Below are 115,343 nucleotides of genomic sequence, written 5' to 3' on the forward strand. Positions count from 1 at the left end.
TTCCTTCTGCGCTGCGGCGTAGGCATCGAAGTCAGCGAGCACGAAATAGCGGTCGGAATTCATTAAGTCATTTACCAGCGGCGCAAACAAATGGCAATCGCCGTTTGAGAACCTCCCGTCCCGCAAGCCGTCCAACACCTCACGCAGCAGCGGACTCTTATCGTAGTAGCGGCGTGGGTTGTAGCCGGCCTGTTGTAGATCACTGATTTCCGGCGCTGTCAGGCCGAAAAGGAAGAAGTTCTGTTCACCCGCCTCTTTGCGGATTTCAATGTTCGCACCGTCCAGTGTGCCAATGGTGACGGCCCCATTCATCATGAACTTCATACATCCGGTGCCACTTGCTTCGAAGCCGGCAGTGGAGATTTGCTCGGAGAGATCGGCAGCAGGATAGATGCGCTGCCCGAGCGAAACCGAGTAGTTCGGAAGGAAGATGACCTTTAAAAGATCTTTTACCTGGGGATCATTGTTGACCAATTCACCCACCTGACATATTAGTTTGATGATGAGCTTCGCCATCGTATAACTGGGCGCAGCTTTTCCTCCGAAGAGAAACGTACGGGGCTCGAGGTCTTTCATCGTACCGCCCTTTATCTGGCAGTACAGCGAAAGAATATGCAGTGCATTCAAGTGTTGGCGCTTGTACTCATGTAGCCGCTTTACTTGCACATCAAACATCGACATCGGATCCACATCGATGGACATCGTCTCCTTAATGTGGACGGCAAGCCGGCTCTTCGAAGCTTCCTGCGTCTTCCGCCAGCGATCGAGGAAGCCCCTGTCCTTGGCAAACGGTTCAAGCAGCTTCAAGCCGTACAGGTCCTTGTGCCAGCCTGTTCCGATGGTCTCGTCAATCAATCCGGTAAGTTCTGGATTGGAGAGCATCAACCAGCGGCGCGGTGTAACACCATTGGTCTTGTTGCTGAACCGTTCTGGAAAAGCCTCGTAGTAGTCATGCAGAGTAGTTTTCTTCAGCAGCTCCGTATGCAATTCCGCAACGCCATTGATCGCCTTGCTGCCAACAACGGCAAGATGCGCCATCTGTACGCTGCGTTCACCGTCCTCTCCGATGATGCTCATACGCCGCATCCGCGCGTCGTCGTTGGGATAGTGGCAACGCATCTCATCCAGAAACCGACGATTGATCTCAAAGATGATCTCAAGATGTCGCGGCAGCAGATTCGCGAACAGGTCCAATGGCCAACGCTCCAGCGCCTCGGGCAAAAGCGTGTGGTTGGTGTAGCCAAAAGTGGATTGCGTCACGCGCCACGCATCCTCCCATCCCATCGCATGCTCGTCCATCAGCAGACGCATCAGCTCCGCAATGCCAATCGAAGGATGCGTATCGTTCAACTGCACAGTCCATTTTTTGTCGAATTCTATGAGCGGTTTTCCGAGCCCCAGGTGCAGCCGTACCATATCTTGCAAAGAGCACGACGTAAAGAAAAATTGTTGTGTCAACCTCAGACGCTTGCCTTCGACCTTCTCGTCCGGCGGATAGAGCACTTTGCTGATGGTCTCGGATTCCATCTTGGCGCGCACCGCGCCCGTATAGTCGCCGCTATTGAACACGCCTAAATCGAACGAATCGACTGCTTCAGACTTCCACAGTCTCAAGCGGTTGACCGTGCGTGTCTTGTAGCCCGGAATCGGCGTATCGAATGGAATGCCCTTGATCTTATAGCCAGGTACCCATCTATGGCGCATTGCAGCCTTGTCATCCCTGTACGTTTCGGTATGCCCAAAGAGCCCTACTTCCACCGAAGTGGAGGCGCAGATCTCCCATGGATTGCCGAACTGCAGCCATTTATCCGACTTCTCTACCTGCCAGCCATCCACGATGTCTTGGCGGAAGATACCAAACTCATAACGCAGGCCATAGCCGATCACCGGTATCTCCAGCGTGGAGAGCGAATCAAGAAAACACGCAGCCAATCGACCCAATCCACCGTTACCCAGACCAGGCTCAGGCTCCTCGGCGGCTATGGTCTTCAGGTCGAGACCCAGACTGTTGAGCGCCTGCTCGATTTGCGTCGTCAAATCCAGATTCAACAGATCGTTCTGTAGATGAGGCCCCAGCAGGTACTCGGCGCTCAGGTACGCAAGAACCCGAACATCTTCCTGTCTGTAGGTTTCAACCGTCTCCAACCATTGATCCATCAAACGATCGCGAACGGCAACCGAAAGCGCATGATATTTATCTATCAGGCTGGACGACTCCAACGGTCTGCCCACGCTATGCGTCATGTGATTGCGGAACGAAACGGCAATCTCTTCGGCCGTTGTACCGGCACGGTTTTCGCCGGCTAGTGTGTCTGTCTGTTGCTGCTTGAGGCCCTGGGTCAACGGAATCCCCTGCTCTTGTTCTCGCATGCGTTTCAATTTGTTCTCCACAGAGCGCTAACACTGTCTACATCTACATTATGGGATGCAACCAAACCGCTTCGGATGGCTCGTTCCGCAAAGCTTGCAAAAGAACACGTTGTCTACATCAATGCCCCCTACTGGACCCGAAATTTTCGTCTTTTTCATAAAAAACAAAGCCGTTGCACTTGCGAGCAACGACCAGCCCAGGATCAGGAAGCAATCGCTATAGGCGAGCAGAAATGCCTGGCGGCGGACCGCAGCGCCGATGGCGCCGATTGCGCGCAGATTGGCTGAATACGAATCCCCGCCCTGAGAGAGGAAGTAAGCTGCTGACTGTTGCATCCGCCCCTGCACGGCAGCTGAATAGACGGTCTCCGATTCTCCGATTCGCTCGGAATGGAACCGCTCTCTTACAGAAAGCAGTGTGGACAGTCCGGCGATCCCGATCGATCCGCCGATATTGCGCATCATGTTGAAGAGCACCGATGCCGAGCCGCTTTCACGTCCTTTGGCCATGCCGGCTGTGGTGACAGCGGAAAGAGGAACCATGATGAGAAGCTGGCCCAGCGCGCGGATGATAAGCGGAATGTAGAACTGCAGTCCTGCAAAATTGGAGTCGAGATGAGCAGTAAGGAATGAGCTACCGCCAAAGAAAAGAATCCCGATTCCGATAATGATTCGCGTATCGACAAGTTGCATCAACTTCGGTACCAGAGGGATGACAACGAGGTCCCAAGGCCGAATAAAACCCAGCATATCCACCGCCTACAATAACAATTCTCTTCATGTCAATCCTCACCCTGATGCGGGGCGACCTATGACCTGTGATCCGCATCAAGCCTGTTGTCCCTTCGTTCTCACTCAATTCATCAGCGTCTGGATGGCGTTTCAAGTGAGGTGCTTACGTCGCAACTGCCTGTCGTAGTCGTTAAGACCGAACATCCTATCGTCTTGTGACACCATGTCAAGGTTTTCTTTGGATGAAGGCGCTCGAGACGGATTCGGGCAACCATGATTCATGGCGCCATCTCTAGCCTCGTCTGAATGGATATCGACGTCGGACGCAAAAAAGACTTCCAGTCCAGCCAAATTTCCATTCTCGGCGGCATCAATAAGGGTAGCCAGAAGTCGCCGCTGATCTGTCGAGCTTGCGCGAGCTCGACGTTCCTCAGCAATATGTCTGCGAGCACGAGTGAGCAGCTGTCGAACATTTGTTTCATTCAGTTGGAGGATGTCGGCTATCTGACGCGATGAATAATCGAAGGCCTCTCGAAGAATATATGCTGCTCGTTCTGCCGGGCGGAGTTTCTCGAGAAGAATCACGACTGCGACCTTCAACGCCTCCTTACGCTCCACGCCCCGGCCTGGGGCAGCGTCGGTAGCAACCGGCTCTGAAAGCCACGATCCGACAGAGATTTCACGGCGTGATCGGGCTGACCGACATACGTTAATACACATTCGCGTTGTTATTGTCATTAGGAACGCAGGAGGATTGAGGACCAGGCTGCGATCTGTACTCTGCCACCGCAACCAGGCGTCCTGGACGATATCTTCCGCTTCAGCTGCGCTTTTGAGCATACGGTAGGCGATCCCGAATAGATTGCGTCGCACTTCGAGAAACGCCGAAACCCCATCATCAACTTCACTGGTCGTTGAATTAGGTCGAGTATGCAAATCGGCTGGAAATAGAAAATCGTCCGATGTTGCGTTCCGTATTCTCTCAAGCTGAGTCACCAGATACTCCTCTCCACGACTGGCATTGAGAGGAGTATCTGGTTTGTTCGAGCCAATCGTAATCCCCATTCGGCTTAGCGGATTAGCCTCTTTAGGATAGTGAAGGGATACCTCTACACTTGTTAAGGAATCTGACACATTCCTCGCGTAATGTGGTGGAATGCCACTGCATCCTCTGAACTACCTCTTTGGAGGCAACTCTAAAAGTCTTCTCCCGAAGATTCGGGAGTCAATGGAATATGCTCCAGGTCCTAGCACGGAGATTATTCCGCTACCGACTAAAGACGTGACCAGCTGAAAGCGATTGCCACCCGCGGACACAAGGACGCCTATGTGGAGAAGTGCCGAAAGAATCGAAAAGTACGGAGTCAATAGGCCAAGACACATGGACAACGCAGTCAAAACAGACCCGACTATCATCAAAGATGAAGTCCCTAACGCCCAGCGATCGGCCGCGTTGATGACTATCGTTATAGCTACGGAAACCCGCAACACTAGGAGCGCAACCCCCACCATCCCCGGAGGAAACATAGAGAATAGTCTCTGCACACGAGAAGGCTAACGATGTCAAGTCGGCTGAGCAATCTCGAAAGTAGGGTTCGCTAACTATCCATTAGGAGCCTGAATTAGCGACGCTCCCAGCATATTGTTGAATTTCCGGATTTCTTTTTAAGGCTGAGTCGATGAGTTCTGGAGGTCATGAAATAATTTCGCCATTGGTTTACCGTCTGCTTCTATGTGTCTTTCTGAGTTTGAGCTTTTGCCAACCGATCTTCGGACTCAATCCTGATTGGCGACTCTCTCAATATGCGCATTCCGTTTGGCGCACGCAGGATGGCTTGTTCGAGGGAACCCCCACTGCCATCACCCAGACTACGGACGGATATATCTGGCTTGGCACTCAATCAGGATTGTTTCGCTTCGATGGTGTCCGCTTTGTACGGTGGGTTCCGCCGAATGGAAAGGACTTGCCGTCTCCGGAAATCACCGCCCTTTTCGGCGCATCCAACGGAAGCTTATGGATCGGAACAAGCGAGGGCCTTGCGCATTGGCAGAACGGCAATCTGAGATACCCCAAAGTTAGGGGATTCATCGATGCCATTCTTGAAGATCACAAGGGTGTTATCTGGACGGTCCGCACTCGAATCCGCAATGTGGGTCCCCTCTGCCGAGTCACGGAGAATATCGTGCGATGTTATGGAACGGCAGATGGGATTCCGATGCCCCATGCCGGAGCGCTAATCCAAGATGATCAGGGTGGGTTCTGGCTGGGAAGCGATACGACACTTCTACACTGGCGAGCGGGACACTCCGAATCGTACATTCAGCCTGGACTCTCCGCGGCGAAGGGATTGGCCGGCGTGCAAGCGATCGCTAAGAATGCCAACGGAGATTTGTGGATGGGGATGGTTGTAAATGGTCCAGGCTTGGGTCTGCAACAACTATCCAACGGAGTAATAAAGCCATTTGTCACTCGAGAGCTTGACGGCAGCACACTGAATGTCAATGTTTTGACCCCAACTCGCGGCGACGGCTTGATAGTAGGAACCCAGGGGCAAGGTATTTATCGCATCCAAGGTGGCAAAGTTGACCATTTCAGCGTGGCGCAGGGGCTTTCCAGCGACACGATCAATAGTATTTTCGAAGATCGCGAGGGCGATCTTTGGGTAGCTACGGGCAAAGGACTTGATTGCTTCAGCAATCGAACGGTACTCAGCTTTTCTTCCCAGGAGGGTTTGAGTGCAGATCGAGTGAATTCGGTCTTCGCGTCATCCGACGGAACCATCTGGATTGGAAACCGGTACGGATTGGACTTTATTCGAGGTGGCAAAGTCAGCTCAATCCGGGCAAAGGACGGTCTGCCGGGAACACGGGTCACATCACTTTTAGAACAGCGTCCGGGCTTGCTGTGGGTTGGAGTAGATAACGGGCTGTGGATCTACGAGGGCGGTAAATTTCGCGCGGTGCGGCGGCCCGACGGAACGCCCACTGGCGTAATCGTTGCAATGGTTCAGGACGTGGATGGCAGCCTCTGGACGGAGGCACTTGGATCTCCTAAAAATATACTGCATATTCAAGGACGGGCGATCACGGAGGAGATCTCTGTTTCCACAGGGGGTTTCTCAATTGCGGCCGACCCTCACGGCGGAGTTTGGATCGGGCAAGGACGAGCTAAAGTAGCCCTGTATCAGAAGGAGCATCTAGATATCGTGCAGCTCAGCGCTACGGCTAAAGGTGCCACCACGGACCTTTCGATCGATTCTCGAGGTTGGTTGCTGGCGGCGGTGTATGACGTTGGCATCATTGGCCGACGAAATGGAGTGGTGCAGGCTCTGACCGAAAAGAATGGTCTTCCCTGCGAAGGTATGTATAACCTGAGCAGAGATCTCAATGGAGCGCTTTGGTTGAGCACAATGTGCGGCCTTATCCAAATTTCTAAAGAAGAAATAGAGAGATGGTGGGTTGATCCAGAAACAAAAATTAAGTTCCGAACTTTCGATGCACTAGACGGAGCTGAAACGGGTCAGGCGCTGTTTGGACCCGGTGTCACTCGGTCTCCAGACGGGCAGCTTTGGTTTGCGAACCAGACATCGCTACAGATGATCGACCCCGCTCATTTGAACGTGAATTCCATACCACCTCCCGTTCATATTGAAGAGATCATCGCTGACCGCAAGCGATATCTACCTGTGAAAGGCTTGCGTCTGCCGGCACTCACTCGTGACCTTGAGATCGACTACACAGGGCTCAGTTTTGTGACGCCCAAGAAAGTGGCCTTTCGTTACAAGCTCGAGGGCCATGATACCGATTGGCAGGAGATTGGAGCGAGACGCCAGGCGTTCTACACTGATCTACCTCCTGGCAACTACAGGTTCCATGTCGCTGCGAGCAACGGCGTCGGCCTATGGAACGAGGTAGGCGACACTATCGATTTTTCCATCGCGCCGACTCTCTACCAGACGATGTGGTTCAGGATACTCTGCATCCTGGCTGCGGTTGTGGCCTTATGGCTCTTCTATCTCATTCGATTGAAGCAGGCGACTGCACAGATTCAAGAACGACTCGATGCGCGACTGGAGGAAAGGGAGAGAATCGCACGCGACCTGCATGACACGCTCTTACAGGGATTCCAGGGTCTGATGTTGCGCTTTCAAGCTGTCATGAAAACTTTACCCGCGGATGGTACGAGCCGCAAAATGTTCGAGAACGTGATGGAGAGGGCTGATGAAGTGCTGCTTGAGGGGCGCGAAAGCGTGCGAAATCTTCGCGAAGACGGGATACCGGATGGCCAACTGTCTGAAGCTCTAGCGGGTTGCGGTGAAGAACTGGCCCAGGATCATCATGCCGCCTTCAACCTTTCAGTATCTGGAACACCCAAAGTACTCGATCCCGTCTTTTTCAATGAGCTGTATCTGATCGCACGCGAAGCTCTGTTCAATGCTTTCAAACATTCGCGAGCCACAAAGATTGAAGTTGAAGTGATCTACGACTCGGCCCGACTCTCCTTAAGGATTCGTGATGATGGAATAGGAATGAGTCAGCAGATTTTGACCGAAGGAAAGACGGGACACTGGGGACTTCTGGGAATGCGGGAGCGGACGCAAAAGATCGGCGGACAGATAAAGCTTTGGAGCAACGCGGATGTGGGCACTGAAATCGAAGTGACGATTCCAAGCCAGATTGCCTATCGGGACTACCGCAAAAAGACTTTTTGGATTCGTGTAAAAGAGATAAGCAGAAAATTACGAGGTATAAACCTATGACAAAAACAATCAAGATTCTCGCGGTGGACGATCATCCTCTGCTACGCGAAGGAATAGCCGCCGTGATCGAAGGCGAAGAAGACATGGAACTTGTCGCCGAAGCGACGAATGGGCACGAAGCTATCAAACTCTTTCGCGATCATCGTCCTGATGTGACGCTGATGGACTTACAAATGCCAGGTATGAGCGGTATCGATGCTATCGTCGCAATACGAGCCGAATTCCCAAACGCTCGCTTCGTCGTCCTTACAACCTATCAGGGAGATGTGCAGGCTCTTCGCGCCTTGAAGGCTGGGGCGTCAGGATACCTTCTCAAGAATATGCTACGAAAAGAACTGTTGGATACGATTCGCGCGGTGGATGCCGGGAGGCGCAGGATACCACCTGAGATAGCGGCGGAGCTCGCAGACCACGTAACGGAAGATGCTCTCAGTGATCGGGAGGTCGAAGTGTTGCGGCGAGTCGCAACCGGAAACTCCAACAAGATTATTGGCGCGCAGCTGTCTGTTTCCGAGGCCACCATCAAGGGACACATGAAAAGTATTCTCGCTAAACTTGGGGCAAATGACCGCACTCACGCGGTAACCATCGCCGTCAAGCGTGGCTTTATAGATGGCTAGCGGTGATTTCCGTGGCATCTCGATGGTGCAAGAGAGGTAGAAGAAGAAGGGCAGGTATTGGTCGGTCGTGAGAATCGGGGTCCTCAGGTATCCCTGGCCTGACAGATCCTGGCCTCAGCGGTCTTGTTCTCGATCTCCAGATAGGCTGAACCGTCGACAAGCAGCGGCCGTAGGCGCGCGGAGATCCTGAGGCTGCAACGAACGACTCACCCTGATTGCCACGTTGTGATTTACGACTCGTGTCAGATACAAGAACATTATGGCGTCACAAACTGCTGGCATGTTCTGTCATAGTCGTACGAAGGCGACATCATTTCTTCAGAGCAGTCGAGTGGAAGTTAAAGTCGGTTGCTGAATTGCTGCCCACTATTGGCAAATGGGATTGAAAGAAGCGAAGCGATCCGCCCGACACTTCAGGGCAAATGGTCGTAGTTGCGGCCGCTAGGCACGTTGACTTCATTGGGAGCATCATATGGATTCGCTAGAGTACAGGGAGCAGGGACCCGCCGCTGCCCCTGCAGAGTCAGCGGGCTCTGATGAACTGTTATCGTCGTGTTTGTCTGTGGAGTGGCCGAATGAAGTGCAGGCTCGATTTAGGTGCATGCAAGAGCTCATTTGTCATCTGCTGCTAACGAATCAACAGTTACGTATGCAGTTATCTGTAGCGAATGTATATGAGTGCGATGCTTCACAAGAGCTGCCAGCACAGTCAAACAATTTGCTCTCAACGTCATCGCCGCGGCGAGGTGAGCGCGCTCATGCTCAATCTTTTCTCAATTCTCCTCCAGGTGGGATAACCGGCTTATAACGACTGGCAAAGAATTCTCATGCAGCAGTGAATGCGAACAACAGAGGCGTCTTTGTAGGTACAGAGAAGGAGATTGGATACAAACAATGGTGAAAACAACATGAAAAACGAAGTGATTGACAGTGCCTTAGAGCCTCGACACCCGATCTGTTCTCAACGGATCGGTCACAAGAGATTTGACGTAGAGATTCAACGTTCTCCAACTACGCGGCATTGCATCCTGTGCGTCGACGACGAGGTTGCCGGAACGAGAATGCGTTGTGACCTTCTTGAACAGGAGGGCTACTCGGTTGTTCTATGCAATCATCCCCTTGAAGCCCTCCGCTGCGACTTGTCCGCATTTAGCCTTGCGATTGTTGATTTCGAGATGCCTGTGATTAATGGTCGCGATTTGTTGTTACGTCTAAGGGCCCTGGGCGCTCGATTCCCAGTCGTCCTGCTCAGCGGATCTGTAGATGATCTGTCCGATGACGACCGTATTCTTTTCTCTCGCTGTATCAGCAAGGGAAGTCCTGTACAACGATTGTTAGATACGCTCGTGGAGTTTCTGAACTCAAATGAGATTCCCGACTTTGGCGCCTGACTGCATTATCCGATATCTGCATTATGGCTTGCAGTCAGACGGCGGACCATACATTTGAGCAACTTCGACCCAGGCCGGCCGCCGCCGCCGTAGGCGAGATGGCACACTCGCCCTGCGGTTACGCTGTTAGCTAGGTTTCAGGGTCGGTCTCATCGGAGACCACATAGGCATTTGGAAACAAAATGTCCCATTCGAACCCTTCGAATGGGACATTTTTGATGGCATGCGAACCCCAGAACAGACTCATTTCACTCTGGGACATACTCAGTAAAAATCTGAGTATTAGTTATTTACACGGGGAAAGAGTCACTTTCATTTTATCGATCTCCACTTTCATCGAAAGTGGCTCCGTACACTGCCGTGACGCGACACCTCCCGGCTCACCGTCGACACAGGCCGCTGCAACCCTTTAGCGATCTCACGAATCGACGAACCGGAAGCAATTCCTCGTGAGATGTCTTCCCGCTCGGCCAGCGTCAGCGTTCGCGGCGAACGCCGACGAGCAGCAGGAACCATCCCGCCGCGCTGCGTCAACAAGAACCGGATGGAACCATGGCCCTTACCAAAGTCGCGGCCAATCTCATGCAACGACTCTCCCGCCTTCCAACGGCGCCGCATGTCGATCCGCTGCTCGGTGGAAAGCCTGTCCCGTTTTCCTGGTGCCATAAACACCACCTTTAGAAAATGAATTCATATCAGATGGTGTTGCATCGACCGGTTGAGCCCGCCGGGGATTTCGGCAACTTCAATCGTGGCGAGTCAATGCAAGACCACCCACAAGTCGCCAACGCACCTTAGTATGGAATGGATCGCTCTCGCGAGAGGCTCGATGCCCTCTGACGAACCTAACGGCTGTATCTACCTTTGGATTGAGGAAACTGCATGATCAACCGCCGACACGTATTGAAGGGGATGGGTACGCTTGCACTGGGTCCCACGCTCCTGCCTCTTGCAACTCTTGCGCAGGCTGCACCGCCCAAGCTGACGCTGCCTCCGCCAGGTGCCGACGGATGGATCTCGCTAATCAATGATCGCGACCTGACTGGCTGGTATTCCATGCTTCAGAAGAGCGGCAAGGGCGTGGCGGAGAAGAAGCGCATTGTCACTGTCGAGAACGAGATGCTCCACATCATGGGCGCTGACGTGGACGACACCCAGTACGAGGCGGGCTACCTGGCGACGCACCAGGAATTTGAAAACGTGCGCATCCGCCTGGAGTACAAGTGGGGCGTCAAACAGTTTGCGCCGCGCACGATCAGCAAGCGCGACAACGGGCTGCTGTACGGGTTGGTAGGTGAAGACAAGGTATGGCCGCGCTGCGTGGAGTGCCAGATTGAAGAAGGCGATGTGGGCGACTTCTTCCTGGTCGACGGTGTTCGTGGCGTGCAGTCTCCGCATGGCGCTGGGCTCTTCGGCCAGGGCTTAAGTCCGGCCCATGGCTGGCCTGCGCCCGATAGCGATGCCGCCAAGGCCGCCGGCAAATACAGCACGGAAGAGCCGAGCACGGGCCGCAAGATCAAGGACGGAAACTTCGAGAAGCTGGACGATTGGAATACGGTCGAGGTGCTCTGGCAGGGCGACCGCGCCGCGCATATCATCAACGGCCGCGCTGTCAACACCATTACACGGCTGCAGCAACCGGACCCAGCGAATCCCGGCAGCTTCATCCCGCTAACGCGTGGCAAGATCGCCCTCGAGATTGAATACGCCGAGATCTGGTTCCGCAGACTCGAGGTCAAGGCCATCGGCTGATCGCACCACCCCCACACAACGCAGATCCGTGATGAGGAAGGCTAAGTACGGTGAGGTCGGTTTCTCGGCAGTGACCCTTGCCGCTTGAATCAGTTGTTCCCGGAAAACGGGTTATCGGCAACTTCGCATTCTGGGGCCGCACCGCCCTTGAACTTGCCGGACCAGACTAGACTTTGCGAGAACCACCTCATCTTGTCGGTAGTCGGCCAGATGTCAATGAGTGGCGCGAACGCCGAACGTGTTGGGTACAATCTCGGTCGGGGATATGAAGTCATGAGCAGACTCTTTTGCAGCTTCGCGGCGTTCTGGTTAGGCACCACGGTCATGACGGCTCAGATCCCGAACGCGACCAAAGAAGTCGGTTCTGTAGAGGGACATCTGACTTGTAGTGATGGCAATGTTCCGGCTCGCAAAGCAACTGTGAGCCTCATTCCCCTGTCTGTGTTCGTCCCCAGATCCCAGAGCCCACAATACCGGGCGCTGAAGCCTCTCGAAGCCATTACAGACTTTGATGGTTACTACGCCTTCCCGGCAGTTCCTCCCGGAGACTACATAGTTGACGCGCGAAGTCCCGGGTATGCCAACGATCTCGACCTGATTCGAGTTGTGTTTGACCGGTTTACTGATGAGCAGAAGAGCAAACTGTTGTCTGGATTTCCGAAGATAACCGTCAAGAGCTTCGTGACCGCACGCAAAGATGTGACTATTCATCGTGCAGGAGCGATAACGGGCAAAGTGAGCGTGGATACAGGTGGCACAGTAGCTCAATTGAACGTGGAGGCTACATTAGTCTCGAGCCCAATACTTGGGGATGTAGACGCTCACGAGAAGCCGAATATTCCGCCCTTCTCTCGACGGAGCCCTATTGGCGACCGCGGTGAGTTCCGTATCGCAGGCCTGCCTGCTGGGAGCTATCGCCTGAGTGTCAGACTCGCAGAAGCATACTTTGATGCCCTTCCATCTGCTGGACCGAACGGAATTGAGGTAAAACTTCGACCGCAACGAGTCGGCACCGCAGAACTTACTGTGTATGCGCCCTCTGCTACCGAGATTTCAGACGCCAAACTCGTGGAGGTGAGAGATGGAGATGAGGTCTCCGATTCAAATATCAGCATTCCGATGGGCCGTCTGCATTCAATCACTGGGACTGTTGTAAGTAGCGGCAGAGCAGTTCCCGGAGCAGAAGTGAGTATCCAACGCGAGGGAAACGAGGTGCAGCCTTCAGGGGCTTTATCTGACGAAAACGGGAGCTTCCGCTTTGATCTGTTACCTGGAGGCTCCTATATTTTGGTGGCCACTCCTTCGCGCATTTCGGATAGCGGCGATTGGACCGGTGTGGGAAGGACTACCATACTCATCAACGACCGCGACGTGGCCGATGCAGTGATCCAGGTTACCGATAAAGATAAGTAAGACAAACTGAGGTCCGAATTTACTCTCCGCCGCCGTAGGTGTATTAGTGATGAGTGCCAATGACTGGTTCCCGAAAAAAGGGTTTCGGCATGTACGAGACAATCTCGTCAGTCTGCGGTCGGCGTTTTCTAAACTCCACGAGTGCGGTGGAATCGGTTCGTCATCTGGGGCGATTCACATGAGCGATAAGTCCGCATTTCGGACAAGTGCCTGCCGTTCGCAATTGGCTCCATCAGGAAGATAACCGGCAATTGTTTTGAGTCAGGCCATAAAAGCAGGCGGTGAGCAAAAACCGCCCGCCTTCGTCGCGGTCCGTGACCCAGGCCCTTACTCGTCGACTTCACCGCAAATTGGGCTGACAAACAAAAGACCCTCCGTGGTTGGGTTGATGTCGCGTTTCAATTACAGAGGCAATTCTGAGCTATGACAACACAAACAACATCAAAGACAACCGAGACGATTGAGCATCATATTCCCAGTTCGCTACTGACGCGAAAAGTTCGCGTCACCATTGTTGGGTGCGGCGGTACCGGCAGCGCCATCGCGTGCGGGTTGCCTTATCTCCATCAGTCCATGATGGCTCTGGGTCATCCCTATGGTCTCGATGTCACTCTCGTCGACGGCGACGTAGTTTCGCATACCAATTGCGTGCGCCAACCGTTCAGTGTAAGCGATATTGGTCTCCATAAAGTCATCGTCCTGACCAATCGCATCAATCTGTTTTGGGGGTTTAACTGGAAGGCGGTTCCCCATTTTCTGGACGAGACATGGCGGGAGGAGACCGACATCCTAATTGGTTGTGTGGATACTCGCGCAGCCCGCAATAAGATGACTCGGTCCCTGGCCTACGGGCACTGCTCCTATGCGCTTGACATCGGGAATAACTATGACAGCGGCCAGTTCATCTTGGGACAGCCGAAGAACTCACGAAATAACAAATGCCGCTTGCGTTTGCCAACCGTTGCAGAGCTATTTCCGGAAATCATCGATCCAACGCTGGACGAGAAAGATGATCTGCCGTCATGCAGCGACATTCAAGCATTGACGAAACAGGCAGCCTTCATCAACCAAACACTGGCATTTCAGGCTCTCGCTATGTTGGCGAAATTGTTTCGGGAGGGCCGCCTCTCGCATCATGGATGCTTCTTGAATCTCTCTCAGGGAAGGATGGTCCCTATACCTATCAAATATGCCGGGAAGAAAAGATCTTGATCAATCGCAAAGTAGTAGAGTCCGCGTTGTTCGGCTGATCCAATCTCATTACACCCTGCCGCCACCTCGAGCGGAACGTGCCTGTTGAATACGGTTGATCTCCTCGCGCAGCGAAATGTTTTGTCGCTCGTAATCCGCCATTCGATTCGCTCTGTTCCGCTCTTCTAAGACCTGCCGGCCTATACGGCTAACTTCGAGGGCAAGCTGCCGGTTTTCCTTCCTAAGCTTTTCCACCTCACGACGTAGCTCAATGATTCTCTGCTCTTTCGCGTCGGGCGCAATCATCACGCGACCACGTTTTTCCTTAAGCATTTCAAAACGATCGTTGACTTCGGGAAACGACCACTCACCGGTGCGCATTTTTCGGACAACTGTATTGATGTTGACGCCCGCTTCCCGAGCCAGCGTCATCTTGCTCCAGTCGAATCCGGAAGGTACTACGACCGTGTTGCTACTCTCCATCCGGTCAAGCGCCTCGAGCAGTTGGGATCTAGTCTTGATGATGCGGTTTGCATGATGCCGGCGTAGACCCGCAAGTTTCTTACCCGAAGTCTTCATCTCAAACTCCGCAGAATCGCGCCACTCACTGCATGGATATCCCGTATAGCCTTCTGATAAGGCATGCCCTGCGGCCTGTCTTCCATGAGAACCTCACAGTCATTTCTCACCTTTGTCCAGTAGGGCTTGTGCTCGAGCGTGATAATCGAGTTGGAACATGCTCCTGGATTGCAGTGCTTGAGCACCGGCCGGTCTCCATCGGTACAAAGCGCAGATTCAACGTGGAACCAACAGTAGTTGGACGAAGCGCAGGGATAGATACGTTGTCCTGCTTCTACCAGGTCTTTTATCATTTTCTTTCGAAGATGGCCGCCAGCTTCTCCACGAAAGTCCTTCTCTAAGCGGCCTTCAGCAATCGCCAGGTCCACTTTCTTTCTCAGGCGAACGCCGCCGGGACCCGCCAGTTGATCTGCCCGCAATGCTTTGTCAAAGCTCTCGATGGAGACCCTATCAGTTTCCTCCTCCATGAGCATCCACAGTTCCAGATCATTCCCAACGTAATAGTCGGTCATCGAGAGGGAGATGTGCTTAAAGTGTTCCTTTAGAGCGAGCAAATTCGTTGTATCGTATCTGACGACGTATCTTGCAAACGTGCGTCGAAACATGTGCGGATGGATGTGATAAGTCTGCCCGCGTGAGTTCTTCAGACCGAGCATCGTTACATAGAGTCTCAATCTCCGGAGGATCGTGGGCTGTAACAATGGAGCGGAGGTTCGATACCGCCCATAGGTCGATGGTATCGGCAGCCATAAATATGGGGTCCTCGCGTGCCGGCGCACGTTGCTTCCCAACCGCTCCAACACTTGGACCGCCTTGGCGCAAACGGGTCCTCCCAGCCACTTGGCCTCACGGCCGTCGGGGACGCCTTGCATTTTGAAAACGCGACTGTGCAGCCACACCAAGGACGGCTGCTCCGGGTGGGTTTCTGTTTGACAGCAGCCCTCTCGCATGGAGAGCAACTCACTGAGGCGCATGCCGGTGGCGAACGCGATCAACACAAAGCATGCAGTCTGGAGATAAGACAGCTCCGTACTCAACTGCCGTAGGGAACGCACACCCTTTTCGAGTCGGGTGCCAGCAAGTTGATATGTTTCCAGTGTCTGCTGACGTAAGCAGCGCGTACCAAGATGTTGAACCTGAGCGGAACCGCGGTGTATCCCGAAAGCTTCAACTCGTTCCGACATCTCCAGCAGGTAGGGGGCGTATTGCTCAACGTACTGAAGCGATGCACGCACCAATGGTCCGAGGATCTCCTCGGGAATGATCTCAGTCTTGCTTCCAAACGAACGGGGATCTTTTCCAGCGACCTTAGCGGCGGCCTCGCCCAGTAACGGGTCAATCGTCAACCCATCCGTCATTACGCCCCTGTATTGATGGAGTTTCTGCATCAGCTGAATACTTCTGTATCTTCCCGCTCTGCTGGTATCGGAAGACATAAGGTTTTGAATGTAGTCCTCACAATGGTGGGGCAATACGTCCTTGAACCGAAGGATCGGATTGGAATAACTCGTCAGATAAACGATGAACCGCTTCAAGGGCTTAAACAAGTTCCGTAGAGTTGCAGGTGCAAGAGCTGGCCCGTCGACCGGATGCCAGCGCACGGCGTAGATGAATTGCTTCGATGCCATCAGAAGAGATCGGAATTGCGCATCCGTGAATAGGCCTCCGCCCGGCATTTTGAAAGACCAAAATATCCGTTTATCGTGGCCACCAGCAGCAGGATTTCGGTTCTCATTCGAAAAATCCCATATGTGATCGGAGAACCGTGAGTTCAAGGACACTTGGCGGTTGTCAACCCGCAGGCCGCGTGGTCGCGCCATCCATGCCGCCGTGGCCGGCAGCCGGTTGGAGCTACGGCTCACCGCAGCACTCCCTTTGCTATGACAAGCGCGCCGTCTTCGAGTTCTTTCGCCTGTCGCATAGCCGCTTCTACCTGCTCCGGGCGAAACGCTGAGATGATGTTGTCGTTGAGGATTCGCACGCTATCTCCGTAAACTTCATCCCAGTCTTCCGGCTTCATTTCTGATCGCAAATGCAGGAATCGATTGCGAGTCGCAATGACCCAGGGTAGGTCCTCGAGAAACCATAGACCATTCGGGCAGCTGAAGCATGCATGAAACGATGTACATAATTGCCCTTTCCGCTCGCCGATCTGTGGCGAATCGTATGGGTTGCGGCACGTCCCGCAACCAGTGTCAAAGCGACCTTCGACAATTTGTGCAGCCTGTGGCTTAGGTAAATTCAACCGCTTGATGCCAACCTTTCGTGTCTCCGGGATAACGGTGACGCGTTCAACCATGCGCTCCTGCGCCTTCTGAATCACACGGGCATTGAATTGTTCGCTGATCTGATTGAGCACGTACCTTATGGTCGTGGAGAAGTGCGCGTGCTGAAGAAACTGGCGGACCTTTCCCAAATTGCCACCCGTTTGGAGATAGAGCAGCGTGGCTGCGGAGGGACGAATGTTGGACAAGTTGAAATGTGGCAACTGGTGTCGATCACGGAACTCCTTCACTCGCCGAGAAGACAGCCGTGGCGCTGTATAGGACGAAATGAGCCGGTGTTTGAGCAGCGTATTCTCACTGAAATAGAGAAAGAGCTTTTTGTTTGCAGGAGTATCTGTTTTCAGTGCAAGCGGCTCCGTATATTGGCGCACAAACTGGATCAGTTCCACAACCCCCATCTGTTTGCGTCGATCGACACGATGAAGCTGCTTCTGCTGTCTCCCAGCCCGTGGTTTGTCCCACACGCAATAGAAATATTCTTCATCAATCTCATGCGGCACAATGCAATCTCGCTCCAGCCTGTACAGTGCGTCGGAGTTAATGCCTGAACGGGCGGCAATGAGGATCATGAACGGTATGAGCTGCTGGGCACTCGTGGGCACGTCACCGGGCTCGTAGCCTTGTCGGATGGCAATAATCTGCTTTGTAGCCGCGGCCAGTATCTTCTTAAATGTGGCCGGTGACAGCGCCTTGGAAGTTGGCCGTTCGTTTCCTACGCCGGGAAATACATTGCTCGGGGTGGAAAAGCCCGGATCAAACTCCGTTGGGTAAAGCCGCTTAGCCTGACGCAGTAACCAACAGCACATCGAGAGAGATTGTGCGGCTGATTTCCTTTTAAGCCGGCGTTTGACCAGAAGCCAGATCGCCATCTCCTTTAGAACATCCTGATGTAACTGCCGAGCGGATCGCACGTCGGCTTGAGTCTTCTTGCGATAGTCCAGGAAGCGACTGAAGAGCCGGAGGTGGTGCGCGTGAGCGGTCAGCGTGGCTTTCGGTTGGCCCTCTTGATGCACAATCCAGAAGGCATTCGCCAGCACACGCGCTAGCCGAGGGCGTGACGACAAGAACGTGAGCCTTATGGTGAAAGGTTTTTCTCCCGACCTCTGGAAGGTCTGCTCAAGAGGTACGTTACCGGTTCGGATCTGGGCAAGGTCATGCTTCTGAATCTGCTCTTCATCGATGAGTTCCCAGCGTCGACCTGCCCCGCTCTTTCGCATAGATCAGTCTTCCAATAACCGCTCAACGAAGCTGTTGTGTTCAGTGACCAAATCGCTCCTCATACGCTCGGTCACGTGGAGGTACCGCTCAGTAGTTGCCATGCTTGCGTGCCCCAGTTCCATCTGAAGCGTCTTCAAAGGATTCGGCGCGCCGATGTCCTGAAGGTATGCGAGTCGCTCGACTGCGTAGGCATGGCGAAGTAGGTGTGGCCAGATATGCATACCGGTTCGTTTGCAGTTGGTCGAGAACACGCGATTGATTGCTGGCGTTTGAAGCGGTTTCCCTTTTCGTCCGAGAAAGACAGTGCCGGAATGCTTAACGCCGCGTGCGCACTGCCGACGTTCCATATGGATGTATCTGGCAATAGACCGCAGCAGACGCACGGGGAACAAGACCAGTCTCCACTTCTGTCCTTTGCCGAGGATCTTGACAGCGACAGTGCCTCTGTCTATCGAGGCAGGATCCTTAGGGAGTGCTTTTAAAGGCAGTGCGCACACTTCCGCGGAACGCATACCGGTAAGCCAAAGCACCTCTGCGATTAGTCGGTCTCGCCAGATACGAAAGCTCTTTATGAACTGCCGCACCTCTCGGCGCGGTGGGATCTGTGGCTCCGCCATCCGTTCTCTCAACCTCAAGTCACCTCCCGCAATCTGACCGGCATTCGGCTTGGCGCGTGGCTTAAACTCGCTGAAGTTCCGGTAAGGAATTCGACCGGTTCCCAATTCAAATGGAAGTGCGTTGATCCAACCTTGCTTCTGGGCGAACTGGTAGAACTGACAGATTACTGACAGTTTGTGATTGATTGTGCTGCGTTTGAGCGGACGACCTGTTTGAAAACTTGCCTCCGAGGCGAGAATATTTCGATAGGTTGCGATGTTCAGTTCAGTGACATTGCGCCATCCAAGACCGACGTTCTGACAGAAGCTCAACCAATCGGCCAACTGATATGCGTAGCTCCGCCATGTTTTCGGGGATCTGGTCGTGCCACTGACGATGCTCATCCTTGTCAGAAAGGCATTCGGCTCCAATTCCCATCGCATCTCTGAATCGAGCAGAAAAGGCCGCCCATCTTCATCAAAGAATAGATGCATATGAACCTCAGACGAAGTTGATCTGATTTTGCATGACACTCACTAGAGTGTGAGAAGATCCCGCCTTTGAATAAGAAATTGCAGAGAAAAAAGCAAAGTCTAATACATTGCTGGGCAGGGGAAGGGGGAAACAGCCCCCCTTCCCCTGCACCCCATCCCCCGAAACTACTAGGGCAGAATGGAGTCATGCATACGACGGGAATAGCTTAGATAACGTCAGGAGCCGTTCATCAATCAGACGCTGGCATTGAATGCGCTTGCGATGCTGGGACAGCTCTTTCGTTACGGCAAGCTCAGTTATCACGGAGCATTCTTCAATGCGAGGACCGGCCAGACGAGCGCGCTGCCGGTCGATCCTACATTGTGGTCGAGGACCAGAAGGCGCGCGCGGAAGATCGCTGCGTAGTTTCGAGACTATGTAAGACTTCACGGCGGCTGCGGCGGTATGGTGGAGACGTACCGGAGACTGCCCATGAAGATGAAGCTCGATCCCGACCTGGCGATGGAAGCCAAAGCCCTTGTTGCGCTGGCCTTTCGCAATGGCCCTATCGAAGACCTGCACGCCGGGAAACCCTGCGCGGTTTGCAGGGGCAAGCCGGAGGTCTCCCATCTCTCCGACGACGAGATGAAGGTTGTGATGAAGTCGGCGGTCGATGCACTGTACCGCCTCCTATGGCAGCGAGACTACGATCCTGTCGCCTACAACGAAGCGCTGGCGTTCGGACGCCGCAACACCATTCACTGGGATGATCCTGAACTCAAGAAGCCGAGGAGAGGGTCACGCCCGAAGTGACCTACTCACCCGGAGAGACTCATGTTCAAGGAGCTTGCCCCCTACCTGCGGCAGCGCGCAGTCCTGCTGACCGTAACCCGCCTCGAAGACGATCAGATCAGTGTCAACATCATCCCGAAGAAGCTGCAGGATAGTGAGAACACCGCGCTGACCACACCGTTCAAACTCACCGGCACCGCCGAAGAGCTTGACCGGGACCTGCCATCTTCCATCGTTGACTTCGTCGCCGCTCATCTTCAACTCAAGAGCACGCTTGAAAGAGCGAAGGCCGAGATGGATGCTGCCGGAAAAGCCGCCCAGGCCGAAGCGCGTGCGAAGAAGCTGCCGGCGAAAAAGGAGCAGCCGAATGCAGAGCCTTCGAAATCCGTTGCGGCCGTGAGGCCGGTCGAAGTTGCCAAGCCGGAACCGCCGAAGACCTTCAGCCTCTTCGATACTCCCGCCGCTGAAACCTCGGTTGCAGAAGAGGTGGATGAGGAAGAAGAGATTCTCGCCGAGGCCGCAGAAGATCAGCCGATCGAAGAGGACGATGAGGAATTGGACGAGGCCGCGTGAAGCGGCCTTGTTTCTCTTCGAATGAGCAAACGACATCAGCCTGGGGTAGAAAGAGGTAACAGAAAGGAGATCTTATGATCCTTGAGACCAAGAAGGCGATCCTCAATAGCGGAGATTTTCTCCCTGCGAACGAGGTCGCGAAGCTCCCAGGAGTCAGCGCCGTCAACCCTACCCTGCAGCCGAACAAGTGGAAGCGCGATCAGGATATCTTTGCGATCCGGCAGGGGAGAGAAGACTACTTCCCGCTGTATGCGCTGAATCCAGACGACCACCGGCCCCGTAAGCAGATGGCGGAGATCCTTCGCATCTTCGGCGACGCCAAGGACGGCTGGGGACTGGCCTTCTGGTTTGCGGCTCGAAACAGCTTCCTCGATGATGAGCGCCGCCCACAGGACGTGTTGGCGGTCGACCCGGATCGGGTGATCGTAGCGGCTAAGGACGAGATGGCCGGAGTGCAGCATGGCTAAAGGGTTGCCGGGTACGGCGCACCCGCTGAATCGCTCGACGCCAGATGGGTCTCGTGGGGTGCGGGCGATACGAGTTCAGAGATCACAGACGGAGTGACGAATGAATCGAAATTGGAAGAACGTCACCGACTCTTGGCCGCAGCAGAAGAGAATCCAGTTAAATCTTGTGGATCTTTAGCCGCCGAATCAAAGCGATTATCTCTGAGCGTCTGGGCTCCAGGGCCAACGGTTCGTCAGATACGACTATTAATGGAGGGTCAGGCATACGCTGGCCGAAGAGCATGAGGCAACGCCCTGCGTCATCTCTCCGGGATCCATAGGCAACGGCCTGCGCCCCGGGGCGCTGTAGATAGGCTGCTTGAGACCATGCTCTGGTCTCCGCATAACAGGCTGGAAGGCTGTCGATCAACTGAGCGCGAGTGAGATTCTGAAGTGCAGGCAGATAGGGCGTGTGGAAGCTCACACATTCGAGTGGTTCGGGGAGGATCACCTGCGCCAGATGGTAGTACCGAAGCTCGTCCTCATCGAAGGACCCAGGCGGATTGAGCGGAATCTCATGCAACACCGATTCGATATAAGCGCACTCCGGCGTACTGGCCACATAATACGTGTGTAACCACGATCCATCATCGGCGCGGATGGGAGCAAAACGAGTGTCGCCCCATCCCTTCGAAAACGAGTCCGCATGAGTGTGATGGTTCTTGGTGCTGTATACGTGGAACCAGACCGGCACGTCGGAGTGCTTCACCGAGACCGTAGTAAACGCCTCCGACGGGCCAGGTATGGGCAATCCGCAGATCACGCTACATAGCTCCCTTGCCGTTTCTTGAGAGCATTGAGCAGATCGTCAAGGCGGTCCAGAGCATCTTTGGGAGCGACGGGAGTTGGACCTTCAGGCCCGGGTTCAAAGATCCAGCCGTTGGGAAAGTGAAACCACGCAGCGAGCTTCCAGGAATCAGCCACCGGGCCAAAGGCCTTCAAGATATCTCGGATCACCGGCAAGGGCTGATAGACAGCATCGAACTCGTAGCGAGGAAAATACTCCTTCCCACCGAAGTTGACGCTGAAGATTCGCCCACGCCGCTTCCAGTCGCTGGCCGGGAGGGATCGATTCGAGGGAGGCTCCGGCTGCAGCTGGTTCAACATTTCATTGGTGAGCCATTCTTCTTCGCGAAACATCGTCCGAATGGTCTGCAGCCGATCAAGGCGTTCCTCGACCAGACCAAGGTCGGGCTCAATCAATCCGCTCACAAGTCCGGCGAGTTGATCCGCCTGATCCAGAATGGCCGTCTGCCCAGTGCTGAGAACGAGATAGACGGCTTGCGCGATCCCGTGGCGGACCGAGGGTAGAATCGCGGGATCCGTCCCTTGGGGAAGAGCTAGATCTAGGACAAACGTGTTCCCGGCGCCCTTGGACTTCGAATCAGTGATGGACGAATTCATCTTTCGCCTCCTGCCAATACTGCCATAATAATACTCCGAATCGACAATATCGGCAACCCGCATGACTGGCTGTCCGTACAGATGGCTGGCTGTGAAAGCAATCGAGCTCCCCGATGGGGTATTCCCGTCTCTCCAATACGCATACCCCGTTCGGCCCCCACCGGTCATGCTACTGAAAGGAAATCAGATGCTCACTATCGATACTTGCTCCAGCGCTGACGTCGACAGGCTTCTCGGCCTGGCCGATCAATTTCTCGACGACTGGGCGGAGGACGCCGTTCAGGGAGGCAAACCGGATGAGGACTATGAACAGCGATCGACGGAGTGGAAGGTGATCCGCCCGCTCCTGGTATCGGCACCGACGATGTTCAAAGGGTTGAAGGAGATTGCCCGTATCCGTCAGAGTTCTTCCGATCCCGTGGCGATATGCTGTGCGGCCCTTGCACGAACTGCACTGGATGGGTTTTTGATCGCGGAGGGGACATGAAGCGGAAAGCAGAGCAGTCAAAGCAGAGTTCAACGAAGCATGCCGCCGAATCGTCATCTGCATTGCAGAACGCCGGTCAGGGCATCCTCTACGAGGAAGCCACGGGCAAGACCGTCGACTACATCCGCTATGCAGAACAGTCGAGAGGCTGGCCTGCGTTTGAAATCCGGTTCACAGACGGCACATTCCTCTTTATCGAACCTGTCCCGCGGGTTGAGTTTCGGGTTCGTCTTCTAAAGGCGAACAGAGGAAATGTCGGGACCATTCGAGACTATGGAATCACCGGGTAACAACGCACCTGAATTTCGTAAATCTCAACTCACGCTCCCGTAGGAGGCAAAGCTCACTACTCCAGCACTAGTTCATTTCACCCACCTCCCTCAAGGACAATCCATGAAACCCTCCAAGCTCTATGAAGCGCTTCATGCGCTCATTGGCGAGCGTGTGCCCCTGCATATCTGGGGACCATGCGGCGTCGGCAAATCACAGATCGTCGGCCAGGTCGCCGCCGACCTCGATTACAACTTCCTCGATGTACGTGCCGTGCAACTCGATCCGGTCGATCTGCGCGGTTTACCGCGCATTGCCTCAGACCAGACCGAATGGGTGCCCCCAAAGTTTTTGCCCACTAGCGGCAAGGGCATCCTGTTTCTCGATGAACTGACCGCCGCTCCGCAGATGACGCAGGCAGGCTGTTATCAGCTTGTGCTCGATCGCAAGTTTGGCGAGTACGTGTTGCCGGAGGGATGGGTCGTCATCGCCGCCGGCAATCCCGCCTCGGAGCGTGGCGTCCACTTTGCGATGCCGCGACCATTGCGTAATCGTTTCGTTCACCTTGAGCTTGAGCCTGACCTGGACGACTGGTGCAAGTGGGCGGTCAAGGCCCGCATGCGTCCTGAGATCATCGCCTTTCTGCGTTTCAAGCCGGACCTGCTGCATGCGGCCGACACGACGGCCGACGCCAACGCATGGCCCACTCCGCGATCATGGGAGATGGCCTCGAATGTCCTGTGTGGCGTCGCCAAACGTCGAAACGCGGTCCTGCTCTCGGGGACCAGCGAATTCGAGGCGCAGCTCCTCGACGGGACGGTAGGCGAAGGAGCGGCTTCAGAACTCATCGGGTTCCTCCGTCAGTTCCGTCAGTTGCCGTCCATCGACGAGATCCTTCTCAATCCTGCAACGGCTCGGGTCCCCACGGAGACCTCCGCGCAGATTGCCGTCGCCACGGCGCTCGGCCGCGTCATGACGGACAACTCCCTCGGAAGAGGACTTACCTATCTCGACCGCATGCCGACCGAGATGCGAGTCATGGCTGTCCGTGACGCGGCCGCACGAGACGTCGCCATTACCCATACGCCGGAGTTCATCCAGTTTGGCGTGGAATACCGGGAGGTACTGCAATGATTACCGAACGCGCTATGCTCGCGGCCGTCCACATCAGCATCTGGACGGCCGTCAAACACGACCGCAAGGTCAGCCGCGATGTCGCCGATCAGCACGGAGCACATCAGAGCGCCGGCCGCTACAACAAGCAACTCCTGCGCGGGGCAGACAAGTTGGACGAATTGCGAACCCTGGCGGGGCAGATCCGGCAGCACTTCTACAAAATCACGCTTCCTTGGTCTGACGAGGGCTTTCGCCTGTTGCCGTCGAACTTCTACTTCGACCTGATGGAACGGATGCGGGAGTTCGAGGCGAGCTTTGAGCAGGGAATCGAGAGCTTTCTTGCGGTTTACCCGCAGTACATCGATCAGGTGCGCCCGGAGTTAAACGGGCTCTTCCGGGAGGAAGACTATCCGTCCGCCGAGAAGCTGCGAACGAAGTTCGGTGTGAAGCTCGAGATCCTGCCCATACCCTCCGGCGCGGACTTCCGGGTGCAGATGTCGGCTGAGGAGCAGGCTCGTGTCTCGCGCGAGATCGATGCGAATGTACGCCAGTCGCTGGCTCGCGGCACCGAGGACCTGTGGAAGCGGCTGCGCGAAGTCGTCTCCCACATGGTGGATCGGCTGAACGAACCCGAGTCCCGCTTCCATGCGTCGCTGGTGACCAATGTCTTCGACCTGGTGGAGATTCTTCCGCGCCTCAATGTTCAGGGCGATGAGGACCTGAACCGATTTGCGGAACAAATCAAGCAGCGGCTCTGCACCTACTCGGCGCAGGACCTCAAGAAGCACGACCTCCTGCGCGTCACCACGGCGGCAGACGCGGCGAACATCGTGGCCCAGATGGACGGTCTCTTGCACGGCCGCGAAGCAAGCGAAGCGCCTCAGGTCGAGCCAATACCAAGCGTCGAAAGCATCCTCGACCATATGTCGGCCTACATGGGAGTGGCGGCATGAAGATGCAGACGACCATCGAACGACGCCTTCAGAAGGCGCGCACCACTCTGTTGCTCGACCATCCCTTCTTCGGCTCTCTCCTGTTCCGTTTGAAGGGACGGGAGAGCCGGTCGATCAAGACCATGGCCACCGACGGCATCTCTCTGTTCTATAATCCCGACTTCGTGGATACGCTCAATGCCGCAACCCTTTGCGGGGTCTTGGCGCATGAGGTCCTGCATCCGGGACTGCAGCATCATGTGCGCCGCTCCGGTCGAGACCCGAAGCGTTGGAACGAAGCCTGTGACTACGCCATCAACCCGATTCTCCTCGACGCCGGTCTCCACCTGCCGGAAGGGGTTCTGGTGGACGATCGTTTCCGCGAGATGAGCGCGGAACAGATTTACAACCAACTCCAGACCGAAGCAGAGCAAGAGCCCGGTGGTGCTGATGACACGAAGGAAGCCGGAGGAGATGGGGCCACTTCTCCTTTCCCAACTCCGGGTGAATCGGGTGAACTTTCAGCCCCGGTCACAGAAGGCGGCATTGGACAGGTCTTGGATGCGCCCGTCGCCGACGAGGAAACCCCGACGGCCGAGGAGCATGCCAGGGAGTGGAGCATCGCCGTCAGCCAGGCAATCACGCTTGCAAAACAGGCTGGCAAAGTTCCCGCGGGCATGGAGCGCTTCCTCGATGGGGCGGCCGAGGCAGCCGTCGACTGGCGGGAGTTGCTGCGCCGAGCGTGGTCCGAGACCACACCTGCGGACTACAGCTGGATGCGTCCCAACCGTCGCCACATCTGGACCGGGCTTTACCTGCCCGGAGTGGTGCGGGAAGGAGTAGGCGAGGTTGCGATCGCTGTCGATTGCTCCGGCTCGGTGAACTCGCGTCAGTTGCGCCTGTTCGAAGCAGAGGTTCGTTCAATCCTCGAAGGCCAACGTCCGCAACGCGTCTACGTTCTCTACTTTGACGCGGTTGTTCATAAGGTCGAGACATTCGAAGCCGGCCAAAGTGTTTCGCTCAACCCGGTTGGAGGCGGTGGCACGGAGTTTGGGCCCTGCTTCGAGTGGCTCGAAGAGCATGGTGTTCGGCCCCAGACTCTGGTGTTCCTGACCGATCTCTACGGATCATTCCCGGACTCGGAACCGGCATACCCGGTTCTTTGGGCATCCACCGGCGCCCGACGGGCGCCCTTCGGTCAGGTCGTTCCTATGCAGACGGCCTGACTGCATTCTCTCTCGACTCCGCCCCCTTGTTTCGATCATGCACTTCTCGAACCGGCCATTCTCTGCGTTTTAGGAGCTCCCAAATGACAAATATCGTTCGCATCTTCACGGATGGGTCAGCGATCGGCAATCGCGGTCCTGGCGGATGGGGCGCAGTCGTGATCGAGGGGAGCAAACGCAGGGAGATGTCCGGTGCGCTTCCCTGGGCCACGATCTCTGAGATGGAACTTCTCGCGGCGGTCGAAGCCCTACGCTCGATTCCACCCGGAACACGAGTTGAACTGCACTCCGATTCCGAACTCCTGATCCACGGGATGCGAGGTTTCGTCTTTCGGTGGCGCAGCCAGGGATGGAGAAACCGACGAGGTTCGCCACTCCACCATCGAGACCTCTGGACCCAGCTCATCGACTTGGATGTGCAGCTTCGCATTCGTTGGAAGTGGCTCCGAGGCCACAACGGACATCCTCTGCAATGCCGCGCCGACGCTCTCGCCTATAGCGCAGCCAGGAGCCTTGTAATTACCCAACGCCTCGCGGCGTGATCCGTCCTTTCACTTGCCCGTTTGCACGCTTGGAAATACCACTACTTCAACTGGAGACTTTCGCAATGACTTCGATGACTGAAAATTACTCGTTATTTGAAATTGATACCGAACTGGATGACATCCTCGAGCAGATCGAGGAGCAGGTCGAGACTGAGGGAGAACCCTCCGAAGAGCTGCTGTTACGCTTCCGGGAGTTTTGCGCCGCTCACGGAGAGAAGGTCGATCGGATCGGCCGCTTCGTGCGAATGATGGAAGCACGCGAACAATACTGCCGCGCGGAGGCGGTTCGGCTCGGCGAACGGGCTCGCTCGACAGCAAACAAGGTAGACAGAACCAAATCGATGGTCCTGTTCTACCTGATGAGCCGAGAGCTCCGAAAGATCGAGGGCCGGGAATTTACGTTCCGAGTTCAGAAGAACAGTCAGGATTCCGTTCGCATCCTCGATGAGTCGAGCTTGCCGACGGCTTACCGCAAGATCGAGGCACGAGTCGACGGGGTTCTCTGGGAAACGGTTCTCTCCTGTCTACCAGAAGAGCTGGAACGCGCGATGGCAGCTTGCGTTCACGAGACAAAGCCTGATACCGAAGCGATCAAGGCAGCTTCGATTCGTCAGGAGGAGGTCGCCGGAGCTGAAGTGCGCCGCGGCTCTCACCTGCGGGTGGCTTGAATCCTAAGAGATACGGAGATTCTGGTTCGAACCGATGACCTCTTCCACGCCATTCGGCAACATCGCGCAACTCATTGAAACTGCATGGTACCGACCGCACCCTACACCCACGCTACACACGGGATTTTTCCCTTATTGGACCCTTTCAGGGCTTTTGGAAAGACTTCAAACAAGAACGTGGGCGGCACACTTTACCGATCACATCGTTCGCGGGACCAGATAAGATTCGCACCTAACTTCGCTCAGGAAAGAACGGAACAGGCCCGTCAGCCGAGCGCGAAGTTCGCCCTTAAGTAGAGATCGCGCAAGGTGATTGCTGGCTAATCGAACAGCAGGCAGTCAGCGCAAGTTCACGCGACAGTCTGCTGTAGTCGTCAAGTGAAGCTCAAGATCCTCTCCGTCTGTCACTTGGCGTTTGGCAAGACCGACGACAAGCGCCGGAGGGACGATGCTACCCTGAATGTGTTCAGATATTGAACCTCAGCGGTGAAAACAATCAATGGCAAGAATAGAAGGTATCCGCATACGTAACTTCCGATCACTGCGTGACGTGACGCTCGGGAGAGTATTGAGTGTTCAGAAACCGGAACCTCTCACGCCGATGACTGCTGTGATCGGCAAGAATGGGGTAGGTAAAAGCACTCTCTTCGACGCTTTTGGTTTTTTGGCAGATTGCCTCAAGACGGGTGTAGAGGAGGCGTTTGATGCTCGAGGACGCGGTGGATTTGAGCGAGTAAGGTCCCAAGGAACACAGGGTCCAATTGAATTTGAGGTCTATTACAAGGAAGAAGGAAACGCACGGCCAATAACATATGAGCTCTCAATCGACAGAGATTCGTCGGGGCGGCCGTTTGTCCTAAAGGAGCGCCTTCGTCAGAGACGCAAGGGCCAAAAACACGGATGGCCGTTCTCCTTTCTCATTCTCAACGAGGGAAGAGGAATAGCTTGGAAGGGCGAAGAGGAAGGCCGCCAAATTGACGAGAGCAGTGAGCAGTTTGATCTCTCTCACCTGATCGAGACCATAGAAAAGAACGAGGACAAAGAAGAGAGCCGCGAAACAGAAGTTGTCGAACTCGACGATAAGCGCAAGCTTGGAATCGCAACGCTCGGTTCATTGAAACAGCACCCCCGCATCTCTGCTTTTCGTCGCTTCATTGAGGGCTGGTACTTGAGTTATTTCAGACCTGATGCTGCGCGCAGTCTGCCACTGGCGGGACCGCAGAAGCACCTCAACATCCACGGAGACAATCTCGGAAATGTAGTTCAATTCATGGAGCGGGAATATCCTAAGAAGTTTCGTACGATCCTTGATCGCATTGCGGAAAAGATCCCAGGTATTAAGAAAATTGATACCGAGAAGACTCCAGATGGACGACTTCTCCTGCGTTTTAACGATAAAGGCTTTGAAGATCCCTTCTATGCCCAGCAAATGTCAGACGGAACATTGAAAGTATTTGCATACCTACTGCTGTTAGAAGACCCTCTACCACCGCCATTTCTGTGCGTGGAAGAACCCGAAAACGGCTTGTACCACAAACTTCTAGAAGCTCTTGCGAAGGAGTTTCGAGATCATGCGTCCAACCAACGAGCCGGATCACAGGTATTTGTTACAACCCACCAGCCCTATTTTGTTGATGCTCTTTCCCCGAAAGAGGTCTGGGTATTGGAAAAAGGAGAGGACGGATTTTCTGTCCTTCGACGCGCCAGCGACGATTTGACGGTTGACAACATGGTTGAGCAAGGACTCCCTCTGGGCGGCCTCTGGTACAGCGATTATTTGGATGCGAGGTAACCGTGCATCTCGAAATCCTCGTTGAAGATGTCTCAGGAAAAAAAGCCTTAGAAATCCTAATTCCTAAGCTTATGAATGCAGAAGACACATTTCGCGTTCACGCTTATAAAGGCATCGGTCGCATTCCGAAGAACATGAGGGATACGGATGACGCGAACAAGCGAATTCTTCTCGACAATCTTCCAAAGCTTCTGAAGGGGTATGGCAGAACATTTGAGGGTTATCCTGCTACAACGCCTTCTGCAGTCATATTGGTGTGCGACCTGGATAGCAAATCCCTTGGCAGCTTTTTAGTCGAATTGAATGGGATTCTAAACGGCTGTCATCCTGCGCCTGTTACGCGCTTTTGTATAGCCATCGAGGAAGGCGAGGCGTGGCTTTTGGGTGATATTCCGGCGGTCAAGACAGCATATCCAAATGCAGATGACGAGATATTGGATTCATATGTGAATGACAGCATTTGCGGCACCTGGGAGACCCTCGCGAACGCCGTATACCAAGGTGGAGAAAAGGGATTATCGGCAAAGGGATGGCAAAGCGTAGGTGCCGAAAAATCCCAATGGGCAGAAAAGATCACGCCTCATATGGATATTGAAACCAACAATTCGCCCAGTTTTACTTTTTTTCGGGATACCGTGCGTACTTTAGTCAATTAGGGCATTTGGGCAAGCGCCCTTCGAAGGAGCACGCATCGAGCGCAAGCCGACGGCGAATTGGCAATTAGGGTTATTCGACGCCGGCGGTGCCTACTGCTCATGGAGCTAAGGATTGATGGCCATGTTGTGGGAGTGCTGTCCGGCCAGGCCATGACCTCTGATCTGTCCGGCCGCTACTCATCTTCGGATGATTCAAGCCCCGCAGCAAAATCAGGCATGGGCATCGGCTGAATCGACGCAAGCTGATAGTAGAGCCGGTGGAGCGGGCTGTCCGGTGCACAAGCCTCCATCAGCGGCCGCGCCCGCTCAACGATACCGGCGCCTATCGGAGGCATATTCGGGCTTACAGCATGGAACCCTCCCACAGAAACGCAATTGCTGACCAGAACCTGCATCGCGGTGTTGCCCCACTCTGCACTACGCAGCTCACTTACGGTTAGTAGGTGGAGCGCAAAGAACGGGTGAGAGAAGGCGAGGTTCTTCGGCGCATGGCAAAGCAGTGAGAGCGCTCTGCGGTACCTATCCATATCTTCAGAGTGAAGCCCTTCTGTAGGTTGTCAAAATAAGTGAAATCTTTGTCAGAAATAGTGAAATAGTTTGTCAGAAATAAATGAATTTCCTGTGCGTCGCTGGACGCATAAGCTTACAAACGGCCCATTCGAGAGTCTCGAATGGGCCGTTTGTGGTGTTCATTGGACACTCTCCTCCGCTTCGACTTCGCGCGCCTGCTTTCCCATCGCTTCCACTATGCCCTTGTAAGTGGAGTGCCCGGCTTGCTTTGTACCAGTGACTAAGAGACACACTGGAACGAGGAGAGCATATGGCACGAGGCAAGAGGTATCAGCCAGAGCAGGTGGTGAACCTGCTCCGTCAGATCGAAGTAGCAGTGGCGAACGGGAAGACGACAGCGCAGGCGTGCAAGGAAGCGGAGATTGTGGAGCAGACGTACTTCCGTTGGCGCAAGGAGTATGGCGGTCTGCAGGTGGATCAGGCGAAGCGGCTGAAGGAGCTTGAGCAGGAGAACGCGAAGCTGAAGCGGTTGGTCGCTGAGCTGAGCCTGGACAAGCTTGTGTTGAAGGACATCGCGGCGGGAAACTTCTAAGCCCTGAGCGACGGCGCAGTGCGGTCAGCCATGCCTGTGAGCATGGAGTCAGTGAGCGGCATGCGTGCCTGCTGTTGGGGCAGCCTCGAGGCACGCAACGCTACCGGCCGACACAGCGTGAAGACGAAGATGCTCTGACTCAGGCCATCGTTGCCCTTGCCAGCCAGTATGGCCGCTATGGGTATCGCCGGATCACGGCGCTACTCCAGCGAGCCGGCTGGCAGGTGGGCAAGGACCGAGTCGAACGCATCTGGCGTCGCGAAGGGCTGAAGGTGCCAAAGAAGCAGAAGCCAAGAGGACGGTTGTGGCTCAACGATGGCTCGTGCGTGCGGCTCAGGCCGACACATCCCAACCATGTGTGGAGCTACGACTTCGTGAGCGCGCGAACGCACGATGGCCGAAGTGTGCGCATCCTGAACCTGATCGATGAATCCACGCGGGAGTGTCTGATGATCCAGGCCGAACGGCGCTGGAGCAGCGCTAAGGTGATCGGCGCTCTGGCTGATGTCATGGTCTTGAAAGGAGTACCAGAACACGTACGTTCAGACAACGGTCCTGAGTTCGTCGCGAAGGATCTGCGCAAATGGCTTTCGGATACAGGAGCAAAGACACTGTATATCGAACCCGGCTCTCCCTGGGAAAACGGCTACTGTGAGAGCTTCAACTCGAAGCTGCGGGATGAGTTCCTCAACGGAGAGATCTTCTACTCCATCAAAGAGCTTCGCGTGCTGGCCGAACGCTGGCGCGTCCACTACAACACCGTCAGACCACACTCCTCGCTGGGATATACACCACCAGCTCCGGAAGCCTGGCTGACCGCAACGAGCAAGGGGCATGGAGAAGTGGAAACCGCTTCGCGCTTCCCACTTCTCCACACCCCAGACGGCGAATATCTGAACTCAGAGATAAACGCGCTACACTAACTCCTCACTGGTACAAAACATCGGGCAAGCCACGCGGGCTACCTCTTCTCCTTCGCTTGCCATGGTGGCAGATGTTCCGATGCAGATCGGCGGCTTAAGCCGGCAGAGCCGATCACGTACCCGCCGCACAAGCATTGCAACGTCGGCACCTTGTCGACCCCGATATGTGTGGAGTTCATCCAGAACAAGGAAATCTAATCCGTCAGCATTAGAAATTACCGTGCGATCTCGTTCACTCTGCCGCGTCATCAGCAGCTCAAGCATCATGAAGTTAGTCAGCAAGATGTCAGGTTTTGACTTTCGAATCAATTCGCGCTCGTCGTCGTTCTCTTGGCCGGTGTACCTGGCAAACGTTGGACGCAAATTGTCGGACAACCCCGATTGCTCGACGAACTTTTCAAGCTCCTTTAGCTGGCTGTTCGCCAGTGCATTCATTGGATAGATGACAATCGCTCTTGTTCTCGGCGGCTCCCCCGCAGCACGCGCTCGGATGGCGGAGTCAATGATTGGAATAAAGAAACAGAGCGATTTCCCGGAGCCAGTGCCGGTGGTGACGACGAAACTTTGGCCTGCTGTCGCTTTGGCGACGGATTGTGCCTGATGTCGAAACAGAGTGATGGGCTGACCATCTATCTGGAAAACGCGTGCTGTCTCAGGATGCAGGGTTCCTTCAGTTACAAGGTGCTGCACACTCGCTTCTCGTTCATAATGCGGATTGATGCTGATGAGCGGTTCCGGCCAGAAACGACCACTCGCATAAAGCGCGTCCACCTGGGTCCGGATGTCCTGGGCGCGGATCTGGGTGAAAGATCGCGCAAAGCGCTCGTAGTCGTTTACGAGAGCGCCGTCTAAATTGAATACATCCATATGCTTCTATTCACTCCCAGAGGACCAAGGTTACTGAAAATAAAGGGAATAAGCCAGCACTGCCTACGCGCAAAATTACAGAGCTCTTCGGACGCTCACGCGGCATCGCAAGGACAAGCTGCGGAGCTGATTGTAATTGTTGGGGTGCCAAGTTCGATAACACTAAACCAGGCCGCTTGAGGTTTGCCATTGCCAAAGCTGAAACTTGTGGTCAGCCGCGACGGAAAGCAAATTTCGATTAAAGTTCCCACCAGTTGGGATATGTAAGGAGTCGCCGAGAGAGATCTCAGGCTGGGACAGCGACCGGCCTTTGTCTGCCAACCTGCGTGCTCTCGAGTTGACGGATAAAAGACCTCACCAGCGCGCTCACAGCCTTCGATTGATTGTCTGATCGTGAGATCAGATAAGTCTTCAGCGAAAGCGAATCTTCCACAAGTGGGCGGACAGTCACACCATCACGCGCAATGCGAAGCGCGCCCGCCTTCACGACGAAGGCGATCCAGCTTCCTTCAGCCACACAGGGGAACGCTTCTTCTGGCGCCGTGACGTGTTGAATTCTCTGGGGCGCGATCCCTTTGGCCTCAGCCGTTGTCATCACGTTATCGTAGACCGTTGGATGTAACCGGCGTTCGAACAGAATCCAGCACCGATCTGCCAACTGCTCGAGAGTGACAGAGGCGTGTCGCGCCAGCACATCTTCTTCTGACATCGCGATATAGAAGGGCGCCTCTCCGATCTTGGCCGTTGTGAGCAACGGAGACTCAGGAGGTTCCGTCGCGATTCCCAGGTCCAGTCCTCCGGCGAGGATTTCATGGGCCAAATCGAACGAGTATTGGCTGGACAGTTCGATTCTCATGCGAGGGAACTTTGCCTGTTGAACGGAAATCAACGTGGAGGACAGAAAGGGATCGGCATAAGGCGATCTACCAACATGAAGGACGAGGTCCGCATCCTGCATCGCGGCGCGGGCCGCCTTGAACGCTCGGTCACCATAAAGAAGCGCGATGCGGGCCTTTTCGACATAGGCGCGGCCGGCCTTATTCAGTTGTACTTTTTTTCGATCTCGGTCGAAGAGTCGTCCGCCCAGCTTCGCTTCGAGCTCTGCGATATTCCGCGAGATCACCGGTTGGCTGACGTGCATCTTTTGTGCCGCCAGAGTGAAGTTCAGTTCTTCCGATAGCACAATGACCGACTCCATATACTTCGTTTCGTTGCGTGCCATAACCCCGCTCCTATTGCTGCTCGACGGTTTGTGGGATGGGAGGAAACTGGCTGCTTTGTCAGGGCTAATTACTATGTGAAACAACCTGGGGATTCTCGACAAAGTCTTGCGCGATACATGGCAAACAACGGATCTAAACTGCGGTTTGCTCAGAGACAAAGGCCATCCCATCGCCGGATGCCCATGTGTTTTAGACGCAGTTAAATGGTTCTCGGACGCGAAAGATAGATTCAGGAGAGAACTCTTATTCCTTTTCGATATAACAGACCTTCAATTCTGTATTGGACTTCGCTGTGCAAATGGCGAATCGTAATTGCATAGAGTGCGATAAGGTCTGCCTGCCACAGAATCAGCCTTTCCCCGGTGTTCGATCAGGGCATTCGGTCGCAGCATGATCGTTCGGCCTCCCGGCCGGCACTCGCTGGAGAACCTTCATGTCGGAACACCGCGCCTTCGTGGGTCATACCCCTTCCAAATCCGCAACCATTGCGGGAATCTTCAACTCTCGGCAATTCCTGACCGCCTTGTTGCCGGTGGTTTCAGCGATGTAGACCTCTATGGCAACCCTTCCCCATTCCGCCGAGAGTTTCCCCGACTGGAGCATGAAAGCTAAGGAGATGGCTGCTGAGGCGAAGGTCCTCTCCGGCAGCAAACTTGAGCAGCTCGTCGTTCGCATTCAACGGCACACGGGGCGTCCGAAAGAGACCTGTTGGCGGTTCGTCATCCAGTACGGCATCAAAAACAAGCCGGAATACCGACGATGGACCGATCCGGAGTTGGATCTCGTTCGTGAGGAATTGGTCAAGGGAACCGTGGAGCAGGTCGCCAAGAAGCTCAATCGAACCCCCAAGGCGATTCGCAACATGCTCCGCAGAAACCACCTGAGCCTGCGGGACATTCGGTGCGATCTCTTCTCCGTGGAGAGCCTGGCTACCGTTCTTCGCGTTCGCAAGAGCGAGGTTGTCCACTGGATTGAACAAGGGTGGCTCGAGGCGACAGTCGGTTGCCGAGGGAAGCGGCATTTCTACATCATCACGCCGGAGGCGCTGACGAAGCTCTACAAGGAGCATCGACAGGACCTTCTAAGACGCGGGATTCGCAATCAGGCGCTCTTCGAGGCTTATCTCCAATATTGCTTCTCACCGAAGCACACGACCGGAGAACAACTGCTAGATGTTCGTCGTGACAAGCGAGAGCGAGCAGCTTTTGCCGCAGTGACTGCGGTGGGCAACGATCCCATCGAAGACCAGGAGGAGGAAGATGATCAGGACGAAGAGGAATTTGGGCCGAGTCTTCTCGATCTGCAAGAGTTGGATGAATCCACCGAAGACTGAAGAGACTGCCGCAAACGATGCATGTCCTTGTTGCGGAGCACGCGTCTATGCGCCTCGGACGACGACGAAGGATATTGCTATTAGCATCCTCTGCTCAATACTCCTGCTGGCGACTGCGATCCCGGCCGCGTGGGCCACGGAGCAATGGATGGAGCGAGAGTGGCAGAAGGTCGTCAATCACATGATGATTTGGCGGGAGCCGACCGAAAGCTGGAATCAGTAGCTGGCATACAGCAGTTGATCCGAACTCACTATGCTCCTCGTTGTCCTGTGCTAACCGATTGCAGAGTTAGTGAAAATCATGCGAACTCAGGACCAATCCGCTACCGGATAGCTGGGTGATTCGTTTCGCTTGGATGTGGACCACATTCTCTTCGCCATCGAGCTTTCCTTCGACCAGGAAGAATTTGCAGCGTTTGACGATGGGCTTATTGTTTTCGAAGAAATCCTTGCTCACAATGATGCTGAAGACTACCGTCGCATCCGCCGCTCGTCCTTTCAACGTGAGGCTGCCACGAATGAAAACAGATGTTCCCGCTACTCATCGAGGGGTTGCCTTGGGACGATCTGGAGGTCAATCTGGCCGGACCATTCACATCTGGGACACTTTGTTATTCCGGTGGTGGTCTCATGGAGATCTAATTTCGCCAAATTGTGCTCATACCCACATTTGGCGCACTTGTGGACACTTTCCCAATATCTCTTCTCGTTCGTCTCTGGTGTATATGGACTCATCTGAGGTCTGACAGTAATGGGAGGATGTTTCGATCATGATGTCGATCCTTTGCGCTTGACATCAGGGAATCCGGTGCTAGTTGCTGCTCATGGAATTTCATTTGCCCTCGCTACTATCCAATCATTCTCGGCGTGGAAAGCAGTCATAAAGCCGCCTAGTGGCGTGTCGGTGTCAACTTAGTGGCGGAGACGAGACGAGCGATGTTCGAACCATTTCTGATTTACAAAGGTGAGTTTACCATCGTCATCTGACGTCCAGACGGGATGAGGTAAGGCATTGATTAGTTGTAAAAATCGTGCCTCGCCGAGTTGCACGGCTTCTTCCGCACGTTTCAGACTGATGGTCATGATCGCCCCGCGAAACTCTGTGGCCGATTCGACCTCAACTTCAGTCCAGGGCTTGCTTCTACCTCGAACACGGGGAGTTCCTTCCTAAAACTTATATCCCGCCCACAGAGCCCAATAGTTCAGGTTGCGGCCAGGTTGCGTCTCCTTCAAGAATCTGCCCGCGTAAAAGATTCCATAGTCAGCTTGTAACCATAGATGTCGGTCAACCTGCCATCGCAACTCCGTGCCCGGCCTGTGTCCGACAAATCGCGCCTGGCTATTGCCCGCGGGCCGGATCAGAGATCCCGGGACCGAGTAGACTCCGTCCAGGACATTTTCCCGCCACTGAAAAATCCAGTCGACCGATGCGGTCAGCTTGTGCGGCAATGTTGTTTCGACATGCGGATGAACATCGATGAAGTTAATCGGACCGGGTCCCGTTGTGGCCAGGACTCCAAAGTAGTTTCCCTTCGGAAATAGGGGATTGAAGGTTCCCAAGGTTTTTGAACCTGGATTATCGCCGCTCGAGATGTCTGCCTTTGTGCTGAACCGAGGCTTCAGTGGAACCGTGGGAAATCGATAGCCCGTTTCGGACGCGACCGTCCATGCCCGGATGTTCCCTGAGCCGAACGTGCCGAACTGCCAGAGGCCTTCGTAATCGAAGTCCAGTCCGGACCGTTCTGTTGCAACGGGGCGCGAAATTCTCGCACCCAAGGTGTGGCGCACCTCCTGAGCCGTGCCTCGTTCGAAAGTCGCCTGCCTGCGGTCCAAACCCAAGTAATAGACGTCCAGGGACATTTTGCGAGGCAAGGGCCGAGTGGCGTATACGCCCCAGAAGCCAACGGCGTGATTTGGTGCGTTGTCAAAGAACCCGGGATTGTCCAGATCAGGACGAAAAGCGAATCCGTCGATTTGCCAGGAGTCGATCTTACTTTTGATCATGAAGCCGTCAAAGCTCAGCCGAACATTCGGACCTTCCCGCACATCAATCAAACGCCCGGAGCCGTACTCGAGTTCTTGCCTGCCAACACGGAGTGCGACGGAGTTCGTACCTTTGGAAGTGCTAAGTTCGAGAAATCCGGCCTGGAAGTCGAGCTTCTTTTCATCGATGGGCCGCGGGCCACCTATGCGGTATGAATTCAAGCCACTCTTGAACTCAACGAACGAGCGCACATGTTTTCCGTAGTGAGCGTCAAACGAAAGCATGTATCGTTCGTTCAGATATCCGTTCATGTAGGGCTGCTGTCCCCAGTTGTCGTTGCCGATCTGCTCCCAGACCTCTCGAGCCTCACCTCCGACGGTGAGATACCAATCGTCCGCGTGGTTTCGCAAAGGGACGTACTTAATCGGATCCCAGAAGTCTTGCCGGAGAGCGCGATCGCGCAGGAAGGTCCAGTCCTCGTCGTTGCGCAGAAGCTGGTAACTGCGATCCGGGACGGGTTGATCTGCGGCCTTATCCGACTGAGCATGAGCAGTCAACACGGTCACGAGAAACGCCACCAAAATTCGCAAGATTCGCATCGATTTCATTTCTTCAATCAGTAACTTCTTCAACCCTGGCTGAGGGCTTTGTCGATCTTTCGCGAGCGCCGAACTAATTGCTCACGGGGGAGTGGACCTCGGCAATATACCCGCCGGGGAATTGCACCAAGGCTGCTGCGCGATGGTCGATGGTGTAGGGAGGGACCAGAATCTCTACGCCGGCTGCTTTAGCCTTGGCAAGGGTATCCGCGAGGTTTGCGACCTCATAGCCGGTCGTCTCGCGCCCGTAGGGATAGGGAAGGTGACCATCCGTTACGAGCACCGTCAACTTGCCGAAGCTCGATTCGATCCGGATTCTGCGATAGATGTCCTTCGGCCGTCCGATCTCGACGCCAGGCGCATGCGGGTCGTCGGAGATCACTTTGCCGTGAGAGAAGGCCAGGAAGCCCCGACGAAACGCCTCCACTTTGTTGGTGGACACATAGACCCGGTTTTCCGGAATCGTCTGGAGCGCCTTGTAGGACGGAGCCGTGGTATGCCAGTACAGTTGCATATTCACGCCACCCGGCCATTGGATGACGACATCGCGTCCGATCGGATCGTTAAATGGGCTGACGAGCACATCTGCTCCATCTTCGACCGCAGTTCGGGTCGTTCCATCCAGGTCTGTCACCAGATAACCCGTTCGCTCCGCCCCGAATGGATAGGGTACTGGCGTCTTGAAACCGAACACCGATAAGGTTCCCACCGGTGTCAACACCAGTTGCGACATCGTGCTGCTCGGAGTTGGTGTCACGGTAAAGACGCCTTGCTTCGTGGCCGTGCCCCCAAAGGTTGCAAGAAGACTGGCCACGAAGCGATCGAAATCCTCTGGTGAGACGTAGACGTGAGTTGTGTCGTATTGCGGCGCCACGCCCGAGTTTGGCGTTGACGTTGAAGCGTGGACGACCGGAAGCGTGGTTCCTGGCAGCCGTGAAAGACACGGGCTTCCAACGATCAGGAGGGCGCCGACGGTGGTCACGGCAAAGTATCTGGTAATACGCATTGAAATCTCCTTTTACTGTGGACCGGTATTTTAGATCTGATTTCCTGCCGGATGTCCGATTGTGCCGCATAGCCTATGGGTCAATACCTTTCGGCGATACTGAAGTAGCGATCTCAGCCACGCCGCGGCTGCTGCTCCGACCAATGGAGCCACCAGGTACACCCATAGGAATTTCGTTTGCCCCGAAACGACAGCGGGCCCAAACTGGCGGGCGGGGTTCAGACTGCCTCCTGTCGCTGTTCCCAGCACCGCAATCCCGATCCCCACCAGAGCGCCGACGATCCAAGGCACGAACGGTGTCAGTCGTTGTACCGCGAGGCAGAGTCCGACAAGGAACACGATGACCGCCATGCCGAAGGCCTCGGTTGCGAATAGTTCCCAGGTCGACCACCCCGGTCCTGGCTGGAGCGCGGCATATACTACCGGCGGCTCCGCCACAACATTGCCCCACACGCTGCGAGCAGCGACGACCCCAAAGACGGAACCGAGTAATTGGGCGATGGCGTAGGGAATGACCCCTGCTCCGGGGAAGACTCCGAAGTGCCACATGGCCAGCGAGATTGCCGGATTCGTGTGCCCCCCGGAGGCCCTTCCCGGGGGGCTGAGAATCAACCCGGCAAGCAAAAAGGCGACAGCCGCACCCACGATCCAGAGCTCCGCATGGATCCCCGGGATCGTCCGTGAGATGGGCGACGGTCCAATCACCCACCTCACGATACTGACCACGCCGAAAAGCAGAACAGAGGTGAGGATCAGCTCAAACGCGCTGTCTCGCGCCAGTCGAGCAAAGCTTACGCGCTCCTGGTTGCTGGGCAGTCCTTGAGATTGATCCAATTGCCTATCCTTTCCATTGGAGTTAAGGGCTTCAACCGTGGAATTAGAAAGCGAAGCAATCGCAGCCTAGACTCCAAAGTCCTTTGTCGCCCAAGATCCATTGGTGCGTCTTATGAGCGGCGGAATGCTTGCCATCGTGCAACGACATCGCGTGGCTCGCTGTAGCCCCGACGGTTAACTGTTCCTTGCTTTGCGCATATCCACCGTATTCCTTGACAGGGGACCAGTCCGGACTCACGGGCAGTTCTGGAGGCGCCATGCTTGAGAATTCGCCCGTAGCGTAGACTACCTTGCCATCGACAAGAGTCAGCATCGACTCCAGGTTCTTGATCTCCTCTTCAGGAATGGAGAAGTAGTCCGAAGAGAGGATCGCCAGGTCGGCAAACTGACCTTGTGCCAGCGATCCTTTCTTGCCGTCTTCCGTAGAAAACCAGCTGCTCCCGACGGTATAAAGCTCGAGCGCCTTCGCGCGGTCCAAGCGGTTTTTGTCTGAATATAAGCTCAGCCCGCCGATCGTCTTCCCGGTCACCAGCCAGTAAAGAGAAAGGAAGGGGTTATAGCTCGAGACGCGTGTGGCGTCTGTGCCAGCTCCTACCGGAACTCCCATCTCCAACATCCTTTGGATTGGAGGCGTGCGCTTCGCCTGCTGCGCGCCATAACGCTCGACAAAATATTCGCCCTGAAAGGCCATCCTGTTCTGAACGGCAATACCACCACCAAGTGATTTGATTCGCTCAATATTCCGGTCGGAGATCGTCTCGCAGTGATCAAAAAACCAGTGCAGTCCGTCAAACGGAATCTCGCGGTTGACCTCTTCGTAGACATTCAAGGCCCGCGAGATTGTTTCGTCGTATGTGGCGTGCATGCGGAACGGCCATCGGTTTTCCGCAAGGTGATGAATCACCGCCTTCAACTCGCTCTCCATGACAGGCGCCATGTCCGGCCGAGGTTGAAGGAAGTCTTCGAAGTCGGCGGCAGAGAAGACCAGCATCTCTCCTGCACCGTTCATGCGATAGAAGTCATCGCCTTCGCCAGGCTTGGTCATCTTCGTCCAATTTTGGAAGTCGTCAAGCTCCTTCTTTGGTTTCTGAGTGAAAAGGTTGTAGGCCAGGCGAATTGAAAGTTCACCATTCTTATGGAGTTCGTTCACAACTCCATAATCGTCAGGGTAGTTCTGAAAACCACCACCCGCATCGATTGCGCTGGTGATGCCGAAACGATTCAATTCTCTGAAAAAGAGACGCGACGAGTTGAGCTGGTCTCCCCGCGACAGTCTGGGCCCTTTCGCCAGGGTCGAGTAGAGAATATTTGCGTTCGGTTTCGCCAACAGAAGACCCGTGGGATTACCCTGCTTGTCGCGCTGAATCTCGCCACCGGGAGGATTCGGGGTGTCTTTTGTGTAGCCTACTGCGCGCAACGCTGCCCGGTTGAGCATTACGCGGTCGTACAAGTGCATGACGAAAACAGGGGTGTCCGGGGACACAGAGTTTATTTCGTCCAGTGTCGGCATGCGACGCTCGGCAAACTGAAACTCCGTCCACCCGCCGACAACCCGCACCCACTGAGGCGCAGGTGTTCGAGCCGCTTGCTCCTTAAGCATTCGCAGCGCATCGGCGAGCGATGGCACCCCATCCCAACGCAACTCCAGGTTGAAATGGAGCCCACCGCGGATCGGATGCATATGGGAGTCGTTGAGACCGGGGATGACTGTTCTCCGGTTTCCATCAATGACTGTCGTCATTGGGCCGCGCAGCCGAAGAATCTCCTCGTCTGTTCCGGTGGCGCTGATTATTCCGGCGGTGATGGCAACCGCTTCGACAAACGCTGGCACTCGATTTGTCGCGATCTTCGCGTTGTGAAGTATTGTGTCAACTGCCATAGAGTTCTCCTTAGTAGCAAAGCGCTATTGTTCAGAGGGCAGGGGTCCCCCTGCCCTCCACAAGCCCTATTTGTGTGCGAGTTCCGCCGTGGGGACCACATATTCTGGAAACTTCGTAGCGGGAGCGCCGTGAACCATCGTGTAGGCATATTCGACGCCGATGCCATAAGCGCCATAGTGAGTCTTCGCGAGGTCCATTACGGCGTCGTACGTATCCTTGTTTGCCCAGTCGCGCTGCCATTCCAGGGTCACAGAAAGGGCCGTCAGCGGTTTTGCTCCCGCCTGGAAGACACGACGCATCGCATTGTCGTGTGCGAGTTGGCTCACGTCGCCGCAGCAGTCTTCGACTACGTAAACCTCGTAGCCATCGTGAATCGCCTGCACGGTTGGAAGAGCCACACAAGTCTCCGTCCATAGCCCGGCCAGCACAATCTTCTTGCGCCCTGTCTTCTCGATTGCGGCAACGAAGTTCTTGTCGTCCCAGGCATTCATGGACGAACGCTCGATCGGTTCCTGGCCCGGGAATACGGCTCGGATCTGTGGCCACAGGTTCCCGCTGAAGCCCTTCGACTCGACCGTCGTCAGCACCACCGGCACGTCGAATACTCGCGCTGCTTTTCCTAACGCGACAGTACAGTTAATGATCGACTGGCGATCAAAGTTACTCGTTCCGAACATCATTTGCGGTTGGTGATCGATCAGCACCACGACGCAGTTGTCTGGTGTGAGAAGTCCTTTTTCGCTACGCTTCGATGTTCCGTTGTTTTGACCCATATTCATTCCTCCGTTGCTATAGTTGCGTTTGAAAAATCTCGTTTGCCTCGGGCTGATCGGTGGCCGATGGAAGCCCGTCATTTTTTGGTGCCTTTTCGAGCCGAGAAGAGAGAACAGAGTCTGCTCGACAGCACTTACGAAGCAATTCCTTCGCCATATCTTTCGCGAGGTGGAGGACGATCCATATCCGTAAATCCAAACGGGGTTTGTAGAGCTCGGATGAACGCTAGGCCATCTAACAGAACGTCAAATGTGACCTCGACGCAAAATGCGGTCACCAAATACGGCGTCCGCTCACGTGTAAGACCAGCTCAAGCGCTCCCGCTCCAGACAGTCCATTCTTCTCGAGCGGAATTTGCGCGCAAAGTCGACGTCTTCGGTTCATGCACATACATTCGACTGAGCCAAACTGGCTTGCATTCGCAGCATCAGCGGCTCCATGAACGCCGACTGCGGAGCAAATATAGGCTCGTCACTGGCATTTGAGATGGAACAAAAGGCGCACCATGCAGTGCTATATTGATATAGATGACGAGCGAGAACGTTCATCTCATCTACAGCTTGAGTAGACTGGAAGCCGGAATCTTATAGCGCAAGGTGTTGGATGCGGAGCGTTGCGCGCACGGAACATGCTGAGCTCCTCCTTGCCACTCGTCAAAAGTGAATATTCCAGGCCGTCTGGCCGCAATGACGAGGAGCCTCCATGGCAAAGCCTTCTGAATACTTGCTGGAGTCCTTCCGAGAAGGCTGGCAAGCAGCCGAACCTGACTTCGGCAGGTCAGCCCAACCTTTGGCGATCGCTCGTCACGACGGACAGACCGTCCTTGTATTCAAGGATCCAGGTGGTGAATCCCTGGATCGGATTCTTGAGCGGACCAGCGGCCAGCGACTCGATCTGACTTACTGCCTGCAAATTGCCATTGGCATAGCAACAGCACTCGGTGCAATGCACCGGAACGGCCTCATCCATAAGGACATTAAACCTGCGAATGTTCTCGTCGGCGAAGCCGGAAACGTATGGCTTACTGGCTTCAGGATTGCGTCTCAACAACCTTACGAGCAGCAGGCACCCGCGCCGCCGGAGATCATTGCCGGAACTCTTGCCTATATGGCGCCCGAACAGACCGGCCGCATGAATCGTTCGATTGACACCCGCAGCGATCTCTACTCTTTGGGTATCACCCTGTACCAGATGCTCACAGGCGAGCTGCCATTTGCTGCCACGGACGCCTTGGAATGGATCCACTGTCACATTGCGCGCCAACCGACTCCGCCACGAGATCGCGCTGCAGTCCCGGAGCTGTTGTCTTCTCTCATCATGAAGCTTCTCGCCAAGAACGCTGAGGAGCGCTATCAGACCGCCTCCGGCGTGGAGAGCGACCTTCGCCAGTGCCTGGCGGAGTGGCAGTCGCATGGTCGCATTGATCCATTCCCCCTCGGGACGCACGACGCGTCGGACCGGTTGCTGATCCCAAAGAAGTTGTATGGTCGTGAGCGCGAGATCGACACTTTGCTCACTACGTTCGACCGGGTCGTCACTCACGGTGCTCCGGAGCTGGTGCTCGTATCCGGTTATTCCGGTGTCGGCAAGTCTTCCGTGGTGAACGAACTGCACAAGGCGCTTGTTCCGCCACGTGGCCTCTTTGCGTCCGGCAAATTCGACCAGTATAAGCGCGACATTCCATATGCGACTTTGGCACAGGCGGTCCAGACGCTGGTCCGTCAGATCCTCGTAAAAAGTGAAGAGCAGGTGAGCAAGTGGCGCTCTGCGATCGCAGAGGCGGTAGGCTCGAACGGCCAGCTGATCGTCAACCTGATCCCTGAAGTAGAAGTCCTTATCGGAAAGCAGTCGCCCGTTCCCGACCTGCCGCCACAGGATGCACAGAACCGCTTCCAGTTGGTGTTTCGGCGCTTCCTCAGTGTGTTCGCCAGGCCGGAGCACCCGCTGGTTCTGTTTCTCGACGATCTGCAATGGCTGGATACGGCGACTCTGGAGCTGCTTGAACGGCTGACTACCGATGCGGATATACGGCACCTGATGCTGGTGGGTGCCTATCGTGACAACGAAGTTAGTCCGCCTCACCCGCTTACGCGAACACTGGAATCCATGCGCAATGCCAATGTAAGAGTGCAGGAGATCATGCTCGCGCCTCTTGGGATCGACGATATGGACTCGCTTGTCGCCGATGCCTTGCATTGCGCGCCTGAACGCGCGCGCTCCTTAGCGCAACTTGTACACGAGAAAACCGGAGGCAATCCACTCTTTGCTATCCAGTTCTTGACAGCTCTGGCAGACGAGGGACTCCTTTCGTTCGACCCAGTCGCGCAAGCTTGGCAATCGGACATCGACGGTATCCGCGCCATGAAGTACACGGACAACGTGGTGGATCTTATGGCCGAGAAGCTCAAGAGGCTCTCGACTACCACCCAAGAGGCGTTGAAGCACTTCGCCTGCCTGGGGAATGTCGCTGAGGTCGCCACTCTGACGATAGCTCAAGGGAAGTCCGAGGATGAGTTGCACGATGCTCTCTCGGAGGCCGTCCACGCCGGACTCATTTTCCGCCATGAGCATGCCTACCAATTCCTGCACGACCGTATCCAGGAGGCGGCATATTCGCTGATTCCAGAGAATTCGCGTGCCGGCATTCACCTACAGATCGGTCGCACCCTGCTGGCGGGCATGACGGCGGATAAGCTCGCTGAGCATCTGTTCGATGTCGCGAATCAGCTCAATAGGGGCGCACTGAAGCTGGTCGATCCCGACGAGAAAGTTCTTGTGGCAACGATCGATCTGAGTGCCGGACGTAAGGCGAAGACGGCGGCGGCTCACAAATCGGCCTGCGTCTATCTTGCCTCTGGGACGGATCTGCTCGATGAAAGAGACTGGGCAAGCCACTACGAATTCACGTTCAGCCTCTGGATAGAACGCGCGGAGTGCGAGTTGCTGAGTGGGAACTTCGAAAAAGCCGAACAACTGATTGATGAGTTGTTACAGCGTGATATGCCAAAAGTCGATCAGGCGGCTGTCTACTGCCTGAAGGTCCGATATCACATAACAAAGTCAGAAAACCAGCAAGCTGTGACCGATGCGCTCACTGGCCTCCGCTTGTTCGGCATCGACATCCCCGCACACCCGAGTTGGGAAGAGGTCGAAGTCGAATACGAGACGTTCTGGCAAATCCTCGATGGACGCCCGATCGAAAGTCTGATCGATCTACCGCTGATGACCGATCCGAAAATGAAGGCCGTCATGCTGCTGTTCTCGGTCATGACTGCCCCCGCTTATTTTACCGACTTCGGTTTATGGTGTATCCAGCTGTGCCGCATGGTGAAGACCGGCATACAGCACGGAACGAGCGATGCTTCCGCGCACGCATTTGCCTATTGGGGGGTTGTCATCGCAGGGGCCTTTCACCGTTACCACGACGCCCACCGTTTTGCGAAGTTGGCCTACGACCTTGTCAACAAGCACGGCTTTGTCGCTTACCAGGCAAAGATTGGCTTCGCGCTGGGAACCGTTGCCTTCTGGACGCAACCTAGCGCGTCCGCGATTGATTTCGCGAGAATGACTTTTCGCGGCGCGATTGAGATGGGCGATCTAACGTTTGCTTGCTACGGCATGATCCAATCCGTCACAGGCCTTTTGCTGCAGAACGCTCCTCTCGATGCGGTGTGGCGCGAATCGGAGATAGCGTTGGACCTCGCCCGGAAAGCCAATTACGGCGACGCGGCAGACATCATCGTGAACCACCAACGCTTCATCGCCACTATGCTGGGCCGGACCACGACCTTCTCCACCTTCAGTGACGCGCAGTTCGACGAGGCAACATTCGAAGCGCAACTGACGGCGGACCGTATGCCCTTAATGATCGCCTGGTATTGGATCCTGAAATTGAAGGCGCGGTTCCTGTCGGGCGACTACACCGAGGCTCTTGCGGCATCCGACAGAGTGAAGCCGCTTCTTTTGGCGGCTGCCGCACAGATTACGTTGCTCGACTACTTCTATTATGCTGCGCTAACGATCGCGGCATGCTACGAGAACGCGTCGGTCGATCTGCAGAATGCATGGCGGGAACTCCTCACGGCTCACCTCGAACAGCTGGGCGAGTGGGCCGAAAACTATCCGCCGACCTTCGCCGATAAGTACGCTCTGGTGTCCGCTGAAATCGCCCGTCTCGAAAAGCGGGACCCCGATGCCATGCGTCTGTATGAACAGGCTATTCGCGTGGCCCGTGATCACGGCTTCATCCAGAACGAGGGCTTGGCCTACGAGGTGGCCGCGCAGTTCTACTCAGCGCGCAGCTTCGAGACGATCGCCCACGCGTATCTCTGTAACGCGCGGAACTGCTACGACCGCTGGGGCGCGGTCGGTAAGGTGAAGCAACTCGATGCACGCTACCCGCACTTGCACGATCCGCGAGGTTCTGCTTCTCTCGCCGCTACCATCGGTGTGCGGGTCGCGCAGTTGGACGTCGAGACTGTCGTCAAGGCGTCGCAGGCACTCTCGAGCGAGATTGTTCTCAGCAAGCTGATCGAAAACCTCATGCGAACCGCGCTGGAGCATGCAGGGGCCGAGCGATGTTTGCTGATCCTGCTTCGGGCCGACGAGCCAATAATCGAGGCGGAGGCTGCTACCGTGCATGGCATCGTAAAGGCTACCGTTCGACACAGAGCTATCACATCTCGTGATCTCCCTGAATCCGTGCTTAACTATGTGATCCGGACCCGGGAGCGAGTGGTCCTTGATGACGCGTCGGTAAGGAATTTGTATTCAGAGGATGAGTATATCCAGCTGAGGCGCCCCAGATCAGTCCTATGCTTGCCGGTCGTCAAGCAGACGAAGCTGGTCGGAGCACTTTTTCTCGAGAACAATCTAACTCCGCGCGCCTTCACGTCGGACCGGGTCGCCGTGCTGGAACTGCTGGCCTCGCAAGCCGCAATCTCGCTGGAGAATGCCAACCTCTATTCTGACCTGCAACGCAAGGAAGCCTTTCTGGCTGAAGCACAGAGTATAAGCCGCACTGGCAGCTTTGGCTGGGTCCTACCCAGCGAAAATATCTACTGGTCGGAAGAAACCTACAACATCCTCGAATATGATCGAGAAACTAAGCCGACCGTAGAGTCGGTGTTCCAGCGAGTACACCCAGACGACCGAGTTCGCGTGCAGCAGACTCTTGATCGCGCGGTTAAAGAAAGCGCAGACTTTGATCTTGAGCATCGCTTGCTCATGCCGAATGGCAGAGTCAAACATGTGCATGTTTTGGCTCGCGCATTGAAAATCACTGCAGACACCCTCGAGTTTGTAGGAGCTGTGACGGATGTCACCGAGCGCGCGCTCGCAGACGAGAAGATCCGGCAAAGCGAACGGGAACTCCGACAGCGCCTTGATCTCTCGCCACAGCACCTCGCCGAATTCGGGCCCAATGGAAGTCGGCTCTTCAGCAACCAGGCAGCACTCGATTATTACGGCCTCACTCTTGAGGAGTGGCAGATGGCTGATGTATACAGGTTGCTTCATCCACGGGACGCGGAACGCTATGCGAGCGAAGTTCCCAACAAATTCAATATAGGATCCCCGTTCGAGATCGAATTGCGATTAAGGAGAAGAGACAACCAATTTCGCTGGTTTCTTTTCCGATTTAATCCAATGGTGAATGAACAGGGGCGCATCACACGGTGGCATGCCGCAGGGAGCGACATCGAGGATCGCAAAGAGACCGAACAGAGACTCCGTAACGAGAACGTTGCGTTACGTGAGGAAATCGACAAAGCATCGATGTTCGAAGAGATCGTCGGAACCTCACCGGTTCTGCAAACGGTGCTTAGCCGTGTATCCAAAGTCGCTCCCTCGGATTCAAGCGTTCTGATCACGGGAGAGACTGGGACGGGGAAAGAACTTGTTGCCCGCGCCATTCATAGGCGTTCTCGGCGGGTCTCACGTGCCTTTGTGAGTGTGAACTGTGCGGCAATTCCACGCGACTTGATCGCTTCGGAATTGTTTGGCCATGAGAAAGGTGCCTTTACAGGAGCAACCCAGCGACGGGTAGGCCGTTTTGAGTTGGCCCACGGAGGCACAATCTTCCTCGACGAGGTCGGAGAGCTTCCTGCCGAGACCCAAATCGCCCTTTTGCGTGTTCTCCAGGAGCGCGAGTTCGAGCGTGTCGGCGGAACTGGATCTATCCAAGCCGATGTTCGGGTGATCGCTGCTACGAACCGTGACCTGGATGCTGCCGTAGCTTCCGGCACGTTCAGAAGAGACCTGTTTTATCGGCTCAACGTATTTCCGATTGAGATGCCTTCCTTGCGTGAAAGACAAGGAGATATTCCTCTGTTGGTCGAATACTTCATTGATCGTTATGCGAGGAAGGCAGGGAAGAGCTTTCAATCGGTGAACAAAAAGAGCCTCGATCTGCTTCGGTCGTATCAGTGGCCGGGCAACATACGCGAATTGCAGAATGTCATTGAACGGTCTGTCATCGTCTGCGATACGTCGAATTTTTTGGTCGACGAGAGTTGGCTGTCGCGACAATCTGTTGGAAGCGAGCCAGCCAATTCGTTGGAACTATCTCAAGTCCTTGCGACCCAAGAGAAAGATATGATTGAGACTGCCCTACGCCAGAGCGGAGGGCGAGTCTACGGACCCTCAGGAGCAGCCGCCAAACTGGCTATCCCAGGATCGACCCTGGCTTCGAAGATCAAATTGCTAAAGATCAGCAAGAATCGTTTCAAAGAAACATAACCCTCCAGCAAGCCACTCCAAAGCTACATTTCCACCAAACCTCGAGCGGGCAATCATGAAATTTCGCGATGTCACGAAATTTCATGATTTCTCTCGCCATTAAACCTTTTATTTACAAGACTTTATATCTGGAACGCTAATTGCTTCTCTCACTTGCAGAAAGCAGTAACAGCAATAAGCTGCGCCAGGAAAGGAGGCTTGACAGAAGGAAAGTTGAGGGATGACGGTGAGCATTTTATGCCGACCTCCACTTTGTGCCGTCCCATTGCTCCGCATTTCACGAGGCAGTTCGACTTCATGCCAGGCGAAGTTGCTTAAGCTAGGAGTTAGATTCTGGTACCTAGGAAAAGGACAGATGCTGAGAATTCAGAGGTCTTCAAACGGGCAAGTGGTCTTTACACTAAGTGGCCGAATAGACGAGGAGCATACCGCCGAGTTAGACCAACTCATTAGGTCGGAGCCCAATGGACGCAGTATCGTTCTCGACTTGAGGGATCTGACTTTAGTAGGGCAGGATGCCATCGCCTTTCTCGAACGCTGCGAATCGGACGGTGTCACATTGATGAATTGCCCGGGATATATCCGTGAGTGGATCACGAGGCAACGTTCAGAAGGTAACTAGGCTGGGTCTTGATCGGTGTCGACCGCTTAGTGGGAGTCGGAAAAGGAGTGCAGCATGGCGGCACTATCAAGCTGGGCTCGTGAAGAGTCCGCAGTCAACGGTACTCCATTGTTTCAAATCGACGATGGGGCGTCCGCGAGAATCTCGATAGACAACAATGAACTTCGGGAAAGCGAATTACTTAAGATCGTCGGTGACAGCGGGGCCCTCCGCCGCGTACTCGCCATGGTGCGGGTTGTAGCTCCTACCGACGCCACGATCCTGATCAACGGGGAAACAGGAACTGGCAAGGAACTGATTGCGGAGGCCATTCACAAGTGCAGCGACCGTTCGAACGGACCGTTTGTGAAGGTCAGTTGTGCAGCAATTCCCGCGGGATTGCTCGAAAGTGAGTTATTCGGCCACGAGCGTGGTGCCTACACAGGGGCGATAGCGCGCGGGATTGGAAGGTTCGAACGGGCTAACCAAGGCACTTTGTTCCTGGATGAGATCGGCGACCTTCCACTCGAGTTGCAACCAAAGCTTCTTCGTGTCATGCAGGAGAGGCAGTTCGAACGTTTAGGCGGTACCGCAACAATTCATACTGACGTGCGCGTGATCAGCGCCACACATCGCAATCTGCTTGAGATGGTTGACGAGCGCCAATTCCGCGCCGATCTCTTTTATCGTCTAAGCGTGTTCCCCATTCACATACCGTCGCTGCGCGATCGCTGCGAAGATATTCGTTTATTGGTCCATCACTTTGCCAGGAATTATGCTGCGAAGAACCACAAGACCATCACGGCTATTTCCGACGAATTCATGGCGGCTCTTGAAGAGCATTCCTGGCCAGGCAACGTCCGGGAACTGCAAAACTTCATTGAACGTTCAGTAATTTTGTCGACGGACGCTGTGCTCACTGGCCCCCCGCCCGAAATCATCTACAGGACACCGAAGAACTCGAAAAGGTCAGAGTCATTCACGCCAGTAACGCTGGAACAGGTGGAGCATTCACACATCCTGCAGACTCTTCAACAGACGGAAGGAGTGATCGGAGGTAGGAATGGCGCCGCTGCCCGATTGGGCCTGCCCAGAACGGCATTGATCCACAAGATGAAACGGCTCGGCATTTCATTAGCATCGATCCTGATCTCAGAAGACCCCATTCTTGTGGACCCCGAGTTGAATGGAGACTCTCAGAAGGCCGCACATTTAGAATGCTCAGAGCCACACTCTGACACTGGGAGAGTGTGCACGCTTGCAGAAGCCGAAAGAGAATATATCTCGGAAGTTTTGGTGATGACGAACGGATTGATCGCAGGCAAGGGCGGTGCCGCAGACCTTTTGGGACTGCCACCATCAACTCTTCGAAATAGAATGAAGAGGCTTGGCATCAAGTTCTAACAACCATCTAAACTTCCGCACGCAGTGTTTTCTCTTTTCTGTGGCAAGACAATCGGAAGAAATCGAGCCCACAGCGGATGCATAAATCGACTGCGGGGATCTCTGGGCGATGAAGGCGCTATCAACTTGCTTTACGCAGCGCCGGGACACGCGGCTGCCGGACGCATTGCGGACGTCCCATTGGGTTCGCCCAACTAAAGCGAGCCAATACTTCATTCGCAGTCTCCTGTATACGGGAATTCGGTCTGTGAAACTTGCGGATCGCCTTCGCGGCAAGCATGGTCAATAGATAGCGGTTCGAAACATTCGCCAGCGCGCCAAAGACCAGATAGGAACGCATCGCATTCTCCTCAGATATTGAAGGCTTATCTTGCTCTTCATACGTTCATGAGCATTCAAAATGCCAAAGGTCGCGTAAGTCCCAACGTGTTACCTATGAAAATGTACAGACGTGCTCGCTAATGCACATGACTCGTCACCCTGGAAGATTCCCTTGAATGGTGAGCAATCGTGCTTGCATATGCTGGCACCCTATATCTACTTGACATATGTCCAACGAACCGGTCATTCACAACAATGCTGTGGAAGAAGTCTTAAAGTTGGTGTGGTTAGCTCATCGGACTTGCAAGCGGTACATCGATATTGAGTCGACGACGCTTCTATAGCTTAGCTCTCGACTCCTCTGCTCGATTCGTTCGACTAAGATCAACACCGGATTTGGCGTCCAAATGTGGCGTCGCCATCAGATAGCGACGCCCTTCTAATGCCTTGGCGACGGGCTCATTGTTCAAGCCCGTTGAATTCGTGCATGTAAGCCAGTGTTCGCCTTTGTGACACACATGGCACGCCAATTGCTTTTATGTGAGCGATAGAGTTCAAGGCAGCAGCCACGGGCATGTACCTTTCTGGGAGTCTGAATCAACTATGGGAATGAAGGGATAAGATCGATGGCGAAAGTGGGGGAAGTCCTTGTGCAAACGCTGGTCGAAGCCGGCGTTAAGCGGATTTATGGAGTCGTCGGAGACTCGCTCAATGGTCTGACCGACACTATCCGCAAAAGTGGGCAAATTGAGTGGTTGCATGTTCGACACGAAGAGGTAGCCGCGTTTGCAGCAGGTGCCGAAGCGCACCTAACGAATGAGATCGCGGTTTGCGCCGGAAGCTGTGGCCCAGGCAACCTGCATCTGATCAATGGTCTGTTTGACTGCTATCGCAGCCGCGTTCCGGTCCTGGCAATCGCGGCGCAGATACCCAGTCACGAAATTGGCAGCGGCTATTTTCAGGAAACACATCCGGAGCACGTATTTAAGGATTGCAGCGATTACTGCGAACTCATTTCTCAGCCAGAGCAGATGCCCCGCATTCTCGCGATTGCCATGCGTACGGCGATCACAAAGCGTGGTGTCGCTGTAATAGTCCTCCCCGGCGACGTCGTTCTACGTGAATGTCCCTCGGAGGCGATTACCCTGGGCATTTCGGCCTCAACATCTGTTGTCCGTCCTCCGGACAGCCAGGTGCACCTGGCCGCTACGCTTCTCAATGAATCAGGTCGGGTCACGATTCTCGCCGGAGCTGGATGCAAAGAGGCGCACGACGAGTTGATTGCAGTGGCGCAACGTCTGAAAGCTCCAGTGGTGCATGCGATGCGGGGTAAGGAGTTCATTGAGTACGACAACCCTTATGACGTAGGCATGACGGGACTGCTGGGATTCTCGTCCGGATACCACGCCATGATGAGTTGCGACGCGCTCCTGATGCTCGGAACCGACTTCCCCTATCAGCAGTTCTATCCAAAGGACGCCAAGATCATTCAGGTTGACATTCGTGGAGAGCAGATAGGACGTCGTACCAAAGTTGATCTTGGCCTCGTTGGAACAGTGAAGGATACACTTCATGAATTACTGCCGCTACTGGTGGAGACACGTGATACCTCCCATCTCGATAGATGCGTGGATCACTATAAGAACGCCCGCCAGGGACTCGACGACCTCGCAGTGGGCGTACCGGGGCAGACTCCTGTTCATCCGCAATACGTTGCCAAAATCGTCAACGAATTAGCGACCGACGACGCGATCTTCACATGTGATGTGGGAACCCCCACGATCTGGGCTGCCCGGTATCTTCAAATGAACGGCAAGCGGAGACTCCTTGGTTCGCTCATTCATGGCTCCATGGCAAACGCTTTACCGCAGGCCATCGGGGCACAAGCAGCAAATCCCGGACGTCAGGTCATCAGTCTCTCGGGTGATGGAGGCCTCGCCATGCTACTCGGCGATATTCTGACGCTCAAGCAATTAGAACTTCCAGTTAAGCTCGTCGTCTTCAATAACGGCTCGCTTGCCTTTGTCGAACTTGAGATGAAAGCGGCGGGGTTGATTGACTATGGCACGAATTTGGTTAATCCGAACTTCGCACAACTCGCCGAGGCGGCAAATATTCTAGGCACTCGCGTCGAGAAGCCAGAAGAGCTACGCCCGGCACTCGAACGGGCATTCGCTCATCCCGGTCCTGCACTTGTCGAAGTAATTGTCCACCGGCAGGAACTATCTATGCCTCCCACAATCAGCGCCGAGCAAGCATTGGGATTTGGTCTCTATATGCTTCGCGCCGTAATGAACGGTCGCGGAGATGAAATCATCGACCTCGTGAAAACAAACCTACTACGCTGACCGGCACTGGATCGAAAGTGAGTATGGAATCCTGGAGGTTCCGTGCAACGCACGCAAACACTTCGAACGACTCTGTTTTAACCCGGAGAGACGGGCGCCACGTCATCTGAGGCGCGACGCAAACGCACGCGTGAAATTAACTAACCCATACCCTCGACGAAATGGTGTCTATCCATCCTGGATTCATTGCTGTCGTAGTGGCGTATGTGCTCTCTTCGCGGTCTTGCTATGGTCATCCACAGGACAAGCGCAAAGTGTCCCAGTATCTCCAGAGAGACCATGGAGAGGACAGCAAAGTGAGGATTTTCAGCAGAGACTTCGTAGCTATCCTGAGCCTCATTACGACATGGATGACGAGCACATTTACAGCTTAGCCGACCTTGTTGACCTGGCTGAATCGCACAACCCAGAGACTCGTGCAGCTTGGCAAAATGCCAAAATGCGTGGTGCGGATCTTGGAATCGCACGGTCAGCACTCTACCCGACTATTACCGCGGTGGCGTTAGCATCCACAACACGCACTGGGGTGTTGCTTGGCGATGACTTTCATCGTCAGACTGTGGGCCTGTTCCAGCCAACCCTGAATTTGACCTATCTTGTCTTTGATTTCGGTGGGCGAAGCGGGGACATCGCTGAAGCTAAGGCCGAGTTGTTCGCAGCAGATTTTAGCTTCAACAACGTTCATAGAAGGATCATTTACCAGATCACGGCAACCTACTACAGATTGCTAAACGCGCTGGGCCAGGAGGAGGCAGCCAAGGCCACTCTCGCAAATGCCCAGGCAGTGCAGCAGGAGGCGGAGAGCCGCCTGCGAGACGGCCTGGCGACCCTGCCGGATGTGCTCGAAGCGCGTGCGGCAACAGCGCAGGCAGACTACGATCTCCAGGCCGAAATAGGAGCGGTGGAAATCGCCCAAGGGGACTTGTCGACGACATTGGGGTTGCCACCAAATAGTCAATACCATGTTCAAGACGTTAACGATCTTACTATTCCAGAAGCTTTGACTGAGTCAGTCGATCAGGCTATAGATCGGGCATTTGAACAACGACCGGACTTAATGCAGCAGGTTGCCAGCTTGCGAGCGGCCGATGCTTCGCTCACAACTTCGCGATCCACTTACTTGCCTACTCTCGCCTTCTCCGGCATCGGCGGACTTCAGCGAGGTTACGGTCGACAAGACCTGCTGCCCGATACATATGCCAGGGGAGAGACCTGGAATGTTCAACTGGCACTCCAATGGGATCTTTTTGATGGAGCGCGACGTGAACATAGAATCGCTGAAGCCAAGGCAAAACAAGCTCGGGCTAAGGCCGATATAGATCTCCTGCGAGATCAAGTCTCCGACGAGGTCTGGGCCGCCTATTCAAATGCCAGGACTGCCCTTAGACAGAGGCAAGCAGCCAGCGCCCTGCTGCAATCTGCAGACCGCTCCTACACCGCCGCTGTCAGGTCCTATGATCTGGGACTTAGAAACCTGCTCGACGTAGTGTCCGCTCAACGTGCTTTGGCACAAGCTCGCACCGCTGACGTCACCGCGCGAACTCAGGTACTGACTCAGATGTCTAATCTGGCTTTTCGGACCGGGGATCTTCTCCGAGCAAAGACTTCCAAAGGTGGACCCTAGCATGTTGAATGAATTCGGCCATGACCCAGCAAAGAGGAATCGCGCCGTTTCGCGCGGTACTCTCGTCTTTCCGATTTTACTGCTCGGCGGGTGCGGGAGAGCTCCCTCAATCAATATTGTCGGCTCGTTTTTTCCAACCTGGATATTGTGTATTGTTTTGGGCATCTTGTTCGCTGCCGGTATTCGCGCGCTTGGTTTGTACTTAAGAGTAGAACAGCACCTGCAGCCGCCTATTCTGATCTATCCAAGCCTCGCCGCATCGTTCGCTCTGACATTGTGGGTTATTTGTTTCAGCTAATTGAGGGAGCTATGGCAACGGAAACATCAATCGGGTTTGTAGGACGGATACTGAGCATCGGCATATTGGTATATACCGTTGTGATTGCTCTGGTCGTCCTTCGCAAGACAAACGTGGAGCCAAGAACCGACGATGCCGAGGTCTTCGCGAACTTCATTGGCATGGCTCCTCAGGTAGATGGCCCAATCGTCACATTGCACATTCAAGACAATCAGTTCGTGCGCAAAGGAGAGTTGCTAACAGAGATTGACCCACGGCCCTATGCCTACGCTTTGGAACGAGCGAAGTCCGAGCAAAAGGCATTGGAGGGACAGATCATTGATGAGAGCCGGAACATTGCAGCACAGAAGAGCGGAGTCGCAGTCGCCGAAGCTGGCGTGCATAACGCAGACGCTAACGTCGAGCGTGCGTCCGCCGCAGTAGACGAGGCACGGGCTTCAGTGGCGAATGCTCAAGCAGGCTTTAGCCGTGCCGAAGCGGACCTCGCGTATGCCACAAATAATCTCCATCGCCTGGAGCCATTATTGATCGAACAGTTCGTGACGGTAGATCAGATAGATCAGGCTCGAACTCTCGAAGTTACTCGCCGGCAGGCTGTTGAGCAGGCTCGGTCTCAGTTGAAATTGGCACAAGCAACACTCCAGTCCTCCATTGCTCAACATAAGCAGAGCAGGGCAACTCTGGAGCAAGGGCAGCAGCAAGTGATCCAGTCGGAACATAGTGTAACTACCCTGGAACCCCTGACAGCCCAGCGCTCAGGGAGGTCCGCGGCAATCGACACGGCTCAATACAACCTGGACAACACTCGGATATTTGCTCCGTTCGATGCTCGTGTCACCAACCTCACGATCTCGGAAGGCGAGTACGCTCATACCGGTCAGCAGGTATTTACCCTCATCGATACCCGAAGATGGTGGGTTATCGGGAACTTCCGAGAGACGCAGCTCAAACATATACGTCCAGGCATGCGAGCAGATGTCTACCTTCTCAGTGATCCGCGCCATCCTCTACAGGGAACAGTCGCCAGCGTAGGTTTTGGAGTGACTCCGGATGGGGATATTTTAGGAAGGCTTGGTCCAGGGCTTCCGGACGTACAACGAACCCTAAACTGGGTTCACCTTGCCTCACGCTTTCCTGTGCGTATCCTCATCGATTCGCCTGACACGAATCTACTGCGCATGGGAGAGTCATCAGTCGTCATCATTCGAAGCCAACCTGGCCCCCACGGCTTTTAGCTATGCCAACAACTATCATTCCGGCGACAGAATCATCTGGATTCTTCCCATGGTTTAGAGACTTTCTCAAAAAAGAGCTGTCTCCATTTCCGGGCAGAGCGACAACGGTGGCGCGCATGGTGCTTGCCGCGACGATCACCATGTTGATCATCATGACCTTCCGGATACCTGGGGGAGCTTTAGGCGCAATGTATGCGTTCTTTGTCTCTCGTGACAATATGCGAGCTACGTTGACATCGGGGCTAGCCATTGCAGTCAGCTACATCGCGGGGGCGACATTTATTCTAACCGGAGCAAGTTTGTTCGCCGACCAACAGTTCGCCCAGTTCTTGTGGTTCAGCGCCAGCATGTTCGTCGTCTTTTTCGCACTCTCCACCTTTGCAGATTATGCGGTGGCAACGGGATTCGCCGCAATTGTCGTCAACGCCATGCTGTTATGGCAACGTCAAGACTTCGCGCACGTACAGGTCGACGCGACACTTTGGCAACTGCTTGCTGTTGCGATAGGGACGTCTGTTACTGTGGCGATTGAAATTGTGTTTCATGCGTTTCACAAAAAAGACGAGTTGACTGAGGGTATCGACGGCCGCCTACACCTTGTTCAACAATTGTTGGAGAGTTACCGCAGGCAAGCGGCTGTCCCAGATGAAATCCAGAGAAAGCTGGAACAGTACACGATCGTCGGGGTAGGTGCGCTTCGCAGAGGCTTAGCAAGAAGCAACTATGAACGCCTGTACCACGACCAGACCGCAGCCGTAATCTCTCTTTCTGGCCGTCTTGTCGACCTCAGCGCGGCGTCGATTCGAGTTCCCCATCAGGCTCAAGAGGAAGATAAAGTTCTTCTAGAAAACCTGGAGAATCAGATTGCACAAATACGAACCGACCTTCAAGCTAAACAGGCACCCCGGATGGTACCTGCCCCCCCTGGCACTCCATCAGGGTTCCCGCTGCTCGCGGAAATCCAGCGTACGATCCTGCTGATTCCTGAGGTGTTTTCGGGTGCAAAATCTATTGACCGATATATCCCGTCAATCAAAGATGAGCCCAGGTCGTCCCAGTTCTTCGTCCGAGATGCGTTTTCAAATCCCCTGCACATTCGCTATGCGGTCCAGGGATGTCTCGCAGCGACCCTTTGCTATTTCACTTACTTTGTCTTGGACTGGCGAGGGCTTGGAACCTCTGTGGTGACATGCGTGTTCACGGCGCTGTCGAATGCTGGGACCTCGCGACAAAAGCAGGTGCTTCGTATCACTGGAGCAATTGCCGGCGGGGTCTTGTTTGGAATTGGCTCACAGGTCTTCATCCTGCCAAACATCGATTCCATTACGGCATTTTCGCTACTGTTCGCAGCTGTTACCGGAGTGGCTGCTTGGTTCGCAACCTCGAGTCAACGCCTCTCTTATTTCGGCGTGCAGATCGCCAATGCGTTTTATCTGGTCAATCTACAAGAATTCTCTATCCAGACATCACTTGTGATAGCACGGGATAGGGTCCTAGGTATTCTTCTTGGACTTATTGCCATGTGGCTAGTCTTTGATGGCCTTGGTACTGCGCGCGCAACTGACCAGATGGCAGAAGCTTTCATCAACAGCCTTATGTCAATAGCTCGGTTGACCATACGGCTCGAACAAGGTAATCAGCAAACGATCGTTCAGGATCTCCGTGCTTTGCGAGAGGAGATCAATTCACACTTTCAAATGGTCAACTCGCAATCGGACGCCATATTATTTGAATTTGGCATTAGGCGGAAGCAAGGGATGGCAATGCGTGCACTAGTGCGAAGCTGGCAACCGTCGCTTCGCGTGCTTGTTATGATGGAAGCCGCGCTCATCCAACACAGACTCCTGGGATCGGAGCATATCTTTTCCCAAAATGTGCGCGGTGCGTGGGGACGATTCGATGATGCCTGCGCTCAGAGATTTCTCGGAATGGCGAATCATCTCGAAGGCAAAGACGTCTCTGAGGCCGAACCACTCAGCATTTCACTTAAGAGCATGGAACGAGCGTTGCTAACGGAACATGGTGTGTCCGACGATAGGTCAATTGGACTTGGCATCGTCGATTTGGCTCATGAGGTGGCGACATTGGTGGACGAGTTGTTCAGCACAATTGTGAACACCCGAATACCATCATTCAGCCACGTGCGAAGAGTTGCCAACCGCGCAGCTTCCAAGAGTTGATGTATGTCCAGACGATATTGTTCAACTGCATTATCGCAACAATAAAGTGCAAATGATGAGCACCGGCACATATCGTTGGGCCGGTGGGAGCCTGATCTGACATAAGGTTTTGCGTGTGATGCTTCCTCCACGGCGAGGATGATTTTTTCAAAATTCTCGGAGGCCATTAGACTGCAACGAAGAGAGAAAGATCATCATGGTCCGCGCCTTCTGCAGTCCTTTATAAGGAACGATCGCACATTTTCATCCGTCCCGAAGGCGCACGCTGCGTTTCGGTATCTGCTAGTGCGGCAAAGCAGATGAAGAACCGTGTGTCTGGCCTGCTGATGGAGACCGGTGGGCCCAAGCGAACGGCCGAAGCAGCGGGTAGGCAAGCTGGTTCCAGTTCGTACGTTTGCGGACGGGGCGGAGTTGTTCAGGCCACTTGGAGATGGATTTGGTGGTACGTTGCGGGGACGGGGTTGGTTGGCAGCTTTGTACATACGTTGGTGTTGACCGATGTGACGGTTATGGCCGATTGGAAGGCCTAAGCGCAACAGTGCCTTAGGACAGCTGTACGAGTCCCTCTCGGCTGTACATCAAAGTCTTTCGACCATCCTGCAAACTGAAGTCCACGTGGCGCGAAGGAGCGCGCGTCCACAAGGAATACGGCCTCCCGGAAACGCCATACCGGCGGTTACTCATGCGAGACGACGTTTCCACGAAAGGAAGCAGGCGCTGAAGCGGCAGATCGAGTTGCTTGATCCCGTGTTGCGTGTTGTTGTTGATTCTGGGAAGAAACAGGGCCAGCCCAAGCGCTCTTGGCGGAGCACCGAGCTTTCCATCAAAGCGGGGTTTGTTTGAGAGCCTTACCCGCAGCCCTTATGTAGGTTTTCTGTTCCGTTTCTACTCAGACCCCTTTAAGTACAGCCTGTTCCGAAATTTCGGGAACTGAGTGCAGTATTTGAGCCCGAGAGCGCAATTTCCGGCATTTGAGTGCAGCGTGACACCTGCAGGTGGCAGCTTCCGTGAGCGCAATTGATGGAGAACCTGCAGACTTGCCAGATAGCTGCACTGAATAAAGAACACCACTTCTGCGCCGTGCTCAAGTTCAACATACCGAAGTATGATGTCGAACAAAAATCGGACAATATCGAGAAGCTTCCCCCAGAGCTGCTCAATTTCGAGGTCGTCACCAGATGCGCGCCCGTGTCCAGGGTGAAATCTGACCTGCAGGGGCGGACACTCACCATCTGTCTTCCAGACGACCGGAGTCAGATCAGTGTCAAGCTGTGGGAAAGTGATCGGTTGGTTTACATCCTGATGCCCTCCAAGAAATTCCCGCCGCCTGACGTCAACTTGGGGAATATCTGCGCCACTCCACTCTACGCGTGCTCCGAGTTGGAGAAGTCGATCGCCAAGATGCTGCCGAGGAAGACTCATCCTCTGCAGTTCAACTTGACATGAGGCGTAAACAAATAGACCAGCACCATACGGACGCCACACAAATATGCGGAGACTCATGGTGACCAGACAGCTACCAAACAAGAACCAATACACTCCGAATTCAACACACGCAAGGCAGCCGGATACGTCATGCTGAACAGCAGGACCTAATGGAAGCCACTGTGTCGGGTATCCAGTTATCTCTCTGGTCCCATCCACTATCTGCAGATGCCAAACAATGACTACGAGCGCAAATGATAATGACTCGTCAATATAATCGATATCGGACCGTTGTCGACTGTATGCATTATCGACGAAGAGCGCAAGTCGATCCGCCATCTGGAACTGTCTTTGAATCACTTGGCATGTGTTAATGGACGCCTGCGATTTTGCAGGCCTTCCACGGAAGCATAGCAGCGGCCGATCGGGGGACGAGAGGTTGATCATCATAGGTGGTAAGTCGGGGAGGGTAAAATGTCGTTGCGACTCCGCCTGCTTCCCTCCGCAGGAATCTCTCAAGAGGTTCCCTCTTAGATTGTCTCCACATATGAGGTGGTGACCGACACAATGACTGTCAATGTCAAACGTAAACTTGTATGGAAAGAAACAGCAAAAAAGATCGGCCAGTCCGGAACGAAGCCAGTGGCCAAGGCGTAGAAAGCGGGAAAACATTAGCCTGAGCAGACTGTTTGCGCTGGAGACGTCGTCCTGGGTTGCTCGACAGATTGACGGGGCGCCAGACGATACATACGACGGATCTTTGTTCACTGTCTCGATAGATTGCACGCTATTCCTCCCCGATTCGATGTGCAGATGTTGCCGTTGCATTCAGGCATGAAGCGCTCGTAGCTCACGTAACAACTCAATTGGATGAGCCGGTTTCCGTAGTAAGCGAAAGTTATATCCTCGTTGACTCGCGTCCAGTAGATCCGAAGGTTGGGCGCTTCCTGAGAACAGGAGGAATCGGCATTCAGGGCACAGCTTGTTTAGGCGCATTGCAAGTTCTATGCCCGAAAGCTGCGGCATGGTCACGTCCGTGACCACGATGTGAGGCTGGTAATCGGGTACCATCTTCAAGGCTGTCAAAGGGTTGGTATACGACACCGTGTCGTATCCCTTCTCTCTAAGAATCATTCCGAGTGTGTGTGCGATAACAGGTTCGTCATCGATCACAACGACCCGGAGGGATCGTCCCGTGGCCTCTTCCTTGTCTCCATCCAGATCTGCTGAAGCGATCATGCGAGTTCTTCCAGGCGGAGAACTGACGCAAAGGTTGGATGGGGCAAGTGACTTCCACACACACACCGGAAGACATGTGACGCATCTTCGCCGCACTCGATAAATCGTTCTGTTTCCCGATAGGCTCTTTCGCATTTAGGATGGCGAGCTTCTGCAGACTCGTTGCGCCATCTATTGGGTGAGGTAGTCATCATTCTCCATTCGGCATTTCGATTGAAATGCTTTGATCGGATCGGTGTTGGCAAACGTATTGCCCCAAACTTGTGCTTTTTGCTCTCCCGGTGTTGCGTTGCCATGCACCTCCTGGATTCAGGTACAGCCCCGTGGGGACTCCTCGATGCACGAGCACTTCGTTATAGCGATAAGCCACTGGTCCACGGTTAGCAAGGCAATTCTTCGCATCATTATTGCCATCTGAGGTATGCCTCTCGATTGCGTCCCGTGCCCTTCTCCGCAGGTGGCCGTGCCAGCTACAAAGTCATATATTCTTCAGGGCACAAGCTTTTGCGTAAAAGCTTTCTGGCGCGCAACAAACGAGACTTAGTCGCGGCAACAGAAATGCCTGCGAGTTCGGCGACTTCCTTTACCGAACGATCATTGGATTGATGAATCTCAACCACAGTTCGCAGAGTGGGCTGTAGACGGCAAATTGCTCGCCTTAAGTGCTCTCCTCTTTCGTGCCTTGCATAAAGCTCTTCAACGTTCTTCGTTTGATCTGCAATCTCCCAATGCTGCCAGGTATCACCATCCGTAATGTCCATAGAAGTCTCAGGGCGAGCACGTTTCCTTCGAAGAATCATCAACGACGAATTGATCGCAATACGCGTCAGCCAAGTCGAGAATTTTGCCCTGCCATCGAAAGTGTTCAAATGTACATAGGCCTTCATCCACGCGTCCTGAATCGCGTCTTCTGCATCGTCTCGGCTCCCCGTGATCCGATAAGCCACTTTGAACGCTACATGCGAATGCCGATTCCACAACTCCACAAACGCGGGGTGATCCCTTAACTTGGCCATCCCCACAAGTACTCCATCGCTTGCGGCAGCCATGAGGAGTTTCACGCTGAATTCTTCTTGCGACCTGCAAATATTCATAAGTTCCTTTCTGTAGATCTGTGCAAATGCAACAAAGAATAAGGGACGGTTGAGGGTCGAATCCCCCGCTCAGCATCCAGCATTCGCATTTCTATCGAAATGCCATTATCAGAATGCGGGTTGGAAAGCGGATTGAAAATCCCCAGACTGCCGCATTTTGCTTTCCCTGTTTTGCGCTGTCCTGCGATACCTGAATTCAGGTATCGCCCCTGGAATCCTCGATACACGGTCAGAGCGCCTGCGACCTGTATCTGAAGTAGAGGGTTTCACTCTATGCGCGTTTTCGATCCCATCAGAATTGGCCGCACGTGGATACCTACCTAGTTCCGTTGAGTGCGCGCGGCGAACCGCTGGTTATGAGGAGGCCGCGTTAGCTTCGGGCCACGATGCGCCGGAAGTGGTCGAATTTCCGGTCGCGGGAATGGAACCTGAATGAAGCGGTGGGATGTGAGTTTTGGGTATCCGCCACGTCAAGCTACTTGACAACTGTTGGGGCAGCCGTCAGGCAAGGTAGCTGCGACGGCGCCCTGGGCATCTCTGGCTTGGGCGAACACCGAGTCAGCTTATCGCTTTCTTCGGCAACGATCGGATCTTGGCATTCATCGGAGGCGAATGATGCCACGCTGCGCGGCAACTACTACTGCGCTGGTGCGATCATTTACACCCAGTTTCGAAAGGATATGTTTCATGTGGCCCTGGACGGTCTCTTCGCTGATGGAGAGGGCGGCGGCGACTTCCTTGTTGCGGTAGCCCCTTGCTACAAGTGACAAGACCTCAACTTCACGAGTGGTGAGGCTGGATTGTGTGAGCCGGTCCGCCAACTTGCGGGCAATTTCTGGAGGGATCGGTCTGCCGCCAGCATGAACGTCGCGTATTGTCTGCACAAGTTCCTCATCGGGCGTCTCCTTCGTGAGGAAGGTGACTGCACCATATCGCAGCGCCTGGAAAACGTCCTCGTCACCAGTCACCGCTGAGAAGACAATGATTTTGGCAGTTGGAGATTCTTTGCGGATTTGCCGGATCGCATCGACTCCGCCGTCGCAACCTTCGAGCGCGAGATCCATCAACGTGATATCCGGGCGTGTTTCCTGCCACATCGCGATTGCCGCCTGACGCGTTGGGGCGGCCCCGACGATCTCCATATCCGGCTCTGGTTCGAGCGTTGCAATTAGTCCCTTACGGATGGTTGGATGATCGTCCGCGATTAGGATTCGTATACGTGTTGGCATTGATGTCCTTAGAGGGAAACCTTCACTTCTATGACGGTTCCGTGATTCATTTTGCTTGAAATGGCAATCGTTGCGTTTATTTCTCGTGCCCGTTCGCGCATCGTGGTGAGACCGAAATGTCCTGAGAGCTCGGCCGCCCTCTGCGTGTCGAAGCCGCGGCCGTCATCCGCGATTCGTAACCGGATCGAGCTGGCTTCGAAGATCATCTGCACCTCAATCTCACAGGCATGCGCATGACGCACCGCATTGATGATCGCCTCCCGGCCGATGCGTAACAGGTGTTCTTGTAGCTCCGGGGGCATCGATTGCGCCACCCCCTCAGCCCGAAAGTGGGATCGAACGGGAGTACCAGCTGTGAGTTGTTCCACAGACTCTCGAAGTGCGCTGGCCAGATCCACGTATTCGGATTCTAGAGAACGGATATTCCAGACCGCCTGGCGAGCCTCGCGGAGGCACTCTTCACCTTGTTGCCTCAGGTCCTTCAGCCGTTCTCTCGCAGCTTCCGGGGACGTGACCACAACCTTGGAAAGGCCCCCAATCTGCAAGCAAAGTCCCGCGATATTCTGCAGCAGAGTGTCATGGAGATCCTGCGCGATCCGCGTTCGTTCTCTCATGCGCTCGTTGAATCTCAGGTCGAGTTGATGTGCCAACTGTCCGACCCTGAGATGATAAGCCCATCGGACAGCTAACGCGATCAGCAAGACCCATGCCGTCCTGAACCACCAGGTGCTCCACCAGGGTGGAAGGATCACGATGCTGAGTTCAGCACCCTTCTCCGACCAATTCCCGTGGATGGTTCGACCTTCGACTTGAAACCTATACTTCCCTGGCGCGAGAGAGGTATAGCGTGCGAAGCGTTGCGCGCTCGCAACCTCATTCCACGCCCGTTCGAGACCCTCGAGTTTGTACCGGTAGCGAGTGCGTTCCGGATCGGCGTAACTGAGGGCCGTGAATTCGAATGACAGGTTGTTCTGGTTGTAGGAAAGCATCAACGATTTCGTATAAGAAATCGATCTCTTTAGCGGGGAGTTCGCTCCAATTGGCACCGGCTTGTCGGAAATCCGAAATGTGGTGAGAACGACCGCCAGCGGAGAAGGTCGATTTTCCTCTATGTCTCCAGGTGAGAGGACCGTCAGCCCGCTGTAAGATCCAAAGAGCATTTTTCCGGATCGGCCGCTCCAAGCTCCTGTGAGGTCGTCGAAGACTCCGTCGGAACGAAAATAGTTAAAGAAGGTCTTCGAGATTTGGCTAAAGTGCGAGAGTCCATAGCTTGTAGTGATCCACAAATCACCTCTCATATCTTCGGCGATGCCATTGATGCTGCTGCTGGGAAGACCGTCGCGTTCCATGTAAACCGTGAACTTCCCGGTCGCAACATCCAGGCGGTTGAGGCCACCCAGCGTTCCAACCCAAATTGTTCCCGACCGATCGACAAGAATCGATGTCACACCATCACTGCTTAGACCGCCAGCTGCCCCGGAATGTCTAAAACTTGTGAACTGGCCCGTCGCGGGATCGAAGCGAGACAAGCCGGCATGTCTGGACCCGATCCAAAGCCTTCCCGCGGCATCCTCAGCAAGCGTATCTATCTCGTTAGAGTTTGGGGCACCGGTCTTATAAATCTCAAATCGATTCTTTGCACGGTCAAACGAACACAAAACAGCGCCCGCTCCGGCCCAGACGGTGCCGTGATGATCGACAAGAAGTGCCCGAACTTCGTTGTTACCGCATCCCGAGTTGTTCCTCGCATTGTGGCCGTATAATACGGTTTGATGTGTGGCCGGGGCAAAACGAAACAGGCCACCGTCAAAGGTACCGAGCCAGAATTGGCCCGAGCGGTCCTTCGCGATCGAAGCAACCTCAGTATTTTCCGCGATCGGCCGCACGGCGTAGCGACCGGTTTTCAAATCGATCTCGTTGATTGCACCTTTGGTTCCCGCCCAGACCACGCCGGGGCTCTCCTCGTACGCTGAGAGAACATAGTTTGTTCCGAAAAGCTCACTGACTCCCTTTCCGCGCCGGTAACGCTTGAACGGCAGCGGATGATCCGATACTCGAGCGACGCCAGCGTTGGCAGTACCTACCCAAATGCCGCCTTCGCGGTCTTCGAAGAGTGCCAGTACCCAGTCGGCAGGCAAACTGTCGGCATCGGAGGGATCGTTACGGTAGCGGACGAAGTGTTTGCGAGCGCAGTCAAGTTGAAACAGACCACGATCGGTTCCCACCCAGAGCACTCCGTATCGGTCTTCGATGATAGCCCATGCTCCCGGTTGCGGCTCTGAACCGCTCGCCAATGAGACAAAAGTAAGTTTCTTGTGCTGAGGATCGATGAAGGCAAGGCCGTCCCGAGGAGACGCGATCCAGACAACGCCCGAATGATCCTCTAAGAGCCGAACGTATGGATTTCGTGTACTGGCTTGATTCTGGTGTGGGTTACGAAGAGGTAGATGCTCCGTGACTCTACCGGTTCGACGGTCGAAAACATCCACGCTTTCGTTCGTGGCGACCCAGAATGTGCCGTCTCTTGTTTCGAGGCTCGACCGCACAAAGTTGCTGCTCAAAGTGCCCGCATCATTCTCGTTGTGTAGAAAGCGCGCCGTCTCTCCATTCACGGGGTTATAGCGGGTCAGTCCTCGGCGGGAGGCCAGCCAGATAATTCCACCCTTGTCCTGACTAACGTTTCTGACCAGTCCCTGGAGTTTTCCAGAGGGAAGCGGCAGATGGGTGAACCGCTCCGTCTCTGGATCATACTCAGAAATTGATTCATTGGCTCCAATCCAGATTTTGCCGGCATGGTCCCTATATAAGGCGTAGCGGCAACACTTCTGGACAAAGACTCCGGTGATGGGGTCTTTGGGATCGGGACTGTAGTGCTGAATCTGGTACCCATCGTAGCGGTCCAGGCCATCCCGGGTGCTGAACCAGAGGAATCCTTGCTTATCCTCAAGGATCTGTCCCACCCACTCGTGGGATGTTTCCTTTCCTGCCGATATGGGGACAAATACCCGATCGGTAGAATCTTGGATTGGCAGTGTCACGACGTTGGAGGGTGGGGAGTCTGCATACAGAGAAAGGTCTCCCCACAAGGCCCAGAGCATGAGGGCGATGATCAGCTTTGCGTGGCGAACCATTATCCCGTCACCAGAGAAACTGACAGGTTTCCTGGTGACGCGATCGGCGCTAATGCCTGCGTAAACAGTTGCACACTCGTCGAAGTGGGTGGAACGAAGTTGACGTGATTCAGAACGTTGAACACCTCAAATCGAAATTGCAGGTGGAAGGCATCGGCAACGCGCGAGATGGGAATGTTCTTGAACAGTGAGGTATCCCAATCGACGAGGCCAGGGCCGCGCACGACGTTGCGTCCGGCATCGCTCAATCGTGTGGATGGAGTGGGTGCAGCAAAGCAGGATAACTCTACGTAGTGCGCAACATTGCCGGGATTCATGGGATGGCTGCAACCAGGCAAATTAAGACGGTCGGGAAAATCATAGGGCATGCTGCTGTGTTCTGCCCCAGTCCGCTGGCGCATTACCGGTGATTACGGAAAACTCCTCGATAGCGTCGACACCAAGGCTGACTCCCAAAGCGCTGCCCGGGGCACCTCCTGAGCAATCGTTGACGTTAATGCCATCGAGCCAATAACGACTCTGTTGCGGCCACGCCCCGCCGATCACCATCATGACCCCGTTCCCGCGATTCCCTCGGGTGACGTCCAGCCCAGGGGCGTTTTCGGTGCGCACGATCGAGACCCCTGGCTGCAAGGCGGCCAGAGTAGTCCAATCCCGTCCGTTCAACGGCAGTTCCCGAATGACAAGTCCACTGTCGATACCCCCGGTCTGCGAGGTGACTAGATCAACGCCCTCTAATTGTCTGGCAACCGTGGTCGTTTCCTCGGACCCGTCGATTGCAAGCCGCACGTCAACCACGTTTTCCGACGCCGCCTGAACGCTCACGCCAGTGCGTTCCCCAGTAGAAAATCCGGGCGCTTTATCGGTCACCTGTATAGCCCAACCGACAGATTGGGGACGTCATAAAAACCACTGGCGTTGCTCACTAGACGACGGGTCTCGCGGGTGGCGGTCCCTTCGATCGTGATTTCGGCACCTTTGACGGCTGCGCCGGACGGGTCGGTAACTGTGCCTTGAACCTCTCCGCCGGAGCTTTGTCCAATCATTGCGTTAGGAAGCAACACTGACATGATGAGCAAAAATCGCCCGTGCGCCGACTTAGGACGATGCTGAATTGTGACCTTATTGAGATCAAACATCACGACTCAGCAGCCCTCTCTTACATGGCGAATAGTTATAGTAGCTCCCGCAGCATTGTGCCCATCCTTCCGCTCGTATCTCCGCGCGCGGCACAGAAGATCGGCCTCCGCGTCCAGCAGCGCCTTCAAGATTTCTTCCTTTGTGCGAACGGAAACGAAAACGCAAGAGATGGCAGCAAGGGCGTTATCTCGATGCACGTAATGATTGAGGCGAGGTATAGGTTAGTGATCCCAGGCGAGAATAAGTTAGTTGGTCGTCGGTCATGAGATGTTTCTTTCGTGTTCGCTTATGTGGTGCCTTGTAAAGGTGCGAATGATTGAGATGCTTCATCCATGGAGAGGATGATCTTTCCAAAATTCTCTGAGGCTTCCATGGAACGGTGAGCCTCAGCTGCCCGCTCAAGAGGAAATACGCGGTCAACGATTGGCTTTAGTGCGCCATCCACGAAGGCACTGTGCCAGTGTTTCTGGAATCGTGCAGTCATCGCTACTTTTTCTTCAAATGTCCGCGATTTCATGACCGTACCGATGATGCGGAGGTGCCGGTGCACTAATAGGTCGATCGGCAAAATGCCTTCCGTACCGCCAAGGATTCCCACCTGAATCAGGCGTCCGCCTGGAGCAAGTGCGCGCAGATTCCGATCGAGGTATGGCCCTCCTACAAAATCGATCACTACATCGACACCCCGCCCACCGGTAGCCTCCAGCGCAGCAGATAGGAAATCCTGTTTCCTATAGTCCACTCCCACTGTTCCACCGAGAGCTGTGACACGGGCGATGCGTTCTTCCCCGGAGGCAGTGAAAACAATCTTAGCTCCAATGGCGTGCGCTAGGAGGACCGCAGCAGAGCCGACGCCCCCCGCGGCGGCATGAATCAGTACCCAATTCCCGGCCTTCAACTCGCCTAGATGAACTAGAGCTTCATGCGCAGTGACAGACACCTCTGGAATGGCGGCAGCCTGCGCGTAGCTCAGCACGTCTGGAACGGGCATGCACATGCTACTGTCAACGCGTGCATATTCTGCATACCCCCCTCCGCCGACAATGGCCATGACGCGATCACCGATCTTATATCCTTCGGCCTTTGGCCCGACCTCCACGACCTCCCCGGCGATCTCCAAACCAGGCACAAGCGAATCGCCGAAGTCAGGCCGGGCACCATAGAAGCCCTGACGCTGCAGGATGTCTGCGCGGTTGATGCCGGCAGCGCGAACACGTACCAGCAGATCATTCGGTCTGATCTCGGGCATCGGCTCATCCACGAGCCGCAGGACATCAGCATCTCCCGCACCTTCAAACGTAATTGCTTTCATCTCTGAACTCCCTCGTCAGGTTCAATGAATGTGACTATGTACCAACCAGTCCGAACGCACTGGCTATTAATTGATAGGACCGCTTCCGTGCGGAATGATCGTAGACGATGTTCACAATCAGCACTTCGTCCGCGTCGTATTCCGCAGCGATGGCCTCGATACCGCTCTTGACCATCTCGGGAGTACCTACGATGATCCGGCGTTGCATGTGCAAACTACCTGGCCGCTTTGCATATTCAACCAGGAATTGAGCCGCTCGCTGCGGAGCAGGAACGGCGATGAGATCGCCACGCTGGAGGCACAGGATCAACATTTTAAAACTGGAGGCAAGGACATTAGCCTCCGCATCGGTTTCTGCGCAAATCGCCCAGACAGCGACGGCGGTTTCCGATTTCGGTTGCTTGGCTCTCGGCGTGAACTGCTCGCGATAATGCTCGGTGACCGCATCTTCGCCGCCATGCGCATTGATGAAGTCGGCAAATGCATAGGAGAGACCGAGATCAGCCGCCCAGACGGCGCTCTGCGCGGACGATCCAAGAAGCCAAAGGTGAGGGCGTTCGTGCGTAACAAGGTTTGCCGGTGGCATTCCCTGAGCACGCCGCTGCTCCTCTGTTCCGCAGTAGCTTATCAGTTCAGTTAACTGATCCATGAAGTCGTCAGCGGGAGGCAGTCTCCTGTCCCGCTGGAGGGATAATGCCGTGGCACGGCCCGTACCTGACGCCCGTCCGACCCCAAGATCGATTCGCCCTGGAAAGAGGCTTGCGAGCATGCTGAAATTCTCGGCTACCTTGAACGGACTGTAATGTGGGAGCATGACGCCGCCGCTCCAGACGTGGATTCGAGATGTAGCGGCGGCGATCGGCCCAATTAGAATCTCGGGGCTCATGCAACCAAAACCCGGCGAGCCGTGGTGCTCCGCGACCCAGTAGCGGTGATATCCCAAGGATTCGGCCAAGACGGCAAGATCGATCGAATTCCGCAGTGCTGTGCCGAGCGTCGAGCCCTCGCTGATCGGCGATTGGTCGAGGACACTCAAACGAAGACGGGACACGGCACTTTTTGTCATGATCTTCTTCCTATCCTGCTCCATTGAAATTAGTGATGGCCACCGGCACCCTCTGCTCAGCTTGAGACGCTATGACAGGTAGTCGCAAACCACCTTGCCATAGCGCAAAGTGATGTCGCATATCGTATGTGTCACAGAAACGATCTCACGTACGGGTAACTCGGCGAGAGGAGCCAGGGCGTGATGAAACAGTTCGAGAGCGCCCGGCCCCGTCCATGCTTCCTTGAGCACAAGATCCCCGTATTCGAATCTGACAAGCTCGAGGATTCTCGGCTTGCCATCCACATGGGGAATTATTTTTAGGACAACGCCGGGTATGGAGAGAGACTTTCTTGCCTCCTCCAGATCCATCTCGCGATATTTGTATCCCATGGTCGCTCGGGCAACCAGGCTACCGCTGTATTCGAGCGTCCCCACCAGTGTGTCGTTCTGGACCGTGAGCAGCGGCGAACCAAATTTCTTCGGTAGGCCCCAAATCTCACGGCCATTCAGGATTGCAGCAACATTACTCGCATACATTGATGGGCGAAAGCTGAGGCGTTCTCCATTCAAGGAGACCGGCATGGATTGGCTGACCTCATAATAGTCACCCAGACCAGGCGCCACCATAAAGAGAAAGGTCAAACTGACGGTGGGATCTTCGAGTACAAGAGGTTCAGGAACGAGCGCCCGCGCTTTGTCGAGATCGGTGCGGTATTGGACCGTCAACGCAGGGCGATCAAAGAATCTATCGGGGCCGGGTGGATAGGCGGGGTTTCCGAAAGGCATTGCGAAGGCACCTTCCAAAATGTCCTTTTTCGTAAGGCCATTCCTAGGTTTCGTGATATCAGAATTGATTCCGTTCATAGAGTTCTCCTTTCCGATCTCTCGATACAAGTGACAGCAAGCAGGATGAGGTTCGCCGGGATTAGTGATCCCAGGCGAGAATAAGTTGACGTTGCACCCCGAGATTCTCAACAGCGAGTTCGATTACATTCCCTGGTTTGAGGAATACGGGATTCGGTTTGTGGCCAAGTCCAACGCCCGCAGGCGTGCCGGTAGCGATCACGTCGCCGGGTTCCAACTCAAAGAACCTGGACACATAGGCGATGATCGTCGGGACGCTGAAAATTAGATTCTTCGTAGTCCCATCCTGATAACGATGCCCGTCGACCTCCAACCAAAGTCGGAGATCTCCCGGAAACGGAACCTCGTCCCGAGTCACAAGCCATGGCCCCATGGGGGCAAAACCCGGAAAGCTTTTTCCTTTCGTCCATTGGCCACCGCGCTCCATCTGATACTCACGTTCGGAAAAGTCGTTAAAGGCGCAATAGCCCGCGACATAAGACAAGGAGTCTTCCTCCGGTATATAGAGCCCTCGCTTTCCAATCACAACGGCAAGTTCCACTTCCCAATCAGCTTTTTTGGAGCCGGCAGGTAGATAGATGTTGTCGTTCGGCCCGCTAGGGTGACAACCCTTGAGAAATACCAGAGGCTCCGTCGGCAGAGCGAGGTGTGTCTCTGCCGCATGGTCCTTATAGTTCAGACCGATACAGATGATTCTCCTGACGTCCGCAACTGGTGGTCCGATGCGGACACGGTCATCTACGAGAGGCAGCTGATCGATATCGATTGCGGCGATCTTTTCGAGCTGTGAGTCGGAGAGCGACTCAGCTGTAATATCGGCGAGATGCCCCGAGAGATCACGGAATCGGCCCTGGGTGTCAATAAGGGCTGGCTTTTCGCTGCCGGGAATACCGAAACGCGCTAACTTCATGGCCTATCTCCTGAGTCTCGTTTTAGCACTGCATGTGCAATCCCGAACGACGAAAGCGCCCATACAGTGGTTACTGACTGCAATCAGCCTTTCCAGTCTGCGAGGAAGTTGATCAGAAGGCGATTGATCTCCTCAGGCTTCTCCTCATGAGGGAGATGCCCGCATTCAGGAATGGCATGAGTAACAAGATTGCTTGCCATCTCCGCCCACACACGGGGCATATCAAACATTTCGCCGACTAGCTTGAAGTCACGTCCCCAAAGCGACATCACCGGGCAAGCGATCTTAACGGAAGCATCGGCGTTGTCTTGGGCGACATCGGTGGCGTTGGCACGATAATCTTCCATGGCCCCTCGTATAGCGCCAGGTGCCCGATACGCTTTGACATAGGTGTCGAACGCTTCGCCCTGAATGGTCAACGGATCAAAGCACCAATCGGAGAAGTAATAACGCAACCAGATGTGTTCGCGACCTGCGATGAGCGCTTCTGGAAGATCTGGAACTAAGTGAAAGAGGAAAAACCAATATCCCTTCGCTTTTGCGGCGTCGAGTTCTCGACCAACGATTCGGGTTGGCACATTGTCCATCACGACCAGGCGGTCAACAGCCTCCGGATGATCCTTAGCGAAGCGAGTAGCGACACGAGCGCCACGATCATGCCCAACAAGCGCGATCTTCGGTAGATTCAATGCCCTCATCAGCTCGCGGAGGTCTGTTGCCATCGTGCGCTTGTCGTAGCCTGATGAAGGTTTGTCGGTTTCTCCATACCCGCGCAGATCGGGTACGATTACACGGTATTTTTTTGCAAGTTCTGGAATCTGAAAACGCCATGCGTAACTTGTTTCGGGAAAACCATGCAATAACACAACCGGAGGACCATCTCCTGCCTCAAGGTAATGTTGGCGTATAGTATTTGCGTGTATTGTCCGACTGGAGATTTTCATGGCAATGTAGATGGAGATCCGTTGCAAGCAGCAAGTCCGGTCTCGAATCGTATCCCTTCTTTTAGATAATTACGAAGTTCACCTCTCACAGCTGTTCTGCCTTCGGGCGGCGTGTGAGCTCTTCCAGGGTGAACGCGAACGACTCATAGGGCTTACCAGTCGCCTGATGCATACCAATCTCGCACGTCCGATTCGCAGATATATATCGCTGCGCTGGGTGGAGGTTGATTTGTACAACAGCATCTCGCGTGGCAGAGTGGACCAACTCCGGATGTAGAAGCCCGCGGTCTCCAGCTGTACCGCAGCATGTCGTTCCAATCGGAACTTCAACGTGTTCTGCCATCTCTGCTGCAAGTCTCTTCAACGTGTCGTTCAAGCCCAGATGAGTTGTCGAGCATGTCGGATGGATGATGATGCTATCGATTTTGTGAGTGATCGCGAGATCTGGAAGCAGACCAGCACACCACTGTATCGAATCGAAAATTCGCACTTTTCCGAGCTGCTGTTTGCGGATGTCGTCCAGATGCTCCACCACGTCCTCCATCATGCCGAGGGTGCAAGAAGCTGCATCGACGACGACGGCCAGCTTGCCTCCGTCACTCCAGCGCCAGAATGCATCGACGACCTGCTCAGCCATGTAGGTACCGCCCTGCTTGTAGCCTTTGGAACTCCACGGGGTGGAGCAGCAAAGACCACGCACATCGTCCGGGATCCAAAGCGGCTTTCCAGCGCGGGCCGAGAGAGTGACGAGAACTTCCGGCAGACCTGGGGTCTTAGGAGAACTTACGTCACGACCGAAGATGCGGTTGACACACGCGGGGAAATACGCCGCAGATGCGCCCTCTCGCACTGTAGAGGGCAACTCCGCTGGCGCAGCGTGCGGCATGGGTCCCGGCACCGACGGTATGAGGTCACTGCTGACCACGCTGCGAGCAATGTCAGTGACGCCAGTCAGCAATCCAGTGCCGGTCAGTTGCTGAACGACATCCGCAGTGCCGATCGCAAGCCGGGCGACTCTTTCTATCTCGCCCCACTCCTTCGCAATTTCCAGGGCAGCCTTCTCTATCTCCGGCGTGTGCTCCATTTTCCGGAAGTGCTTCATTAATGCCCCGGTATTGATTTCGATCGGGCAAACATCGGCGCATGTTCCATCTGCCGCGCAGGTCTCGATCGCCAAGTATTCATATTGCTCGAGCAAGGTCTTGAGTAAAGGCGACCACTCTTCCTGTCTTGCCATCTCGCGGCGCAGAGCGATCCGTTGGCGGGGAGTGGTCGTTACATTTCTGCTTGGGCAGACGGGTTCACAGAACCCGCATTCTATGCAGTGTGAAGCCTCAGAGATGTTCTCGATCTCCGGAGTGGATTTCAACTTCTTGAGATGGATCAGGGGGTCGTCTGAAAGCAGAACGTTTGGCGCCAACACCTTCTCGGGATCGAAGAGCTTTTTGATGCGCCGCATCACGCCATAGGCCTTTTCTCCCCACTCTCTCTGAACGAACGGCGCCATGTTGATCCCCGTTCCGTGCTCCGCCTTCAGTGACCCGTCATATTTGTCCACCACCATTTTGGTCATCTCATCCATGAAGGAGGCATAGCGTTGCTTATCCTCATCCACGCTTAGATTGACCACAAGAGAGAAGTGCAGATTGCCGTATGCCGCATGGCCGACTATGGCGGGATCGAACTTGTACTTGTTGAGGAGGTCCATCAGGTCCTCCGCAGCGTCTTTTAGCCGGGCTGGAGGAAAGCAGACATCTTCCGTAAGAATGGCCGTGCCCTTAGGACGTGAGCGGCCCATCAGTCCTAAGAGTCCTTCTCGCACATGCCAAGCCAACTCGATACATTTCTCGTCGCGCATGAAGCTCAGAGGCTCCAGCATCTTCGCTCCGGAAAGCTCTCGGCGCACGTTCTCTTCGATCTTGTCGAGTCCCTTTTCGTCGCTCGCTCCGAATTCAACGAGCAACGCTGCAGCCTGTGGGTCAAGCGTTTTCCAATAGGACGGAGTGCCAGAATAGGACTTCGCTGCGATTGTCAGGGTGGATGCGACCATCATCTCCACCGCCTCAGCCCCGAGCGTTACAAGTCCGTTCACCACTGCCACCGCCTCCCCGACGGTCACGAATGGGAGCCATGCAACTGTCGTCAGGCGCGGGAGCGGAATGGCCTTATATACGACTTCACCAACGAAGCCCAGCGTACCTTCCGAGCCAATCATGATACGACGGAGAATTCCCAGCGGTGTTTCACCGTCCAGGAAGGAACGGATACCGTAACCGTTCGTGTTCCGGTGTGAGTATCTGCGTTTAATTCGCTCCACAAATTCGGGATCGGCTAATATTTCATTTCGCAGGTCCATCAGCCCTTTAGAGAGCGCGGGTTCCTTCTTTGCGAACTCCTCTTCTGCGCCCGGCGCTGCGGTATCGATCACTGTGCCCGATGGAAGCACAACAGTTATGGACTCCACGGTGTGATAGGAATCGCGGGGAAGGCTACAACGCATGCCTCCCGCATTATTCGACAACACTCCCCCGAGCGTCGCGGCATGGGCACTGGCTGGATCGGGGCCGAGTCGCATTTGGTAGGCAGCGAGCGCCTCGTTTGCATGCCCGAGGAGCGTTCCCGTATGCGCCTTGAAGCGCTGGCCTTCATCCAGGACTTCCCACTGGTTCCAATCGTGTCGAACATCGATGAGAATATCGTCGGATTGTGACTGCCCGCAGAGGCTTGTACCACCTCCACGGAAAGTGGCGTGACGTTTGTGCGTAGTACAGTAGTGGAAAATCTTCTGCACGTCCCCGATATTCTTTGGCCGAACAACTACTTGAGGGATGTAACGATATGGGCTCGCGTCTGAGGCAAACCTGACTAAATCGATAACCCTGCTCAACACTTGAGTTTCCCCCAGGAGGTCGATGAGATCCGCCTTCAGTGATTCTGGAGTGCCTTCGCTAAACGAAGGGTCGACCGCGTCTGTTTCGGGAGGAACATCGGGTCTGCCCAAACGTGCGACCTGTGGTGTCAAGAGCTTATGCATAAAGAACTCCTACGTTGTGTGTTTTGGCCGATCGTATGCTTGGACGAAGTGTCGAAATGCATCTTCCTTTTGATAAAGCAACTTCATGACCAAATGCATAGAGGTAGTTAAGTTCTCACTTACGCGGCGAATAAATATTTACGCGTACCTGCGAGAAAGAGGTAAGTTCTTCGCGTGTAGGAGGATTTGAAAAATGGCCCTTCCCATTTTTGCCTTTTCATTGAAGTCGAGAATAGGTCTCAGACAGCGCGTAGGTTCCGGTCGAAGCTGACACCACATGGACACCGTATTTGGTGTCCATGTGTGGCGTCGACGCCGTATTTGGTCCGGGTGCAAACAGTGAACAGAGGCCTAGTCTAATGAGTTTGCGGTGCTCTCTTGAGACGCGCTTTAGGGTTAAAATGGGTAGTTGCCTTTCTCGTGCCGAACGGTAATCCAGTGGTCCCTTGTAAATTCGTTAATAATCCAATCGCCACCGAAGCGACCGAGACCGCTGTTCTTCTCTCCTCCAAAAGGACCCGTCGGAGCATCGTCCACACTCGAATCATTGACATGGGTCATTCCGGCCTGAATACCCAACGCGAAACGTACTCCCCGCTCCCGATCACGGGTGAACACTGCGCTTGCGAGACCGAACTCAGTGTCGTTGGCAACACGAAGCGCCTCCTCTTCACCGTGGACCTTGATAATGGGAGCAATGGGTCCAAAAGTCTCCTCCTGCGCGACCTGCATTTCGTTTCGGACATCCACAAATACGTGGGGAGGCAAAACCTGGCCCTGCGGTTCTCCGCCCACGAGTTGCTTAGCGCCCGCGGCCTTGGCCCCCGCGATGTGAGCCAAATGCGATTTCATCTGTTTCTGATTAATGACGGGACCGATCGACACGCTGGGATCACTCGGGTCGCCGTACTTGAGACTCTTCACATGTGCCGCGAAGCGATCAACGAACTCATCGTGAATCTTCGCGTCGACGATGATGCGATTTGTGCTCATGCAGATCTGTCCCTGGTGAAGAAATCTTCCGATAACTGTGGAGCGAACAGCATGATCAATGTCGGCGTCGTCAAGAATCACGGACGGCGCATTACCTCCAAGTTCGAGGGCGACACGCTTCATCGCCGGACCGCTCATGGCAAGCACCCCGATGTGACGACCTACGCGAGTAGATCCGGTGAACGAGATCAGCTTGGGAATCGGATGCAGGGTGAAGGCGTCACCGATCTGCTCGATCGGGCCGATCACTATATTGAGCAACCCCGGCGGAAGACCAGCCTCCTCATAGATCTTTGCAATCAGCAGGCCGCCCGTGACTGGCGTGTCCTCTGCAGGCTTGACCACGACCCCATTGCCAAGTGCAAGCGCCGGCCCGATCGAACGGTGGGACAAATACAGAGGAAAATTCCATGGACTAATGACGCCAATCACGCCAAGCGGTTGCTTATAGGCCCGGCTTTCTTTGCCCTGCTCGTCGAGTGGCAAGATTTTGCCCTCGATCCGATGAGGGAACGACGCAGCTTCGATCGTAATTGAGTGAAGGAACTGCCACTCAATCTCAGCTTTGACGAGAGTGCTACCAGATTCTTTGACAAGCCAATCGATGATCTCGTCGTGCCGTTGTTCCATGATGGTCGCAGAACGCAACATCACAGCGGCACGCTCTGCCGGGAGTCTCGCTGCCCAACTCAGCTGAGCCTTGGCAGCTGCTTTATAGGCTTCGTCCAGATCATTGGTATCTGCCTGAACAATCTCGGTCAAAGTTTGACCGGTGTAGGGATCAGTGTCGATCTCTTTACTGCCTTCCTTACCGTGACGCCACACTCCTGAGATGTATTGGCCGTCGAACCCGCTATAACGTGTCGGAGTTGAAGAGTAGCTCGTATCTTTTTGGCTTTGTGTCGCATTTGGGGCACTGCTGACTGCTGTCATGACATTTCTCCGTGCGGAAGCTGACGAATGGCTCCCGTGTTCGCTATTGCCGTTGAAGTTGCTGTAATTGGGTCGCCCATCTCTAAACCTTGGTTCAGTGAATGCCGGGAACCGCTGAGGTTTCGAAGCAATATGGCCATCCCGGAGGAGCTATAGATTGAAGACCTTCCGCGCAGTCTCACCGAGGATATTGCGCTTTCCCTCATCGCTTAGGAATGGCAGCCATGCCATCCGACCTGGGGTATCGAAGTCCCAGTGAGGCCAGTCAGATGAGTACATCAACTGAGTTTCGGCGTTGATTGCCTTGAAGGTGGCCTGCAGCAAGTCAAGATCAGTAGCCTCCATGGGTTGCGAGGTGTAGTACATCTCACGCATGTAGTGACTTGGTCTCTTTTTGAGCAAGGGGGCGTCGGACTGGCGCATGAGGTATTCGTGATCGAGCCGCTGCATCATGAAGGGAAGCCACGCGAGGCCGCTTTCAACCCAGACCACCTTCAACTTCGGAAAGCGCTCCGGCAGACCGTTGATAACCCAGTTCGTCAGATGAAGCATGTTGCAGGTCACGAACGACATGGCATGAATCGACAAAAACTTGTTCATGTGACTGACCATCGAATCCGAAAGTGTTGGGCCAGCGTGGAAGGCCAGGGGCAATCCCAACTCCTCGAGCTTCTTGTAGATCGGCATGTAAGCGTTGTTATTAACCGCAATCCTGCGCTGACTGGTCACCATGAAGCCGATGACGCCTGGAAATCCAGCGTACTCATCAATCATGCGGATGCAGGCCGCCGGGTCTTCGAATGGCAATGCGAGCAATGACCGCAACTTTTCATCTTTAGACAAAATGTTCTTGGTGAACCATTTGTTGTAGGCAAGGGTCAGTGCGGTTGCAATCTCGGGGCTCGGATGCATGCCAATCTCGAGCATCGGCTGCGGGAACACCACCTGGATGGCGATGTTCATAGTCTCCTTGGCACGTCGGATCAAAGTTAGATCGCGAACTTCACCGTTGACACTCTCGACTGGCTCCTGCAAAGAAGCCTGATGCAGAATTCTCCCTTGCGCGTCCTGGAACATCAGCCCAGCAGGCTCGTTGATCAGCCCCTGTTTCTTTGCCGTGGGCCAATTCTTCGAAATCTCTTTACCATTGAACCGGAGCACGGGATCTTCGATGTATTCAAGGATCTCATCCCACGAATCCGTCTCAACGTGATGCGAATCGACGTCGATGATGAAGTATTTATCAAGCCCATAGGCACCGACGTCGTGTTTTGCGTTGGCGAGGATTTCGCGTGAGTCCGTCTGGATCGTGATTTCCTGGACCGGATGAAGTTTTACCTTTGGGTCCGTCTTCTTGTCTGCCATCTTTCTCCTCCTGCCACAATGTCGGCGTCCCGCTGGATTAGCGGGGTAGGTTGTTGCTGTGAGTCGCGCGCGAAAACCAGAGCGCGAGATCAAACGGGTTAAGATCCTGCGCGCGTAGCAGCGCGCAGGCAAGCATGACCACCTCAGTTGGCGTTGCTTCTTGTGTGACAGGGGTGATCTCCCGCCCAGCAGCCTCGCAAGCAACTGCGTACAGCTTGGTAAGTGGTGTGAGGAGTTCAGTAAACGGCAATGATTCCCAGTTCGGAGGAATGTCGCTGTTGATTGCCGCAGTCACGATCAATTCGAGTCTCAGCCCGATGTCTGCAAGCTCACTTTCCGGGGATTGCGCGGCGTCGATGAAGGCCACATTGCTAGACCTCGACATAGATCTCTCCTTCAGCTTCGTGCACAGGAAAGGAACGGAGGTGAATCTTGCCGTCTCCTGCGTGCCGACCGGTCTTGATGCTGTACTCGAAGCCGTGCCACGGACAAACGATGTGCATATCCGATTCGTCCCAGTTCTGGCCACGAATCTGTTTTGTGCTGTCCATTACTTCGACGACACGTGGCAAAATGCGACCCTGGCAGATCGGACCACCGGAGTGAGCGCAGGTGTTTTCATAGGCGTATAGTTCGTTGTCCAATCGAAAGATGCCGATCGTGATCTTCTCGTCGATATCCACGACGAGGCGTCCGCCATTAGGCAGCGAATCGCTCCGGCCGATGAGCACCTTTCGAACTCCGGATGTTGATACAGGGATTCGCTCCTGATCTTGCTGACCTTTTAGTGGGTGGGTTGTTGCCATGTGATCTCCTTTGAATTTGGAACATTAGTAAATCTGTCTCACTGCAAGTCGCCGCCGCTGCCGCCGCCCCCTCGAGTGGTTTGCGAAGAAGCTAGATCAGATTCGATCCGACTTCGCGTGATAAGAAACGTCCCTGAGCAGGAAGAAATGAACACTTGAAAGGAAGCAAGTCGAAGAACCAACATTCGGGAGGTTAGAGTTCGAGATGAAGCTCAACGACATTGAGATTGCACACTCCATGCGGGCGACCAGTGGTGTCAAAGCTTATGTATACGGAACTCCTACGTTGTGTGTTTTAAACGATCGTATGCTTGGACGAAGCGTCGAAACGCGCCTAGTGAGTGATGAATAACTTCATTGGAGATCCGAGAGCGCCCGTCGCCGACCTGCCCAAGTTGACCCTCTTCTCACGGCGTCTATCTTGATCTCGCTCTTCATATCCTCCCTCTAAGTGAGCAACTTAATGACCAAATGCATGGAAGTGATAGATTCTCGCTTCCGCGGTGAATAGATGTTTCCATCGCGCCGTGCAAGAAAGAGGTGGATTCCTTGCGCGTAAAGAGGTCTTGACGAATACCACATCGCATCCATCGACTTTTCATTGCCCTCGAGAGCACATCTCAGACCGCGCATAGGCTCCGGTCAAAGCCTGGCCATACACAAAAACACCGTATTTGGTGTCCATTGTTGGCGCTGACGCCATATTTGGCCTTGTTGTGTATCAGTTCAATTTGGCGTTCTCTATCCTCGCGCCAGCGATGGCTGGATGGAAGAGTGGTGTTGATTGGGGAGAGAAGAATCCTAGAAGACTTCACAAAAGCGCTGTCCGGATGGAGGAGCGTACGGTCGTCTCGGCATACGGATTGCACTTCCCGAGAATTACACGTAACCGCTCCTGTGTTGCGGTCGCAATCCACCTTGGCGTCTACCTGGACGCAATTGTGCCTAGGTGCACTTCGTTGTTTGCTTCAAGTCGAACTGAGCACAGACAAGATGACGATCGCCATCGTCAGGCACCCCTGGATCCAATCACGAGCAAGAAAAGCGTCAGGGAACCGCAGTAGCAAGAAGCGAGAGGGCCGCAAGCAAGGCGGGGAGCCCGTAATTACGACTCCCCGTGAATGATGAAGCCGATGACTCACATTACGTCCGCTTGCAACCGCTACGGCGATCGTCTCCGCATGGACATCCAAACCTAAAAATCGTAAATTCTCCTTCATGACCGGCTGCCCTTCCTAACCTACGGTCGGCGCATCGGCACCGGTCACTCCATACTGACTCTTATCGCCAATTGAAACCGTGATCGGCCAACAGGAGCCGACGACTTATGAGGACTATTGTGTGCGAGAACCTGCGCCCGCCCCTGCCATCAGGCAGTGGGCGAGCTAGAGCAGATTCATGATCATGCGATAACCGGTCACTCTGTTTGGTCAACCGCCTTCATTCGTTCTTCATTCATCCGGCCACCGTGCACTTCGATTGTGGAAAGAGCAGTTTCGATCTCACGAAGATCCGCAGGCGTTAGCTGAACATCGACTGCTCTCAGGTTCTCGTGCAGGTGATCGACACTTCGTGTGCCGGGAATCGGAACAATGGACGGCTTTTGCGCGAGCACCCAAGCCAGCGAAATTTGAGCCGGTGTTGCATTCTTCTTCTCAGAAAACTGTCTGAGAAAATCAACAATCGGCATGTTTGCTGCAATGTTTTCAGAAGAAAAGCGTGGGAACTCAGATCGCACGTCCAATGTGGCGTCGAACTTCGTTCGAGCATCTATTTTCACAGTTAGATACCCTTGTCCAACTGGACCCCAAGTTACGAAGCCGATTCCTAACTCTTCACAAGTCTTCAGTACACCGTTCTGCTCTACATCTCTGTTCATGAGCGAGTATTCCGTCTGAACTGCGCTCACCGGTTGAATCACATGCGCTCGGCGGATTGTCTTTGCACTCGCCTCGGATAGACCGAAGTGCAACACTTTTCCTTCTGCGATCAGCTCTTTCACCGCGCCCGCTACGTCTTCAATTGGCACGTTCGGATCGACCCGGTGCTGGTAATACAAATCGATGTGGTCGGTTCTGAGTCGCTTCAGGGATCCCTCAACCACTTTTTGGACGTGCTCTGGTCGGCTGTTAAGAAGAAGGCCGCCCTTTTCATTGTCGAAGCCAAATTTAGTTGCGATAGCGACTCTGTCGCGGACAGGCGCGAGCGCCTCTCCGACAAGCTCTTCGTTTGTGTAGGGACCGTAGAATTCGGCTGTATCGAAGAGCGTGACGCCTTTTTCATGGGCTGCACGAATCACCCCAATGCCTTGATTCTTGTCGGGGGCGGGTCCGTAGTTGCCGCTGGCATTCATGCAGCCGAATCCCATTTCTGAGACTTCTAATGCTCCTAGTTTTCGTCTTTTCATGGTGTTTCACTCCTCACTTCAACCCTAGCGACCTCCGATGCATCTGCGGTAGCCCGATTCTTTCGAATCATTGCCTATTCGTCCGGTCGTTATGATTTTGTGGTGCGGCTGGTGCTAACCCGTCGGTTATGCTTAGGAGAGGGGAGGGGGCTTCGAAGATGCTGCAACATAGGAAAATTGGCGATGCAAATGCATCCACGCTCTCTCACCTTCTAACCGAGCTAGCGAAGAAGATTGGCAATTCACTTGGTAATCCGGGCGAACGTGCAACGGAGGTGCCGGGACTGATGCTTTATCGTCGCACTGTTCCGACCGTTCCGAATCCGTCTACCTACGAGCCAAGCCTTCTCGTCATTGCGCAAGGAAGGATTCGAGTGGACCTCGGTAAAGCGAGCTACGTCTTCGGCCAATCGAGATTTCTCCTTACGTCTCTGGAACTGCCGGTTGTGAGCCAGGTGATTACGGCCAGCAAACAGGCACCCTACCTTGCCTTCTTCCTGAAACTGGATATGTCGATTCTTCGGGACATTCTGAACACAGAAGAAGTCCATGTGCCTGAGAAGTCCTCTGGCGCCTGCGGAATGGCGATCGGGAAGACCACAGTTGAACTGGTCAACTCATGTTCTCGGATGATCGATCTGCTGGACGCTCCACGCGACATTTCATTCTTTGCCAAACTCATTCAACGCGAGATCATTTATCGCTTACTCCAGGGAAGTCTGGGAGCACGCCTTCGCGCGATTGCGACGTTCGAGACCAAATGCCACCGGACGGCGAAGGCGGTTGCCTGGTTGCGTTCAAACTACGGGAAGCCTCTGCGTGTAGAGCACCTGGCAGAGATTGCAGGCATGAGTCGATCCACGCTGCACCACCATTTTCGCGCCCTTACGGCGATGAGTCCGCTGCAATTTCAAAAGCAGCTTCGTCTGCATGCCGCGCGGCAACGCATGCTCACGGGTGAACTGGATGCGGCAAGTGCGGCGTTCGAGGTCGGCTACGAAAGCCCGAGCCAATTCAATCGCGAGTACAGGCGATTCTTTGGCCAGCCCCCAATGCGCGATATCAAGGCCCTGCGAGACGGCAATGTCGTGGCGATCACTACTGCTTAAGGCTGAATTGTTGGGTTACCATGGGGCAGCTTGTTCTCGACTGTCGCAAACAGGCCTTAAGGCCTTAGCGCTCATTGAGTCATTGAGGACGATTTAGACAGAATCAGCAAGATTGGTCCTGAAAAGATGGAAAAGTATAAGGATCTTCCATCGCCCTTCAAGGACATCCAGGGCCTCTTCTAACTCCTGAGTCGACCCGGCTGGATCGGAAGTTGGTCCGGTTGTTCCGTGGTTACTTATTGGTGAGTATTACACTTTTAAGTAAGTTCTTGCGTTCCGGGTACCAACTCGTTAGTCTTTAGAAAAGCAAGAGGGAGGCAGGACGATGCGAAGCGAAGAGGTTTCAAGTGCGGATGTTGCCAACATGATGCAAGGGTTGCTGGATCGGCAGGCCATTCAGGACATCATTTCCTGCTACTCGTTAGGACAGGACTCTCATCAGGGTGAGGACTCGGCCATTTTGCAGCAATGGGAAGAGACCTTCTCTGAGACCGGCACCGTGGATTATAGTGCGGCAGGGGGTACGGTCGGCTCCTATCGCGATTTGGCGAAATGGATGCGCGGCGACGAGAACACCAAGGGCAGCATGAGCCGCTTCTCCAACTGGCAGCACATGCTGAGCCTCCCGTTGGTCTCAATTGCAGGTGACACTGCTCACGCGCGGACGGACTTTTTCGCTACCCATCGAGGCCGTGCGGACCAGGGATGGAACGTGCACTACAATGCCACCGGCGCCTTTCACGATGATCTGGTAAGGACACCCGAAGGCTGGCGCATTCAATTCAGGCGACTCGAGGTCTACTTTGGAGATCCCTTGGAGATTGCCAAGACCGCTTGAGTGGTGGTGTCCTCATCTCTATTCGCGATCGGATGGTCGACTACCGGACAGAACCTCTTTTGCAGGCCAATGCAGGCTTTTTCTTTACCGAAGCAGGTATTTTTCGCGATTCTGCCCAGAACTTAAGCGCCTTGAGCGCCGGACGAAGGGCGACCCCGTCTTTCGTCAGCATGTATTCCACCTTGGGTGGCACTTCCGGATATACCTTGCGGTGAACCACGCCATCTTTTTCCAAGTCACGTAGTTGCTGAATCAGCATCTTCTGAGATATCCCGGACACTGCGCGGCGCAATTCCGAGAACCGTAGTACCGGTGCACTGAAGAGATGGAAGAGAATGAGTATCTTCCATCGCCCTTCCAGCACTTTGAGCGCTTCTTCCAGTTCCACGGTGGAACATGTTTGCGTTATTGTTTGTTTTTGTCTTTTCATGGTTACTTACAGGTTAGTATTACACTTCTTTGGGCGTTCTTGCATGTTATAAACCGAAGAGGTAGCCTTTCTTCAAGGCAGTAAATCAGCTTCGGCGGCAGGAAGAAGCCAGCCTTACTCTAACGGATGTAAAGAGGTTTTATGGATGTGATAGCAGTAGTGACTGGAGCGAGTCGAGGCGCGGGAAAGGGTATAGCCATTGCGTTAGGTGAGACCGGGGCGACCGTATATGTCACGGGCCGCAGCACTGCGGACGGCGACTCTCCTTATGGCGGCACAGTAACCGAAACCGCTGACCTGATCACGCAGGCCGGGGGGAAGGGCGTTGCCATCGCCCTTGATCACACCGATGACGACGCAGTCGCGGCGCTATTTGCCCGCGTGAAGGCGGAGCATGGTCGCCTCGACATCCTGGTAAACAATGCCGCCAATGCGGTCGAAAGCACAACGATGCCCGGCGGCTTCTGGGAAAAACCGCTGGAGGCGGTCGATCTCATTACCGTCGGCTTGCGTTCGCATTTCGTGTCCGCTTATTATGCTGCTCCCCTCTTGATCGCTAACGGCCGCGGCCTTATTGTCCACACCGGCCATTATGGTGCTGTTGCCTATTACCACGGCCCCGCCTATGGGGCGCAGAAGGCTGGCGCGGACAAGATGGCAGCCGATTTCGCGAAGGAGTTGCGACCACACAGCATCGCGGCAGTTTCGATCTGGATGGGCGGACTCGATACCGAACGTGCGCGCGCCTATCTTGCCAGCATGCCCGATGAATCGCGGCCAAAGAGGAAACGGGAATCGCCGCAATTCACTGGAAAGGTGATCGCCGCACTCTATGAGTCCAATCTGAGGATGGAACTATCGGGGCGTGCCCTGATCGGCGCGGAACTGGGTGCGAAGCTCGGCGTGAGCGACATCGACGGCAGCGCACCGAAGTCCTACCGGTATGAATTAGGCGGACCGCCGGAGCTACAGGCGACCCTCACATCCTGATGGTCATCTTTATCCCTACAGAGAAAATCCATGTGGCCGTAATGCATGGTCCGTCGCACGAACAAGGGGATAATTAGACCGAGAGAATTGATTTCAATCCCGTTATCACTTAATGGCCGCGACCATGCCCGATCCATCGGCCCGTTTGACCTTCCCAGCAGCGGATCGGATGGTAGATCTTCTCGCTCCGTATACAAAGCGCAACACTACAGCCGTAATTACGCTTCGGCGACACCAAGGAGGAACGCAATGACAGAACAACGCTTCAGAGTTGGTATCGTTGGATTGGAGCCGGGCAGGGGTTGGGCGGCTCGCGCCCATGTACCAGCGCTGCGTGCGCTGTCCGATAGCTACGAGATCGTTGGCGTCGCCAACACCAGCTTGGCCAGTGCCCAAAGGGCGGCGGCCGCGCTCGGACTTCCGCGAGCCTTCAAGGATGTTGCTGAACTGGTATCCGCGCCGGAGGTAGACATCGTTACCGTCACGGTGAAGGTTCCTCATCATCTGGAGGTCGTGAAGGCTGCGATTGAAGCGGGTAAACACGTGTACTGCGAGTGGCCCCTTGGCAACGGTCTCGCGGAGGCGGAGGAACTTGCGGAGCTTGCGAAAGCTAAGAGCCTCTTGGGAGTGGTGGGAACCCAGGCGCGCGTAAGTCCTGAAATCGAATATCTCAAACAGCTGATCACGGACGGCTTCGTTGGCGAGGTTCTATCGACGACCATCGTCGCGCGAGGCGGCGGCTGGGGCGGGTCCATAGCCCAGAAGAAGAGTGATGCATACATGCTGGATCGCGCTGCCGGCGCCACCATGCTGACGATCCCGGTGGGCCATACGTTGGCGGCGCTCACCGACGTGCTCGGCGAGGTCGTTCAATTGTCATCGGTGCTCGCCACACGACGAAGCACCGCTCTCGCGGTCGATACGGGCGAAAGATTGCCCATGTCCGCCCCCGACCAAGTGCTGGTCAGCGGGATTCTTTCCGGCGGCGCGCCCGTTTCCATCCATTACCGCGGCGGCATGGCACGGGACGGCGACGGCTTCTTCTGGGAGATCAACGGAACGGCAGGAGACATTCGGGTATCAGGACCCTTCGGCCACACTCAATTCGTGTCGCTTTCCCTCAAAGGAGCGCGCGGAGACGAAAAGACGTTCCAGCCCTTGGAGGTCCCCGCATCCTACCGTACCGGCTGGCCTGAAGACATGGCGCCGGGGAATGTTGCTCGCATCTATGGGCGGATGGCACACGACCTGCGCGAGGGTACCCGTACCGCGCCGAGCTTTGAAGATGCCGTAGGCGTGCATCGCGTTATCGCTTCGATTGAGCGAGCGGCCGAACACGTGAGCCGAACTTGACGATCAAACGAAGCACGAAGTGAGACTAGTCGCGGATGATTTCGGGAGCAAAAGCATGACTGGAATTGATATCTCCTAACACTTCTATGTTCCGCGCATGTCGCTCCCGGAGTCGAAGCCATAGCAGCGTCCCCAAAGATTGTCGGCCATTCGAAAGTTAGGAGCACGATCATCCTTGGTTGCTTCCCGAATCGGCGTTCTCGTTAGCGCGGCGATCAGCGAACTTCTTCGAGAACGTTGCTGGCAATCATCTTTGTCTTGTGTCCTCCGAACAGTCTTTGGCGACTGCAGAGTCCAAATTATTCCCGCACTTTCGGGTACACGTTCGGGTACGGACATCAGTTCGGCTTACTTACGCACAATTACGCTAAACCCATGGGAAACTCAAAATCCGTCGGAGGCAACCTCCATGGGGGTTCAACTCCCCCTCCCGGCACCATCTAGTATCTCCCTAAGCCATTTCCTATTAGCGACTTATGTCCGTCTCGAATGCGCCGCAGAGTGATCGCGCGCCGATTTCGGGTACAAATTTAGGTACAGTGCACATCCCCTTCACTTTGAATGAGTTAATAGGTTAATAGACTTCCATAGCGGCGCGGAGATGCGCTCAGTTTCTGCTATTTACGCTCGATTACGGAGTGCGCAGCGGATAATCGGTCCGCCCCAGGCGGCACAGACTCGTGGTCATTTCCTTCGCTGTCCCTCTCGGAGATCCGAACGAACGGCATTCGTCAATCTGTGACACGTGTGCTCGAACGCATTCCATCATCGGGCGATATCCCGATCTACCTGGACTTCGACTGATGGCAAAGCAGGACATGCGTGCCGCGTATTTTCCGCATATCGACGGGTTGAGGCTGGGGCGATTGTGCAGAGTTGCTCCGCCCCACTGTGGACGACCCGCGCGGGTTCGGCTGATCGAGATCAGCGAGTATGCCTCATTGCGCGATCTCGACCGCACTTATGTTCGAGTTCTCCTTACTCAGCTAACCGAGACGTTGGCCTGAGGCGGTTCCAGCTTCTAACTGAGTGGCGGGAGGATGCGCCGTTCTCGCAAGTCGGCGAAGAAGTTTGTGAACATGTCTTCTGTGTCGATGCAGTCGTGAAAACACGCGCGACGCGCTTTGATGGTGCTCGTAATATTATCGAATTCGCTGTTAAAAATAAAATCTCCGAAAGCCCATGAGGCAATCTGTTCATACGGAATCGCTTGCAAGTTGTATTTGCGCACGATTGCATCCCAATTCCGCCGAATGAAGTACCCGAATTGGTCGATTTTTCCATGGTTTTTCGCCTTATTGGGATCCATTTGGGGACCCGCGATACATGCCTTTTCAACTCGCGATTTGGTCCCCCATTTTATCTGTTGCTGGCTCGACGATTCCTGCCAACGGGAGGATCATGAAACCGTTCCGATTCTCGGCCAAATTTCGACTTCATATTAAACTGTGCACCTCGAAAGCCGAGTCTTAAGGCAGGCAAAGGTCTTGATATCGCCATCAGCTATAACAATCGCTGTCAGCTCTTGCGGGCATCCCACTTAGTTCCTTGGGCCGAGTGTGAAACTGATGCTTTGCGCCTCGATGTCCACAATGGATTGTTACTATCAACGCTATGGGATGCGGTGCTTGGTTCGAGGCTTTCGAGTTTCGCTGACGACGGGACGATCTTAGTGTCGAAGGCATTGAGTTCTGCGGCAGTTGAGGCGCTCGGCTCCAGACGACAAGACGTCTCCAGGGCTTAACCGATTCGCATCTTCTGAACATGGCTCGGCATCGGGCTGTATCGTTGGAGCAGCGTGTTGCTGAGGATCATCCGTTGCGGGCGGTTTGTTTGATTCCACGCGTTTCCATCATGGGCTTTGACGATCTGGATCGTCGGTCTCCCAGTCAGAGCTACCAGCTTGGTACAACGGCTACCCGATTATTGCTTGACCGCAAGGAAGGTGACACAAGTCCTGGGAAACACATCGTTTTCCAACGCCTGGTGGTGGAAGACTCTCTGACGGGAGTACTTTCTGCCAAGCATGCAGGATGCTGCGTTTCGGCCCTGACTCGAACCTTCCCAGGCCATGAATTGCTCGGTGTGGGGGCGGATTTCATCTTCGAAGACTTTCAATCGCTAAAAAGGTCTGCTGAGATCGAGAAGTACTGCCGTTAGGATAGAAGGGTTGCGAGCTTAGGCTTATTGCTGCGTACAATCGAAGTAAGGTCTATGCGCTCAACGCGAGCTCACTTTGAACCCTAGGAACACTCTGAATGCCTGGCCACAACGAGGTTACATCAAATGCCGCTCTGGCTCGCGAGCAATTGAACCGCCTCCTCGCGCACCCCTTGTTCACAAATAGCAAGCGATATCCGGTCTTGCTCGCGTATACGGTAGAACAAGCATTGCTGGGCAACGCCGGCGAATTAAAAGAGAGAACAATTGGCGTCGAGGCCTTCGGACGTGAACCAAACTACGATGTGAATCTCGACCCTGTAGTTCGCACGACCGCGGCTGAGGTTCGAAAGAGGCTTATTCAGTACTATTACAGCCCCGACCATGCGGGAGAGCTGATCATCGAGTTGCCGGTCGGCTCGTATGCTCCGCTATTTCGAGAGCCTTCGCCTCATGCCGCCGTTCAAACCGGTACTCAGTTGGTCTATGAGTCACCAGAGGCATTCCCTCAAGGCCGGGTAGAGCCGGGAGCTCGCCTGGCAGATTCCCCTGAAGGATCTGCAGGTCGTACCGTTTATGTCTGGATACCGATTGCTCTGCTTGTTGCCGGGCTCCTGGGGTTCGGTATTGGCCGGGTAAGATTCCCGGGACAGACCGCACGCCCCAGCGGTCCCACAAATCCCAGCGGTCTGTCAAATATGGACCGCTTTTGGGAGCCAATTACCGCAACGTCAAGCCGAGTTACGTACTGCCTGGGCGTGCCGACTGACGCTGTCGATCTTCAAAGCAGGACGACCCCCGTGTTCCCCGCTGGCGAGAGCGGCAGTCTGAACGTCTACGATGTCATCACACTTGCGCGCTCCATCGCGCCTCTTGTGCCGAAGAATGGCGAATTTCGTGTCTTAGCCGCGTCTGATACTGGCTTTGCTCAATTGCGTGAAGGCCCATCCGTCATGATTGGCGCTTTTGACAATCCCTGGACGATGCGAATAACACAGGATCTGCCGATTGGATTCGAATTTGACAATCACGTACGCAAGGTGGTGGATCGCAAGAGCTCTCCCAAGGGAATCTGGACGCTTCAATGGCAGGTTCCTATGAAAAGTCTTGCACGGGACTACGCCGTTGTCGCCCGAATTCATGACCAGGTATCGGGACAGCCGGTGATCATCCTGGCAGGTATTCTGGGCGAAGGAACTGAGGCGGCAAGCGAGGTCGTGTCGAATCCTGCCTATCTGGACGCAATGTTGCAGAAGGCTCCGAAGAACTGGGACCAGATGAATCTGGAGGCCGTCATAGAAGCGAATGTGATTGAAGGCCACCCCGGACCGCCAGCGGTTGTTGCTGTGGAGACGTGGTAAGACGTTTCCATACCGAAAAAGCTGTATCATACATCCCTCAAAACCGCGCCCCCGTTTCTTCCTTATTTGACTGAAAATACGACACTTATACATGCTCCCGCACCGTCTAATGCACGATGCAGCTTATAAAAACAATCGGCTCTCCCTAATCTGAGTGTGTTCCAGAGTTCTCCGAAGGATCCGGCAGGATCCCTCGACGAATTGAAGGGGACATTGTTTGTATGAGACGCATTCTAGGATTCGCCCTCTTGTCGATTCTGTTTACGGCCAGTGCAATGGCTGCCCAGAACTCTCAGACGTTCTATCTTGCCACCGCTGCCCGAGCAGGGAACATTCAGCTTCCTCGTGGAATATACGAGGTCACTTGGAGCACGCCCTCTAAATCTCGAGTGACGTTGACCATCAAGACGGAAGACGAAAAGACATTCAAGATTCCGTCGCGCGTGATTGAGGGAAAGCAGGACCGAACCGGCGTGGTCATATCCGTCGTGGACGGAGTTTCGTACCTGCAGGAGATTCACACCAGCAAATCCAGATTCATACTTGAAAACAGGATAGAAGGGGCCAAATGAGTCCCGTCGGAAGACAAATGCAGAATCGCAGGTTTGGTTTTTACCTTCTTTACACCGTCATCGCAGCCTTGGGAATGATCATCGCAACCTCCGTAGCCGCCGCTCAGGTCGCAGACGGGCCGTGGATGAATTCCAAACTCTCCCCAGAAGAACGTGCCGATATGGTTCTGAAGCAGCTCACTCTCGACGAGAAGCTGGCTTTATTGCACGGGAACGGGATGGCTCACGTGCCTCAGTGGCAGATGCCCCTGTCACAACTTACCAACGGCGGTGCGGGATACGTTGAGGGCGTCAAGCGCTTGGGAATTCCTCCCCTGGTAATTTCCGATGCGGGCTATGGAGTGAGAGACAGCGGGGCGAATGGAAGGTATTCGACAGCTATGCCTTCGAGCCTAGGTGCTGCGGCAAGTTGGGATCAAGACTCCGCTTGCGAATTCGGCACTGTGATTGGCCAGGAACTCCGAGCGCAAGGGTTCAACATGACGTTGGGAGGCGGGGTAGATTTAGCCCGCGAGCCACGGAATGGACGCAGCTTCGAGTATGCGGGTGAAGATCCACTCCTCGCGGGCACCGTCGTCGGCAACCTCATGAAGTGTGAACAGGCGCAACATGTGGTCGGCGACATCAAGCACTATGTGATGAATGATCAGGAGACGGGGCGTTTCTTTGTGAACTCCGTCATCTCCAAGCGCGCGATGCAGGAATCTGATTTGCTAGCATTTCATATCGCCATTTCCATCGCGAATCCCGGTGCAGTGATGTGTTCCTACAACCGGATCAATGGCGACTTCGGTTGTGAAAACTCCTACACGCTGCGCGATGTGCTCGAGCAGGAATGGGGCTTCAGGGGATTTGTCATTTCCGACTGGGGTGGGACACACAGTACAGAAAAGGCATCCGCAGCAGGTCTTGATCAGGAACAGCCTATGGCCGACTTCTTTGGTCCAAAGCTGAAAGAAGCAGTGGAAGCCGGAAGAGTGCCAATGTCAGAAATTGACGACCATGCGCGGAGAGTTCTCTACGCTGAATTTCTGTCTGGCATCGTCGACGACCCGCCTCAGAAGAGCGTCGTCGATGTGGAGAAGGGCTTCGAAGTCGCGCAGCGTGTAGAGGAAAAGAGCATCGTTCTGCTGAAGAACAGCCCGACGGTGCTTCCGATCAATCCATCCAGGGTCCACACCATCGCGATGATTGGCGGGCATGCCGACGTCGGGATGATCTCCGGTGGAGGATCGGCACAAGTCGATCCTCCCGGCGGCAATGCCATCATGCCTCCTGGCAAAGGCGCGACGATCTGGCAGAAGCCCGTTTGGTTCCCAACTTCTCCCTTAGAGGCGCTTCAGACGGTGCTGCCGAACGCAAAGATTGATTTCGATCCGGGAACAGATCCGAAGTCGGCTGCGAACCTCGCCAAGTCTGCTGATCTTGCGATTGTCTTTGCATATCAGTGCCTGGCAGAAGACATGGACGTGCCGAGCCTTTCTCTTCCGGATAACCAGGATGCATTGATCGAGCAGGTGGCGGCAGCGAATCCTCACACCATCGTCGTGCTCGAAACTGGCACCGCCGTCACGATGCCCTGGATCGACAAAGTAGCGGGCGTCGTCGAGGCTTGGTACGCCGGAAGTTCAGGACACAAGGCGCTGGCAAACGTGTTCGTTGGAGACGTCAATCCGGCGGGCAAGCTCCCGCTGTCTTTCCCGAAAAGCGAAGCAGATCTTCCGCATCCCGATGCGCCTAAGATTCCATCCGAGAGCCGACACGCTGGAGATGTTGCCGACAGCGGTGCGCCTACAGCGGATGCTTCGGCTCACGCTGGTTACGCTGTTCACTACGATGAGGGGCCAGAGGTTGGCTACAAGTGGTATGAAGCACAGAATAAGAAGCCACTGTTTCCCTTCGGATTCGGTTTGTCTTACACCACCTACGCATACTCCGGCCTGTCTGTCGATTCAACCGCCAGGACTGCGCGCTTCACTGTCAAGAACACCGGCAAGCGAACCGGTACCGAGATTGCTCAGGTCTATGGGCGGCTTCCGAAAGGTTCAGACGAATCTTTCAAGCGCCTTGCCGGGTGGAAGCGAATCACACTTGCTCCTGGCGAATCTCAGATCGTTACGATTGCGATCGATGACCGGGTGTTGAAGACCTTTGATGAAGAGAAGAACGCCTGGAACCTGCGCCCGGGCAAATATCAAGTGCTGGCGGGGAGTTCTTCGGACAACACGCCTCTGATCGCAAGTCTTGCGGTTCGCTGAAACACCCGTCGCTGCAAAACGCGCATAGAAAAAGGCGCGGAGCTTGAATTGTGGAGAACTGTCCGATGAATGTTGCCATTACTGCCGGCCGTACGAGTGATGGAAAAGAACACTTTGAAGTGCTGGATGGCTTGAGAGGAAGCGCGGCCTTTCTGATCGTGCTCTTTCACATATTCAACTACCCATTTGGCTTTAGGCCTCCTCTTCACTTAATGCACCACGCCTATTTGGCAGTTGATTTTTTCTTCGGGTTGTCCGGCTTTGTGGTCGCGTATGCATACGACGATCGCTGGACACGGATGACGATGCTTCAATTCTTCCGCATCCGTCTCATCCGGCTTCACCCTCTGGTTCTCATCGGAGCCACTCTGGGCCTGCTGGGTTACATCTTCGATCCCTTCAGCAAGGCGATGAATCATACTACCGCTCCGATGCTGCTGCTCGCATATATCACCTCATTGCTCCTGCTGCCGTCACCTCTGGTTGGGGGGAGATTACACGAGACTCAGGCACTCAATGGGCCTGCCTGGTCACTGATGCAGGAGTACCTCGGGAACATCGCATATGCTCTGATTCTTCGCAGGCTGCGCACAATCACTCTGGCGATCATCTTTGCATTGTCAGGGCTGCTTCTCATTTGGACCGCGAATACGAAAGGATCGCTTGACGGAGGTTGGGGTTATCCGGAGATCTGGATGGCGCCGCTACGCCTCACGGTCTCCTTCGTGATGGGTCTCTGGCTTTATCGAATTCATGACCGCATGCGGTTCCCCAGGATTGGGCTGCTCCCGCTTTCGATTGCTCTTGTGGTGTGCTTTCAGATGACACAGTTCTCGAAAGTGAGCGGTCTCTCGTTCAACGGTCTTTATGACGCGGCATGCGTGCTCTTCTTGTTCCCGCTCGTCATCCTTTGTGGGGCGCACTCGAATGCAGGCACAGGCATGATCAGGCTCTGCAAGTTCAGCGGCCGACTTTCCTATCCCCTCTATATCACTCACATTCCGTTCGTATATGTCATTGCAGGTTACTCGTCAACGAGGCATCCGAGCACGGATGTGAAGCTGATATGGATTTTCCTGCTTATTCCATTTGTTATCTTTGTGGCTTGGATTGCTCTGAAGTACTTCGACGAGCCCGTTCGCGCTTGGCTGACCCGTCGTTACGGTCTCAAGCGGAGTTCCAGCATCAAACCAGTGACCGCTTAATCACAGGACAGAGCGGCAATTGGAAAACACGATTGGTCGGACTTCAAAAGAACTCGATACTTTGCCGGGCGGATCCTGATGCTTGTCTTGGCGTTCCGGTTCCACTTTTCGCACAGGAACAGAGCACCTCCGCTCTATGGCGTGGTCTTGTGAAAAACGGCGCCTGAACTCCGATCAACTGAGCCATTCGTACTTCTGCGCGAACGGAGGTGCGGAGGATGTAGCTCGACGATGCGGCGTACGAGGCGATACGAAGCATTGATCACTAACTAATATGAATACACGAGGACTGCATTTACTATAAGAACAATTGGCTCAGGGCCCGATATGACTACCTCGCCACTCGAATTTCCACTCTCGCAAGACGCGCCGAATTCAGGGGCTGTAACCGTGGCGATGGGGATGCCTTCCGGAGCAGAGGCTACTGGGTACCTGCTCGTGCCCATCCGGAAAGGTGCGGATTTCACCCTTTATCGCGGCCGACAGCGTGGCAACTCATCATCTGTGCTGGTACTGGCACCGATTGGACAACCCAGGTTGGAAACGCGCTAGCGTTGAGGCATCTATGGAATTACAGAGCGATCGCTCCTCTGACATGATGCACGCGGGCGCTATCGCGAAGCCGATTTTCCGGCTTCTGATATGTATCGTGGCTCTCTTCGTGGCCGCCGCCGTGCTCGATACAGTTTCTCTTCGTGATCGGGCCTTATCCGCAGTCCTGATTTTTCTCTTTCTCGTGTTGATTGTCTCCTACCTCTGGGGTTTTCGTTACGCGCTCTTCGTCTCATTACTCGCAGCCCTGGAGTTTGCTTGGTTCCTCCCGCCAGTCGGCAGTCTTCGGCTTAGTGATTCGCGTGACATCTTTGCACTCGCCGCATTCCTCATCATCGGGATCACTACCAGCCATCTTTCAAACCGCGCCCGCAGAGAGGCTCTGAGCGCCAAGCGGGCAGAAGACGCCGCCCGCCGAAGTGAAGAGGGGCTTCGTGAGGTCATCGAAACGATGCCGGCGATGGCGTGGAGTGCGCTGCCCGATGGCTCCAACGCATTCGTAAACAGGCAATGGGCAGAATATACGGGTTTATCGGGAGAACAAACTGTAGATTCAGGTTGGCGGAGTACGGTTCACCCCGACGACGCTAGCGAACATATGGAGAAGTGGCACCAATCCTTGGCCACGGGCCAGCCGTTCGAGCATGAGGTGCGTCTGCGACGTACTGCTGATGGACAATATCGCTGGTTTTTAGTTCGCGGTATGCCGTTGCGTGATGGGCACGACGAGATACTCAAATGGTATGGAATCGCGACGGATATTGAAGATCGCAAGCGGGCTGAGGAAGCTCTGCGGGCGAGCGAACACAATCTTAACCTGATCGTCAATACGACCCTTGCACTGTCATGGTCGGCTCGTCCAGACGGCTCGGCAGATTTCTTCAACCAGCGCTACCTTGACTTTGTGGGTTTGTCCGCGGAACAGACGCAGGATTGGGGCTGGACGGTTGCGGTTCATCCCGAAGACCTTAACGGCTTGGCTGGTTCGTGGCAATCCATCATGGCTTCCGGTACGGCAGGAGAGGCCGAAGCGCGACTGCGACGATTCGACGGAGAGTACCGCTGGTTTCTGTTCCGGGCTAACCCCTTGCGCGATGAGTCCGGCAACATCGTCAAATGGTTCGGGATAAATGCTGACATCACAGAGCGGAAACGTGCCGAAGACTTACTCACTAGAGAGAAGCGGATTCTTGAGATGGTGGCCAAAGGGGACCCTCTTCCGCAGATACTTGATGGCGTGTGCCGTTTCGTGGAGGCTCAAGCCAGCGGTTTCCTGGCGTCGATCTTATTAGTTGACGGGAACCGCTTGCGGCATGGCGGTGCTCCCAGCCTTCCAAAGACTTACACTGATGCCATCGATGGAATTGTGATCGGGCCTTCTACGGGTTCTTGCGGGACAGCCGCATTCCGCGGAGAACAAGTGATCGTGGTGGACATTGCAAACGACTCACTTTGGACGAATTACCGCGAGGCGGCTCAGCACCATTCTCTACGCGCCTGTTGGTCCACTCCGGTCGTTTCTTCCCAGGGCAAAGTAATCGCAACGTTCGCCATGTATTATCGCGAGCCGCGCAGCCCGAGCCCGAGAGACCTGGAGACCATCGAACAGATCACTCATCTGGCGGGAGTTGCAATTGAACGAAAGCTGACACAGGAAGCTCTACAGCAAAGTGAAACTTATTTAGCCGAAGCGCAGAGGCTGGCTCACACCGGCAGTTGGGCGTGGAACTTGCGTACCGGCACTAGCTTCTGGTCGCAAGAGACCTATCGCATATTTGACTACGACCCCGAGAAAGTGACGCCCGCTTGGGATTCCATCCTCGAGAGGGCGCACCCCGAAGATCTACCCGAGATTGAGCGGAGAGCAAAAATAGTCTACACACAAAACAGGTGGGTAAATCCTGAGCTTGACTTTCGAATCGTGCTTGCAGATGGAACGATAAAGCACCTCCACTCTATCGCTCACCCTGCGATGGATGAGTCAGGCGAAATCATCAACGTTGTAGGCACAATCATGGATGTGACGGAGCGCCAACGTGCTGAGGAGAAGGTGCGCCGCAGTGAAGAATCTCTTCTTGAAGCCCAAAGGCTAAGCCATATGGGCAGTTGGAGACATGATGTTGCGTCTGGGACAGTCATTGTGTCGCCTGAGATCTACCGAATATTCGGAGTTCAACCCGATGAAGATACTTCGAGCGCTGAATTTTGGTTTAGCAGAAATCATCCTGATGACCAACAGCGCATCCAGGAGCTTTTTGAAAGATGTGAAAGCCAGAAAACGGAGTACGAATCGGACTACAGGATTGTCCTCAACGATGGAACCATCAAGCACTTGCACGCAATCGGCTATCCTGTTGTGAGCCAATCGGGCGAGCTCATTGAAATGATGGGAACGATCATGGATGTCACGGAGCACAAGCGTGCGGAAGAGGAGCGTGAGAGGCTGCGCCAGTTAGAGACAGAGCTCGCGCACATAAACCGGGTGACCATGCTTGGTGAGCTGGCCAGCTCCCTTGCCCATGAACTCAATCAACCCATTGCTGCTGCAACCACAAGCGCCAATGCCTGCTTGCGATGGCTTGCGCACAATCCCCCGGATCTGGAAAGAGCCCGCGCGGCCGCAACGAGAATTGAGAACGACGGAAACCGTGCTGCCGAAATCATCCAACGTCTGCGGGCGTTCTACAAGACAGGTGCTCCACCGAAGCGTGAGTTGGTCGATCTTAACCAGGTCGCCGAGGAAATACTTGCGCTGTTGCGTGACGAGGCCGACCGGCACTCAATCTCGCTGCGCACGGAGCTTGCCCCCCATCTGCCGCAAATCATGGCAGATCGCGTGCAACTGCAACAGGTATTGATGAACCTGTTACTGAATGGTATTGAGGCCATGACGGACAGGACCGGCGAGCTCATTATCCGGTCCCAGAGCACTGAAGACGGCCTCTTGCTCATCTCCGTTAGCGATACCGGCGTCGGCCTTCCCAGCGAAAAACTAGACCGGCTTTTCAGTGCGTTCTATACGACTAAACCTCAAGGCACGGGTATGGGCCTAGCTATTAGCCGTTCCCTTATTGAAGCACACGGTGGCCGCTTGTGGGCCACCGCTAATGCGGAACGCGGTGCGACATTTCATTTCACCTTGCCTGCGGAGTTGCAGCAATGAGCATTGGAGATGTGCCCACCGTATTCATCGTTGATGATGATGCAGGCGTGCGTGAATCAATTCACGATTTAGTGGAGTCGGTGAGCCTGCACTCTGAGTCCTTCGCCACAGCGCAAGGGTTCTTGTCGAGCGAGCGGCGAGACGGCCCTAGCTGCCTGGTTTTGGACGTAAGACTTCCCGACGCTAGCGGTTTGGACCTTCAGCAGGAATTGAGCAGGGCGGGAGTTAGAATTCCCATCATATTTATCACCGGCCACGCGGACATTCCGATGACCGTGAGAGCCATGAAGTCTGGTGCCGTTGAGTTTCTGACGAAGCCATTCAGGGAGCAAGACCTCCTCGATGTGATTCATCGTGCACTCAGGCGCGACCGAGGAGTCCGCGAAAAGCAGAAGCAACTAGCTGAACTGCAGAAACGCTATAGCACGCTGAGCGCTCGCGAGTATGAAGTCATGAGTCTGGTCGTCTCCGGGTTGCTCAACAAGCAGATTGCAGCGGAACTCGGGGCCAGTGAAACTACAATAAAAATCCACCGCGGGCGCGTGATGCAAAAGATGCAGGCTAAGTCTTTGCCCGACCTGGTCAGAATGGCGGACAAGCTCAAGATGTCAACTCACCGCTGATACCCGCCACTTCCGCTTCGGGAATTCCAAGCTCAATCTCTAGCGGAAGGCGTGCCTTGACCAAAGTTTTATTGCTCCGTCCTAAAGTCTGATTGTTTTCGGTTCATCGTCGCGTTACGGTGTTGGAATGACGAGCGACCAGAGCATCAAGTTCGTTGCAATCGTAGATGACGATGAATCAGTCCAAAGCGCACTCCAGGACCTGATGGAAGCGGATGGGCTTTCGGCTCGGTGCTTTGGATCTGCGGAAGAATTCCTCGAATCCGGCCTGCAGCATAGAGCCGCGTGTCTGATAGTTGATATCCGAATGCCGGGAATGTCAGGCCTGGAACTGCAGGCAAGGCTTAAGGCTGATCGATTTAACACCCCGATCATCTTCATCACCGCACACGGAGATGCGAGAGTGCGAATGCAAGCAATGAGGGAAGGGGCAGCCGAGTTCCTGGTGAAACCGTTCGACGATCAGGTCTTACTCAACAGAGTGCGAGCCGCACTCGATATGTGAGCAACCGACAGGTGGCACGGGAAACCCTGCGGCTTTGTTGAGGAGGTCTTATGTGAACAGTGGCGAAGCATTTGTGTACGCTGAGCGGAACCAAGCCGAACGCGCATTCGAACAGATACTCGGGATAGCCCTATCTGCTGATAAACCAAAGGATTCGATCTATGAGTCAGTTCATGTCAATCGACGAAGACACTAGCCTCGACACAGAGAGCGTTCTTGCCTCCCCAGGGGGGGCGCAGGGAAGCGGGATGCAACTTAATCGAAGCCGTCTCAATGGGGGGCGCTGTGAGTCATTGGCAACGTCGATAGCGTCGTTACTGTCACACGACATTCGACATCATCTATCAGCCGTCTATTGCAATGCTGAATTCATGAGCGAACCGGCAACTCTGGCAACTGACCGTAAACAGCTCTTTGAAGAAGTTAAGCTGGCCATCGAAGATATAACGAAAACGCTCGACTTTATACTCCTCAATGCTAAAAGCGAGCTCCCATCGCCGGATGTCATAGAGTCATTCAACGATCTCATTGAGCGAACAGTGGCCGCGATTCGGCCCCATCCGCATGCAACAGGAGTAAGTATCACCGCTGAAGAGTCTCCGTCGATCTCCGCCCTCTTCAATAAAACAATCGTCAGCAGTGCCGTCTACAATCTGCTGCTAAATGCCTGTTTCGCCGCGCAGCGGGCAACTGAACCGGGGAAAGTTGAAATCTCACTTCACGATGATCATTCATTCGTTTGCATTCGCGTGAAAGACAATGGTTTGGGCGTTCCTGCTGGTGTGAGGCAAAATCTGTCTCAACCGTTTGTGACATCGGATAAACAGGGCGGGATCGGCCTCGGCATTACTATCGCAGATTATGTAGCACGTGAGTACGGTGGCAGCCTGCAGATTGAAAGCAGTTGTTCCGGTTCCACAATATTTGCTTTAAGGCTCGCAAAACCGACACTCCAGATTGTCGAACATGCCCTTGTTCGCCCCCCAGGAAGAAAAGCCATCAATCGAAGATCGTTTAACTATATCCGTCACAGTCATAGCCTTAAATAGATGTCTGCAGGAGCATTATGACGGCCACGCGACATCAGCACGTTCCCGGAAGGATCGGGAGGGGATTTTCGGCAGTCAACGGATGAAGGTCGGTGACGAAGGATGAAAGACGTTGGGACGCCCACCACTGATGAGCAAGGGGCGATCGAAAACAGAGAGCCTATTTCAATCTTGTCAGGAGACTGCGATCAGGAATCAAACTTGACTACCTCGTCACTTGGAACTCCATTCTTGCAAGACGTGCCGTATCCGGGGCCTGCAGCCGTGGCGTCGGGGATACTTTCCGGAGCAGAGTCTTCTGGGTACGTGCTCGTGCCCCTCCGGGAAGGTGCGGACTTCACCCTTTATCGCGGTCGGCAGCACGGCAACCCATCGCCTGTCCTGGTAGTGGCACTAACCAGGGAGCAACCGTCGCCTCAGAGTCTCAGGCGGTTGGAGCACGAATACTCACTCGCCGCCGAACTCGATCCCGCTTGGGCAGCCCGGCCTCTGGCTCTCAGTCGTCACGAAGGGCGAACGATTCTCGTACTCAAAGATCCTGGCGGTGAACCACTGGATCAGATTCTTCATCTACACCAGGGGCAACCGCTCGATCTGAGACGCGCACTGCGCATCGCCATCGGGTTAACGAGAGCACTCGGACAAATCCATCGGCGCGGACTGATACATAAGGACATCAAGCCTGGAAATGTGCTCGTTGACGATGCCGACAGCGTCTGGCTGACCGGCTTTGGAATTGCGTCACGGCTGCCGCGTGACCGCCAGGCACCTGCGCCGCCGGAGATCAATGCCGGCACACTGGCCTACATGGCGCCTGAACAGACCGGACGCATGAATCGCTCGATTGATACCCCTAGCGATTTCTACTCTTTCGGTGTGACCTTGTACCAGATGCTCACCGGGCGTCTGCCGTTTGCTGCGGCTGATGCCATGGAATGGGTCCACTGCCACATCGCTCGCCAACCGGCTCCGCCCGACAGTCTTTGCGATCTCCCGACGCCGGTCTCGGATATCGTCATGCGCCTCATGGCTAAGACCGCAGAGGAGCGCTATCAGACCACCGAGGGTCTCGAAGCCGACCTTCGGCATTGCCTGTCTGAGTTGGAAACGCGGGGTCGCATCGATCCATTCCCGTTGGGCGCCCATGACATCGCGGATCGATTGCTGATCCCAGAGAAACTGTATGGGCGGGAGCGCGAGATAAACGCTATGCTGGAGGCCTTCGATCGGGTCGTGGCAAACGGCACCCCTGAGCTCGTGCTTGTATCCGGCTATGCCGGCGTCGGCAAATCCTCTGTGGTGCACGAATTGCAAAAAGCGTTGATTGCACCGCAAGGACTTTTCGCGGCGGGCAAGTTTGATCAATATAAGCGCGACATACCGTATGAAACATTGGCCCAAGCCTTCCAGACCCTAATCCGTCAGATCCTCACCAAGAAGGAAGCAGAGGTGGATCAATGGCGAGAAGCTCTGGCACAGGCGGTGGGACCGAATGGTCAACTTATCATTGATCTCGTCCCCGAGTTGGAGTTCATCCTTGGGAAACAGCCGCCCATTCCCGACCTTCCACCGCAGGATGCCCAAAACCGCTTCCAGAGGGTGTTCCGGAGTTTCCTGAATGCGTTCGCCACACGGGAGCACCCGCTTGTGCTGTTCGTTGACGATTTGCAATGGTTAGATGAGGCGACGCTCGACCTCTTCGTCCATCTGTTCAGTCACTCTGAAGTCAAGTACCTTTTGCTGATCGGAGCTTACCGAGACAACGAGGTCGACGCCTCTCATCAGCTGTGTCAAACCCTTGAGGCGATCCGTGACACCGATGCGAAGATGCTGGAGATCGTGCTTACCCCGCTCGAACTTGACGATGTGAACCGCCTCGTCTCCGAGGCGCTGCATTGCGCGCGGCTTACCGCGCATCCTCTGGCCGAACTCGTACACCAGAAGACCGGTGGGAATCCCTTCTTTGTCATTCAGTTTCTGACTGTATTAGTCGATGAAGAGTTGCTCTCGCTCGACCAGGTTGCGCGGGTCTGGCAGTGGGACATGAATCGCATCCGCTCCAAGGGCTACACCGACAGCGTGGTAGACCTCATGGTCGGAAGGATAAAGCGGCTGTCTGCCGAAGCTCAGAAAGCGCTGAAAGAACTCGCTTGCCTGGGCAGTGTCGTCGAGGTTTCGACCCTGGCTCTGGTTCACGAGGGAGCAGAGGAGACGATGCATGCGGCGCTGTCTGAAGCCGTGGGTGCAGGGCTCATCTATCCCGACGGCAGCTCGTATAGCTTTCTGCACGACCGAATCCAGCAGGCCGCTTATAGCCTCATTCCCCAGGAAGATTGTGCAGGAGTCCACTTGACGGTAGGCCGTGCTCTCCTGGCAAAGATGGCGACGGAAAAACTCGCCGAACATCTGTTCGATGTCGCGAACCACTTCAATCGCGGCGCTGCACTGCTGGTGCAGGACGAAGAAAGAATACGGGTAGCAACGATCAATCTACGTGCCGGGCGAAAGGCAAACGCATCGGCGGCCTATGCGTCAGCGAGGGCCCATTTTTCGGATGGTGCGGCATTACTCGACGAAGGGGCTTGGGTCAGCCACTACGAATTGATATCTAGTCTGTCGCTCGAATGGGCGCGGGCTGAGTTGCTGACCGGTAACTCAGAAAAATGCGGGCAATTAGTTGAGGATTTGTTGCAGCGCCGACTATCGAGGGTTGACAGGGCTGCGGCCTACCAACTCAAGGTCCAGTCCCATTTTCTAAAGGCAGAATACAGTGAAGCTGTAGCCAGCGCCCTCACCGGCCTAGGCACTTTCGGCATTGACATACCGGCCCATCCAACCTGGGAGGATGTTCAGGCTGCATTTGAAGCAGTTTGGCAAAGCCTCGATGGACGCCCGATCGAAAGTCTGATTGATCTATCGCTGATGTCCGATCCGGAACTGCAAGCCGGCATACAGGTCTTATCGGCGCTCACGCCTTCCGCCTTCTTTACGGACCTCCGTTTGTGGTGCTTGCTGGTGAGCCGTATGGTGAAAATCGGGATAGAGCACGGCACGAGCGGTGCTTCCGCGCACGCCTTCGCCGATTGGAGCTTTGTGCTTGGACATGTCTCTTGCCGTTTCGGCGATGCGGACCGTTTCGCCAAACTCGCCTGTAACCTGGTCGAGAAACACGGATTTATCGCCTATCGTACGAAGGTTCACAGCACCAAGGGAGCCATCGGTCTGTTTACGCAGCCGATCAAGACTGCGCTCGATTCCATGCGGACGGCAATTCGCACCGGGGTTGAGACTGGCGATCTGAGCTTCGCTTGCTTCGGCCAGCAGCAATGTATAGCCGCTCTCCTGTTGCGGAACGATCCGCTCGATGTGGTTTGGGGCGAGTCGGAGAAGGCCTTGCGTTTCGTCTGTGAAGCCAAATATAGGGATTTTACAGACATTGTCGAGGGTCAACGGCGCTTCATCGCAACCATGCAGGGGCGGACCGCGAGCTTTTCCACGTTTAACGACGCACAGTTCGATGAGAAGACGTATGAGGCACAGCTTACCGGGAAGCGACTGCCTATGATGATCTGCTGGTACTGGATCTTCAAACTGAAGGCTCGATTTTTGTCAGGCGACTATCCGGAGGCTCTGGCGGCCGCAGACAAGGCGCAATCCCTACTTGCTGCGTCTACCGGTCTCATCCAGTTGCTCGACTACTTTTATTATTTCGCGCTAACGGTGGCCGCATGCTATGAGAATGCCTCCGCCGATCAGCAGCAAGTGTGGCATGACCTGCTTTTGACGCATGTTGAACAACTGCGCGCATGGGCCGAAATCAATCCATCGACGTTCGCCGACAAGCACGCGCTGGTGTCGGCTGAGATCGGCCGCCTCGAACGGCGGGACTCCGACGCAATGCGTCTCTATGAGCAAGCAATCACCCTGGCGCGTGAGAATGGCTTCATCCAGAATGAGGCGCTGGCCTATGAGATCGCCGCGCGATTCTATGCGGAGCGCGGCGTAGAGACAGTCGCTCACGCATTTCTCCGCAGCGCCCGGAACTCCTATGACGGTTGGGGTGCACATGGCAAGGTCGGACAGTTGGACGCTCAGCATCCTCACTTACGCGAGGAGCGGGCTCGAGGCGCCCTTGCGACTACAACCGGCACGCAGGTCGAGCAGTTGGATGTCGAAGCTGTATTCAAAGCATCGAAAGCATTGTCGAGCGAGATTTTGCTGCCCAGGCTGATCGAGAAACTTATGCGACTCGCGGTTGAGCATGCAGGCGCCGAGCGGGGTCTCCTCATCCTCCTCCGAGACGATGAACCACAGATCGAGGCGGAGGCTGTCACCGGCCACGAAAGGGCTGCGGTCACAGTTCGGCGGATGGCCGTCACTTCATCTGATCTCCCCCAATCCGCGCTTCATTATGTCATTCGGACTCGGGAGCGTGTGTTGCTTGATGATGCTTCGGTCGAGAACTTGTATTCGCAGGACGAGTATCTGCGCAGGAAGCACCCCAGGTCCGTGCTATGCGTGCCCATAGTCAAGCAATCAAAATTCGTCGGCGTACTCTACCTGGAGAATAATTTGACGCCACGCGCGTTCACGTCGGACCGGGTCGCGGTGTTGGAGTTGCTGGCTTCGCAGGCCGCGATATCGCTCGAAAATGCTGGCCTCTATTCGGATCTGCAACGCGGCGAAACTTTCCTGGCTGAAGCGCAGAGCCTAAGCCACACCGGCAGCTTCGGCTGGAGTGTTGCCAACGGAGAAATCTACTGGTCGGTGGAAACCTACAATATCTTTGAATACGATCGAAAAGCAAGGCCTACGTTGGAGATGGGAGTGCGACGAACTCATCCCGACGACAGAGAGCTCGTGCAACAGGCTCGCGACCGGGCGTCTGAGGCAAGAGCCGACTTTGAGCTCGAACACCGTTTGCTGATGCCGAACGGTTCAGTCAAGCACCTACACGTTTCCGCTCGCGCGTTGACAAACTCATCTGGGGATCTTGAATTTGTGGGTGCCGTGACGGATGTGACCGCAGCAAAACAGGCAGAGGAAAAGCGACGGCAAGATGAACACGAGCTCCGCCGCATTACCGATGCCATACCGCAATTGATCGTCGTCTTGAATCCCGATGGCCGGACGGTCTATGTCAATCGAGTGGCACTTGAATATACCGGTTTGTCGATTGAGGAGGTACAGGCGGATACTTTCCGCGATCGCGTCATTCATCCCGAGGACCTTGAGAGGTTCCGAGAAGTTCGGCAAAGCGAGCTGCCAAAGGGTGTTCCGTTTGAGACCGAACGGCAAATTCTCGGAAAAGACGGCAAGTATCGTTGGTATCTCCTTCGTTATAACCCTTTCCGCGACGAGCAGGGGCGGGTCGTGCGCTGGTATGCAACGGGAACAGACATCGAGGATCGCAAAGTGGCTGAGCAACGCCTCCAAAACGAGAACGTTTCGCTGCGCGAAGACGTCGATCGCTTCTCAATGTTTGAGGAGATTGTCGGTTCTTGCGAACCCATGCGTCAGGTGTTGAAGCAAGTGACAAAAGTTGCATCGTCGGCTTCGACCGTGCTCATCTTGGGCGAAACCGGAACGGGTAAAGAACTGATTGCTCGCGCACTTCATCGGCGATCGAACCGCGCGTCCAGAGCCTTCGTCCGCGTGAACTGCGCCGCCATCCCCCAATCGCTGATTGCTTCTGAGCTTTTCGGGCACGAGAAAGGCGCCTTCACGGGCGCTCTGCAGAGACGTATAGGGAGGTTTGAATCCGCTGACGGAGGGACACTCTTCCTTGATGAGATCGGCGATCTCCCCATGGAAACCCAGATCGCACTCCTGCGTGTGCTTCAGGAGCGTGAGTTTGAGCGAGTAGGAAGCAATCATCCGATCTCAGTAGACGTTCGGCTAATCGCGGCCACAAATGGAGATCTGCCTACTGCCGTCGCTGCCGGAACCTTCCGCCAGGATCTTTTCTACAGACTCAATGTTGTTCCGATTGTCATTCCACCGCTCCGCGAGCGAGCGGAAGATATTCCCCTGCTCGTCGAATATTTCGTTGGGCGCTACGCCAAAGTGGCAGGCAAAACGATCCGACATATCTGTAAGCAAACGCTGGAGCGGTTAACGGTCTATGACTGGCCGGGAAATATCCGTGAATTACAGAACGTCGTGGAACGTGCGGTCATTCTCAGTGAAACGGACACGTTCTTCGTTGATGAGAGCTGGCTGAAACTCGAATCCACACAGTCCCGGCAGCCGCGCGAAGGACTTTCGACGTTGTCAGATTGTGAAGTGGAGATCATCGAAGCTGCTCTGGCTGAGTGCCAAGGTCGCATCGCCGGACCTTCAGGCGCGGCTGCCAAGCTCGGGATTCCCCGGTCGACGCTCGAATCGAAAATCAGGCGTTTGGGGATTAGCAAGTACGAGTACAAACGCCAAACCTCCTAATGGCGATACCATTTCGCTCTCGTGGAGCAGTTCCTTCCATCAGGCGCTCCTTTCCCTCGTTGTAAGGCAATTATTTGACAGGCTGGTTGTTGGTGAACAGGTCAAGTTGACTTTGAGGCGCGTTGTTGCCGAAACACAGCTTGAAGTTCCGATCCGCCTCCACAGCAGCAGATGCGCTGTGAGGAAACAGATTCCTTTTACGCGCTGGGAGAGGGGCTTCGGTATCACCGAGGCTTGCGGCGATGGCCTTACCCGGTTCAGCGCCGTCGTACATTACGAGGTTGGCGCCTTCTCCAGCGAAGGGCAACGCCAGGTGTGCTGCATCACTGGACATCAATTAAGAATACAGCCGGCGCCCACTTCATCGGCGGCCCCATAAATCACCAAATCGGTTTCGACACAACGTAGACATCGACCCGCACAAGACCACGCACGACGTGTTGGAGTTCGCCTTCGCGGAAATTGCCTGCTCTCCGAACGCTTCGGCAATGTGCAGTCATCAACAGCCGGTCCCGGGCTCGGCAGGCGATTCGACTGGTTGAGATCTCGTCATTTGTCGAAAATGCACCACTGAAAATCCGAGGTCATCCATTTTGCTTCAGTGACTTACGTATGGCACTCGCCATGCATATTATCCAGATACCGCAGGAACGTGGATTCTCAAATTCAGCAACCGATGATGAGTTGCCAAAGAAGCACAACGAATGGCCCTGTATCTTCCAATCCATCCTACTGGCGCATTCACTGAGATTGGCGCTGTTTATGCGACCGCTTTCCTTAGCGGTCCATGATCTTGTGTCGGTATCTTGCGATTGCGCTGAAAGGAATGGCCCACCAATGTTGAGGATTGAAAAAGAGTTGGACGGACACACTACAACCTTGCGGCTCATTGGCCGAATTCAATCGGCCGATATCGGCAGCATACAGGCTCAAATGGATGATGACAGTGTTCACGTCCTCTTTGACCTGGGTGAGGTCACTCTAGTGAACGTCGAGGTTATACGATTCCTGAGCGATTGCGAGGACGAGGGGGTTGTATTGATTCACTGTCCTCCCTATGTCCGCGAGTGGATTCTTCGCGAGCGAGATGAACGGTCAGGGCCGCGAATTCCGGATGGCACCTGATTCGTTTGCGTGGGTTCAGACAATTGAACACGCCTAATCTTTGAGGTGAGACGCTACACGCCTCACCTCGAACCGCTCTTGCCATCAAAATGCCTTTCCGCCCGTCGAAACAAGCGCACCTCGAAAGGGACTCCATCCGTTGTCGGGCCAGTTCTTGATTCCAATCAGTTCTGCCGAGAGTTCGCCATTTGTCGAGCGTGTGCAACATGAATCTGGCTATGACGTCGTTTGTTTTCAATGTCTTAGCGGTTGGCATGTCACCTGCTTGTCTAAGAGATTAGGAAGCGCAGGAGGCAGATTGTTATCAAGATGGCACGCTGCGAGAGAGGTCGGGTAATGGCTCAACCATGCACCATCGGTGGAAATCTGAGGTGGTACTTATGGCAACCTCGTTAACTTTCAGATCCCGTGACTCGGGCATGGGAGAGCGCAGCCTGGAACAGATCATAGGGAGCAGCGCCGCACTGGGCGCTGTGCTTGCGAAAGTCGATCTCGTGGCTCCGACCGACTCCACCGTGCTGGTCCTGGGAGAGACGGGCACGGGTAAAGAGTTGGTTGCCCGCGCCGTTCATAATCTCAGCCGCCGTGCCGGACGCCCATTTGTAAAGGTGAATTGTGCGGCCATTCCCTTCGACCTGCTGGAAAGCGAGCTCTTTGGTCACGAGAGAGGAGCCTTCACCGGAGCTATTGCGCAGAAGATTGGCCGCTTCGAAATGGCAGATACGGGCAGCCTGTTTCTGGACGAAATCGGGGACATACCCCTGGCGTTGCAGTCGAAGCTGCTCCGGGTTCTGCAAGAACAGGAGTTCGAGCGGCTGGGGAGCGGCCGAACTCATCGGATCAACGTTCGCCTCATTGCGGCCACACATCGCGATTTGGCCGGCATGATTGCACGGAGCGAATTCCGAAGCGACCTGTACTACCGGCTGAATGTCTTTCCCGTCGTGCTACCGCCATTACGCAACCGAAAGAGCGATATCCCAGAGCTGGTTTCTTATTTTGTTCGGATTCTTTCTCAACGCATGGGCAAGCCGATTCAGCAAGTACCACCGGAAACAATGGCAGCGTTTGCTTCCTATACCTGGCCGGGGAACGTACGCGAACTACAGAACCTGGTCGAACGTGCCGTGATCCTTTCCTGCGATGGAGTGCTTCCTAACCCACTACCGATAAACCATCAAGACACGGTAGCTGTAATTTGCAACTCGACTAACTTGAAGGAGGTCGACCGGGCGCTAATTTTGCAAGCATTGGAAGCGGCGGACTGGGTGATAGGCGGCCCAGTCGGTGCAGCCGCTAAGCTGGGACTCAATCGTACGACGTTAGCTTACAAAATGAATAAACTTGGACTTGTCCGCCCCATCCGAATGCGCAGCGCAGTACCGCCAGAGGGAATCGACCACGCTGAGTCAACAGCAACCTAATACAAGCTTCAGCTCCACTCGATTGCTGGCAGCATACTTGCGATACAAGCATGGTTGTTCCTGAATCGTACCTCGTCTTTACTTCGATCTGATCTTCCATTCTTTGACAACGCTGCGGCCGCGAACCGGCAATCGGCATTCTGTCTTGGCGCCAAAGATTGGACGAAAACCAAAGCGCTCTCACGCTGGTCATTTCTCAAGTCATTTGAATTCCGTCATTTCCAATGTGCTTGTGCCTTGGCAAGGAGATTGCTGTTGTAAGTAGCCGAGCTCATCTTTTAGACCGGCACTTTCGTGGCATGAGAAGAGGAGGAAGGAAGCAAAGCATGTGCGACCATAAAATGCAGCGTGAGTACCCGGGTGCGATAAAGCCGCGGAAGTTTGTTATTTCGCCTCCTCTATTGCTCTCGCTAATCATGAGCCTCATGGCCTCAGCGGTGTCGGGACAGGGGGTACAAGTGCCTCTAACATCGCCTTCTGTCTCCGTAACATCGATCCAGACCGGCTCGAAAAGCCAACCTGATATCGCTCCTAATCAGGACACGGTTTCGCTGACGATGCATGAGGCCGTGAAGATTGCACTTAAGCAGAACCCTCGCTTGTTGGCTGCTCGAATCGAAGCTCTCGAGGTTAAACAGAGCGCGAAAGTTGCAAGGTCCGTGTACTTGCCTAAGGCTACGTTGGGGCTTGAAGAGCAAATGCAGCGACTCAATCTTGCGACAAACTTCGGTCAGGAATCTGCTCCTTACTCGGTTGGTCCATATAGTAATGTGCAGCTCGGGGCTACCTTCGATGTGCCAATCATTGCGGTGTCGGCGTGGAGCAGCTACCAGGCGGAAAAGCGCAGAGCAGAATCTTCGCAGGAGCAGGCCGCAGATGTTCAGGAATCGATTGCGAGCATCGTCGTCGCCCAGTATCTGTCATTGTTGCGGTCGAAGGCGACGGAACAGGCCGTTCAGAGTCGTATCGATCTGGCGACTGTCCTGCTGCGCCTTGCCAACGACCAGTTGGCACAGGGTACCGGAACCACCACAGATGCGCTGCGAGCAAACGTCGAGCTACACGTAGAGAAAGAAAATCTTGTTCGGGCGCAATCTCACACGAGAGCTTACGGCTATGGCCTCGCACGGGTTCTGGGGTTGAAGGAGAACCAGCAGGTACTTGCGGCAGAAAGTCTCACTGCAGCCGACGAACAGGTTCCTGATGAACAGCAGTCGCTCGCCGAAGCATTCAACACACGCCCGGATCTTCTGGCTGCTGAAGCCCAACATCAGGCTGCAAAGTATGACAGCAAAGCGGCGGCGGAACAACGATTGCCCGAGTTTCACTTCGATGGCTATTGGGCTCAAAGTGGACGAAACCCCGCAGGAGCTCTTCCGATATACATCTATCAGGGAGAGATGAGGCTTCCGATCTTTACCGGCGGCAGAATTACCGCTGAATCCAAACGTGCAAGATTGGCTGCTGATCGTTCCCAACAAACCGTTACGGAGCGCCAGGACGTAATAACGCAGGAGGTCCGTACTGCATTGTCGACGCTCGATGCTGCACGTCAGGAGTTGCAGCTCTCGACAGAGGCATTGAGGCTTTCAACGCGTGAACTAACGGAGTCGCGCGATCGCTTTGCGGCGGGAATCACAAACAATATTGAAGTCATCACGGCCCAAAACTCACTTGCTCAGGCGACAGATAGCCAGATAGGAGCGATGTTCGACTTGCAACAAGCAAAGGCAGATTTGTCCCATTCACGCGGGCGCATCGCTGAGGAATATGGAAATTAAGGAGTGCCCACATGATTGAGACCAACACGCAATCCGGTTCCCCAGTAGCGTCACCGGCATCGAGTGAGCAATCAACCCTGGTAGTTCGTGCTCGTAATGCGGCAGCGTGGGCCGCCAGGAATAAGCTTTACGTCCTTCTCGCGGTCATTGTCCTCGCCGTCGGTCTTTTTTGGGTTTTCACCGAGGACCTGAATCCCGGCACGGATGATGCGCAGGTCGATGGCCACTCGATTGTTATCTCCCCCCGTGTGCCCGGCTATGTCCAGAAGATGTTGATCGACGACAACACACGCGTGAAACAGGGCGACCTGATGATCCAGCTTGATCCTGCCGACTATCAGGCGAAAGTTGATGAGGCCCGCGCGGCTTTACAAGTTGCGGAGGCCCGAGCTGCAGCCCTCAAAATCACGGTTCCGTTCACGATAGGAACGACTAGCAGTGCGACGGTTGCAGCGTCAGCGCAAGTCGAAGCGGAACGTTCGGAGCTTGCTAGCGCAGAGGCGACTTATCAACGTCTCTCGACCTCTGAGCTCAAGTTTGCTGAGGCCAACATCGCTGCAAGAAAGGCCGAGTTGGATAAGGCTGACTCCGACGTGAAGAGAACGCGGACACTCGCTGAACTATCCGAAATCTCCCGGCAGCAATTCGATGCTTATCTGGCGACCGATGAGGTGGCACGTAACGAATGGCTGGCGGCGCAGCAGAAGCTAGACGCTACGAAACGCGAGGCCGAGGCAGCTAAGGCCGCCCAGGATACAGCGCATGCACGAATAGCCCAGGGCGAGGCCGAGGTGCGACAGAGCAAGGCACAGCAGTTGGAGTCCGGAGTAAGAAAAGCCGATTACCAGTCCGCGCTTGCAGATGTGGAGCAAGCGAAGGCGACCTTGAACCAGGCGCTGTTGAACCTCAGCTATACCCAACTACGCGCTCCCATGTACGCGACTGTAACGAAGCGCACTGTCGAACAAGGTCAGCAGTTTGCCGTTGGACAGGCAATGTTCGATCTCGTGCCACTCGATGAGATTTGGATAACGGCGAATCTGAAAGAGACGCAGATGGCGCACGTTCGTCCCGGAGAAAAGGTCAAGATTGACGTCGACACCTACGGGCACAAAACCTTCTACGGCGTAGTGGACTCGATTGCCAGCTCAACCGGTTCAAGGCAAGCCCTGCTTCCTCCGGAAAACGCCACGGGCAACTTTGTAAAAGTAGTGCAGCGTATTCCTGTAAAAATTCTCGTCCATCAGGCTTCTAACGACGGTGACGTGCTCCGTCCTGGGATGAACGTCGAGGTCAAAGTTAAAACCAGTTGGTGGATGTTTTAAGCTCGCTCGACGCAGCCATGCGTCTTGTCGCCGAATAAGAAGAGGAATTTGATGCAGGAACAGATAATTCATCCACAGCCACCTCCAGCCAGCTCGCCCACAGAACTGTCGCCCAACCAGAGCAAATATCTCCTTCTCGGTCTTGCTCTTGCAACGGCGATGGAGTTTTATACCTTCGAGAGCATGAATATGGTTCTTCCCGATATCACTGGATCGCTGGGCGTCTCCTTCGACGAAGCAAGCTGGATACTGACGGTCTACAGTTCTTTTCTTTTTCTTGGCGTTCCATTGTCCTTCTGGTTGGCCGGCCATTTCGGCTACAAACGTTTTCTGATGTGGAATACGGCTCTGTTTGCCATGATGTCCGTGGGTGCCGATTTGTCGCCTACGCTAGGGACCATGCTTATTTTCCGTGCTATCCAAGGACTGGCTGGAGCTGGTCTCACAGTGTGGTGGCTCGCTGGAATCTACATGATCATACCGAAAGAGAAATGGGGTTCGTCCATGATGACGACTACGGTGAGGCTGTATTTTGCGAACATGGCGGGCCTCATTCTCAGCGGCTTTCTTACCGATCACCTCAACTGGCGATTGATCTGCGTGCCAAACATGATTCTGGCCTTTGCAGCCATTCGGCTTCTGAAGATCAATTTTCCTGTGTTGCCGAAAGCGGGTTCACTGCGATTGCGGCACACAGACTACCCAGGACTGATCCTTGCAGCCATTGGGTTTCTCTCCTTGCAGGTTATCCTGAGCCGCGGGCACGTTGATGATTGGTTCGGGTCGCCCCATATCCGCCTGCTTGCTTTGATCAGCGTTACGGCCATCATAGCTTTCGTGTACTGGGAGCGCCGTCCGGGCAATCATTTTCCATTGATGGACATGTCGCTCCTTTCCAATCGTTACACGCTGGCAGCGGTGTTTATCGGCATCTTCGCGGGGATGATCCTCTCCGGTAGCTTGTTCGTACTTCCTCAGTTTCTGCGTCTCGTCGATACCCAAACTCACAGCGCAACACAGACGGGCTGCCTGATTGCCTTCTACACATTGGCCTACGCAGTACTGCGTCCAATCATGTCGAAGGTTCTATCGAAGATTGGCCCAAGAAAAACGACAGCCCTGGCCTTCTGCTTGTTGATAGTCGCGATGCTCCTTTTCTACCGCTGCATCACTACCTCAACACCGGACGCATACTTCCTGCTGCCGTTGGCCCTTTATGCAGGGTGTCTCACGACGGTGCTACCTGCAATTGGTCAAGGTGCAGTTGGGAAATTGGATCCGGGCAGACAGCTCGATGGTTTGCAGATTTATTTGACTTTTCGGCAGCTTGGAGCATCGCTCGGAGTCGCATTCCTAACCATCCTTCTGGAGCGGCGTGAGACGCTCCACTCCTCCCGTCTATACGAACACCTGAACGCGGCAAACGAAACAACCTCAACTGCGTTGAGTTCAATGTCCAATTTCCTCTACACAAACAGCGGCGCAAGCCCCACCGGAACCAGGTTAATGTCCGTCGGTTTACTTGCACGAGGCGGGGCGCAACAGGTTGCAAGTCTGAGCTACGCCGATTGCTTCCTCTTTA

90 protein-coding genes and 2 pseudogenes (1 of these 92 running past the window's edge) are annotated in these 115,343 nt (G+C 54.7%); 50 read left to right on the forward strand and 42 right to left on the reverse strand.

Annotated features, from left to right (window positions below):
- The 3 genes from BDD14_RS27935 to BDD14_RS27945 form a co-directional block, all read right to left on the reverse strand.
- Positions 1-2,370, reverse strand: a 2,370-nt coding sequence (locus BDD14_RS27935; RefSeq protein ID WP_130424666.1) for a glycogen/starch/alpha-glucan phosphorylase, incomplete at its 3' end; no start/stop codon positions are given.
- 48 nt (positions 2,371-2,418) lie between these two features.
- Complete coding sequence (locus tag BDD14_RS27940; protein ID WP_130424349.1) at positions 2,419-3,066, reverse strand: MFS transporter; 648 nt, start codon at positions 3,064-3,066, stop codon at positions 2,419-2,421.
- A 186-nt stretch (positions 3,067-3,252) separates the two neighbouring features.
- Positions 3,253-4,167 (reverse strand): sigma-70 family RNA polymerase sigma factor, encoded by a 915-nt coding sequence (locus BDD14_RS27945; RefSeq protein WP_130424350.1) that lies wholly within the window; start codon positions 4,165-4,167, stop codon positions 3,253-3,255.
- Between the two features lie 614 nt (positions 4,168-4,781).
- Between BDD14_RS27945 and BDD14_RS34835 the strand changes: the two are divergent.
- The 4 genes and pseudogenes from BDD14_RS34835 to BDD14_RS27960 all read left to right on the forward strand — a co-directional run.
- Positions 4,782-5,126, forward strand: a pseudogene (locus BDD14_RS34835) (two-component regulator propeller domain-containing protein); the annotation flags it as partial.
- Positions 5,127-5,498: 372 nt separating this feature from the next.
- Positions 5,499-7,862: a sensor histidine kinase gene (locus BDD14_RS27950; RefSeq protein ID WP_242618349.1), complete on the forward strand. Its 2,364-nt coding sequence runs from the start codon at positions 5,499-5,501 to the stop codon at positions 7,860-7,862.
- Positions 7,859-8,482 carry a response regulator gene (locus BDD14_RS27955; RefSeq protein WP_130424352.1) on the forward strand — a complete coding sequence of 208 codons (624 nt, stop codon included), beginning with the start codon at positions 7,859-7,861 and terminating at the stop codon, positions 8,480-8,482. The genes BDD14_RS27950 and BDD14_RS27955 overlap by 4 nt, the downstream gene beginning before the upstream one ends.
- A gap of 881 nt (positions 8,483-9,363) precedes the next feature.
- Complete coding sequence (locus tag BDD14_RS27960; protein WP_130424353.1) at positions 9,364-9,873, forward strand: response regulator; 510 nt, start codon at positions 9,364-9,366, stop codon at positions 9,871-9,873.
- A gap of 336 nt (positions 9,874-10,209) precedes the next feature.
- Here BDD14_RS27960 and BDD14_RS27965 read toward each other — a convergent pair.
- Positions 10,210-10,539 (reverse strand): annotated as a pseudogene (locus BDD14_RS27965) (helix-turn-helix domain-containing protein); the annotation flags it as partial.
- 216 nt (positions 10,540-10,755) lie between these two features.
- On the opposite strand from BDD14_RS27965, the gene BDD14_RS27970 reads away from it, so the two are divergent.
- The 3 genes from BDD14_RS27970 to BDD14_RS27980 all read left to right on the forward strand — a co-directional run bounded on the left by BDD14_RS27970 (position 10,756) and on the right by BDD14_RS27980 (position 14,250).
- Entirely contained in the window at positions 10,756-11,625 is an 870-nt protein-coding gene (locus tag BDD14_RS27970; protein ID WP_130424357.1) for a 3-keto-disaccharide hydrolase, read from the forward strand.
- A 273-nt stretch (positions 11,626-11,898) separates the two neighbouring features.
- Positions 11,899-13,038, forward strand: coding sequence for a carboxypeptidase-like regulatory domain-containing protein (locus BDD14_RS27975; RefSeq protein ID WP_165420359.1), 1,140 nt, complete (start codon positions 11,899-11,901; stop codon positions 13,036-13,038).
- Positions 13,039-13,461: 423 nt separating this feature from the next.
- Positions 13,462-14,250, forward strand: coding sequence for a PRTRC system ThiF family protein (locus BDD14_RS27980; RefSeq protein ID WP_130424361.1), 789 nt, complete (start codon positions 13,462-13,464; stop codon positions 14,248-14,250).
- A gap of 48 nt (positions 14,251-14,298) precedes the next feature.
- Here the strand turns inward: BDD14_RS27980 and BDD14_RS27985 are convergent, their stop codons facing one another.
- The 4 genes from BDD14_RS27985 to BDD14_RS28000 form a co-directional block, all read right to left on the reverse strand.
- On the reverse strand, positions 14,299-14,808 hold the full coding sequence (locus tag BDD14_RS27985; protein WP_130424363.1) for a hypothetical protein: 510 nt from the start codon (positions 14,806-14,808) through the stop codon (positions 14,299-14,301).
- The gene (locus BDD14_RS27990; RefSeq protein WP_165420360.1) at positions 14,805-16,196 is read right to left on the reverse strand and encodes a tyrosine-type recombinase/integrase; all 1,392 of its coding nucleotides are present in this window, start codon (positions 16,194-16,196) and stop codon (positions 14,805-14,807) included. The genes BDD14_RS27985 and BDD14_RS27990 overlap by 4 nt, the downstream gene beginning before the upstream one ends.
- Positions 16,197-16,666: 470 nt before the next feature.
- Positions 16,667-18,310, reverse strand: a complete 1,644-nt coding sequence (locus tag BDD14_RS27995; protein WP_130417035.1) for a hypothetical protein — start codon at positions 18,308-18,310, stop codon at positions 16,667-16,669.
- Between the two features lie 3 nt (positions 18,311-18,313).
- Positions 18,314-19,402, reverse strand: a complete 1,089-nt coding sequence (locus BDD14_RS28000) for a tyrosine-type recombinase/integrase (protein ID WP_130417036.1) — start codon at positions 19,400-19,402, stop codon at positions 18,314-18,316.
- A gap of 472 nt (positions 19,403-19,874) precedes the next feature.
- Between BDD14_RS28000 and BDD14_RS28005 the strand changes: the two genes are divergently transcribed.
- The 3 genes from BDD14_RS28005 to BDD14_RS28015 all read left to right on the forward strand — a co-directional run bounded on the left by BDD14_RS28005 (position 19,875) and on the right by BDD14_RS28015 (position 21,214).
- On the forward strand, positions 19,875-20,195 hold the full coding sequence (locus BDD14_RS28005; RefSeq protein WP_130424367.1) for a hypothetical protein: 321 nt from the start codon (positions 19,875-19,877) through the stop codon (positions 20,193-20,195).
- Between the two features lie 21 nt (positions 20,196-20,216).
- Complete coding sequence (locus BDD14_RS28010) at positions 20,217-20,747, forward strand: PRTRC system protein E (protein WP_130424369.1); 531 nt, start codon at positions 20,217-20,219, stop codon at positions 20,745-20,747.
- 74 nt (positions 20,748-20,821) lie between these two features.
- Entirely contained in the window at positions 20,822-21,214 is a 393-nt protein-coding gene (locus BDD14_RS28015) for a hypothetical protein (RefSeq protein ID WP_130424371.1), read from the forward strand.
- 157 nt (positions 21,215-21,371) lie between these two features.
- Here the strand turns inward: BDD14_RS28015 and BDD14_RS28020 are convergent, their stop codons facing one another.
- Positions 21,372-22,016: an RES family NAD+ phosphorylase gene (locus tag BDD14_RS28020; protein WP_130424372.1), complete on the reverse strand. Its 645-nt coding sequence runs from the start codon at positions 22,014-22,016 to the stop codon at positions 21,372-21,374.
- On the reverse strand, positions 22,013-22,657 hold the full coding sequence (locus BDD14_RS28025; protein WP_130424374.1) for a hypothetical protein: 645 nt from the start codon (positions 22,655-22,657) through the stop codon (positions 22,013-22,015). The genes BDD14_RS28020 and BDD14_RS28025 overlap by 4 nt, the downstream gene beginning before the upstream one ends.
- A 187-nt stretch (positions 22,658-22,844) precedes the next feature.
- Here BDD14_RS28025 and BDD14_RS28030 point away from each other — a divergent pair, with 187 nt between their 5' ends.
- The 9 genes from BDD14_RS28030 (at position 22,845) to BDD14_RS28070 (ending at position 30,349) form a co-directional block, all read left to right on the forward strand.
- On the forward strand, positions 22,845-23,144 hold the full coding sequence (locus BDD14_RS28030; protein WP_130424376.1) for a hypothetical protein: 300 nt from the start codon (positions 22,845-22,847) through the stop codon (positions 23,142-23,144).
- Positions 23,141-23,434, forward strand: coding sequence for a hypothetical protein (locus BDD14_RS28035; RefSeq protein ID WP_130424378.1), 294 nt, complete (start codon positions 23,141-23,143; stop codon positions 23,432-23,434). The genes BDD14_RS28030 and BDD14_RS28035 overlap by 4 nt, the downstream gene beginning before the upstream one ends.
- A 103-nt stretch (positions 23,435-23,537) precedes the next feature.
- A complete protein-coding gene (locus tag BDD14_RS28040) occupies positions 23,538-24,548 on the forward strand; it encodes an AAA family ATPase (protein WP_130424380.1) in 1,011 nt (336 codons plus the stop codon).
- On the forward strand, positions 24,545-25,483 hold the full coding sequence (locus tag BDD14_RS28045; RefSeq protein WP_130424382.1) for a hypothetical protein: 939 nt from the start codon (positions 24,545-24,547) through the stop codon (positions 25,481-25,483). Before BDD14_RS28040 ends, BDD14_RS28045 begins: the two co-directional genes overlap by 4 nt.
- Positions 25,480-26,688, forward strand: coding sequence for a vWA domain-containing protein (locus BDD14_RS28050; RefSeq protein ID WP_130424384.1), 1,209 nt, complete (start codon positions 25,480-25,482; stop codon positions 26,686-26,688). The genes BDD14_RS28045 and BDD14_RS28050 overlap by 4 nt, the downstream gene beginning before the upstream one ends.
- An 83-nt stretch (positions 26,689-26,771) precedes the next feature.
- Complete coding sequence (locus BDD14_RS28055; protein ID WP_130424386.1) at positions 26,772-27,230, forward strand: ribonuclease H family protein; 459 nt, start codon at positions 26,772-26,774, stop codon at positions 27,228-27,230.
- 65 nt (positions 27,231-27,295) lie between these two features.
- Complete coding sequence (locus tag BDD14_RS28060) at positions 27,296-27,901, forward strand: siphovirus Gp157 family protein (RefSeq protein ID WP_130424388.1); 606 nt, start codon at positions 27,296-27,298, stop codon at positions 27,899-27,901.
- A 499-nt stretch (positions 27,902-28,400) separates the two neighbouring features.
- Positions 28,401-29,693 (forward strand): AAA family ATPase, encoded by a 1,293-nt coding sequence (locus BDD14_RS28065; RefSeq protein ID WP_130424390.1) that lies wholly within the window; start codon positions 28,401-28,403, stop codon positions 29,691-29,693.
- A 2-nt stretch (positions 29,694-29,695) separates the two neighbouring features.
- Positions 29,696-30,349 carry a hypothetical protein gene (locus BDD14_RS28070; protein WP_130424392.1) on the forward strand — a complete coding sequence of 218 codons (654 nt, stop codon included), beginning with the start codon at positions 29,696-29,698 and terminating at the stop codon, positions 30,347-30,349.
- A 173-nt stretch (positions 30,350-30,522) separates the two neighbouring features.
- Here BDD14_RS28070 and BDD14_RS28075 read toward each other — a convergent pair whose 3' ends face one another.
- On the reverse strand, positions 30,523-30,876 hold the full coding sequence (locus tag BDD14_RS28075) for a hypothetical protein (RefSeq protein WP_130424394.1): 354 nt from the start codon (positions 30,874-30,876) through the stop codon (positions 30,523-30,525).
- A 293-nt stretch (positions 30,877-31,169) separates the two neighbouring features.
- On the opposite strand from BDD14_RS28075, the gene BDD14_RS28080 reads away from it, so the two are divergent.
- Positions 31,170-32,374 (forward strand): IS3 family transposase gene (locus BDD14_RS28080; RefSeq protein ID WP_130424396.1). Its coding sequence is split into 2 segments (ribosomal slippage): positions 31,170-31,437 and positions 31,437-32,374, totalling 1,206 coding nucleotides; the frame shifts between segments, so codons are not numbered across the junction.
- Here BDD14_RS28080 and BDD14_RS28085 read toward each other — a convergent pair.
- Both BDD14_RS28085 and BDD14_RS28090 read right to left on the reverse strand, forming a co-directional pair.
- Positions 32,366-33,241: a DEAD/DEAH box helicase gene (locus tag BDD14_RS28085; protein WP_130424398.1), complete on the reverse strand. Its 876-nt coding sequence runs from the start codon at positions 33,239-33,241 to the stop codon at positions 32,366-32,368. The two genes, BDD14_RS28080 and BDD14_RS28085, sit on opposite strands and share 9 nt — an antisense overlap.
- A 286-nt stretch (positions 33,242-33,527) precedes the next feature.
- Positions 33,528-34,463, reverse strand: a complete 936-nt coding sequence (locus tag BDD14_RS28090) for a LysR family transcriptional regulator (protein ID WP_165420361.1) — start codon at positions 34,461-34,463, stop codon at positions 33,528-33,530.
- Positions 34,464-35,020: 557 nt separating this feature from the next.
- Between BDD14_RS28090 and BDD14_RS28095 the strand changes: the two genes are divergently transcribed.
- On the forward strand, positions 35,021-35,797 hold the full coding sequence (locus BDD14_RS28095; protein ID WP_130424402.1) for a hypothetical protein: 777 nt from the start codon (positions 35,021-35,023) through the stop codon (positions 35,795-35,797).
- Positions 35,778-36,020, forward strand: coding sequence for a hypothetical protein (locus tag BDD14_RS28100; protein WP_130424404.1), 243 nt, complete (start codon positions 35,778-35,780; stop codon positions 36,018-36,020). The genes BDD14_RS28095 and BDD14_RS28100 overlap by 20 nt, the downstream gene beginning before the upstream one ends.
- A 66-nt stretch (positions 36,021-36,086) precedes the next feature.
- On the opposite strand, the gene BDD14_RS28105 is transcribed toward BDD14_RS28100, so the two are convergent.
- The 7 genes from BDD14_RS28105 to BDD14_RS28135 form a co-directional block, all read right to left on the reverse strand.
- Positions 36,087-36,299, reverse strand: coding sequence for a single stranded DNA-binding domain-containing protein (locus tag BDD14_RS28105; protein ID WP_130424406.1), 213 nt, complete (start codon positions 36,297-36,299; stop codon positions 36,087-36,089).
- Positions 36,300-36,709: 410 nt separating this feature from the next.
- The gene (locus BDD14_RS33905) at positions 36,710-36,880 is read right to left on the reverse strand and encodes a PAS domain-containing protein (RefSeq protein WP_341273336.1); all 171 of its coding nucleotides are present in this window, start codon (positions 36,878-36,880) and stop codon (positions 36,710-36,712) included.
- Positions 36,881-36,964: 84 nt separating this feature from the next.
- Positions 36,965-38,380, reverse strand: a complete 1,416-nt coding sequence (locus BDD14_RS28115) for an alginate export family protein (RefSeq protein WP_130424408.1) — start codon at positions 38,378-38,380, stop codon at positions 36,965-36,967.
- 73 nt (positions 38,381-38,453) lie between these two features.
- Positions 38,454-39,386 (reverse strand): VOC family protein, encoded by a 933-nt coding sequence (locus tag BDD14_RS28120; RefSeq protein ID WP_130424410.1) that lies wholly within the window; start codon positions 39,384-39,386, stop codon positions 38,454-38,456.
- Between the two features lie 30 nt (positions 39,387-39,416).
- Positions 39,417-40,220 carry an MIP/aquaporin family protein gene (locus tag BDD14_RS28125; RefSeq protein WP_165420362.1) on the reverse strand — a complete coding sequence of 268 codons (804 nt, stop codon included), beginning with the start codon at positions 40,218-40,220 and terminating at the stop codon, positions 39,417-39,419.
- 43 nt (positions 40,221-40,263) lie between these two features.
- Positions 40,264-42,099, reverse strand: coding sequence for an amidohydrolase (locus BDD14_RS28130; RefSeq protein WP_130424414.1), 1,836 nt, complete (start codon positions 42,097-42,099; stop codon positions 40,264-40,266).
- Positions 42,100-42,165: 66 nt separating this feature from the next.
- Positions 42,166-42,879, reverse strand: coding sequence for a hydrolase (locus BDD14_RS28135; protein WP_207231918.1), 714 nt, complete (start codon positions 42,877-42,879; stop codon positions 42,166-42,168).
- Between the two features lie 697 nt (positions 42,880-43,576).
- Here BDD14_RS28135 and BDD14_RS28140 point away from each other — a divergent pair.
- Positions 43,577-49,612, forward strand: coding sequence for a sigma 54-interacting transcriptional regulator (locus tag BDD14_RS28140; RefSeq protein WP_130424416.1), 6,036 nt, complete (start codon positions 43,577-43,579; stop codon positions 49,610-49,612).
- A gap of 676 nt (positions 49,613-50,288) precedes the next feature.
- Positions 50,289-51,617 (forward strand): sigma 54-interacting transcriptional regulator, encoded by a 1,329-nt coding sequence (locus tag BDD14_RS28145; RefSeq protein ID WP_242618350.1) that lies wholly within the window; start codon positions 50,289-50,291, stop codon positions 51,615-51,617.
- Between the two features lie 121 nt (positions 51,618-51,738).
- Here the strand turns inward: BDD14_RS28145 and BDD14_RS28150 are convergent, their stop codons facing one another.
- Positions 51,739-51,957 carry a DNA-directed RNA polymerase subunit omega gene (locus BDD14_RS28150; protein ID WP_130424418.1) on the reverse strand — a complete coding sequence of 73 codons (219 nt, stop codon included), beginning with the start codon at positions 51,955-51,957 and terminating at the stop codon, positions 51,739-51,741.
- Positions 51,958-52,564: 607 nt separating this feature from the next.
- Between BDD14_RS28150 and poxB the strand changes: the two genes are divergently transcribed.
- From poxB to BDD14_RS28180, 6 genes are all read left to right on the forward strand, one after another.
- On the forward strand, positions 52,565-54,286 hold the full coding sequence (gene poxB, locus BDD14_RS28155) for a ubiquinone-dependent pyruvate dehydrogenase (protein ID WP_130424420.1): 1,722 nt from the start codon (positions 52,565-52,567) through the stop codon (positions 54,284-54,286).
- Positions 54,287-54,632: 346 nt separating this feature from the next.
- Positions 54,633-55,910, forward strand: a complete 1,278-nt coding sequence (locus BDD14_RS28160) for a TolC family protein (RefSeq protein ID WP_130424422.1) — start codon at positions 54,633-54,635, stop codon at positions 55,908-55,910.
- A gap of 1 nt (position 55,911) precedes the next feature.
- Complete coding sequence (locus BDD14_RS34840; protein ID WP_130424424.1) at positions 55,912-56,208, forward strand: YtcA family lipoprotein; 297 nt, start codon at positions 55,912-55,914, stop codon at positions 56,206-56,208.
- A gap of 11 nt (positions 56,209-56,219) precedes the next feature.
- Entirely contained in the window at positions 56,220-57,443 is a 1,224-nt protein-coding gene (locus BDD14_RS28170) for an HlyD family efflux transporter periplasmic adaptor subunit (RefSeq protein ID WP_130424426.1), read from the forward strand.
- Between the two features lie 2 nt (positions 57,444-57,445).
- A complete protein-coding gene (locus BDD14_RS28175) occupies positions 57,446-59,623 on the forward strand; it encodes an FUSC family protein (protein WP_130424428.1) in 2,178 nt (725 codons plus the stop codon).
- A gap of 1,020 nt (positions 59,624-60,643) precedes the next feature.
- On the forward strand, positions 60,644-61,069 hold the full coding sequence (locus tag BDD14_RS28180) for a hypothetical protein (protein WP_130424430.1): 426 nt from the start codon (positions 60,644-60,646) through the stop codon (positions 61,067-61,069).
- Positions 61,070-61,876: 807 nt separating this feature from the next.
- Here BDD14_RS28180 and BDD14_RS28185 read toward each other — a convergent pair.
- The 18 genes from BDD14_RS28185 to BDD14_RS28275 all read right to left on the reverse strand — a co-directional run bounded on the left by BDD14_RS28185 (position 61,877) and on the right by BDD14_RS28275 (position 83,497).
- The gene (locus BDD14_RS28185; protein ID WP_165420363.1) at positions 61,877-62,287 is read right to left on the reverse strand and encodes a response regulator; all 411 of its coding nucleotides are present in this window, start codon (positions 62,285-62,287) and stop codon (positions 61,877-61,879) included.
- A 470-nt stretch (positions 62,288-62,757) separates the two neighbouring features.
- Positions 62,758-63,348 carry an RNA polymerase sigma factor gene (locus tag BDD14_RS28190; protein WP_242618351.1) on the reverse strand — a complete coding sequence of 197 codons (591 nt, stop codon included), beginning with the start codon at positions 63,346-63,348 and terminating at the stop codon, positions 62,758-62,760.
- A 632-nt stretch (positions 63,349-63,980) separates the two neighbouring features.
- A complete protein-coding gene (locus tag BDD14_RS28195; RefSeq protein ID WP_130424436.1) occupies positions 63,981-64,610 on the reverse strand; it encodes a response regulator in 630 nt (209 codons plus the stop codon).
- A gap of 8 nt (positions 64,611-64,618) precedes the next feature.
- Positions 64,619-67,741: a ligand-binding sensor domain-containing protein gene (locus BDD14_RS28200; protein WP_130424438.1), complete on the reverse strand. Its 3,123-nt coding sequence runs from the start codon at positions 67,739-67,741 to the stop codon at positions 64,619-64,621.
- The gene (locus BDD14_RS28205) at positions 67,741-68,142 is read right to left on the reverse strand and encodes an outer membrane beta-barrel protein (RefSeq protein WP_479724027.1); all 402 of its coding nucleotides are present in this window, start codon (positions 68,140-68,142) and stop codon (positions 67,741-67,743) included. The genes BDD14_RS28200 and BDD14_RS28205 overlap by 1 nt, the downstream gene beginning before the upstream one ends.
- Positions 68,099-68,611, reverse strand: coding sequence for a TonB-dependent receptor plug domain-containing protein (locus tag BDD14_RS28210; RefSeq protein WP_165420364.1), 513 nt, complete (start codon positions 68,609-68,611; stop codon positions 68,099-68,101). The genes BDD14_RS28205 and BDD14_RS28210 overlap by 44 nt, the downstream gene beginning before the upstream one ends.
- Complete coding sequence (locus tag BDD14_RS28215; protein WP_130424444.1) at positions 68,608-68,880, reverse strand: carboxypeptidase-like regulatory domain-containing protein; 273 nt, start codon at positions 68,878-68,880, stop codon at positions 68,608-68,610. The genes BDD14_RS28210 and BDD14_RS28215 overlap by 4 nt, the downstream gene beginning before the upstream one ends.
- 287 nt (positions 68,881-69,167) lie before the next feature.
- A complete protein-coding gene (locus BDD14_RS28220) occupies positions 69,168-70,193 on the reverse strand; it encodes an NAD(P)H-quinone oxidoreductase (RefSeq protein ID WP_130424446.1) in 1,026 nt (341 codons plus the stop codon).
- A gap of 34 nt (positions 70,194-70,227) precedes the next feature.
- Positions 70,228-71,259, reverse strand: coding sequence for an LLM class flavin-dependent oxidoreductase (locus BDD14_RS28225; protein WP_130424448.1), 1,032 nt, complete (start codon positions 71,257-71,259; stop codon positions 70,228-70,230).
- Positions 71,260-71,328: 69 nt separating this feature from the next.
- Positions 71,329-72,105 (reverse strand): acetoacetate decarboxylase, encoded by a 777-nt coding sequence (locus tag BDD14_RS28230; protein WP_130424450.1) that lies wholly within the window; start codon positions 72,103-72,105, stop codon positions 71,329-71,331.
- A gap of 61 nt (positions 72,106-72,166) precedes the next feature.
- The gene (locus tag BDD14_RS28235) at positions 72,167-73,015 is read right to left on the reverse strand and encodes a fumarylacetoacetate hydrolase family protein (protein WP_130424452.1); all 849 of its coding nucleotides are present in this window, start codon (positions 73,013-73,015) and stop codon (positions 72,167-72,169) included.
- 83 nt (positions 73,016-73,098) lie between these two features.
- Positions 73,099-73,881: an alpha/beta fold hydrolase gene (locus BDD14_RS28240; RefSeq protein ID WP_207231919.1), complete on the reverse strand. Its 783-nt coding sequence runs from the start codon at positions 73,879-73,881 to the stop codon at positions 73,099-73,101.
- 163 nt (positions 73,882-74,044) lie between these two features.
- A complete protein-coding gene (locus BDD14_RS28245; protein ID WP_130424454.1) occupies positions 74,045-76,993 on the reverse strand; it encodes an FAD-binding and (Fe-S)-binding domain-containing protein in 2,949 nt (982 codons plus the stop codon).
- A 396-nt stretch (positions 76,994-77,389) separates the two neighbouring features.
- The gene (locus tag BDD14_RS28250; protein ID WP_130424456.1) at positions 77,390-78,919 is read right to left on the reverse strand and encodes an aldehyde dehydrogenase family protein; all 1,530 of its coding nucleotides are present in this window, start codon (positions 78,917-78,919) and stop codon (positions 77,390-77,392) included.
- Between the two features lie 150 nt (positions 78,920-79,069).
- Positions 79,070-80,284, reverse strand: a complete 1,215-nt coding sequence (locus BDD14_RS28255) for an amidohydrolase family protein (RefSeq protein ID WP_130424458.1) — start codon at positions 80,282-80,284, stop codon at positions 79,070-79,072.
- A 37-nt stretch (positions 80,285-80,321) separates the two neighbouring features.
- Positions 80,322-80,669, reverse strand: a complete 348-nt coding sequence (locus BDD14_RS28260; protein WP_130424460.1) for a hypothetical protein — start codon at positions 80,667-80,669, stop codon at positions 80,322-80,324.
- Entirely contained in the window at positions 80,656-81,090 is a 435-nt protein-coding gene (locus tag BDD14_RS28265; RefSeq protein WP_130424462.1) for a Rieske (2Fe-2S) protein, read from the reverse strand. The genes BDD14_RS28260 and BDD14_RS28265 overlap by 14 nt, the downstream gene beginning before the upstream one ends.
- Before the next feature lie 1,417 nt (positions 81,091-82,507).
- On the reverse strand, positions 82,508-83,497 hold the full coding sequence (locus BDD14_RS28275) for an aldo/keto reductase (RefSeq protein ID WP_130424466.1): 990 nt from the start codon (positions 83,495-83,497) through the stop codon (positions 82,508-82,510).
- A gap of 158 nt (positions 83,498-83,655) precedes the next feature.
- Between BDD14_RS28275 and BDD14_RS28280 the strand changes: the two genes are divergently transcribed.
- A complete protein-coding gene (locus tag BDD14_RS28280) occupies positions 83,656-84,606 on the forward strand; it encodes an AraC family transcriptional regulator (protein ID WP_130424469.1) in 951 nt (316 codons plus the stop codon).
- 325 nt (positions 84,607-84,931) lie between these two features.
- Positions 84,932-85,444: a nuclear transport factor 2 family protein gene (locus BDD14_RS28285; RefSeq protein WP_130424471.1), complete on the forward strand. Its 513-nt coding sequence runs from the start codon at positions 84,932-84,934 to the stop codon at positions 85,442-85,444.
- Positions 85,445-85,484: 40 nt separating this feature from the next.
- Here the strand turns inward: BDD14_RS28285 and BDD14_RS28290 are convergent, their stop codons facing one another.
- Positions 85,485-85,874 carry a winged helix-turn-helix transcriptional regulator gene (locus BDD14_RS28290; RefSeq protein ID WP_130424473.1) on the reverse strand — a complete coding sequence of 130 codons (390 nt, stop codon included), beginning with the start codon at positions 85,872-85,874 and terminating at the stop codon, positions 85,485-85,487.
- Positions 85,875-86,015: 141 nt separating this feature from the next.
- On the opposite strand from BDD14_RS28290, the gene BDD14_RS28295 reads away from it, so the two are divergent.
- From BDD14_RS28295 to BDD14_RS28305, 3 genes are all read left to right on the forward strand, one after another.
- Positions 86,016-86,864, forward strand: a complete 849-nt coding sequence (locus BDD14_RS28295; protein ID WP_130424475.1) for an SDR family NAD(P)-dependent oxidoreductase — start codon at positions 86,016-86,018, stop codon at positions 86,862-86,864.
- A gap of 249 nt (positions 86,865-87,113) precedes the next feature.
- The gene (locus BDD14_RS28300) at positions 87,114-88,217 is read left to right on the forward strand and encodes a Gfo/Idh/MocA family protein (protein ID WP_130424477.1); all 1,104 of its coding nucleotides are present in this window, start codon (positions 87,114-87,116) and stop codon (positions 88,215-88,217) included.
- Positions 88,218-89,020: 803 nt separating this feature from the next.
- Positions 89,021-89,224 carry a hypothetical protein gene (locus BDD14_RS28305; protein WP_130424479.1) on the forward strand — a complete coding sequence of 68 codons (204 nt, stop codon included), beginning with the start codon at positions 89,021-89,023 and terminating at the stop codon, positions 89,222-89,224.
- A 14-nt stretch (positions 89,225-89,238) separates the two neighbouring features.
- Here the strand turns inward: BDD14_RS28305 and BDD14_RS28310 are convergent, their stop codons facing one another.
- Positions 89,239-89,526, reverse strand: coding sequence for a hypothetical protein (locus tag BDD14_RS28310; protein WP_207231920.1), 288 nt, complete (start codon positions 89,524-89,526; stop codon positions 89,239-89,241).
- A 479-nt stretch (positions 89,527-90,005) separates the two neighbouring features.
- Between BDD14_RS28310 and BDD14_RS28320 the strand changes: the two genes are divergently transcribed.
- The 10 genes from BDD14_RS28320 to BDD14_RS28365 all read left to right on the forward strand — a co-directional run bounded on the left by BDD14_RS28320 (position 90,006) and on the right by BDD14_RS28365 (position 108,106).
- Positions 90,006-90,377: an HAD family hydrolase gene (locus BDD14_RS28320; protein WP_130424481.1), complete on the forward strand. Its 372-nt coding sequence runs from the start codon at positions 90,006-90,008 to the stop codon at positions 90,375-90,377.
- A gap of 98 nt (positions 90,378-90,475) precedes the next feature.
- Positions 90,476-91,738, forward strand: coding sequence for a hypothetical protein (locus BDD14_RS28325; RefSeq protein ID WP_130424483.1), 1,263 nt, complete (start codon positions 90,476-90,478; stop codon positions 91,736-91,738).
- Positions 91,739-91,959: 221 nt separating this feature from the next.
- Positions 91,960-92,310: a hypothetical protein gene (locus tag BDD14_RS28330; RefSeq protein ID WP_130424485.1), complete on the forward strand. Its 351-nt coding sequence runs from the start codon at positions 91,960-91,962 to the stop codon at positions 92,308-92,310.
- 17 nt (positions 92,311-92,327) lie between these two features.
- Positions 92,328-94,568, forward strand: coding sequence for a glycoside hydrolase family 3 C-terminal domain-containing protein (locus BDD14_RS28335; protein ID WP_130424487.1), 2,241 nt, complete (start codon positions 92,328-92,330; stop codon positions 94,566-94,568).
- 65 nt (positions 94,569-94,633) lie between these two features.
- Positions 94,634-95,773 (forward strand): acyltransferase family protein, encoded by a 1,140-nt coding sequence (locus tag BDD14_RS28340; protein ID WP_130424489.1) that lies wholly within the window; start codon positions 94,634-94,636, stop codon positions 95,771-95,773.
- A 565-nt stretch (positions 95,774-96,338) separates the two neighbouring features.
- On the forward strand, positions 96,339-99,488 hold the full coding sequence (locus tag BDD14_RS28345; protein WP_130424491.1) for a PAS domain-containing protein: 3,150 nt from the start codon (positions 96,339-96,341) through the stop codon (positions 99,486-99,488).
- Positions 99,485-100,111: a response regulator transcription factor gene (locus BDD14_RS28350; protein ID WP_130424493.1), complete on the forward strand. Its 627-nt coding sequence runs from the start codon at positions 99,485-99,487 to the stop codon at positions 100,109-100,111. The genes BDD14_RS28345 and BDD14_RS28350 overlap by 4 nt, the downstream gene beginning before the upstream one ends.
- 127 nt (positions 100,112-100,238) lie before the next feature.
- Positions 100,239-100,616, forward strand: coding sequence for a response regulator transcription factor (locus BDD14_RS28355; RefSeq protein ID WP_130424495.1), 378 nt, complete (start codon positions 100,239-100,241; stop codon positions 100,614-100,616).
- Between the two features lie 161 nt (positions 100,617-100,777).
- The gene (locus BDD14_RS28360; protein WP_130424497.1) at positions 100,778-101,665 is read left to right on the forward strand and encodes a sensor histidine kinase; all 888 of its coding nucleotides are present in this window, start codon (positions 100,778-100,780) and stop codon (positions 101,663-101,665) included.
- A gap of 201 nt (positions 101,666-101,866) precedes the next feature.
- On the forward strand, positions 101,867-108,106 hold the full coding sequence (locus BDD14_RS28365) for a sigma 54-interacting transcriptional regulator (RefSeq protein ID WP_165420366.1): 6,240 nt from the start codon (positions 101,867-101,869) through the stop codon (positions 108,104-108,106).
- Between the two features lie 70 nt (positions 108,107-108,176).
- On the opposite strand, the gene BDD14_RS32135 is transcribed toward BDD14_RS28365, so the two are convergent.
- On the reverse strand, positions 108,177-108,380 hold the full coding sequence (locus BDD14_RS32135; protein WP_165420367.1) for a hypothetical protein: 204 nt from the start codon (positions 108,378-108,380) through the stop codon (positions 108,177-108,179).
- Positions 108,381-108,718: 338 nt separating this feature from the next.
- Between BDD14_RS32135 and BDD14_RS28370 the strand changes: the two genes are divergently transcribed.
- The 5 genes from BDD14_RS28370 to BDD14_RS28390 all read left to right on the forward strand — a co-directional run.
- Positions 108,719-109,231, forward strand: coding sequence for a hypothetical protein (locus BDD14_RS28370; protein WP_130424501.1), 513 nt, complete (start codon positions 108,719-108,721; stop codon positions 109,229-109,231).
- Positions 109,232-109,611: 380 nt separating this feature from the next.
- A complete protein-coding gene (locus BDD14_RS28375) occupies positions 109,612-110,655 on the forward strand; it encodes a sigma-54 interaction domain-containing protein (RefSeq protein WP_207231921.1) in 1,044 nt (347 codons plus the stop codon).
- 326 nt (positions 110,656-110,981) lie between these two features.
- On the forward strand, positions 110,982-112,436 hold the full coding sequence (locus tag BDD14_RS28380) for a TolC family protein (protein WP_165420368.1): 1,455 nt from the start codon (positions 110,982-110,984) through the stop codon (positions 112,434-112,436).
- Between the two features lie 11 nt (positions 112,437-112,447).
- Positions 112,448-113,761, forward strand: coding sequence for an HlyD family secretion protein (locus BDD14_RS28385; RefSeq protein ID WP_130424507.1), 1,314 nt, complete (start codon positions 112,448-112,450; stop codon positions 113,759-113,761).
- A gap of 51 nt (positions 113,762-113,812) precedes the next feature.
- Positions 113,813-115,343: the 5' portion of a DHA2 family efflux MFS transporter permease subunit gene (locus BDD14_RS28390; protein ID WP_130424509.1), read on the forward strand. Its footprint extends 122 nt past the window's final position; only the first 1,531 of its 1,653 coding nucleotides appear in the window; the start codon lies at positions 113,813-113,815; its stop codon lies off the right edge, out of view.

Origin of the sequence: Edaphobacter modestus (genome assembly GCF_004217555.1) — a bacterium.
GTDB lineage: Bacteria > Acidobacteriota > Terriglobia > Terriglobales > Acidobacteriaceae > Edaphobacter > Edaphobacter modestus.

Bases quoted from the DNA above. Each gene is read 5' to 3' on its own strand.
- BDD14_RS28160 (WP_130424422.1), top strand. From the start codon at position 54,633: ATGGATGACGAGCACATTTACAGCTTAGCCGACCTTGTTGACCTGGCT.
- BDD14_RS28120 (WP_130424410.1), bottom strand. From the start codon at position 39,386: ATGCGTATTACCAGATACTTTGCCGTGACCACCGTCGGCGCCCTCCTG.
- BDD14_RS28220 (WP_130424446.1), bottom strand. From the start codon at position 70,193: ATGAAAGCAATTACGTTTGAAGGTGCGGGAGATGCTGATGTCCTGCGG.
- BDD14_RS28355 (WP_130424495.1), top strand. From the start codon at position 100,239: ATGACGAGCGACCAGAGCATCAAGTTCGTTGCAATCGTAGATGACGAT.
- BDD14_RS28360 (WP_130424497.1), top strand. From the start codon at position 100,778: ATGAGTCAGTTCATGTCAATCGACGAAGACACTAGCCTCGACACAGAG.
- BDD14_RS27980 (WP_130424361.1), top strand. From the start codon at position 13,462: ATGACAACACAAACAACATCAAAGACAACCGAGACGATTGAGCATCAT.
- BDD14_RS28285 (WP_130424471.1), top strand. From the start codon at position 84,932: ATGCGAAGCGAAGAGGTTTCAAGTGCGGATGTTGCCAACATGATGCAA.
- BDD14_RS27970 (WP_130424357.1), top strand. From the start codon at position 10,756: ATGATCAACCGCCGACACGTATTGAAGGGGATGGGTACGCTTGCACTG.
- BDD14_RS28000 (WP_130417036.1), bottom strand. From the start codon at position 19,402: ATGCATCTATTCTTTGATGAAGATGGGCGGCCTTTTCTGCTCGATTCA.
- BDD14_RS28305 (WP_130424479.1), top strand. From the start codon at position 89,021: ATGGCAAAGCAGGACATGCGTGCCGCGTATTTTCCGCATATCGACGGG.
- BDD14_RS27955 (WP_130424352.1), top strand. From the start codon at position 7,859: ATGACAAAAACAATCAAGATTCTCGCGGTGGACGATCATCCTCTGCTA.
- BDD14_RS28215 (WP_130424444.1), bottom strand. From the start codon at position 68,880: ATGTTTGATCTCAATAAGGTCACAATTCAGCATCGTCCTAAGTCGGCG.
- BDD14_RS28050 (WP_130424384.1), top strand. From the start codon at position 25,480: ATGAAGATGCAGACGACCATCGAACGACGCCTTCAGAAGGCGCGCACC.
- BDD14_RS28200 (WP_130424438.1), bottom strand. From the start codon at position 67,741: ATGGTTCGCCACGCAAAGCTGATCATCGCCCTCATGCTCTGGGCCTTG.
- BDD14_RS28135 (WP_207231918.1), bottom strand. From the start codon at position 42,879: ATGAATATGGGTCAAAACAACGGAACATCGAAGCGTAGCGAAAAAGGA.
- BDD14_RS28095 (WP_130424402.1), top strand. From the start codon at position 35,021: ATGGCAACCCTTCCCCATTCCGCCGAGAGTTTCCCCGACTGGAGCATG.
- BDD14_RS28145 (WP_242618350.1), top strand. From the start codon at position 50,289: ATGGCGGCACTATCAAGCTGGGCTCGTGAAGAGTCCGCAGTCAACGGT.
- BDD14_RS28340 (WP_130424489.1), top strand. From the start codon at position 94,634: ATGAATGTTGCCATTACTGCCGGCCGTACGAGTGATGGAAAAGAACAC.
- BDD14_RS28335 (WP_130424487.1), top strand. From the start codon at position 92,328: ATGCAGAATCGCAGGTTTGGTTTTTACCTTCTTTACACCGTCATCGCA.
- BDD14_RS28325 (WP_130424483.1), top strand. From the start codon at position 90,476: ATGCCTGGCCACAACGAGGTTACATCAAATGCCGCTCTGGCTCGCGAG.
- BDD14_RS28280 (WP_130424469.1), top strand. From the start codon at position 83,656: ATGCTGCAACATAGGAAAATTGGCGATGCAAATGCATCCACGCTCTCT.
- BDD14_RS28170 (WP_130424426.1), top strand. From the start codon at position 56,220: ATGGCAACGGAAACATCAATCGGGTTTGTAGGACGGATACTGAGCATC.
- BDD14_RS28040 (WP_130424380.1), top strand. From the start codon at position 23,538: ATGAAACCCTCCAAGCTCTATGAAGCGCTTCATGCGCTCATTGGCGAG.
- BDD14_RS28100 (WP_130424404.1), top strand. From the start codon at position 35,778: ATGAATCCACCGAAGACTGAAGAGACTGCCGCAAACGATGCATGTCCT.
- BDD14_RS28290 (WP_130424473.1), bottom strand. From the start codon at position 85,874: ATGAAAAGACAAAAACAAACAATAACGCAAACATGTTCCACCGTGGAA.
- BDD14_RS28025 (WP_130424374.1), bottom strand. From the start codon at position 22,657: ATGAATTCGTCCATCACTGATTCGAAGTCCAAGGGCGCCGGGAACACG.
- BDD14_RS28005 (WP_130424367.1), top strand. From the start codon at position 19,875: ATGAAGATGAAGCTCGATCCCGACCTGGCGATGGAAGCCAAAGCCCTT.
- BDD14_RS28075 (WP_130424394.1), bottom strand. From the start codon at position 30,876: ATGGATAGGTACCGCAGAGCGCTCTCACTGCTTTGCCATGCGCCGAAG.
- BDD14_RS27985 (WP_130424363.1), bottom strand. From the start codon at position 14,808: ATGAAGACTTCGGGTAAGAAACTTGCGGGTCTACGCCGGCATCATGCA.
- BDD14_RS28295 (WP_130424475.1), top strand. From the start codon at position 86,016: ATGGATGTGATAGCAGTAGTGACTGGAGCGAGTCGAGGCGCGGGAAAG.
- BDD14_RS28140 (WP_130424416.1), top strand. From the start codon at position 43,577: ATGGCAAAGCCTTCTGAATACTTGCTGGAGTCCTTCCGAGAAGGCTGG.
- BDD14_RS28030 (WP_130424376.1), top strand. From the start codon at position 22,845: ATGCTCACTATCGATACTTGCTCCAGCGCTGACGTCGACAGGCTTCTC.
- BDD14_RS28245 (WP_130424454.1), bottom strand. From the start codon at position 76,993: ATGCATAAGCTCTTGACACCACAGGTCGCACGTTTGGGCAGACCCGAT.
- BDD14_RS28115 (WP_130424408.1), bottom strand. From the start codon at position 38,380: ATGCGAATCTTGCGAATTTTGGTGGCGTTTCTCGTGACCGTGTTGACT.
- BDD14_RS28035 (WP_130424378.1), top strand. From the start codon at position 23,141: ATGAAGCGGAAAGCAGAGCAGTCAAAGCAGAGTTCAACGAAGCATGCC.
- BDD14_RS28180 (WP_130424430.1), top strand. From the start codon at position 60,644: ATGGAGAACCTGCAGACTTGCCAGATAGCTGCACTGAATAAAGAACAC.
- BDD14_RS28015 (WP_130424371.1), top strand. From the start codon at position 20,822: ATGATCCTTGAGACCAAGAAGGCGATCCTCAATAGCGGAGATTTTCTC.
- BDD14_RS28345 (WP_130424491.1), top strand. From the start codon at position 96,339: ATGGAATTACAGAGCGATCGCTCCTCTGACATGATGCACGCGGGCGCT.
- BDD14_RS28350 (WP_130424493.1), top strand. From the start codon at position 99,485: ATGAGCATTGGAGATGTGCCCACCGTATTCATCGTTGATGATGATGCA.
- BDD14_RS28265 (WP_130424462.1), bottom strand. From the start codon at position 81,090: ATGGCAACAACCCACCCACTAAAAGGTCAGCAAGATCAGGAGCGAATC.
- BDD14_RS28185 (WP_165420363.1), bottom strand. From the start codon at position 62,287: ATGATCGCTTCAGCAGATCTGGATGGAGACAAGGAAGAGGCCACGGGA.
- BDD14_RS28090 (WP_165420361.1), bottom strand. From the start codon at position 34,463: ATGGCACGCAACGAAACGAAGTATATGGAGTCGGTCATTGTGCTATCG.
- BDD14_RS33905 (WP_341273336.1), bottom strand. From the start codon at position 36,880: ATGACCATCAGTCTGAAACGTGCGGAAGAAGCCGTGCAACTCGGCGAG.
- BDD14_RS28375 (WP_207231921.1), top strand. From the start codon at position 109,612: ATGGCAACCTCGTTAACTTTCAGATCCCGTGACTCGGGCATGGGAGAG.
- BDD14_RS28085 (WP_130424398.1), bottom strand. From the start codon at position 33,241: ATGGATGTATTCAATTTAGACGGCGCTCTCGTAAACGACTACGAGCGC.
- BDD14_RS28385 (WP_130424507.1), top strand. From the start codon at position 112,448: ATGATTGAGACCAACACGCAATCCGGTTCCCCAGTAGCGTCACCGGCA.
- BDD14_RS27950 (WP_242618349.1), top strand. From the start codon at position 5,499: ATGGGGATGGTTGTAAATGGTCCAGGCTTGGGTCTGCAACAACTATCC.
- BDD14_RS28055 (WP_130424386.1), top strand. From the start codon at position 26,772: ATGACAAATATCGTTCGCATCTTCACGGATGGGTCAGCGATCGGCAAT.
- BDD14_RS28260 (WP_130424460.1), bottom strand. From the start codon at position 80,669: ATGTCGAGGTCTAGCAATGTGGCCTTCATCGACGCCGCGCAATCCCCG.
- BDD14_RS28150 (WP_130424418.1), bottom strand. From the start codon at position 51,957: ATGCGTTCCTATCTGGTCTTTGGCGCGCTGGCGAATGTTTCGAACCGC.
- BDD14_RS34840 (WP_130424424.1), top strand. From the start codon at position 55,912: ATGTTGAATGAATTCGGCCATGACCCAGCAAAGAGGAATCGCGCCGTT.
- BDD14_RS28195 (WP_130424436.1), bottom strand. From the start codon at position 64,610: ATGCCAACACGTATACGAATCCTAATCGCGGACGATCATCCAACCATC.
- BDD14_RS28205 (WP_479724027.1), bottom strand. From the start codon at position 68,142: ATGCGCCAGCGGACTGGGGCAGAACACAGCAGCATGCCCTATGATTTT.
- BDD14_RS28045 (WP_130424382.1), top strand. From the start codon at position 24,545: ATGATTACCGAACGCGCTATGCTCGCGGCCGTCCACATCAGCATCTGG.
- BDD14_RS28065 (WP_130424390.1), top strand. From the start codon at position 28,401: ATGGCAAGAATAGAAGGTATCCGCATACGTAACTTCCGATCACTGCGT.
- BDD14_RS32135 (WP_165420367.1), bottom strand. From the start codon at position 108,380: ATGTACGACGGCGCTGAACCGGGTAAGGCCATCGCCGCAAGCCTCGGT.
- BDD14_RS28225 (WP_130424448.1), bottom strand. From the start codon at position 71,259: ATGACAAAAAGTGCCGTGTCCCGTCTTCGTTTGAGTGTCCTCGACCAA.
- BDD14_RS28330 (WP_130424485.1), top strand. From the start codon at position 91,960: ATGAGACGCATTCTAGGATTCGCCCTCTTGTCGATTCTGTTTACGGCC.
- BDD14_RS27975 (WP_165420359.1), top strand. From the start codon at position 11,899: ATGAGCAGACTCTTTTGCAGCTTCGCGGCGTTCTGGTTAGGCACCACG.
- BDD14_RS28235 (WP_130424452.1), bottom strand. From the start codon at position 73,015: ATGAAGTTAGCGCGTTTCGGTATTCCCGGCAGCGAAAAGCCAGCCCTT.
- BDD14_RS28300 (WP_130424477.1), top strand. From the start codon at position 87,114: ATGACAGAACAACGCTTCAGAGTTGGTATCGTTGGATTGGAGCCGGGC.
- BDD14_RS28230 (WP_130424450.1), bottom strand. From the start codon at position 72,105: ATGAACGGAATCAATTCTGATATCACGAAACCTAGGAATGGCCTTACG.
- BDD14_RS27990 (WP_165420360.1), bottom strand. From the start codon at position 16,196: ATGCAGAAACTCCATCAATACAGGGGCGTAATGACGGATGGGTTGACG.
- BDD14_RS27945 (WP_130424350.1), bottom strand. From the start codon at position 4,167: ATGGGGATTACGATTGGCTCGAACAAACCAGATACTCCTCTCAATGCC.
- BDD14_RS28130 (WP_130424414.1), bottom strand. From the start codon at position 42,099: ATGGCAGTTGACACAATACTTCACAACGCGAAGATCGCGACAAATCGA.
- BDD14_RS28175 (WP_130424428.1), top strand. From the start codon at position 57,446: ATGCCAACAACTATCATTCCGGCGACAGAATCATCTGGATTCTTCCCA.
- BDD14_RS28310 (WP_207231920.1), bottom strand. From the start codon at position 89,526: ATGGATCCCAATAAGGCGAAAAACCATGGAAAAATCGACCAATTCGGG.
- BDD14_RS28380 (WP_165420368.1), top strand. From the start codon at position 110,982: ATGTGCGACCATAAAATGCAGCGTGAGTACCCGGGTGCGATAAAGCCG.
- BDD14_RS28010 (WP_130424369.1), top strand. From the start codon at position 20,217: ATGTTCAAGGAGCTTGCCCCCTACCTGCGGCAGCGCGCAGTCCTGCTG.
- poxB (WP_130424420.1), top strand. From the start codon at position 52,565: ATGGCGAAAGTGGGGGAAGTCCTTGTGCAAACGCTGGTCGAAGCCGGC.
- BDD14_RS28370 (WP_130424501.1), top strand. From the start codon at position 108,719: ATGGCACTCGCCATGCATATTATCCAGATACCGCAGGAACGTGGATTC.
- BDD14_RS28255 (WP_130424458.1), bottom strand. From the start codon at position 80,284: ATGGCAGACAAGAAGACGGACCCAAAGGTAAAACTTCATCCGGTCCAG.
- BDD14_RS27995 (WP_130417035.1), bottom strand. From the start codon at position 18,310: ATGCGAAAGAGCGGGGCAGGTCGACGCTGGGAACTCATCGATGAAGAG.
- BDD14_RS28060 (WP_130424388.1), top strand. From the start codon at position 27,296: ATGACTTCGATGACTGAAAATTACTCGTTATTTGAAATTGATACCGAA.
- BDD14_RS28275 (WP_130424466.1), bottom strand. From the start codon at position 83,497: ATGAAAAGACGAAAACTAGGAGCATTAGAAGTCTCAGAAATGGGATTC.
- BDD14_RS28250 (WP_130424456.1), bottom strand. From the start codon at position 78,919: ATGACAGCAGTCAGCAGTGCCCCAAATGCGACACAAAGCCAAAAAGAT.